The sequence below is a fragment of the Streptomyces sp. NPDC059443 genome, from assembly GCF_042750105.1.
GTDB lineage: Bacteria > Actinomycetota > Actinomycetes > Streptomycetales > Streptomycetaceae > Streptomyces.
Genome location: NZ_JBHYVM010000003.1, coordinates 158,553 through 272,698, shown reverse-complemented (window position 1 = coordinate 272,698; position 114,146 = coordinate 158,553). Strand labels below are relative to the sequence as shown.

The 114,146-nt window shown below is 70.4% G+C and carries 77 protein-coding genes and 2 pseudogenes (1 of these 79 only partly in view); 33 read left to right on the top strand and 46 right to left on the bottom strand.

The features are described 5' to 3' along the window. Positions 1-137 precede the first annotated feature (137 nt). From ACFXDJ_RS04335 to ACFXDJ_RS04305, 7 genes are all read right to left on the bottom strand, one after another. Positions 138-1,871, bottom strand: a complete 1,734-nt coding sequence (locus ACFXDJ_RS04335) for a discoidin domain-containing protein (RefSeq protein ID WP_384659684.1) — start codon at positions 1,869-1,871, stop codon at positions 138-140. Positions 1,872-1,960: 89 nt separating this feature from the next. After that, positions 1,961-3,034 carry a DUF1996 domain-containing protein gene (locus tag ACFXDJ_RS04330; protein ID WP_384659686.1) on the bottom strand — a complete coding sequence of 358 codons (1,074 nt, stop codon included), beginning with the start codon at positions 3,032-3,034 and terminating at the stop codon, positions 1,961-1,963. 117 nt (positions 3,035-3,151) lie between these two features. Then, entirely contained in the window at positions 3,152-5,341 is a 2,190-nt protein-coding gene (locus ACFXDJ_RS04325) for a discoidin domain-containing protein (protein ID WP_384659689.1), read from the bottom strand. Between the two features lie 334 nt (positions 5,342-5,675). After that, the gene (locus tag ACFXDJ_RS04320; RefSeq protein ID WP_384847717.1) at positions 5,676-8,630 is read right to left on the bottom strand and encodes a poly(A) polymerase; all 2,955 of its coding nucleotides are present in this window, start codon (positions 8,628-8,630) and stop codon (positions 5,676-5,678) included. Beyond that, a complete protein-coding gene (locus ACFXDJ_RS04315) occupies positions 8,630-10,588 on the bottom strand; it encodes an RNA ligase family protein (protein ID WP_384659695.1) in 1,959 nt (652 codons plus the stop codon). The genes ACFXDJ_RS04320 and ACFXDJ_RS04315 overlap by 1 nt, the downstream gene beginning before the upstream one ends. 116 nt (positions 10,589-10,704) lie before the next feature. Continuing rightward, the gene (locus ACFXDJ_RS04310; RefSeq protein ID WP_384659698.1) at positions 10,705-11,364 is read right to left on the bottom strand and encodes an NAD(P)-dependent oxidoreductase; all 660 of its coding nucleotides are present in this window, start codon (positions 11,362-11,364) and stop codon (positions 10,705-10,707) included. Between the two features lie 779 nt (positions 11,365-12,143). Continuing rightward, positions 12,144-13,934, bottom strand: coding sequence for a VanW family protein (locus ACFXDJ_RS04305; RefSeq protein ID WP_384847714.1), 1,791 nt, complete (start codon positions 13,932-13,934; stop codon positions 12,144-12,146). A gap of 248 nt (positions 13,935-14,182) precedes the next feature. Between ACFXDJ_RS04305 and ACFXDJ_RS04300 the strand changes: the two genes are divergently transcribed. The 5 genes from ACFXDJ_RS04300 (at position 14,183) to ACFXDJ_RS04280 (ending at position 18,082) form a co-directional block, all read left to right on the top strand. Further along, positions 14,183-15,238, top strand: coding sequence for an NUDIX domain-containing protein (locus ACFXDJ_RS04300; RefSeq protein ID WP_384663639.1), 1,056 nt, complete (start codon positions 14,183-14,185; stop codon positions 15,236-15,238). 96 nt (positions 15,239-15,334) lie between these two features. Beyond that, positions 15,335-15,871, top strand: coding sequence for an SRPBCC family protein (locus tag ACFXDJ_RS04295; RefSeq protein ID WP_384663641.1), 537 nt, complete (start codon positions 15,335-15,337; stop codon positions 15,869-15,871). A gap of 121 nt (positions 15,872-15,992) precedes the next feature. Continuing rightward, the gene (locus tag ACFXDJ_RS04290) at positions 15,993-16,652 is read left to right on the top strand and encodes a GNAT family N-acetyltransferase (RefSeq protein ID WP_384663643.1); all 660 of its coding nucleotides are present in this window, start codon (positions 15,993-15,995) and stop codon (positions 16,650-16,652) included. Positions 16,653-16,713: 61 nt separating this feature from the next. Then, a complete protein-coding gene (locus ACFXDJ_RS04285; protein ID WP_384663644.1) occupies positions 16,714-17,184 on the top strand; it encodes a hypothetical protein in 471 nt (156 codons plus the stop codon). A 52-nt stretch (positions 17,185-17,236) separates the two neighbouring features. After that, positions 17,237-18,082, top strand: coding sequence for an alpha/beta fold hydrolase (locus ACFXDJ_RS04280; RefSeq protein ID WP_384663646.1), 846 nt, complete (start codon positions 17,237-17,239; stop codon positions 18,080-18,082). 154 nt (positions 18,083-18,236) lie between these two features. On the opposite strand, the gene ACFXDJ_RS04275 is transcribed toward ACFXDJ_RS04280, so the two are convergent. Beyond that, positions 18,237-19,739 (bottom strand): DEAD/DEAH box helicase, encoded by a 1,503-nt coding sequence (locus tag ACFXDJ_RS04275; RefSeq protein ID WP_384659277.1) that lies wholly within the window; start codon positions 19,737-19,739, stop codon positions 18,237-18,239. 343 nt (positions 19,740-20,082) lie between these two features. Further along, positions 20,083-21,111: a 2-oxoglutarate and iron-dependent oxygenase domain-containing protein gene (locus tag ACFXDJ_RS04270; RefSeq protein WP_384659280.1), complete on the bottom strand. Its 1,029-nt coding sequence runs from the start codon at positions 21,109-21,111 to the stop codon at positions 20,083-20,085. A 197-nt stretch (positions 21,112-21,308) separates the two neighbouring features. Here ACFXDJ_RS04270 and ACFXDJ_RS04265 point away from each other — a divergent pair, with 197 nt between their 5' ends. Together ACFXDJ_RS04265 and ACFXDJ_RS04260 are read left to right on the top strand one after the other, a co-directional pair. Further along, a complete protein-coding gene (locus ACFXDJ_RS04265) occupies positions 21,309-21,512 on the top strand; it encodes a cold-shock protein (protein WP_384659283.1) in 204 nt (67 codons plus the stop codon). Between the two features lie 96 nt (positions 21,513-21,608). Continuing rightward, positions 21,609-22,142: an AAA family ATPase gene (locus ACFXDJ_RS04260; RefSeq protein ID WP_384659318.1), complete on the top strand. Its 534-nt coding sequence runs from the start codon at positions 21,609-21,611 to the stop codon at positions 22,140-22,142. Positions 22,143-22,155: 13 nt separating this feature from the next. On the opposite strand, the gene ACFXDJ_RS04255 is transcribed toward ACFXDJ_RS04260, so the two are convergent. Then, positions 22,156-22,740, bottom strand: a complete 585-nt coding sequence (locus ACFXDJ_RS04255; protein ID WP_384659286.1) for a TetR/AcrR family transcriptional regulator — start codon at positions 22,738-22,740, stop codon at positions 22,156-22,158. Further along, the gene (locus ACFXDJ_RS04250; RefSeq protein ID WP_384659289.1) at positions 22,737-23,090 is read right to left on the bottom strand and encodes a DUF1304 domain-containing protein; all 354 of its coding nucleotides are present in this window, start codon (positions 23,088-23,090) and stop codon (positions 22,737-22,739) included. Before ACFXDJ_RS04250 ends, ACFXDJ_RS04255 begins: the two co-directional genes overlap by 4 nt. A 112-nt stretch (positions 23,091-23,202) precedes the next feature. Between ACFXDJ_RS04250 and ACFXDJ_RS04245 the strand changes: the two genes are divergently transcribed. Continuing rightward, a complete protein-coding gene (locus tag ACFXDJ_RS04245; RefSeq protein ID WP_384659292.1) occupies positions 23,203-24,219 on the top strand; it encodes a BtrH N-terminal domain-containing protein in 1,017 nt (338 codons plus the stop codon). Between the two features lie 16 nt (positions 24,220-24,235). On the opposite strand, the gene ACFXDJ_RS04240 is transcribed toward ACFXDJ_RS04245, so the two are convergent. From ACFXDJ_RS04240 to ACFXDJ_RS04230, 3 genes are all read right to left on the bottom strand, one after another. Further along, on the bottom strand, positions 24,236-24,442 hold the full coding sequence (locus ACFXDJ_RS04240) for a ferredoxin (protein WP_384659295.1): 207 nt from the start codon (positions 24,440-24,442) through the stop codon (positions 24,236-24,238). A gap of 8 nt (positions 24,443-24,450) precedes the next feature. After that, positions 24,451-25,641, bottom strand: a complete 1,191-nt coding sequence (locus ACFXDJ_RS04235; protein WP_384659298.1) for a cytochrome P450 — start codon at positions 25,639-25,641, stop codon at positions 24,451-24,453. A 122-nt stretch (positions 25,642-25,763) separates the two neighbouring features. Next, positions 25,764-26,102 carry a thioredoxin family protein gene (locus ACFXDJ_RS04230; protein WP_330294871.1) on the bottom strand — a complete coding sequence of 113 codons (339 nt, stop codon included), beginning with the start codon at positions 26,100-26,102 and terminating at the stop codon, positions 25,764-25,766. Positions 26,103-26,208: 106 nt separating this feature from the next. Between ACFXDJ_RS04230 and ACFXDJ_RS04225 the strand changes: the two genes are divergently transcribed. Continuing rightward, complete coding sequence (locus tag ACFXDJ_RS04225; protein ID WP_384847710.1) at positions 26,209-26,478, top strand: hypothetical protein; 270 nt, start codon at positions 26,209-26,211, stop codon at positions 26,476-26,478. A 42-nt stretch (positions 26,479-26,520) separates the two neighbouring features. On the opposite strand, the gene ACFXDJ_RS04220 is transcribed toward ACFXDJ_RS04225, so the two are convergent. Further along, the gene (locus tag ACFXDJ_RS04220) at positions 26,521-26,892 is read right to left on the bottom strand and encodes a hypothetical protein (RefSeq protein ID WP_384847707.1); all 372 of its coding nucleotides are present in this window, start codon (positions 26,890-26,892) and stop codon (positions 26,521-26,523) included. 204 nt (positions 26,893-27,096) lie between these two features. On the opposite strand from ACFXDJ_RS04220, the gene ACFXDJ_RS04215 reads away from it, so the two are divergent. Both ACFXDJ_RS04215 and ACFXDJ_RS04210 read left to right on the top strand, forming a co-directional pair. Then, positions 27,097-27,474: a YciI family protein gene (locus tag ACFXDJ_RS04215; protein ID WP_384659304.1), complete on the top strand. Its 378-nt coding sequence runs from the start codon at positions 27,097-27,099 to the stop codon at positions 27,472-27,474. 79 nt (positions 27,475-27,553) lie between these two features. Next, positions 27,554-28,804, top strand: coding sequence for an RNA polymerase sigma factor (locus ACFXDJ_RS04210; RefSeq protein ID WP_384659307.1), 1,251 nt, complete (start codon positions 27,554-27,556; stop codon positions 28,802-28,804). Positions 28,805-28,819: 15 nt separating this feature from the next. Here ACFXDJ_RS04210 and ACFXDJ_RS04205 read toward each other — a convergent pair whose 3' ends face one another. The 4 genes from ACFXDJ_RS04205 to ACFXDJ_RS04190 all read right to left on the bottom strand — a co-directional run bounded on the left by ACFXDJ_RS04205 (position 28,820) and on the right by ACFXDJ_RS04190 (position 37,574). Next, positions 28,820-30,304 (bottom strand): condensation domain-containing protein, encoded by a 1,485-nt coding sequence (locus ACFXDJ_RS04205; protein ID WP_384847704.1) that lies wholly within the window; start codon positions 30,302-30,304, stop codon positions 28,820-28,822. A 174-nt stretch (positions 30,305-30,478) separates the two neighbouring features. Next, entirely contained in the window at positions 30,479-31,453 is a 975-nt protein-coding gene (locus tag ACFXDJ_RS04200; RefSeq protein WP_384659312.1) for an ABC transporter ATP-binding protein, read from the bottom strand. Further along, on the bottom strand, positions 31,450-34,230 hold the full coding sequence (locus ACFXDJ_RS04195; protein ID WP_384847701.1) for a hypothetical protein: 2,781 nt from the start codon (positions 34,228-34,230) through the stop codon (positions 31,450-31,452). The genes ACFXDJ_RS04200 and ACFXDJ_RS04195 overlap by 4 nt, the downstream gene beginning before the upstream one ends. After that, positions 34,227-37,574 (bottom strand): FtsX-like permease family protein, encoded by a 3,348-nt coding sequence (locus ACFXDJ_RS04190; protein ID WP_384655072.1) that lies wholly within the window; start codon positions 37,572-37,574, stop codon positions 34,227-34,229. Before ACFXDJ_RS04190 ends, ACFXDJ_RS04195 begins: the two co-directional genes overlap by 4 nt. A gap of 263 nt (positions 37,575-37,837) precedes the next feature. On the opposite strand from ACFXDJ_RS04190, the gene ACFXDJ_RS04185 reads away from it, so the two are divergent. Then, positions 37,838-38,536, top strand: coding sequence for an ABC transporter ATP-binding protein (locus ACFXDJ_RS04185; protein ID WP_384655115.1), 699 nt, complete (start codon positions 37,838-37,840; stop codon positions 38,534-38,536). Here ACFXDJ_RS04185 and ACFXDJ_RS04180 read toward each other — a convergent pair. From ACFXDJ_RS04180 to ACFXDJ_RS04170, 3 genes are all read right to left on the bottom strand, one after another. After that, entirely contained in the window at positions 38,533-40,455 is a 1,923-nt protein-coding gene (locus tag ACFXDJ_RS04180; RefSeq protein ID WP_384655113.1) for a helix-turn-helix domain-containing protein, read from the bottom strand. The genes ACFXDJ_RS04185 and ACFXDJ_RS04180 overlap by 4 nt on opposite strands. A 125-nt stretch (positions 40,456-40,580) precedes the next feature. After that, positions 40,581-41,972 carry an MFS transporter gene (locus ACFXDJ_RS04175; protein ID WP_384649026.1) on the bottom strand — a complete coding sequence of 464 codons (1,392 nt, stop codon included), beginning with the start codon at positions 41,970-41,972 and terminating at the stop codon, positions 40,581-40,583. Positions 41,973-42,612: 640 nt separating this feature from the next. Beyond that, on the bottom strand, positions 42,613-43,608 hold the full coding sequence (locus ACFXDJ_RS04170) for a competence protein CoiA family protein (RefSeq protein WP_384648873.1): 996 nt from the start codon (positions 43,606-43,608) through the stop codon (positions 42,613-42,615). Positions 43,609-43,908: 300 nt separating this feature from the next. Between ACFXDJ_RS04170 and ACFXDJ_RS04165 the strand changes: the two genes are divergently transcribed. After that, entirely contained in the window at positions 43,909-44,442 is a 534-nt protein-coding gene (locus tag ACFXDJ_RS04165; RefSeq protein WP_384648875.1) for an NUDIX hydrolase, read from the top strand. Here ACFXDJ_RS04165 and ACFXDJ_RS04160 read toward each other — a convergent pair. Beyond that, positions 44,412-45,770, bottom strand: coding sequence for a helix-turn-helix domain-containing protein (locus ACFXDJ_RS04160; protein WP_384648877.1), 1,359 nt, complete (start codon positions 45,768-45,770; stop codon positions 44,412-44,414). The two genes, ACFXDJ_RS04165 and ACFXDJ_RS04160, sit on opposite strands and share 31 nt — an antisense overlap. A gap of 748 nt (positions 45,771-46,518) precedes the next feature. On the opposite strand from ACFXDJ_RS04160, the gene ACFXDJ_RS04155 reads away from it, so the two are divergent. The 3 genes from ACFXDJ_RS04155 (at position 46,519) to ACFXDJ_RS04145 (ending at position 48,756) form a co-directional block, all read left to right on the top strand. Then, on the top strand, positions 46,519-46,674 hold the full coding sequence (locus tag ACFXDJ_RS04155) for a hypothetical protein (RefSeq protein ID WP_361765286.1): 156 nt from the start codon (positions 46,519-46,521) through the stop codon (positions 46,672-46,674). A gap of 91 nt (positions 46,675-46,765) precedes the next feature. Beyond that, positions 46,766-47,977 carry a JmjC domain-containing protein gene (locus tag ACFXDJ_RS04150; protein WP_384648879.1) on the top strand — a complete coding sequence of 404 codons (1,212 nt, stop codon included), beginning with the start codon at positions 46,766-46,768 and terminating at the stop codon, positions 47,975-47,977. Then, positions 47,911-48,756 (top strand): aldo/keto reductase, encoded by an 846-nt coding sequence (locus ACFXDJ_RS04145; protein ID WP_384648881.1) that lies wholly within the window; start codon positions 47,911-47,913, stop codon positions 48,754-48,756. Before ACFXDJ_RS04150 ends, ACFXDJ_RS04145 begins: the two co-directional genes overlap by 67 nt. Here the strand turns inward: ACFXDJ_RS04145 and ACFXDJ_RS04140 are convergent. Continuing rightward, positions 48,747-49,604 (bottom strand): hypothetical protein, encoded by an 858-nt coding sequence (locus ACFXDJ_RS04140; RefSeq protein WP_384648883.1) that lies wholly within the window; start codon positions 49,602-49,604, stop codon positions 48,747-48,749. The two genes, ACFXDJ_RS04145 and ACFXDJ_RS04140, sit on opposite strands and share 10 nt — an antisense overlap. Before the next feature lie 507 nt (positions 49,605-50,111). Between ACFXDJ_RS04140 and ACFXDJ_RS04135 the strand changes: the two genes are divergently transcribed. Next, positions 50,112-50,783, top strand: a complete 672-nt coding sequence (locus tag ACFXDJ_RS04135; RefSeq protein ID WP_384648885.1) for a DUF3223 domain-containing protein — start codon at positions 50,112-50,114, stop codon at positions 50,781-50,783. A 299-nt stretch (positions 50,784-51,082) separates the two neighbouring features. On the opposite strand, the gene ACFXDJ_RS04130 is transcribed toward ACFXDJ_RS04135, so the two are convergent. The 9 genes from ACFXDJ_RS04130 to ACFXDJ_RS04090 form a co-directional block, all read right to left on the bottom strand. Next, the gene (locus tag ACFXDJ_RS04130; RefSeq protein WP_384648887.1) at positions 51,083-53,017 is read right to left on the bottom strand and encodes an AAA family ATPase; all 1,935 of its coding nucleotides are present in this window, start codon (positions 53,015-53,017) and stop codon (positions 51,083-51,085) included. A 335-nt stretch (positions 53,018-53,352) separates the two neighbouring features. Continuing rightward, on the bottom strand, positions 53,353-54,096 hold the full coding sequence (locus ACFXDJ_RS04125; RefSeq protein ID WP_384648889.1) for a hypothetical protein: 744 nt from the start codon (positions 54,094-54,096) through the stop codon (positions 53,353-53,355). A 146-nt stretch (positions 54,097-54,242) separates the two neighbouring features. Then, the gene (locus ACFXDJ_RS04120) at positions 54,243-55,154 is read right to left on the bottom strand and encodes a hypothetical protein (protein ID WP_384648891.1); all 912 of its coding nucleotides are present in this window, start codon (positions 55,152-55,154) and stop codon (positions 54,243-54,245) included. Between the two features lie 496 nt (positions 55,155-55,650). After that, entirely contained in the window at positions 55,651-61,083 is a 5,433-nt protein-coding gene (locus ACFXDJ_RS04115; RefSeq protein WP_384648893.1) for a sacsin N-terminal ATP-binding-like domain-containing protein, read from the bottom strand. Positions 61,084-61,480: 397 nt separating this feature from the next. Beyond that, a complete protein-coding gene (locus tag ACFXDJ_RS04110) occupies positions 61,481-62,689 on the bottom strand; it encodes a hypothetical protein (RefSeq protein WP_384648895.1) in 1,209 nt (402 codons plus the stop codon). After that, positions 62,611-64,659 (bottom strand): hypothetical protein, encoded by a 2,049-nt coding sequence (locus ACFXDJ_RS04105; RefSeq protein WP_384648897.1) that lies wholly within the window; start codon positions 64,657-64,659, stop codon positions 62,611-62,613. The genes ACFXDJ_RS04110 and ACFXDJ_RS04105 overlap by 79 nt, the downstream gene beginning before the upstream one ends. 658 nt (positions 64,660-65,317) lie before the next feature. Then, positions 65,318-68,974 carry a CHAT domain-containing protein gene (locus ACFXDJ_RS04100; protein ID WP_384648899.1) on the bottom strand — a complete coding sequence of 1,219 codons (3,657 nt, stop codon included), beginning with the start codon at positions 68,972-68,974 and terminating at the stop codon, positions 65,318-65,320. Positions 68,975-68,980: 6 nt separating this feature from the next. After that, a complete protein-coding gene (locus ACFXDJ_RS04095) occupies positions 68,981-69,928 on the bottom strand; it encodes a hypothetical protein (protein ID WP_384648901.1) in 948 nt (315 codons plus the stop codon). 656 nt (positions 69,929-70,584) lie between these two features. After that, on the bottom strand, positions 70,585-70,818 hold the full coding sequence (locus tag ACFXDJ_RS04090) for a hypothetical protein (protein ID WP_384649036.1): 234 nt from the start codon (positions 70,816-70,818) through the stop codon (positions 70,585-70,587). A gap of 774 nt (positions 70,819-71,592) precedes the next feature. Here ACFXDJ_RS04090 and ACFXDJ_RS04085 point away from each other — a divergent pair. From ACFXDJ_RS04085 to ACFXDJ_RS04060, 6 genes and pseudogenes are all read left to right on the top strand, one after another. Beyond that, on the top strand, positions 71,593-71,808 hold the full coding sequence (locus tag ACFXDJ_RS04085; protein ID WP_384648903.1) for a 1-deoxy-D-xylulose-5-phosphate synthase N-terminal domain-containing protein: 216 nt from the start codon (positions 71,593-71,595) through the stop codon (positions 71,806-71,808). Positions 71,809-71,812: 4 nt separating this feature from the next. Then, entirely contained in the window at positions 71,813-72,154 is a 342-nt protein-coding gene (locus tag ACFXDJ_RS04080) for a 1-deoxy-D-xylulose-5-phosphate synthase N-terminal domain-containing protein (protein ID WP_384648905.1), read from the top strand. Further along, positions 72,061-72,255: pseudogene (locus tag ACFXDJ_RS04075) on the top strand (1-deoxy-D-xylulose-5-phosphate synthase); the annotation flags it as partial. The gene ACFXDJ_RS04080 and the pseudogene ACFXDJ_RS04075, both read left to right, overlap by 94 nt. 88 nt (positions 72,256-72,343) lie before the next feature. Next, positions 72,344-72,730: a hypothetical protein gene (locus ACFXDJ_RS04070; protein ID WP_384649028.1), complete on the top strand. Its 387-nt coding sequence runs from the start codon at positions 72,344-72,346 to the stop codon at positions 72,728-72,730. Beyond that, positions 72,727-73,035: a transketolase C-terminal domain-containing protein gene (locus tag ACFXDJ_RS04065; RefSeq protein WP_384648907.1), complete on the top strand. Its 309-nt coding sequence runs from the start codon at positions 72,727-72,729 to the stop codon at positions 73,033-73,035. The genes ACFXDJ_RS04070 and ACFXDJ_RS04065 overlap by 4 nt, the downstream gene beginning before the upstream one ends. Before the next feature lie 56 nt (positions 73,036-73,091). Continuing rightward, positions 73,092-73,631: an EF-hand domain-containing protein gene (locus tag ACFXDJ_RS04060; protein ID WP_384648909.1), complete on the top strand. Its 540-nt coding sequence runs from the start codon at positions 73,092-73,094 to the stop codon at positions 73,629-73,631. 36 nt (positions 73,632-73,667) lie between these two features. On the opposite strand, the gene ACFXDJ_RS04055 is transcribed toward ACFXDJ_RS04060, so the two are convergent. Next, entirely contained in the window at positions 73,668-74,720 is a 1,053-nt protein-coding gene (locus ACFXDJ_RS04055; RefSeq protein WP_384648911.1) for an oxygenase MpaB family protein, read from the bottom strand. 673 nt (positions 74,721-75,393) lie between these two features. Then, positions 75,394-76,020, bottom strand: coding sequence for a hypothetical protein (locus tag ACFXDJ_RS04050; protein ID WP_384648913.1), 627 nt, complete (start codon positions 76,018-76,020; stop codon positions 75,394-75,396). A gap of 203 nt (positions 76,021-76,223) precedes the next feature. Between ACFXDJ_RS04050 and ACFXDJ_RS04045 the strand changes: the two genes are divergently transcribed. The 5 genes from ACFXDJ_RS04045 to ACFXDJ_RS04025 all read left to right on the top strand — a co-directional run bounded on the left by ACFXDJ_RS04045 (position 76,224) and on the right by ACFXDJ_RS04025 (position 95,091). After that, positions 76,224-78,407 (top strand): MMPL family transporter, encoded by a 2,184-nt coding sequence (locus ACFXDJ_RS04045; RefSeq protein ID WP_384648915.1) that lies wholly within the window; start codon positions 76,224-76,226, stop codon positions 78,405-78,407. 206 nt (positions 78,408-78,613) lie between these two features. Then, positions 78,614-79,726, top strand: coding sequence for an SDR family oxidoreductase (locus tag ACFXDJ_RS04040; protein ID WP_384648917.1), 1,113 nt, complete (start codon positions 78,614-78,616; stop codon positions 79,724-79,726). An 89-nt stretch (positions 79,727-79,815) separates the two neighbouring features. Then, positions 79,816-81,399, top strand: coding sequence for a PfaD family polyunsaturated fatty acid/polyketide biosynthesis protein (locus ACFXDJ_RS04035; protein WP_384648919.1), 1,584 nt, complete (start codon positions 79,816-79,818; stop codon positions 81,397-81,399). A gap of 35 nt (positions 81,400-81,434) precedes the next feature. Beyond that, positions 81,435-87,389, top strand: coding sequence for an SDR family NAD(P)-dependent oxidoreductase (locus tag ACFXDJ_RS04030; RefSeq protein WP_384847766.1), 5,955 nt, complete (start codon positions 81,435-81,437; stop codon positions 87,387-87,389). A gap of 52 nt (positions 87,390-87,441) precedes the next feature. Further along, positions 87,442-95,091 carry a beta-ketoacyl synthase N-terminal-like domain-containing protein gene (locus ACFXDJ_RS04025; protein ID WP_384648921.1) on the top strand — a complete coding sequence of 2,550 codons (7,650 nt, stop codon included), beginning with the start codon at positions 87,442-87,444 and terminating at the stop codon, positions 95,089-95,091. Between the two features lie 232 nt (positions 95,092-95,323). Here the strand turns inward: ACFXDJ_RS04025 and paaK are convergent, their stop codons facing one another. Then, the gene (gene paaK, locus ACFXDJ_RS04020) at positions 95,324-96,622 is read right to left on the bottom strand and encodes a phenylacetate--CoA ligase PaaK (protein WP_384648923.1); all 1,299 of its coding nucleotides are present in this window, start codon (positions 96,620-96,622) and stop codon (positions 95,324-95,326) included. 20 nt (positions 96,623-96,642) lie between these two features. Continuing rightward, complete coding sequence (locus ACFXDJ_RS04015; protein ID WP_384648925.1) at positions 96,643-97,347, bottom strand: hypothetical protein; 705 nt, start codon at positions 97,345-97,347, stop codon at positions 96,643-96,645. Positions 97,348-97,820: 473 nt separating this feature from the next. Here ACFXDJ_RS04015 and ACFXDJ_RS04010 point away from each other — a divergent pair, with 473 nt between their 5' ends. After that, on the top strand, positions 97,821-99,065 hold the full coding sequence (locus ACFXDJ_RS04010) for a wax ester/triacylglycerol synthase domain-containing protein (RefSeq protein ID WP_384648927.1): 1,245 nt from the start codon (positions 97,821-97,823) through the stop codon (positions 99,063-99,065). Between the two features lie 473 nt (positions 99,066-99,538). On the opposite strand, the gene ACFXDJ_RS04005 is transcribed toward ACFXDJ_RS04010, so the two are convergent. Both ACFXDJ_RS04005 and ACFXDJ_RS04000 read right to left on the bottom strand, forming a co-directional pair. Beyond that, complete coding sequence (locus tag ACFXDJ_RS04005; protein ID WP_384649037.1) at positions 99,539-99,730, bottom strand: hypothetical protein; 192 nt, start codon at positions 99,728-99,730, stop codon at positions 99,539-99,541. 497 nt (positions 99,731-100,227) lie between these two features. After that, positions 100,228-100,560, bottom strand: coding sequence for a hypothetical protein (locus ACFXDJ_RS04000; RefSeq protein ID WP_384648929.1), 333 nt, complete (start codon positions 100,558-100,560; stop codon positions 100,228-100,230). A 32-nt stretch (positions 100,561-100,592) separates the two neighbouring features. Here ACFXDJ_RS04000 and ACFXDJ_RS03995 point away from each other — a divergent pair, with 32 nt between their 5' ends. Together ACFXDJ_RS03995 and ACFXDJ_RS03990 are read left to right on the top strand one after the other, a co-directional pair. After that, positions 100,593-100,769, top strand: coding sequence for a hypothetical protein (locus tag ACFXDJ_RS03995; protein WP_384648931.1), 177 nt, complete (start codon positions 100,593-100,595; stop codon positions 100,767-100,769). Positions 100,770-101,113: 344 nt separating this feature from the next. Further along, on the top strand, positions 101,114-102,259 hold the full coding sequence (locus ACFXDJ_RS03990; RefSeq protein WP_384847698.1) for a hypothetical protein: 1,146 nt from the start codon (positions 101,114-101,116) through the stop codon (positions 102,257-102,259). Positions 102,260-102,482: 223 nt separating this feature from the next. On the opposite strand, the gene ACFXDJ_RS03985 is transcribed toward ACFXDJ_RS03990, so the two are convergent. From ACFXDJ_RS03985 to ACFXDJ_RS03975, 3 genes are read right to left on the bottom strand one after another with little or no spacing between them, the layout of a single operon-like run. After that, a complete protein-coding gene (locus ACFXDJ_RS03985; protein ID WP_384648935.1) occupies positions 102,483-103,016 on the bottom strand; it encodes a hypothetical protein in 534 nt (177 codons plus the stop codon). A gap of 10 nt (positions 103,017-103,026) precedes the next feature. Further along, positions 103,027-103,239, bottom strand: a complete 213-nt coding sequence (locus ACFXDJ_RS03980; RefSeq protein WP_384649032.1) for an endonuclease domain-containing protein — start codon at positions 103,237-103,239, stop codon at positions 103,027-103,029. Further along, positions 103,232-103,384, bottom strand: coding sequence for a hypothetical protein (locus ACFXDJ_RS03975; protein WP_384648937.1), 153 nt, complete (start codon positions 103,382-103,384; stop codon positions 103,232-103,234). Before ACFXDJ_RS03975 ends, ACFXDJ_RS03980 begins: the two co-directional genes overlap by 8 nt. A 180-nt stretch (positions 103,385-103,564) precedes the next feature. Here ACFXDJ_RS03975 and ACFXDJ_RS03970 point away from each other — a divergent pair, with 180 nt between their 5' ends. Beyond that, the gene (locus ACFXDJ_RS03970) at positions 103,565-105,004 is read left to right on the top strand and encodes an HD domain-containing protein (protein ID WP_384648939.1); all 1,440 of its coding nucleotides are present in this window, start codon (positions 103,565-103,567) and stop codon (positions 105,002-105,004) included. A gap of 59 nt (positions 105,005-105,063) precedes the next feature. On the opposite strand, the gene ACFXDJ_RS03965 is transcribed toward ACFXDJ_RS03970, so the two are convergent. Further along, positions 105,064-106,137: a ferritin-like protein gene (locus ACFXDJ_RS03965; RefSeq protein ID WP_384648941.1), complete on the bottom strand. Its 1,074-nt coding sequence runs from the start codon at positions 106,135-106,137 to the stop codon at positions 105,064-105,066. Positions 106,138-106,698: 561 nt separating this feature from the next. On the opposite strand from ACFXDJ_RS03965, the pseudogene ACFXDJ_RS03960 reads away from it, so the two are divergent. Beyond that, positions 106,699-107,190 (top strand): annotated as a pseudogene (locus ACFXDJ_RS03960) (transposase); the annotation flags it as partial. A gap of 92 nt (positions 107,191-107,282) precedes the next feature. Here ACFXDJ_RS03960 and ACFXDJ_RS03955 read toward each other — a convergent pair. The 3 genes from ACFXDJ_RS03955 to ACFXDJ_RS03945 form a co-directional block, all read right to left on the bottom strand. Next, complete coding sequence (locus ACFXDJ_RS03955; protein ID WP_384847695.1) at positions 107,283-111,323, bottom strand: hypothetical protein; 4,041 nt, start codon at positions 111,321-111,323, stop codon at positions 107,283-107,285. Between the two features lie 377 nt (positions 111,324-111,700). Further along, positions 111,701-113,218, bottom strand: coding sequence for an esterase/lipase family protein (locus ACFXDJ_RS03950; protein ID WP_384648945.1), 1,518 nt, complete (start codon positions 113,216-113,218; stop codon positions 111,701-111,703). Positions 113,219-113,397: 179 nt separating this feature from the next. Further along, a protein-coding gene (locus ACFXDJ_RS03945; RefSeq protein ID WP_384648947.1) for a transcriptional regulator crosses the window boundary here: on the bottom strand, positions 113,398-114,146 show its 3' portion. 259 nt of this gene lie beyond the right edge of the window; the window shows 749 of its 1,008 coding nt (coding positions 260-1,008); its start codon lies off the right edge, out of view; the stop codon is at positions 113,398-113,400.

Below are 114,146 nucleotides of genomic sequence, written 5' to 3'. Positions count from 1 at the left end.
CGGGGGCGGGCGGGGGGGCGGCGCCGGGGGGGGGGGGGGGGCGGGGGGGGGGGGGGGGGGGGGGGGGCGGGGGGGGGGGGGCGGGGGGGGGGGGGGGGGGGGGCGGCGCGGGGCATGCGGTGACGTCGGGCCGAGGATCAGGCGTAGACGCCGAAGTGGAACAGGGAGTAGCCGTAACCCGTGCCCCGCTGGGTCATGTCGAGGCGTACGTACCGGCCCGACGCGGAGAGGTCGAAGTCGTCGATGCCGCCGTCACCGGTCGAAGTGGCGTACGCCGTCCGCCAGTTCTGGCCGTCGTCCGACACCTGGATCGTGTAGGCCTTCCCGTACGCGGTCTCCCACACCAACTGCGCGTGCCTCAGCTGCTTCACCGACCCCAGATCGACCTGGAGCCACTGCGGATCAGCCCAACTGCTCGCCCAGCGCGTGGTGTTGTTCCCGTCCGTGGCCAGCTGCGGGGTGCACGGGCAGCCGCCCCAGCCGTCGTTCTGGAAGGTGGAGGCGGTCGTCGGCCGGTTCAGCGCCACGTTCGTGCCCGCCACGGGCGGCGGGACCACCCTCACCGAGCGCTGCTCGACGCCCACGTTGCCCCGGCCGTCCTTGACCTTGACGTAGAGCTTCCACACGCCGGTCCTGGCCGGGGCCGTGGCCTTGAGGGTGCCGTTGCCCAGGTTGGTGAAGGGCGCGGAGCTCAGCCCGTTGCCGCCGTCCACGTACTTGCCGCCCCAGAGCACCTCGTACGAGAGCTGGTCGCCCTCGGGGTCGGTCGCCGGAGCCTGGATCGTCACCTCCTTGCCCGCCGGGACGGCGCCCGGGTCGGGAACGGACGGCACGGAGACGGTCGGCGGCAGGTTGTCGCCGGCCGTGTTCCCGCCGAACGCCCGCTTGACCGCGTAGTACGCCTTGCGGCGCTCCCCTGCCGGGGTCAGGTTGAACCAGTGGCCGCCGAAGTCGTACTCGGTGCCGTAGTGGAAGACCGTCGCGCCCAGTGCCACCCCCCGGTGGCCGGTGACGCAGTTCCACGCGTTGGTGTAGCCGTCGGCCTTGGCCTGGTCGCCGGGCTCCAGCGGGACGCCGTTCGCGTCGTTCGGGACCTCCCACTCACCCGCCGGGCCGGTCTCCGTGATGATGTACGGCTTGTTGTAACCACCCTGCTCCCAGGCCTGCTTGACGCCGCAGACCTCCTTGTAGGAGTTGACCGCGTAGAGGTCCAGGTCGGGGGAGTTGCGCTTGTAGTACGTCCAGGCGCCCACCCACGCGTCGGTGGAGGTGACCGGGTGGTTGGCGTCGATGCGGTGGATGGCCTTCGCCACGTCGTTCACGAAGGTCGTGTACGCGGCCCGCTGGTTCTCCAGCTCCGTGCCGCTGTAGCAGTTCTGCAGGCCGAGCACCGATTCGTTGCCGACGTTCCACATCAGCACCGCCGGGTGGTCGCGGTACGCCTCCACCCACTTGGTGAACTCGCTCATCATGTTGTTCTTGTACGTCGTGTCCGTGACGTAGTTCGTGCAGCCGCCGCTGCCCGGACCGCCGCCCGGCTGGAGCCAGAAACCGGCCACGACCTTGATGCCGTTCGCGGAGGCGGCGTCGAACAGCTGGCGGCTGCTCCCGTCGGTGCCCCAGGTGCGGATGGTGTTGGCGCCCAGCGACTTCACGTCGGGGAGCAGGCGCGCGGCGTCGGCCGGGGAGGGTCCCCAGGTGACGCCCTTGACGAGGTACGGGGAACCGTCCACGGTCAGCTGCCAGTTGCCCTGGGAGCCGGTCACCTTCACGACGCTGCCGGCGGCCTGCGCCGGGCCCGCGGGGGCGAAGGTGACGACGCCCGCGAGCAGGGCGGCCGTGGCGACGGTGCTGCGCATGCGGGAGAGCATGCAGGAACCTCCTTGGGAGGGGGCGGGGTGCGGGTGGGGGGAGCGGACGGTGCGGAATCCGCCGTCTCGTACTGGTACTGCGAAGTCCCTTACGGGAGGCGGTAGTCCGGGCCGAGTACGGCGCCGGCCGCCGGGTGGGTCTCGTCGTAGCCGCGGGCGTTGCACTGGAGGCCGCCCTTGATGCAGTGCTCGACCATGGCGTTCAGGGTGCGGTCGTCCCACGCGTTGAAGAAGTCGTAGTGGAACGTGTGACCGGCGCCGCTGGACAGCCTGACCTGGGACATGTCGCCGCTGACCGGGAAGGCCATCTTGAACTCGACCATCGGCACCGCGACCGGGTGGTCGGCGGGGCAGACGTTGTCGTTGTTGCCGGGCTTCACGACCGGATAGGCCATGTGCGCCTTGTGGTCCGGGGTGTCGAGGTTCTTCCCGTCCCAGCAACTGGGAGACTGCATGCGGATGTTGAGCTGGGTGCCGGCCGGGCAGTTGGCCGGGAACTCGACGTTCTTGAAACTGTCACCGCACTCCCAGCCCTCGACCCAGCCCTTGTTGGCGCGGAACTCGGCCGCGGTCTGGGTCGGGCTGCCGACCACGAAGCGCAGACCCTTGGGGAAGGGGCGCACACTCGTGTAGTCGGTGACTCCGGTCTTGTAGTAGATGACCTGGGGGCCGGTGGGCAGGATCTTCTGGCTGCCGTTGAAGAGGCTCGGCATCCAGTAGCCGGACAGGTCGCCGACGGCGTTGCAGGCGGTGCCGCCGGCGCTCAGGGAGGCGGTGGTGCTGTTGCCGTCCGTGCCGGTGTTGCCCATGAAGGTGTGGTCGTGCGAGGTGCCCGGCCGTCCGGCGAAGACGATCGGGTCGTCCGGGGCGGTCTTGGTGACGGCGCAGTTGGCCTGGAACTCGTGGAAGTAGCGGTCCGGCGGGTTGTTCCACGAGGGGGTCACGCCGGTCACCTGCGGCACGGCCGGGATGTAGCCGTCGCCGTCGGGGTCGTCCCCCGTCGCGAGCGGGGCCACGGCGGAGTGGTCCGTGCCCAGGTGGACGGAAGCCGAGTCGGGGGTGGCCTGCGCGGTGAGCGCGGTGGCGCCGAGACCGGCGGCCGCGGTCACGGCGACGGCCGCCGAAACCAGTAGGGCGGACAGGGTCCGCGGTCGGAGCTTCATCGTCTGGACTCCTTCGGACGGAGGGGAGAGCGCTGATGGGAGAGCGCTCTCTCGGATGGCCCGGACAACGCGGGACGGCCGGCGGCCGCCCCGCGTCATCCGGGAGTCAGTGGTCGGTCAGGGGAAAGAGAGGACGGTGGACGGGGTGGTCGAGGTGCCCGAGGTCGCCGCGCCCGTGTCGTTGATGACGTGCGCGTACTGGCCCTTGCCGCCCAGCGAGACGACGAGGAGGTCGTGGAACTTCACGCCGGACTTCACCGGGACCTCGAAGCCGTGGTCCTGGATGATCGTCGGGTCGACGTTGTAGTAGCAGTAGCTGCCGAGTCCCCAGCCCTCGTGGGTGTTCACCGAGTCGGCCACCTTGTAGGCCGCGAAGCCCCTGACCGAACCGTTCTGGACGGCGGCCTGGTTGGGGGCGTCGTACGACTTCTCGTTCTGGAAGAAGATCGTGCGGCCGCGCTCGCCGTTCCACTCCACGTCGTACTTGTTGAAGTGCTCCACGAACAGTCCGGTGGCCAGTACGTCGTCACCGTTGACGCGGAACCCGTAGTCGGAGCGGTTGGTCTCCCAGCCCACCCCGTCGCCGTGGTCGGCGCGCCAGATCCAGGTGTGGTCGACGATCGTGCCGCGGTTGTTGATCACCATGCCGGCCGTGGTCTTGCCCGCTCCGGCGCCGCCGACCCGGATGAACACGTCCTGGACGGTGGTCGGGTTGTTCCCGTGGTCCGTGGTGGCGCCGGCCGGGCCGACCTCCAGCAGGGAGGGGGAGTTGACCGTGCCAGCGTCGATCAGGAAGCCGGCGAGCTTGACGCCGTCCACGTCGGCGACCTTCATCGCGGTCACCCCGTTGTCCGGGACGATGGTGGCGAGGCCGAGACCGAGGACGACCGTGTCGGCGCGGTTGACCTGGATGGTCTGGTCGACGTGGTAGACGCCCGGGGTGAAGAGCAGGTGCAGGCCCTGCGCCAGCGCCTGGTTCATCGTCGCGGCGCTCGTGCCCGGCTTGACCACGTAGAACTGGCTGAGCGGGATCGAGCTGCCCTGCGGGGCGCCGTTGCCCCAGGAAGTGCCGCGCGCGTTCACGCGCTTGGCCGGGACGAACACCTTGTACTCGGCGCCGTCCAGGTAGAGGAACGGCTTCTCCCGGGAGACCGGGGTGGTGTCGAGGGTGGTGTAGCGCGGCTCCGGGAAGCTCTGCGCGGGCGCGCCCTGGGTGCCGGAGAACACCTGGTTCCAGACCCCGTTGGACCAGCCGCCGATGGAGCTGTCACGCGTGTACCACTGCTGCTGCGAGTAGTTGCCGATCTGACCGTCGATCTTCGAGTCGGCGATGTAGCCGCCCGAGGCCCAGCCGTAGCCGGAGGGGGCCAGGTTGAGGCCGCCCTTGACGTGCATGCGACGGAAGGGCGCGGCCTGCGACACGGCCCAGCGGTCGGTGCCGTTGACCGGGTTGAGGGCGAGGTTCTCGGCCGAACGCCAGAAGTTCTGGGTGGCGTTGCCGTTGAACCAGCCGGCGTCGACGGTCACGTCGCCGTTGATGGTGGTGTCGTCGGGGTTGAGGCCGAGACCGGAGATCGAGGTGTAGAAGCCGATCTGGGCGTTGAGGCCGTTGTACGTACCCGGCTTGAAGAGGAACTGGTAGCGGCCGGAGCCGAACTGCGCCGATTCCTGCTGGGCGAAGACCTGGTCCAGCTTGGCCTGGATGTTCGGCGTGGACGGATCGAACACGATCACGTTGGGGCCGAGGTCGCCGCCGCCCGGGAGGGTCGGTCCGGTGCCGGTGGTCCCGTAGACCTGGAACTCCCAGAGCGAGTAGCCGTATCCGGTGGTGCGCTGGGTGCCGTACACGCGGACGTAGCGGGCGGTGCCGGTGATGTCGTGGGTCTGGACGCCGCCGGTGCCGCTGGTCGTCGAGTAGGCGGTGGTCCAGTTGGCGCCGTCCGTGGACAGCTCGACGCGGTACGCCTTCGCGGCGGCGGTTTCCCAGCGCAGGACGACCTGGCTCAGCTGGGCGTTGGCGCCGAGGTCCACCTGTATCCACTGCGGATCGGCGAACTGGCTCGACCAGCGGGTGCCGTTGTCGCCGTCCACGGCGGCGGAGGCGGGGGTGCCCGCGCCTTCGACGGAGGAGGCGGTGGCGGTCTTGCCTTGGGAGAGGAGCGCGGGCGCCGCGGTGGCGGCGGTGCTCGGGAGGAGCACGAGGAAGGCGGCGACCAGTGCGGCCGCGAGGGCGGCCACGGTCACTCGCGAGGGGCGGCGCCGGGGTGGGAGGGGGAGACGGGGAGGGTGATCGGAGAGGAGGGGCATGCGGGGCTACTCCTGACGTTGTGGATCCGGGGGGATCGAAGCGTGAGTGAACTGCCCCGGGGATTGGGCGTCAAGGGTTTGAGCGTTCATGAACTGAAGATCAAATGACGTGTCAATCACGCATCAGGCCTGTGAACTTGGGGTTTCTTCAATCCTTGTGAAAAGTGTTGACGAAAAAACTCGTCAGGGCTGTACTGAGGCTCTGACCGCTCCGTCTCGCCGTGCCCGCTACGGCGGGGCGGAGCTTGGGTCGGAGTCTTCGGTGTGTTCGGAGATTGGGGACTGGCGTGTGGTCAAGAGCGGTTGTGTGTTCGTTACTTGGCGGGACCTGTTGTCAGCGGAGGTCGGGGACGGTTCCGCCGTCGGCCCAGGTCACTTCCGTGCCGGAGAGCCGCGCCGACCAGGGCGCCGTGACGGAGGCCAGGGCGGTCGCGTCCGGCGGTGCGGAACCGAGGCCGATCGCGTAGCGGGCCAAGGTATCCGACCGCTCGAAGGGGCGGGGCCATGCGTGGACTTCCTCGCAGCCGGCCTCGGACAAGGCGTCGAGCAGGGCCAGGACCCGGCCGCGCGTGCGGCCCAGGTTCTCCTCGAAGTCACCGGGGCGGCCCCCCGTCACCGTGACCACGGCCCAGGCGGCATGGCGACGGTGCAGGGGAGGCGGGGTGGGGACGAAGCCGTCGAGGGCGCCGCCTTCAGCGGCGGACCCTTCGAGCGCCTCCCAGGCCGCGTACAGCTCCCGCGCCAGCAGGTCGCGCGTCCCGGGTCCGACCTGGGCGGTGCAACTGCGGACGGGCGCGGACGGGGTGAGGATGGTGACCTCGGCATCAGGCTCGCCGGATGCCGGCTCGGGAGTCCACGGCAGGGCCACCGGCGTGTGCCAGTCCCATGCGGCCCAGGTGGCGAAGAACTCGTGGAGCAGGGGGCCCGGTGAGAGGCCGGGGGCGGTGCGTACCGTGTGCGCTGCCAGGACCGCCCAGGCCAGGCCGGGGAGCCCGCCGAAGGGCGCCGAGTCCAGGCCGCGAGCGCGGGCCCAGGCCTTCACCTCGCGCGCCAGCCGGGCGAACGCTTCGTGCTCCGGGCCCACGAAGCCCCGTACCGCGTCCGCGTCGCTCACCGCGCTCAGGGCCAACGCCGCCGCCGGGCCGAGCTCGGCGCGCCTGGCCACCGCTTCTTCAGGGGGCACCGGCCCGGTGGCCACGAGCACCAGGTCCACGTCCAGCGTGGCCGGGCTCGGCCCCGCCGACCGCCCCGACGGCTGCCGCTCGGGCGCGTCCGGCCCGGCGGATCCCCGCTCCGTCACGCGCAGACGCAGCCCCGGCACCCGGGCGCCCTTCACCTCCCGGAGGCGATCCGCCTCCGGGAGGGCCGCGGCCGTCCGTGCCCGTACCTCCGCGATGTCGGCGGTTCCCGGCAGGGCCGCCACCAGGTCCAGGTCCGCGCCCGGGAGGGCGCAGCCCATCCGGCGCGAGCCGGCCACGTGCACGGCCGCCTCCGGCAGCGCCGCCGCGATCCGGGCCGCGATCCCGGCCGCGATCCGGGCCGCGATCCCGGCCGCGATCCGGGCCGCGAATCCGGCCGCCTCCGGGTCGGCGCCGGTACTCCCCGGCTCCGTCGTCCAGCGGACCTCGCCCGTCCCGAGCTCCACCGTCGCGCGGACCTCCATCGGCCCGTCCCCGCGTCGCGACAGCACGGCTAGCGTGCCCACGCGCGCCGAGCGGCCGCCGCCGAGGCGTGCCGCGAAATCCGCCTCCGCACGCCTCGCGTCCTGGCTGCGGCCAAGAGTCAGGTGCGGGGTGTAGCCCTCGCTCCGGCCCCGGCATCCCGGGAACCGTTCCTCCAGCGCCCGCCGCAGCTCCTGCCACGGTGCGTCGCCGCCGGCCGCCGCCGGGTCCAGCCACAGGGTCGGGCCGAAGCTGTGCACGCCCTCCAGGCGGGTCGTGAACTCCGGTGTCTGCGCCGCCACTTCCGACAGCAGCGGCAGCGCCGCCTCGAAGGAGGACTCCGGTACGAACCCGAACAGCAGGTTCACGTGCGCGGGCCAACGCCCCGCCTGCGGGTCGTGTTCCCGTCGCACCGCCTCCACCCCCGCGTCATGCGGAGGCAGCCACGCCACCGCCGTCCGTGCGGTCGGCCGTACGTCCAGCAGTGCGCGCCCCGCTCCGTCCGGCGGCCCGAATTCCAGCGCGGCCTCGATCCCGTAGTGGTCGGAGATGAACAGCCCGTCGGGAGCGGGGGAGTTGCCGCGCAGGGCGGCACCGGTTACCCGAACTCCGGCCGAGCGCAGCAGGATTCGGTCCAGCCGCGAGGCGCGCCCCGTCAGCGAGCCGACGGCGGCGAGGGGGTTGGCGACCGGATCGAAGGTGGGTGTCTCGTCCGCCGCCCCGTGTACGTCGTTCCACGCGTCCCGCAGCCCCAGCGCGGCCGCCGGCCCCTCGGCCCCCGAACGCCCGTCGTTGAAGTCTCCGAGCAGTGCGACCGAGTCCGCTTCGATGCCCGCCAACCCCTCTGATATCCGGGTCAGTTCGGCCGAGCGTCGTGCGGCTCCGTTCTCGGTGTGATCGCTCGTCAGGTGGGTGGCCGCCACCACCAGCGGCCCGCCCGCCGTGTCCACGGTGACGGCGACGACCGCCTTGTGCGGTCCGAGCGCGTGCGCGCCCGCCTCCCGCACCGGCAGCCGGCTGAGCACCAGGAGCCCGCTCTCGGCCACGTCCCGTCCGCGGGGATCGGCGGCGACCGTGTACCCGGCCCGTACCCAAGGCTCGGCGAGCAGCATGGCGAGCAGCTCCCGTTCCACCTCCTGGAGCGCGATCACATCGGCGTCGGCCGCCGCCAGGTCGGCCAGCAGGAGCGGCCTGCGCCGCGCGGTGGAGATGCGCGGGGCGTCGTACCGGTCCCAGAGCGTGTTCCACGTCAGCAGCCGCACCCTGGCGGGACCCGCCCCACGGGGCCCGTCCTCGGGCGCCGGTCGCCACGCGCCGTCGCCCGACGGGTCCCACGCGTAGGGCGTCCGCGCCGTGAAGAACGGCGCCCGCAGCAGCCGCGGATCGCGGACCTGCCCGGCCGGGGTGGTGCCGATGACGTCGATCCCCGTCGCCCGGTCCCACACCAGCTCGCCGTCCGCCTCGACGAACAGCACCCGGTGCCACGGGACGTCGCCGCCGGGCACGAACGAAGGCAGCGGGACCCGCTTCGGCGCCGCGCCGCGCTGGAGCAGTCCGAGTGTGAACCGCGCCGGGTCGAAACGGGGGTCCCAGCGGACCTGGTGGTAAAGCTCTTCGCTGGTACGCATCAGCTGTCCCCGCCCGTCGTCGCTGCTGCTGCGGCGGCCATGGCCGTCGCCGTCGCCGTAGCCGTCGCAGCGACGGGAGCCGTCGCCGTCGTGATCGTGCCCGCCGTGTCCTCGACGGTTCCGCTCGCCCCGATGTACCAGGTCCGGTGCGCCTCGCCGGGGTACGGGGGAGCGAACCGGTGCAGCTGCGAGGTCAGCACGTGCGCGGGTACGGGGTGTGCGCGCCTGGAGTTGCGGCGCAGCAGCTCGGCCTCCTCGACCAGGACGACTGCGTGCGTGACCAGCGCGTTCCGCCGCCGGGCGACCGCGCCGGCCAGCCCGCGCTGCTGCCCGGTGAGCGAGGTGGCGTCCCAGACCACCGTTCCGCCGCTCCGCGCGGCGGCGGCCAGCGCCGAGTCCAGCCGGTCCAGGCCCTCGCGGAGCACGTCCGCGTTGTCCCGCTGGCTCGCACGGGAACCCCGGGCCGTGCGCAGATCGTCAAGACTGATGTACGCCTCCACCCCCGGCAGGGCGCGGGCGTACGTGCTCTTCCCGCTGCCCGAAGGGCCGGACAGCTGCACCAGCCGGGGGAAGGACGCGCCGTCCCGCCACCGCCAGGTCGCCGCCACCGCCTCCTCCGGGCCCGACAGCTTGCCCTGCCCGTACGCCTCGCGGGCCTCGGCCCAGCAGCGGTCCGCCGCGTCGGCGTCACCGAGGCCGGCAGCGGCCAGGGCCTCCCGCAGCCCGGCCCGCAGCGGCTCCAGCGGTGCGGGCCTGAGTAGCCCCGCTTCCTCGGCGCACAGGGCGGACCACTCGACGGCTTCGACGGCCTCGGCTGCTTCTACGGATTCGGCTGCCCCGACGCCCTCGGCTGCCCCGAGGCCCTCCCCGTCCGCGCCGGGCTTCGCCGGAACCGCCCTCGCCAGCGCGTGCAGCACGCCCAGGTCGGCCGCCTCCACCATCCGTACCAGCCCGGCATGACGCTCGGGGTCCGGGTAGGGGAACGGCCTGCGCAGCGCCGGATACAGGCCGACCAGGTCCGCGACCCGCCGTGCCGTCGCCATTCCGAGGGGCCCCGCCGCCAGCCGCGCCGCGAGCCTGGCCCGAGGTACGCCGTGCAGCGCGGCCGCCAGTATCCCGGCCAGCCGCTCCTCTCCGGACCGCCGCACGCCCAAGCCGTCGATCCGCTCGGCCACTTCGGCGACGAGTTCCGCGGCCCCGGCCCCGACGCCGCCCCCGATCCCGGCTGCCGGAGGAACGGATCCGGCCCCCACGCCCTCCGCCATCCCCACCGCGCGCAGCAGACCGGCCACATCCGGTTCCCCGCCCGACCGTACGTCCCACAGCGCGGCCGCCGGACCGAGCCCGTTCGGCACCACCTGGGCGTACATCCAGTGCGTGTCCGTCTGCACATGGCCGCCGCGCACCCACTTGGCCACGCGGCGCCCGAAGTCCGCCCGCTCGAAGCCCGCGACCGTCCGGACGACGTACCCTTCCTGCCGCGTCGTGTCGAGCCGCAGCTTGCGCAGCGCGCGCTCGTCGAAGACGCCGCGCCAGAGCACACGCGGTCCGGGCACGCCGAGGCCGCGCAGGAAATCCACGGTCCGGTCCCAGTCCAGGCAGCTGTCGCCGTCCCACACCGAGAACGCGTAGAACCACGCGTCGAGTTCCTCGTACGCCAAGGAATGCCGCGCGTACATGTTCTCCCCGCACACCCGCCAACCGGCCGGAATGCCCGCGCCGATACGGCTCTGCAGGCCCTTCACCCAGGCCCGCGACGGATGGTGGCCCGAGTCGAGCGAGCGCGCGTGCAGGCCGTCGGCGTAGAGGGTGGTGTTCTCCCCGTCGAGCTTCTCGGTGACCACGACCTCCCGCCCGGCCAGCCCGGCCAGACCGTCGGCCCCGGTGGCCCGCAGGTCGTCGGAGGTCACACCCGGTGACCACGGCAGATGCGGGGTCCTGGGGTAATGGGTGCGCATGGTCCGCTCCTGCTCGACGACGGTGGTACCCGGTCACTCTAGGTAGCCGGGCCCGGCCGGGCCAGCGAATATCGGCGGCCGTCCCACCTCCGTCCTAACTAGTGCCTGACGCGGCACTAGTAGCCGACGGTGAACCGCCTGCCCGGGTGCGCGTCGCGCTCGATCTCGTCGACCAGTGCGACGGCGTAGTCCTCCGTGGAGATCAGGCTGTGGCCCTCGTCGTCCACGACCAGATCGTCGTCGCCCAGGCGGTACGTTCCCGTCCGCTCGCCCGGCTCGATCCGCGCGGCCGGGCTGAGGTTGGTCCAGCGGACCTCGTCCACCGGCACGGTCCGCAGGAAGTCGAGCGCGTCCCCGTGGGCGTGCATGACGGCGAGGATCGGTTCGGGGATTCCGGCCTGGTCCCAGACCAGCGGCCCGCCGGGGGTACGGAGCGAACCCGCCCCGCCCACGGTGATCACACGCGGCCGGGATCCGTCCGCGCCGAGCGCCTGTACACCGCCGATCAGCGATTTGACGGCGCTGAGGAGGGTTCCGGGATCCCCCGGGCCCGGCCCGAACGCGCTGACCACCACGTCCTGCCCGGCCGCCGTCTGGGTCACGGACGAGGGGTCGAGGATGTTGCCGGGTACGACGGCGGCCGTGCCCGGGTCCGCCCCGGCGAGGCGTGCGGGATCGCGTACGACGGCCGTGACCTGGTGCCCGCGTCCGAGTGCTTCGTGCAGCACCCGGGATCCGATGGTGCCGGTCGCGCCGAAGAGTGCGATCTTCGCCATGGCGACTCCTGGGGGGTGGAGGCTGTGGGGACCCCGGCCGGGGCCCGCCGGCCCATCCAAGCGAATCCCGCCGCCCGAGCCCGGCAGCGCCACGCGGTGAGCGACAGACGGCCAGCGACAGACGGCCAGCGACAGACGGCCAGCGACAGACGGTCAGTGGCAGACGGCCGGCGACGGGGACGGTCAAGGGCAGACGGTCAGTGGCACAGCGCCACGATGGACGGGTCCACCGTCCCCCGGGCCGCCGCGCACAGCGGTGCCATGTCGTACGTGCGGTTCGGCGCGGGCCTCGCCTTACGGGGCTTCGCGGCCGGACCCGCACCCGGCGCCGGGGCGGGCCGACCGTGCTCGGCCCGCCGGGGCCGGTCCGGACGCTCCGGCCGGTCCGGACGATCGTGGCGGTGCTGCGCAGCCCCGGGCTCCGCGGCACCCGGCACGGAGACGGGCACCCCAGCCTCCGGAGCAACGGACGGCTCCGCCGCAAGAGTCGACGCGGAAGCCGACGCGGTCCCCGGTAGCGTGCCCAACGGCCGCGCCTCCAAGGTCGGTTCCGACGGCAGGGCCGTCCGTACACCCGTCGGCACCAGTCGCGTCCCGGGCCCTGACCCCGGCGCGTCCGGCCGTACGGTCACACACCCGGCCGTCAGGGCCAGCGCGACAACGATCAGGGGCACCCACGGTCCCCGGCACGACTCCATCCGCCCACCCTGCCGCACGAAACCCCGGCCTCCCGCACGCGCTCACCCGCACGGGTGGTGGGAGGAACCGGAAGAGACGGCCTACGCCCCGCACGTCACGCTGTCGCGCGGGGTGTAAGTGGTCTTCATCGTCTCCCGCTTGACCTTTTGTCCGCCCTTCACGAACACCCGGTCCACGGCCACGTCGAAGCCCTCCAGCGGGGACTGCGGCTCGCACTTCGGGCCGGTGTCCGTGCGCGTGGCCGGCGGTGTGACGTTCGTACGGGGACCCTTGGTCGCGCGTATCTCGTCGTACCGCTTGGTCCCCAGGAAGGTGATGGTGATCGAGGTGTCGGTCGCCTCGGCCTGGATGTAGAGGGCCTTGCCCGAGTCGTTGGCGAAGCGCAGGTCCAGGCTGCCCCATGCCACGGTGGCCTCGCGGCCCTCCGGGTAGCGCTCGATGTAGAAGGAATGGGCCCCGTACTCGACGGGCTTGACGCCCGAGAAGAACATCGCGTTGAAGACGGTGGTGGCGACCGCCGAGACCCCGCCGCCCGAGGCCTTCTCGTACTGGCCGTTGTTGATGATCAGACCGTCGACGAAGCCGTTCTCCTTCGTCCGCTCGCCGACCCGGCGGTTGAAGCTCCACGTCTCGTCGGGCATCACGAGCGAGCCGTTGATCAGCTCGGCGGCCCGGCCGATGTTCGTCGTGCGGTACGGGGCCTTCTCGAACTCGACCGTGAAGGTCGACATCCGCTCCTTGATGCCCAGCTGCTCGACCGTGTCCTTGGACAGCTTCGGCCGCACGGCCTCCGTGGGGACCTCGCCCGTACGCTCCGCGGCGCCCGTCCCGGTCAGCAGCGGCAGCACGGCGGCGCCGAGGCCCTGCTCGCTGATCCGGCGCCCGGCGGTGCCCTCCTCGGCGACGGCCACCCGCCCGGCGGAATCCGTGCGCAGCTCGGCCTCGACGGGGCCGGGCGTGGCCCGGCGGAGCGGCCCGGCGAGCTCGGGGTCGGCGAGCAGCGCCTTGGCGTCGAGAGCAGGGGCGAGGCGGCCCTGGCCGTCGTCCTTGAGGGAGAGGTGCCTGGCGAGGACGGCAGGGCCGACGGGTATGCGCTCGCCGTCCACGGTGAGGGTGATCGGCGCGGACATCGCGGGCTCCGCGAACTCCCTCAGCGCCCGCTCCGTCTCCTGCTGCCCGATACGGGGCTCCGTGCGCCGGACGGGCAGATCGACGGGCTCCCCGGCTCCGGCGGCGCCCCGGGGGTAGGCGGAGCGCAGCACGTCGAGGGAGCCGTCGACGTCGAGGGCGGTGCCGGTGACCGGGGCCACCGCCTTGGCCCTGCCCTTCCCGGAGGCGGCCCCGGAGGCGGCCTCGGACGCGGCCTCGAAGGCGATCGAGCCCTCCCGGGCCTCCTGCTCGGCCTTCGCCCCGATCCCGTCCAGCGTGGCGCGGGCCGTCTTCTCGTCGAGCCGGACCACCGGCTCGACGTCGGGATCACCGGAGGCGAACAGCCGCCCGATCACGCTGACGGGGCCGGAACCGGAGCGCGCGGCCCGGTCGGCGGTGGCGCCGGTGTCCAGGGACAGGCCGAGCGTGCCCGGGTGCGCCTGCTCGGAGCGCTCCCCGATCCGCAGCCCCAGCGGGGCCGCGGCGGAGGGGCCGAGCTCCCGGTCCAGGGTCTGCCGGGCCTCGGTGCGGCTCATCCCGCCTATGTCGACCCCGCGCACCTTCGTCCCGGCGGCGACCTCCTCGCCCGCCAGCAGCAGACCGGTGGCGTACAACCCGCCGAAGCCGAGGACCGCGGCGCCGCCGGCCACGCCCGCGACGCCCGGCACGGTCCACCGCTTGCCGGTGGCCGCCCGGGTGCCCGTACGGGGTGCGCGTCGCATGTCTGGGTCGCTCCTTGCTCCGGTGACGTGGTCGGACCGGCGGTTTTCATGCCGCCAGTCCGCCCCCGCAACGTAGCAAGATCCATGTAACCAGGTAATAAGGAGGTATAGAACTGGCAAAGGCTTCGGGGTGATCTCCGTAACCCGGGGGCCGTCCGCGCTGTTGCACAGGCGGCGGGTCCAACCACGGTGAACGCCCCCAAGGTGAATGCCTCCATGGTGAACGCCCCTACGGTGATGGGAGTCCGATGCCGCAGCTGACCGACGAGACCACGACGAACGACGCGGTCGACACCCCGGCCCCGTCCCCGGTCCCGGCCCCGAGCACCTGGATGACGCCGGAGGAGTACGGGGCCTCTCGGGCCGCGCTCTGGACCGGCGCCGTCGTCCTCGTCACCGACTCGGAGGGCCGCGTGCTCCTCCAGAGCGTCGACTACCGCACCGACCGGCTGCTGCCCGGCGGCGCGGTGGACGCGGCCGAGGCGCCGTCCGCGGCGGCCGCCCGGGAGATGTACGAAGAGCTCGGAGTCGACGGCCGCTACCCGCGCGGCCTCGCCGTCGACTGGATCCCCGCCGACGCGCCCGGGTTCCCGCCCGCGATGCGCTTCCCCGGCGAGATCCTGCACGTCTTCGACGGAGGCACCTGGAGCCGGGAGCGGATCGAGTCCGTCCGGCTCCCCGCGCAGGAGATCACCGGCATCCACTTCGCCGAGCCGGCCGAACTGCCCGGCCTCATGGACGCGGGCGACGCCCGCCGCGCGCTCTCCGCCCTGCGGGCGCGGATCAACGGCGGCGGCACCGCCCTGCTGGAGGACGGCCGCCCCACCACACCCACCGCCCTGGACCTGCTCGGCGTCCTGCGCACCCGCCGCCCGCGGCAGCACGGAACCTGGCACCCCGCGCCGGCCCCCGTCCCCGCGCACGCGCCGCTGCGGGACCCGGCCGGCTGGCTGTTCGCCCCCGACGGCCGGGTCCTGCTGCTCATCGCCCGCGCCACCGGCACGGCGCACCTCCCGTCCCCGCAGGCGGGACCGACCGCGGGCGAGTTCCCGCTGGGCCACCGCTACGCCGACCGGTGCGCGCACCCCCGTACCGCCGCCCGGCTCACGGCCGTGCCACCGGGCCCCGACCCGGCGTACGCGCGCCTCCTCGCCACCCCCGAACAGGTCCGCGAACTCAGCGACTGGGGCGCGGCGGGCCAGGAGGAGCTCGCTGCCGTCCACGCCGCCCGCACCCGCCTCTCCCTCCCGACCCCGCCCCGCACCCCGCCGACGGAACTGCCTCAGGAGGGCTGCCACTGGTGACCCGGACCCGGCACCGGGGCACCCGGTCCCGCACGCGGAGCGGAGCTCCGCCCCTCAATCCCCGGTCCTCGGCCCGTGGTCCCGCAGCATGGGGGGATGAGCGAGACTGCGATCACCTACACCGTGTACGTCCAGGCCGACCCCGCCCGGGTGTGGCAGGCCCTGACCGAGCCCGCGTTCACCCGCCGCTACTGGGGGCTCGACTTCGAGACCGACTGGCGGGTGGGATCGACCATGGACTGGGTGGAGCGCGGGGCGCGGACCAGCGATCCGGAGCAGGTGGTCCTGGAGTGCGTACCGCATCGGCGGCTCGCCTACACCTGGCACACCTTCACTCCGCAGTGGGCGGCCTCCGTGGGCATCGGCGAGGAACTGCGCGCCGAGCTGGCGCGCGAGCGGCGCACGAAGGTGACGTACGAGATCGAGCCGGTCGGTGACACGCTCGCGCGGCTGACCATCCTCCACGAGGGCTTCGAACCGGGCGGCACCCTCATCGGCATGTGCGGCCGCGCCTGGCCGATGCTCGCGTCCAGCCTCAAGACCCTCCTGGAAACCGGCGCCCCGCTGCCGGAGCAGGGCCACGCGAACACCCAGGGCGCGGGCGGCTACGAGAGCCACGGAACGGGGAGCTAGGGGGTCTCTCGGGGACGGTCTCCGGAGCCTGTGATCATGGTGGGAGACCATCGACCGGGAGCCCTGATCCACTGACATGTCACTCGCACTCGCACACCCTCCGTTTCGAGCAGGTGACCCCGTGACGCTCGCCGAGATACTCGACGCGGCCGCCGCCGGCCGCTTTCCCGCGCCCGACGGAACCACCACCGTCGTGCCGCAGCCGAACCCCCGCGACGCCGGGGTGCTCGCCTTCACCGCGCACTCCGTGGTCTTCACCGACGAGGACCCCGACTGGGTACGGTCCACCCTCGCCGCCATCGACTGCGACGCGCTCGCGGCCACCATGAACCCGCGGTTCCTCGTCGCACTCCTGGACCGCACCGGCCGGAGCCACGACACCACCGACCTGCTCACGGTCGCCGACGCGCTCCCCGGCGAACCCGCCCTGGAACTCCGGGAGATCGACGACCAGGATCACCCCCGGGTCCGCCGGGCCCGCAAGCGCCGTGACGGCGTACGGGTCTGGGCGACCCCCGCCGGCGGGGGAGTGGTCGTACTCGGCCGCGGCGTGGCGGGCCGCTGGGAGACGGCCGTCGAGGTGGACGAGGGGGTCCGGCACCGGGGGCTGGGCCGGGAACTGGCCCGCGCCGCCCGCCACCTGGTCCCGGACGGGGCTCCGGTCTGGTCCCAGCAGTCCACCGGCAACACGCGCAGCATCCGCGCGTTCCAGGCCGCCGGGTACCGGCCGGTCGGCGCGGAAGCCCTGATGCTGGCTCCGGCCCGGCAAGACACCCCCTAGGGAACGGCTCCGATGCCACCCTGACCACCGGCCGTTCACCGGAGTCGTGTGGAATGGAGGCATGGGGAGAAGCGAGTACCAGATACGTCCGGCCGAGCACTGGCGCTACGCCCGGCACCTGGAGTCCCTGGCCGCCGTGTCCGGTGAGCCCGCGGAAGCCGAGACCGTGGCCGCCGTCCTGCGCGATCCGGACCCGGTGATGGCCGAGAGCGCGGTCGTCACGCACCTGGACCGGCGGGCGGCCCGGCTCCTGGCCGACGAGGCCTTCCCCGCCTGGGCGCGGGCCGTGGGCGACGCCCTCGGCGGCCGGACCTTCGCCGCCCGCAGGCTGCGGGAGTGGACCCTCCTGAAGGACATCACCCGGGGCGAGCCCTGGTCAGGGGCGGAGCTGCTCGCCGCCTCCGACTGGTGCCAGCGCACGGCGGCCCAGTCGCTGCACGCGGACGAGGCCCTGCGGCTGCTCGCCGCCGGGGCCCGTACCCGCCGGGTCCGCAACGCGGCGGCCCAGCGGCTGCTCCGTCGGGCTGCCTGACCTGCGAGGATAATCGTTTGTCCAGCCCGCCTGCGGCGGCGATGATGCCGCAATGACTTCCTTCACGGCCCCGGACGGGACCACGCTCGCCTTTCACGTCATCGGAGAGGGCGAGCCGCTGATCTGCCTGCCCGGAGGCCCCATGTGCGCCGGTGCGTACCTCGGAGACCTCGGCGGGCTGTCGGAGCACCGTCAGTTGATCGTCCTCGACCTGCGCGGCACGGGCGACTCCGCGCTCCCGGCCGACCCGGCCACGTACCGCTGCGACCGGCAGGTCGAGGACGTCGAGGCCCTGCGCCTCCACCTCGGCCTGGAGACGATCGACCTGCTCGCGCACTCGGCCTCCGGCGACCTCGCCCTGCTCTACGCGGCCCGCCATCCGGAGCGGATCCGCTCCCTCGTGCTGGTCACGGCCCGCGCACGGGCGCTGGGAGTCGACTTCCCGGTGGAGGGCCGCAAGGAGGCCATCGCGCTGCGCGCCGGGGAGTCCTGGTTCGAGGGCACCCGCCAGGCCCGGGACGCGGTCTGGGGCGGCACCGCGACCGAGGCCGACTGGGACGCCATGATCCCGTTCAGCTACGGCCGCTGGGACGAGGCGGCCAGGCAGCACGAGGCGTTCACCGCCGCGTCGTGCAACGAGGAGGCCTCGCAGCTCTTCGTGGCTGGGGAGGCCTTCGACCCGGAGTCCGCGCGCGCCGTCCTCGGGAAGCTGGACGCGCCGGTGCTGGTCCTGGCGGGCGACGTGGACACCGGTCCCCGGCCCGAGGCCGCCCGCGAGACGGCCGCGTGGTTCCCCCGGGCCGAGGTGGTCGTCCAGGCGGGCACCGCCCACTACCCCTGGCTCGACGACGCCGAGGCCTTCAAGCGGACCGTACGGACCTTCCTCGACGGGGTGTGACGAAGCGGGGGGGGGGGGGGGCGCGGGGGGCGGCGGGGGGGGGGGCGGGGCGGGCGCCCGGGGGGGGGGGGCGGGGCCCGCGCGCGCCCCCCCCCCCCCCGCCCCCCCCCGCGGGGGGCCCCCGGCCGCTCAGCTCGTCACCTGCGGTGTCCCGCTACTTCGTGCCCCGTCGCACCCGGGCCGCCGCGCGGGCCTCCGCGGCCTGCCGGGCCTCGATGGTCCTACGGGACTCCTTGCCCTTCCCGGGCCGCCCGGGCCGGGTCCCGATCCCGCGGAAGCCGAGGTCCGTGCCCGAGGGCCGGCCCTTGGCGTCGGTGGCCGCGGCGCCGGCCAGCGGCACGCCGGAGGGGGCCTTCGCACCGGTGATCCGGCTCAGCGCCGCCTCGCCGGAGCGGACCTGGGTGATGGTCGGGCGGATCTTGGCGTCGGCCATCAGCCGGACCATGTCGCGCCGCTGGTTCGGGGTGACCAGGGTGACGACCTTGCCGGACTCGCCGGCCCTGGCCGTGCGGCCGCCGCGGTGCAGGTAGTCCTTGCTGTCGGCCGGCGGGTCCACGTTGACCACGAGGTCCAGGTCCTCGATGTGGATGCCGCGTGCGGCGACGTTGGTCGCGACCAGGACGTTGAGCAGGCCGTCCTTGAACTGCCCCAGGGTCCGTGTGCGCTGCGGCTGCGACTTCCCGCTGTGCAGCCCCTCCGCCCGTACGCCCATGGCCCGCAGGTGCTTCACGAACTGGTCGACGCCGTGCTTGGTGTCCAGGAACATCAGCACCCGGCCCTCGCGCGCCGCGATCTCGGTCGCGGCCGAGATCTTGTCGGCGGCGTGGATGTGCAGCACGTGGTGGTCCATGGTCGACACCGAGGCGGACTGCGGGTCCACGGAGTGGCCGACCGGGTCCTTCAGGTACCGCTGGACCAGCTGGTCGACGTTGCGGTCCAAGGTGGCCGAGAACAGCATCCGCTGACCGGCGTGGTGCACCTGGTCGAGGATCTCGGTGACCTGCGGCATGAAGCCCATGTCGCACATCTGGTCGGCCTCGTCGAGGACGACGATCTTCACGCGCTCCAGGTGGACGTCGCGCCGCCCGATCAGGTCGCTCAGCCGCCCGGGGGTGGCCACCACGATCTCGGCGCCGGTGCGCAGCGCGCCCGTCTGCTTGCCGATCGACAGGCCGCCGACGACCGTGGCGAGCCGCAGCTTCAGGGCCTGCGCGTACGGGGCCAGGGCCTCGGTCACCTGCTGCGCCAGTTCGCGCGTCGGTACGAGGACCAGCGCGAGCGGCCGCTTCGGGTCCGCCTGCTGTCCCGCCGTACGGGCCAGCATGGCCAGGCCGAAGGCGAGGGTCTTGCCCGAGCCGGTCCGGCCGCGGCCGAGGATGTCACGGCCCGCGAGGGAGTTGGGGAGCGTCGCCGCCTGGATGGGGAACGGCTCGGCCACCCCCTGGTCGGCCATCGTCGTCACCAGCTCAGGGGGCAGGCCGAGCTCCGCGAAGGACTCCACCGGCGGCAGCGCCGGCGAGGTCGTCCGGGGCATGGAGTACTCGCCCTGGGGGCCGAGGGTGCGGGGGGTCTTGCCGCCGCCCTTCGAACCGCCCTTCGGGCTTGCCTTGGCTCCGGCCTTGATGCCGAAGCGCCCATGAGCCGACGGGTTCTTCATGCAGAACCTTCCGTGAGACGAACAAGATGTTCGAGAGTGCGACGAGAACGTCGCGAAAAGTCGAATTTTACCATTGGGACTAAGGGGCCACCGGCCCGAGCTCCGCGGCCCGCACCCGATCCAGATGCGGGCTGTACGGCGGCGGGCGCGGCCCTGTGCGCGTCCTGGACCTCCGGCATCTGGATCGGCCTCGCGGTCGTGGCCGTGGCGGGGATCGTCACCTGGCTGCTGCACCTCGCCGGCTGGGGCAAGCCGAGCGGCCCCCGTCCCCAGGACCAGTGGGACTGGCGGGTCCGCGACACCGCCGCCCACACCGGTCACGCAGACTGCCTGGGCTGCCGGATCAGCGGGCCGCGGCGAGGGAGCGCAGTAGCCCTTCGGCCTCGATCCGCCGTGTCGTCGCCCGCTGCGGATAGCAGCGCATGAACATCCGGGTGAAGTGCTCCCCGTAGTGGATCACCGCGCCCTCCGCGGCCCGGCCCTGGTCGAGCGGGCGGATCCGGGCGCCGAAGCGCGGCTCGTGGAAGTAGGCGAGGGCGTGCCGCTCCCGGTCGGCGAGCCGCACCTTGTGCGGGGTGGACAGCAGGGCGCCGCCGGTCATGAACTGGAGGATGTCCCCGGGGAAGACGGTCAGCACCCCCGGTACCGGCCGCACGAAGGTCCAGCCGGGCCGGTCCTCGGCGAAGCCCGCCGTGCTCTCGCCCGGCAGCCAGTTGCGCGGGCGGGGCTCGCCCGCCACCGGAGGCCGTACCCAGAGCCCGCCCACCTCGTCCTGCGCGGCGATCACGAGGAGTCCGTAGTCGGTGTGGGCGCCGATCCCGCGCTCGGCTGTCCGTGCGGCGGCGGGGAAGCGCAGCACCCGCATGTGGTGCCAGCCGCCGCGGGTCAGCCCCGCCAGCCGGTCGATGCCGGCCGGTCCGAGACCCAGCCCCAGGGCCACCAGCCGCAGCAGCCGTTCGCCCAGTCCGCCGACACCCGCCAGGTACGCCTCCATGGCCGCCCGGTACTCCGGATCGGGCCAGGGGACCGGTCCGTGGCAGGGCAGTCCGGCGGCCGCGCCGGGATCGATGTCCGGGGTGATGGTGAAGATCTCCGAGGCGTCCGGCCGCCCCGCCGTCACCTCCTCGCCCGAGGCGATGTACCCGCTGTACGAGGTGTCGTTGACGTACGCCGCCTTCTCGGCCGGGGGCCGGGCGAAGAACCGGCCGCTCACCGCCAGCGCGGCCCGCGTACGGGCCTCCTGCGCGGAGTCGACGGCCACCTGGAAGATCCCGTCGCGCTGCCAGGCGCGGAGCATCGCCCCGCCCAGCACGGCGTCCGCCGCCGTTCCGGCGATCCGCCGCGGTACCTCGAAGGTAGCGAGCCCGCCCATGCCGGTCCCCTCTCGAATCGCCCTCCACGGCCCGTGTGAAGGCCTGCTCCCTCGTTTCACGGACGGGGCGGAGAAAAGTTCGAATAGCGGGAAGCACCCCGGTTGGCCGCGCTTGGCGTGTGCTCGGGCCGATCAATGGGCAGGATCGGGACCGGCCGCGTGTGCGGCCGGTGGAACGTTGTGAAGGATCAGTACAGATGGCAACAGGCATCGTGAAGTGGTTCAACTCGGAGAAGGGCTTCGGCTTCATCCAGCAGGACGACGGCGGTCCCGACGTGTTCGTGCACTTCTCCGCCATCCAGACCAGCGGCTTCAAGTCGCTGGAAGAGGGTCAGAAGGTCGAGTACGACGTCACCCAGGGGCCGAAGGGCCCCCAGGCGGAGCAGGTGATGGCCCTCTAACGCCGCTTCACGGGCCCGGCCCGTGACGTGAGCCCCGTCCGGTCCTCGGGCGGGGCTCACGCACGTGAGGCGCGGACGGGTAGCGTGAGCCGGATGATGACGGGCACGCCGGACACCCGGCTGATCGTGCTGCGCGGCAACTCCGCGTCCGGCAAGTCCTCGGTGGCCGAGGAGATCCGCGACCGCCACGGCAGCGGCATCGCGCTCGTGGGCCAGGACACCCTGCGGCGGGTGGTCCTGCGCGAACGCGACACCCCCGGCGCGGCGAACATCGGGCTGATCGGCAGCGTGGCGCGGTACGCGCTGGACCACGGATTCCACGTCATCGTCGAGGGGATCCTCTACGCGGACCGCTACGGCCCCATGCTCGACGCCCTGCGCCGCGCCCACCGGGGGCGGACCCACTTCTACTACCTCGACGTGCCGTTCGAGGAGACCGTGCGGCGCCACGCGGGCAAGCCCCGGGCCGCCGCCGAGTACGGAGAGGTCGAGATGCGCGAGTGGTACCGGCCGCTCGACCTGCTGTCCGGGGACTGGGAGAGCATCGTCGGGGCCGCGGACTCCCTGGAGGACACCGTCGCCCGGGTGATGGAGGAGACCGGCCTGTCGGCCTCCGGCGCGGCCGGGTGAGGGCCTGCGCCGTCTAACCGGCCCGGTGCAGGGCCAGTAGGAGTGGCCAGATCCGGTCGGCCAGCTCGGCCGGGTCCGCCAGGTCCGCCGGGAACTCGCCGTGCAGCCAGTCCGCGAGGACGCCGGTGAAGGCGGCCGCCACCGCCGAGGCGACCAGATCGGGCCGGGGTGCGCCGACCGCCGCCCGCTCGGCCCGGCTGCGGGCGCGCAGCTCCCGGTACAGGCGTTCGCCGAGCGGGCCGCCGCCTCCCGGCAGGAGCAGGGTGCGGTAGAGCGGGGCCCGGTCGGCGGCGCCGGCGAGGAACCCGGCCAGTGCGGCGGGCGGGCGGGCCGGGGCGGGTGCCGAGGGTTCCGTCTGCCAGGCGTGCAGGGCGTCGACCGCCGCGTGCACGACTTCGGCGCACGCGTCCACCGCGAGCGCGGTGAGGTCCTCGTAGTGCAGGTAGAACGTGGCGCGGCCGACGCCGGCCCGGCGGACCACCGCCGAGACGCTGACCTCGGCGAGCGGCCGGTCCGCGCATTCCGCGAGGAGGCTCTCGCGCAGCCGCGCCATGGTGCGCAGGGTGCGGGGATCCGTGCGGGGGAGGCCGGAGGTCACGCGGCGAGCAGCGCCGCGCCCAGGGCGAGGGCGCCGGGCAGGGCCTGGGCGATCAGGATCCGGCGGTTGGCGGTCGCGGCCCCGTACACCCCGGCGACGATCACGCAGACCAGGAAGAAGATCTGCGCGGCCAGCGAGCCGGTGACGAGCGACCAGACCAGGCCGGCGGCGAGGAACCCGTTGTAGAGGCCCTGGTTGGCGGCGAGCGGAGCGGTCAGGCGGGCGGTGTCGGCGTCGAAGCCGTGCAGGGCTCGGCCGGGCGGCCGCTGCCACAGGAACATCTCCAGCACCAGGATGTACGCGTGCAGTGCGGCGACGAGGCCGATGAGGATCGTTGCGACCGTGTGCACGGCCACCTCCCTGGGGGCGGGGTGAGCGAAGACCGGTCCCTCCGACTTCCTGGACAACTGTACAGGAAGTGGTGTCGCGGTCCGAGGCCCGCGGCGCGGATACCCTGGCCGCATGACTGCGCTCGTATATGAAGACTTCGGCACCGGACGACACCGCGAGGCCTCGCTGATCCGGCACGCGCTCGGCAGCGTGCACGACGAGGCGCTGGTCGCGGGCCTGGCGGGCGGGATCGGCTTCATGTACTTCGTCTTCGAGTACGCCGGCCGCCCGCCGATGCCGACGATCGTCGCCCAGGCCCACCCCGACCCCTGGGTCCAGGTGGCCCTCGGCCGCCTGAACATCCCGTACGAGGCCACGCGCAGCGCCAAGCCCCGCTGGAACCGGGTCGAGGCCGCGCTCGACGCCGGCGCTCCGGTGTTCTGCACCGTCAACCGGTCCGGGCTGCCCTGGCACGGCCCCGCCGCCGTGGCCGAGCTGGCCGCCGCGGACCCGTACGTGGTGGTCGTCGTCGGCTACGAGGGCGACACCTACTACGTCGAGGACGGGGCCCCGACCCCCTACGCGATCGGCCGCGAAGAGTTCGGCGCCGCCTGGTCCGGACACAAGAAGGGCCGCCACCAGATGGTGGTGACCACCGGGAAGCCCGCCGGGGAGCCGGACCTGGACGCCGCGATCGCCCACACCGTCGGCCGTCTCACCGGTCCGGTGCTCGGCAACCACTTCGACGTCAACTTCGGCTTCTCCGGCATGGAGAAGTTCGCCGCGCAGCTGCGCGACACCACTACGAAGACGGGCTGGGAGCGTCGGTTCGCCACCCCCGAGGCCTTCGCGCTGGGCACCGCCCGGCTGCACGCCTGCCTGGAGGAGGAGTGGACTTCCCAGGGCGCCACCCGGCCGCTGTACGCGGACTTCCTCGATCTCGCCGGGCACGCGGAGGCGGCCGGTCTCTTCCGGAGCTCCGGCGAGCAGTGGTCGAAGCTCGCGGAGCTGGCCCGTACGGCCGACCCGGAGTCCGACGCCGCCGCGCGCCGGGAGCTCTTCGACGCCTGCGCGGAGCTGGTGGACGCATCCCTGGCGCTGGAGCGGGAGGCGGCCGGCCTGCTGTCGCCGGCCGCACCCGCCGTGTAGGCCGCAGGGCCTGTCGTCAGCGGTCCTCCTTGACCGTGATCGCCGACACCGGGCACGCGCGGGCGGCCTCCCGCAGCAGCGGGCTGCCGCCGCCGTCCTCGCGTCCCGGCAGCAGCGCGCCGAAGCCGTCGTCGTCCTGGGTGAAGACCCCGGGTGCCGTCAGGGCGCACTGGCCGGCCCCGATGCAGACGGCCGTGTCGATGGAGATGTGTGCGGGGGACATCGGGCTCCTCACCACGCCACGGGGAGTTCGATCATGCCCTGGATGGTGTCCCCGGGCTTGAACGGGATCCGGTCCGGCTCGGCGGCCAGCCGCAGTCCCGGCAGCCGGTCGAAGAGGGTGCCGAGCGCGATCTCCATTTCGGCGCGGGCCAGGTTCTGGCCCAGGCACTGGTGGATGCCGAAGCCGAAGGCCAGGTGGTGCCGGGCGGGCCGGTGCCAGTCCAGGTCGTCGGGCTGCGCGAAGACGGCCTCGTCGCGGTTGATGACGGAGGTGGAGAAGATCACCCCGTCGTCGGCGCGCACGGTCACCCCGCCGATCTCGATGTCCTCCTTCGCCACCCGCAGCATGCCGTCCGCGATCGACAGGAACCGCATCAGCTCCTCCACCGCCGCCGACATCAGGGCCGGGTCGGCGCGCAGCTCGGCCAGCTGCTCGGGGTGGCTGAGCAGGGTGAACGTACCGAGCGAGATCATGTTGGCCGTGGTCTCGTGTCCCGCGATCAGCAGGATCGCGGCCAGCGAGACCAGCTCCTCGACATCGGTCTCCCCGGTCTCCAGCCGCTGGGCGACGAGTTCGTCCAGCAGCCCGTCGCCGGGGTGCTCGCGCTTGTGCCCGATGAGCTCGCGCAGATAGCCGTTGAGCTGATCGCGGGCATCCTCCACGTCGGCGACTTCCGGTCCGCGCAGCAGCCGCCGCGACTGGCTCTCGAAGAACTCGTGGTCCTCGTACGGGACTCCGAGCAGCGCGCAGATCACCATCGACGGCACCGGAAGGGCGAAGGCGCCGACCAGTTCCGCGCGCGGGCCGGCCGCGACCATCTCGTCGATCAGCCGGTCCACGGTCTCCTGGATACGGGGCCGCAGGGCGGCGGTCCGCTTCAGCGAGAAGCTCGGGATCAACATCCTGCGCTGGGCGTTGTGTTCGGGGTCGTCGACGCCGAGCAGGGCGCTGCGCCGGTTCTGCAGGCCCTTGAACCGCGCGGTGGGGGCGGGGAACTCGGGGTTCAGGCGGTCGGACGACAGCCGGCCGTCGGAGAGCAGGGCCCGCGCTTCGGCGTGCCCGGAGACCACCCACACGGAGCGGCCGTCGAAGAGCGTGACCCGGGAGAGCGGCCGGCCGGTCCGCAGTGGTTCGTAAGCGGCCGGCGGGTGATAGGGACAGGTCCGGTCCTGGGGGAAGGCAACGGTCTTCTCGGACATAGAGCACCTCGCACGCGGTGGTTCCGTTTCGCCGGAACCCATTACATGCCTCAGGCACCTATCCGATCCATGTGACTTTCAGCCAGATTGATTTCCTTCGCCCGGACGGCCTACGACAGGCCCTAGAGGTGGGGGTCCAGGAACGCCCGGAACTCCTCGCGCGTCATCGGCCCGGCCTGGGTCGCGACCGCCTCGCCGCCCTTGAGGAGGACGGCGGTCGGAGCGCCGGTGACCTCGTACCGCTTGGTCTGCGCGGGGCAGCGGGTGATGTCCGTACGGACGGCCGTCAGCCGCGTCCCGTACTCCTGGGCCAGCTCGGCGACGACCGAGTCCATCGCGCGGCAGGCCTCGACGGCCTTCGGCCAGCTCCCGCAGAAGTAGGCGAGCACGGGCCCGTCCGTCATGCCGAGGATGAACTCGAACTCCTGGTCCTCCAGTGGCTGGTGTACCAGACGTGCCATGGGTGGTGCTCCGCTCCGTGTGTGCCCTGCGATCCGAGAGGTGGTTCCCATCATCGCCGGTCGGCCGCGGTGGGTGTTGTCAGTGCCGTCTGTGAAGCTGGACGGTATGGACGACAGGATGCTCCGGCGCCGGGTCTACGGCGCCGATCACGATGACCCCGACCCGGGGCCGCTCCAGGGGCACGCCTACGGCGAGCTCGTCGGAGGTCCCCTCGACGGGCTGCTGCTCGACATCACGGGCTGGAGCGGGCCGCAGCTCGACGAAGAGGTCAGGCTCCCGACGGAGATAGGGCGCTACGGTCCGGGCGGCCGGGCGCACTACCGGCGCCGCGCGCAGGATCCCGGGCGCTGGGACTGGTCGGGCGACAGCCGCTGAGCTCAGCGGGCCGCCGCGGCCCGGCTCACGATGCGGCCCGGCTCACGCCGCTGCCCGGCTCACGCCGCGGGCCCACATCACCAGCGGGACCTGGAGCGGCAGCCGGCCGACCGCGACGGCCCGCAGGGCGGGGGAGCGGTGGCGGGCGTCGGCGGCCATCTTGACGTTCGCGGGGAAGACGCCGACGAAGAACGCGGCCGTCGCCATCGCCGCGACGCGGCGGGTCCGCGGGTGGGCGACCCCGGCGGCCAGCGCGAGCTCCGCGACGCCGCTCGCGTACGTCCACGCGCGCGGGCTGCCGGGCAGCGACCGCGGCACGATCGCGTCGAACTGCTTCGGGATGACCGCGTGCGCCACCCCCGCGGTGGCCAGCAGACCGGCGAGCAGCAGGGGTGAGGAAGGTATGCGCGGCATCGGGAGGATCCTCTCGCAGGGGCCTGGGCCCGGCGATCCTACTCGCCGGTAGCGCGTGGTGGGCGGGCCTTCGGTGCTTGCGGTTGGCAGTCACCAAAGATTCTTTGAAGAATTCCCGGGGGAGCTGTCGATCCGGGCGCCTCCCGTTCGACGCAAGGGTGAGAGGCGGGGAAAGCCCCCGTCCTCCCCGACCGAGGAGTCACCATGCCGCGCTTCCTTTCCATGGTCCGCATCGACGAGCAGAGCCTCACCCCCGACACCCCGTTCCCGGCGGACTTCGAGCAGCGCATGGGCGCGCTGCTGGAGGAGATCACCAAGGCCGGGGTCATGCTGGACACCGCCGGTCTGCTCCCCACCTCCGAGGGCACCAGGGTCACCTGGTCCGGCGGCAAGCTCAGCTACACCGACGGCCCCTTCACCGAGACCAAGGAGGTCGTCGGCGGGTACGCCCTCATGCAGTGCAAGGACAAGGACGAGGCGCTGGAGTGGACCAAGCGCTTCCTGGAGGTCCACCCCGAGAACTGGACGGTCGGCATCGAGCTCCGCCAGATCGACGAGGGCCCCGGCGGTCCGCAGGCCTGATCGCCTTCGGCTCCGCCTCCGCCTACGCGTGTTCCTTCGCCTTCGCGTTTGCCCTGCCTCGTCACGGCTGCTCTGATGGGTGGCCGTGACGGCAGTGGATACGACCCGAGCGGTCGAAGCGGTGTTCAGGATCGAGTCGGCCCGGATCATCGCGGGCGTGGCCCGCATCGTGCGCGACGTCGGCATCGCCGAGGAACTCGCGCAGGACGCGCTGGTCGCCGCGCTGGAGCAGTGGCCGCGGTCGGGTGTCCCGGACAAGCCGGGCGCCTGGCTGATGGCCACCGCCAAGCATCGTGCCATCGACCTCGTCCGCCGCAAGGAGACCTACGCGCGCAAGCTCGCCGAGGTCGGTCGCACCCTGGAGGACGAGCCGCCGGCCTCGGAGTCGGCCGAGCTCGCCGATCCCGAGGACATCGACGACGACCTGCTGCGGCTGATCTTCACCGCCTGTCACCCCGTGCTCGCCACGGACGCCCGGATCGCGCTCACCCTGCGCCTCATGGGAGGGCTGACGACCCAGGAGATCGCCCGCGCCTTCCTCTCCTCCGAGCCGACGGTCGCCCAGCGCATCGTCCGGGCGAAGCGGGCCCTGGCCAAGGCGGCGGTGCCCTTCGAAGTCCCGTACGGGGCCGACCGCGAGGAGCGGCTCGCCTCCGTGCTGGAGGTCATCTACCTCGTCTTCAACGAGGGCTACTCGGCGACCGCGGGCGACGACCTCGTCCGGCCCGCCCTCTGCGAGGACGCCCTGCGCCTCGCCCGCGTCCTGGCCGGCCTGATGCCCAAGGAGCCCGAGGTCCACGGGCTGGCGGCGCTGCTGGAGTTCCAGGCCTCCCGCATCGCCACCCGCACCGGCCCGGCCGGCGAGCCGGTGCTCCTCGCCGACCAGAACAGGGCCAAGTGGAACCGCATGCTGATCCGGCGCGGTGTCGAAGCCCTGCGCCTCGCCGGCACCGGCCCCTACTCGATCCAGGCCGCCATCGCCGGCGCCCACGCCGCCGCGGTCCGGTACGAGGACACCGACTGGCCGACGATCGCCGCCCTCTACGGGCGGCTCGTCCGGCTCGTCCCGTCACCGGTGATCGAGCTCAACCGGGCCGTCGCCGTCTCCATGGCCGAGGGGCCCCGGGCGGCGCTCCCGCTGGTGGACGCCCTGGCCGCGGAACCGGCCCTGCGCTCCTACCACTTGCTGCCCAGCGTACGGGGCGACCTGCTGGAACGGCTCGGCCGCCCGGCGGAAGCCCGCGCGGAGTTCGAGCGCGCCGCCTCGCTCACCCACAACGCCCGGGAACAGGCCCTGCTGCGCGAGCGCGCGGCCCGGCTGGCCGGCTGAGCCCCGGCCCTTCCCTCAGGGGCGCCGGGCGAACGCCGCCACGTCGAGCGGGGTACGGGCCACCGGCCGGCGCGGCGCCGTCAGCGCGATCGGCCGGCGGAAGGAGCCGTGGCGGGCGATCTCCCGGACCGTTTCGCGCAGCGCCTCCTGGAACCCGTCCATGGTGCGGCGGGCGGCCGGGGTGTCGGAGTAGATCGAGTTCATGTGCAGCCCGTCCGCGTCCCGCTGGAACCAGGAGCAGGCGCCGTTGGCCTGCGCCGACCATACGTGGGAGGTGGGCCGCCAGTCCTCGTGGCGCTCGGCACCCGGGCACTTGCGCATGTCGATGTACGAGAAGAAGTTCACCGGGTACGGCCAGGAGCGGGCGGCGAACTCGCGGGGCGCCAGCAGCTCCCAGGCCCGCACGAACGGTACGTCGACATGGCCGATCATCTCGCCGAAACCGGCCCGCACCGAAGCCATGACCTGCGTGAAGTCCCGTCCGGGCGAGGCGTCGAACTCGATGGGCATGGTGTTGACGAACCAGCCCACCGAGTTCGTCCACGCGGCCCGGCCGCGCTCGCTCACCGGCATGAACCCCCGGTAGACGCCAGGCCCGCCGGCCTCGCGCAGACAGACGGCGACGGCGGCCAGCACCCCCATGAACGGCTTGCCGTCGACCGCCAGACAGGCCTTCTCGAAGACCTCGGCCTCGGCGGCGTCCAGCAGCGGCGAGGCCTCGTTGACGATCGAGTACATCCGGCCCGGTTCCACGCCGAGTTCGAGCGGGAAGCGCGGGAAGAACTCACCGCTGCGCGCCATGAACCGCTTCCAGTACCCGAGCCGTTCGTCGTCGGCGTCGATGGAGAGGTAGCGGCGGCGCTGCTCCTCGGCGAAGTCCAGGTAGCTCGCCGCGGGCGCCGGGTCGATCGCCTCGCCGCGGCGCAGGGCCTCGTAGCCGCTCTGCACTTCCTGGACCACGATCGGCATCGACATGCCGTCGCAGACGATGTGGTCGAAGGCGAGGTAGACGGTCGCGGAGTCCTCGCGGAGCACCGCGCCCATCGTGAACAGCGGCCAGGACAGGGTGTCGATGCTCCGCTTGAACCGTTCGACGAGGAAGCCGGTCAGCTCCTCGGTACGGTCGAAGGAGGCCACCCGCACTGCGTCCAGGGCGAGTTCGTCGGCGGGGATCGGCGCGCAGGCCAACTCCCCGGCCAGCCGCCGGAACTCGCAGCGCAGCACCTCGTGGCGGCGTACGAACGCCAGCAGCGACCGGGTCAGTGCGTCCTCGTCGAGCACGCCCGCGACCTCGAAGGTGACCGCGATCCACGAGGCGACGGGGTCGTCGGCCGCACGGCTCTCCTCGGCGACGGTGAAGTGCTTGTCCTGGTTGAAGGAAGCCCTCCTGCCCGCCGCGCCGCCCAGCCCGTCGGCTTCCGCCGCTGCCGTGGACCGCAACCGCCACTCGACGACCCGGCCGGGTGCCATGTGGTGCATCTCCAGAGGAAACTGCCGCATTCCGTCATCCCTTCGCCCCCCGAGTCAACCCCGAGCCCCTAACGACACCCGGGCCACGGAAGTGACGCGCACCGGTCCACCGCGTCGATCTCCGCGAAGACGGCGGTCGGGGCGGGGTTCAGCGGCGGGAGCGCAGCAGACGGCGCAGGAGGGGAAGGCCCGGTTGCGGCAGACCTACTCCCGAGCGCCGCCCCCGTCGGGGCGCAGTTCGATGTGGTCCGCCGCGAGGTCCACCGCCACCCGGTGCTCCATCCCCAGGGCCTCCAGGAACTTCTGCGGGAGCTGCACCCGGCCCGTGCGGTCCAGCATCACGTACTCCCGCTCGCTCACCGACTCGGCGCCGTGCTCGTCGGTGACCGTGCGGCGCAGCACCTCGCTGCTCGTGCGGCCGTCGCGCATCGCCACGGTGCGCCGGACCTCGCCCGCGACGAGCGGGTCGTGGGTCACGATGACCACGGTGGCGCCCAGTTCCCGGTTGACCGTGCGGAACGCCTCGAAGATGGCCCCGCCCGTCTCGGAGTCCAGCTCGCCCGTCGGCTCGTCGGCGAGCAGCACCGCCGGGTCGTTCGCCATCGCCACCGCGATGGCCACGCGCTGCTGCTGGCCGCCGGAGAGCTCGGCGGGACGGCGACCCGCCAGGTCGCCGATCTCCAGGGCTTCGAGGAGTTCCGCGGTGCGGACCGCTTGGCGTTTGGCGGCGCCGCGCCGGGTCCCCTTCAGCTGCATCGGCAGGGAGATGTTCTGGGCTGCCGTCAGGAACGGGAGGAGGTTGCGGGCCGTCTGCTGCCAGACGAAGCCGACCGCCTCGCGCCGGTAGCGCAGCCGGTCGCGCGCGGACATCTCCAGCAGGTCGTAGCCGCCCACGCTGGCGGTGCCGGCCGTGGGGACGTCCAGGCCCGCCAGGATGTTCAGCAGCGTGGACTTGCCGCTGCCGGAGGCGCCGACCAGGGCCATCAAGTCGCCCTTCTGGACCGTCAGTTCCAGTCCCTGGAGGGCCTGCACCTCCACGCCGTCCGTGCTGAAGATCCGCACCAGGCGGTCGCAGGCGATGGCCGTGTCCGCGCCGTGGCGCAGCGGCTCGGCGGCGGCCAGGGCCTGCTGCCGCAGCTCCTCGAAGGTGGGCTGTTCGCTGTGGGCCGCTCGGTTCACCGCTGGTCTCCCGCTCTCAACTCGGTAGTGATCTGTCGCCTGCCGGATACCGCCGCCTCCGCGAGCACGGCCACCGCGACGAGAACCGCCAGGCCCAGCGCCTGGATCAGCACGGGTCGCGCGAGGAACCCCAGGCCGGTCGTGACCTTGGCGCCCACCAGCGTCGACAGGTCCACGGCCGGCCCCAGCAGGGCGACCGCGCCCGCCGCCGCCAGAGCCCCGCCGAGAGCGGCGGCCAGCGCCAGGGGCACCGACTCCGTGAGGATCAGCAGCACCCCCTGCCGGGGACGCAGCCCCATCGTCCGCAACCTCGCGAGCAGCGCCGCCCGGTCGGGGGCGGCGCGGACCAGGGTCAGCAGGACCGCGAGCAGCGCGAACCCGGCTGCTCCGGCCAGGGTCGCCCAGAACAGCCGCTCGGCCGAGCGCTGAAGCGGGTCGGAGCCCAGCTCGGCCGCCGCGGCGGCACTGGTACGGACGCGGTACTGCTCCTCGGACGCCGCCGGGTCGGCGGCGCGCACCAGCTCCCGCAGCCGGTCCTGATCGATCGGGCCGAGCGCCAACCAGCGGTTGGGAAGGCCCAGTTTGGGCATGGCGGCCGTGGCCGGACCGGCCGGGAGCACCACCGTGGTGGACCTGGCGCCCGGCCGGGCGGGGGTTCCGTCGATCATGCCGGCGACGGACAGCTGGATCTCCCCGCCGGCATCGGGCCGCAGCCGGTAGGAGCCGCCGTCCTCCGCTGCGAGGTCCCCGCTGATCAGCGCCGGGACCGGGGCGCCCGGGGCGCCGCCCGCGAGGAGCGCCGGATCGAACCGGCCGCGTCCGAGGGCGGCGGAGAGCTTCGCGTACGCCACCGGGTCGGCGATGATCACGGTCACCTGGGTGGTGCCCGGGTTGCTGCTGACCAGGAAGGCGTTGTCGTCGACCCACACGTGCAACGCCGTCCGTACGCCGGGCAGCTCGTCCGCGGCCTTCATGAGCGGCTCCGGGAGCCTGGCGCCGATCGCCGCGATCTGCGCGTCGCCTCCCACGGCCTCGCGCGCCACCTGCAGCCGGGAGTCCGCCACCGCGGTCAGCACCGTGGCGCCGAAGCCCCCGGTGGTGACGGCCAGCAGCAGCGCGATCAGCGGTAGTACGGACGGGCGCGCCCGCCCGCCGGTGCCCCGCGCGGCCCGCGCCAGCCCGAGGAACCCGACCAGCCCCGGGCCCCGTCCGGCGGCCCGGGCCACCGCCCCCACCAGGACGGGCTGGAGCCGGGCCAGCAGCAGGCCGCCACAGAGCGCGAGCAGCAGCGGGGCGGCGACCAGCAGCGGATCCACCCCGGCGCCGGCCGGGGCGACCCCGCGCGAGCGGACCTCGAACACGGCCGCCACGGTGGCGGCGAGGACGAGCAGCTCGGCGACCAGCCGCCGCCAGGGGCGCGCCCCGCGCTTCGGCGACAGCAGCACGGCCGCCCGTACGGGGACGGCCAGCAGCGCCAGGAGCGTGGCGGCCGAGGCGGCCAGCACGGTGCCCGCCGAGCGGGGGGTCGGCAGCAGGACCACGGCGAGCGCCGCGGCGAGCGCGGCGGCGGGCAGGACCGTGACGGCGCTCTCCGCGAGCAGCCGGCGCACGATGCCGGGGCGGGAGCCGCCGCGGGCCAGCAGCAGGCGCAGCTCCGCCTCACGCCGGTCTCCGGTGAGCCCGGCGGCCAGGCAGAACACCACGAACGCCACCCCGGCCACCCCGGCCGGGCCGATCGCGGCGAGCGGTGCGGCCGCCTGCTGACGGGCCCGGGCCTGCTTGAACAGCTCCGGAAGGGTGGAGCTGAAGCGCAGATCGCCGCGGTGCGTCTCCTCCTTCAGGCGCGCCGAGGTGGGTCCGGCCACGTAGGACGCGACCTCCTTGGCCGTCGCGGGCAGCTGATCGGACCGCAGGACACCGGTGTCGGCCGGGATCCGCCAGAAGTCCTGGGCGCCCGGCGCCCATTCGCCGAGCCGGTCGAGCGACTCCTCGCCCACGAGGCCCGTGGCCCGCCAGTACGGCTCCGGCGGTATGGTCGCGGTCTGCGTGAGGCAGGCGTGGGTGACGCAGCCGAGGTCGGTCCAGTAGGCATCGGCCTCGTCGTTCGCGGCGTAGAGCCCGACGACCTCCGCCCGGAGCGTTCCGGCTCCGCGCCCCAGACCTTCCAGCACCATCCCGAGCCGCGCGTTGATGCTCCGGGCGGCGCTCTGCGACAGGGCGATCGGGATCGGCCCGCCGGCCGCGGGGGCGCCCGGCCAGCGGCCCTCCACCAGCCGGACGTGGTCGGTGGCCTCGCGCAGGTGGTAGAGGGCGAGGGTGGGGGCGACGCGCGTGGGGCGGGTCAGTTCGGGGTTGCCGAGACTGCGCACGTCCGTGGTGGTGCCGTGGACCGGGCCGTCGGCGGCGACGCGGATGCGGGGGCCGGTCCGGGCGACCAGGGTGGCCAGCACCTCGTCGAGGTCCTTGCCCGTCTGGTTCCCGAAGCGGGGCTGCGAGGTGACGAGCAGGCTGGTCGAGCTCGGGCCGCGGGACTCCAGGAAGGAACGCAGCGCCTGGTCGGAGCCCCGGTCCTCGGCGCGCGGCAGGGCAGCGGCCAGCAGGACGGCCACGAAGGCCAGGGCCGCGCCGAGCAGGGTCGCGAGCGGGGTCGCGCGCAGCCGGGTCCGCACCCAGGGCGCGGGCGGGGACACGGGGGGAGCGGTGCGCGCGGCGGCCCCGGGCGGGGTCCTGCCCTCCGGTCCGCGCCGGTCGGTGTTCTTCGCGGCCGGCCCGGTCATATCTCCTCCACGTGCCGCAGCCGGTCGGCTGTCTTCAGGCTGTTCTTCTTGCGCCGTCCGCCGAACACCGCGGACAGCAGCGGTACGGCGGCGATGGCGGCGCCCAGCAGCAGGGTCTGCCCGGCGGGCAGGTCCACCAGCACCTCGGGCACCGGCCGGCCCCCTGCCGGAGTCAGCACCATCAGCGGCACCACCAGGTGGACGATGACCACACCGAGCCCCAGTCCGACCGTGGCGCCGAGGCCGACCAGTACGCAGCTCTCGGCCGTGGCCGTCCGGGCCAGGTCCCGGCGGCGGGCCCCCAGCGCCAGCAGCACCGAGAACTCCCGCGCCCGCTCACGGGCGGCCGCCGCCGCGGAAGCCGCGAAGCCGATCGCCGCCAGGACGGCGCAGGCCACCGCCAGTGCGGTGAGGGCCCCCTGCGGTCCCGCGCTGAGCGGGTCGTCCAGCAGGACCCGGGCGACCTCCTCGCGCAGCCGTACCTGCTGGGTGCCCGCGCCGGAGCGCAGTTCGGCGGCGGCGCGGGCCGGAGCCGGGTCGTCGGGGGAAGCGGCCGGCAGCCACCAGTCGGTGGGCATCGGCAGTTCCCGACCGCCGTTCGCCGCCAGCACCCGGCCCACGGTGCGCAGGTCGACGGCGATCGAGGTGTCCCCGGCGACGGGCAGCGAACCGATCGCGGAGGTGATCCGTACCGGCAGGGAGACCCCGTCCAGCGGGACGGGCACCAGATCGCCCACGCCCGCGCCGATCGCCGCCAGGTACGCGCGGGTGGCGATCCCGGGGACCTCGGCGGCCGGAGCGGGCCCCGGCGTCAGGCTGACCTGTACGCCGCCCAGCGCGCCCGAGCCGTCGCGGTAGCGCAGCCGGGCCAGCGCCGGAGCGCCGGACGCCGCCCCGGGGTCCGGGAGCAGTTCGGCGGCCGGGGTGCCGTCGTTGAGCGGGGGAGCCCCGAGCTTCCAGTCGGGGGCGGCGACGGCCACCGGAGCGGCCGCGCCGGTCATGGTTTCGGAGACCGCGAGGCCGCGTACCGTCAGTTCGTCGTAGATCTTGACGGTTTCGCCCGGCTTGCCGGAGCCCGGACCGGAATCGGGGTCGGCATTCGGATCGGCGCCCGGAAGCGGGCCCTCCCGGTCGTACGAGAACACGAACCCGGCCAGGCTCAGCGGGGCGGCGGCCGACCCGATCGGGGCGCCGACGAGCGAGCCGACGTCCATGGACGCGGTGGAGTCGCCGCTCTCGGTGAGCTGGACCATCGGACTCCGGTAGGTGAGGCCGAACCGGTCGCGCAGCAGCAGGCCGAGGCCGGGCCGGCCGCCCGCGCCGCTGGGGCGGACGGTGACGGCGAGGTCGATGCGCTGGGGGTGGCCCGGGAGCGGGATGCCGGCTGCGGCCGCCGCTCCCTGCTCCGGCGCGGGCGCCAGCGGAGCGAACAGCTCCCGCAGGTCGCGCCCGTCCCGCAAGTCGGTCCGCAGGGAAATCCGGTCGGCGGCGGCCGCCGTGTCCAGCGCCATCAGCTGCCCGGGGCGCCCGCCCGGCAGCTCCTGCTTCGTGCGGAGCACCGGGAGCACCCGCTCCCCGCCGGGCAGCGCCGCGTACCGGCCGCCCCGGCCCATCGGGGGCAGGTCGCTGCCGGATATCAGCAGGCCCCCGGCGGTGGTGAAGTCGGCCTGGTCGCGCTGGGACTGGGACCAGGCGGTGTGCTGACCGAGGGCGAGCACCCCGCTGGAGACGGCCAGGACCAGCAGCAGCACCGGCCCGGTGGCCCGGCCCGGCCGCCGGGCGAGCTGCCAGCCGACGAGGGCCGGCCCCAACCCCCGGCCCCGGGCGGCGATCCGGGCGCCCAGCCGCGCCGCGAACGGCAGCAGCCGCAGGACCAGCAGGGTGCCCGCGCAGAGCGCCAGCGTCGGGGCGGCCACCAGCACGGGATCCACGCCGAACAGTCCGTCGGCCTCCGCCACCGGCCCGGAGTGGCCGGCGCCGTACCGAGAGAGCTGCTCGTAGGCGAGCACGGCCAGCGCCACCAGCGCCAGGTCCGCGCCGGAGCGGACAGCCCCCGCGACGAGGGCCTGGCGGCGGCCCGCCCGGTGCAACGCCGCGGCCGCGGCCCCGCGCAGGGCCACGGGCAGGGTGATCAGGACGGCGCACCCGAGGGCGCAGCCGGCCGCGACGGGCCAGAGCAGCCAGCTCCCGGTGATGGTGAAGGGGACGTGCGCCAGCGACCCGTAGCCGCCGAGCAGACGCAGCAACGGCGGGGCCAGCAGCGGCGCGAGGACGGCCGCGGGCAGCGCCGCCAGCAGCGACTGGGCCGCCGTGAGGGCGGTGAGCCGGCGGCGCGAGGCACCGCGCGCGGTGAGCAGGACGCGCTCGCTCTCCTGCCGCTCCGTCAGCAGGTGCGATACGAGCAGCAGCGCGGCCCCGGCCAGGACGGCGAGTTGGAGCGCGCCGACGAGCAGGGTGGAACGGGCCACGGTCAGACCGGAGTGCAACTCCCCGAGCAGGACCGGGAGCTGGGTCTCCGGGTGCAGGCCGGAGGTGCGCTCGATCCCCTCGACGGCCTTGGCCGCCCGGGCCCGGACCGCCTCCGCCCCGGCGGTGTCGACGCCGGCGAAGTCGGGGGTGAGGAGCACGGCGCGGTTGTTCTGCGTCAGCCCCCCGGCGGTGAACGCGGAATCGTCCACCAGTAGCGGCCCGTACGTGGTGAAACTGCCGACCTGCAGACCACGGCCGCCGAGCGGATCGAGCCGCCAGTACGGCGCGTCGGGTTCGGCCGGCTGGTAGACGCCGGTCACCAGCACCGTCAGCGGGGAGCCGCCGTACCGGTCGTCGAGGCGCACCTCGGCCGGCAACGCGCCCTCGATCAGCCCGAGTCGGGCCAGCGTCGCCTTCGGCGCGGCCACGGGAACACGGCCGGCCGGTCCGGAGACCGGTCCGGTCACCGGCTGCGGCCAGGCGCCCGCGAGGAGCCGTACGCGCTCCTTGGCGAAGGACGCCATCAGGGTCAGGTCGGCGTCCTTGCCCGGGGTGCGCGCGCCGGGCAGCCCGTACGAGCGGCTGCGCGCCACGCTCTCGGAGCCGGCGGGCAGCGGGCCGAACAGCTCGCGCGCGAAGTCCCGTACCGCCGCGTCGTCCTTGGGGCGGTCGGCCGTCGGATGCGTACCGGTGACCAGTACGGTGCTGCGCGCGTGGCCCGGGCCCCGGAGGGACTGGCGCAGTCCGGCCTCGCCCACACCGCGGGTGAACGCGAAGAGCGCGGTGAGCACCGTGGTGGTGATCAGAACGGTGAGCAGTACAGCGGCTGCGAGCGGCAATCGCCCGCGCAGCCGGCGCACGACGAAGCCGAGCATGAGCCTGTTCCTCCCCCGCACCGGACGTGGCATCCCGGATAGCGGACGATGTTGCCAGATTCGAACAGATAGCGGAAGGGACTTGCGTGAATGGTGCATCAGGTGAACAAATCGACGGGGACGGGCATGACGGGCACGCAAGGGCGCGTCTTCGGACACGGGGGAGCCGCAACATGACGCAGCATCAGCAACGGGAGTCACGGCAGGAGTCACAGCAGGAGTCGAAGCCACAGCGGGAGGGCGACGCCGCCACGGAAGCGCCGATGGTGGTCGTGGACGGCGTGCGACGCAGCTTCGGCAGCGGACCGCAGGCCGTCCACGCCCTGCGCGGAGTGTCGTTCGAGGTCCGCCGCGGCGAACTCACCGCGCTCAAAGGGCGGTCGGGATCCGGCAAGACCACCCTGCTGAACCTGGTCGGCGGCCTCGACACCCCGACCGACGGCAGCGTCCGCCTCGACGGCACCGACCTGGCCGGCCTGGACGAGGAAGGCCGCCTCGCGCTGCGCCGCGACCGGATCGGCTTCGTGTTCCAGTCCTTCGGCCTGATCCCCGCCCTGACCGCCGCCGAGAACGTCGGGGTCCCGATGCGGCTGCGCAAGATTCCGGCCAAGCAGCGCGAGGAGCGGGCCCGTACCCTGCTGGCCCTCGTCGGCCTCGCGGAGCAGACCGAGCAGCGCCCCGGCGAACTCTCCGGCGGGCAGCAGCAGCGGGTGGCCGTCGCCCGCGCCCTCGCGAACGAGCCCGACCTGATCATCGCGGACGAACCGACCGGCCAGCTCGACTCCGACACCGGCCGCCAGATCATGCGGCTGCTGCGCGCGGTGGTGCGCAGCGAAGGGGTCACGGCGCTCGTCGCCACCCACGACCCGGTCCTGATGGAGCTGGCGGACCGGGTGGTGGAACTGCGCGACGGCCGGATCGTGGACGTGGTGGCGGAGGCCGGGGCGCCGGGCACCCCTTAGGGGCGGGGCGGGCCGGATTTCGTCAGGAGGTTCAGGCGCAGGGCGAGTTGGAGCTCCAGCGCCCGGGCGGGGGAGTTCCAGTCCTCGCCCAGGAGCTGGCGGATCCGGTCGAGGCGCTGCACCACCGTGTTGACGTGGATGTGCAGGGCGTCCTTGGCCTTCGAGAGGCTGGCGCCGTGCGTGTAGTACGCCTGGAGGGTGTGCACCAGCTCGGTGCCGCGCTGGGCGTCGTAGTCGATGACCGGGCCGAGCACCTGCTGGACGTACCCGCCGACGTCGCCGCGGTCGCCGAGCAGGAGCCCGACGAAGCCCAGATCGGCGAGGGCGGCGCCGTAGCCGGTGTGGCCCAGCGCGTGCAGGGCCTCCAGACAGCGCAGGGCCTGCGCGTACACGGCCGGCAGGCCGCCCGGATGGCCGGCCGGGCCGGCGGATCCCACGGTGACGGGCGCGCCCAGGGCCCGGCCCAGCTCCGCGGCCAGGGACTGCGCGAGGTCCCCGGGCCGGTCGGCCGGGGCGAGGAGCACGATGTGCCCCTCGTGTAGCCCGGCCAGGCCGTCGAGGGCGCGCGCGTGCCGGGCCGTCTCCGCGGAGAGCCGGGGCCGCAGGGCCGTGTCGCAGTGCAGCACCAGGATGGCGTGCGGGCGTGCGAGGTCGACGCCCAGTTTGCGGGCCCGGATCGTCTGGCTGCCGCTGTCGCGGGTGCGCCCGGGGCTCTGCGGGGTCAGCAGGTCGCTGAGGAGTTCGCCGCGGACCCGGTCCTCGGCGTGCGCCACCGACCGGCGCAGCAGCAGCAGGAGCGCGGTGACCAGGCCGGTGCGCTCGAACAGCCGCCGGTCGGTGTCCGAGAGGTCCGCCCGCCCCGTCAGGGCGATGCTGCCGAGGAGCTCGGGCCCGGCCAGGACGGCGCACACCCATACTCCGTCCACCGGAACGGCCCGGCCGCCGGACCGCGAAGCGGCGACCCCCTGGGCGGGCGGGCCGATCGGTTCGGTGGCGACCCGGGCCAGTTCGGCCCCGTCGGCATCGTGCACCACCAGCCCGCCCCGCAGCAGCGCGGCCACCTCCCGGGCCACGTCGGTGACGTCCCCGCCGCGCAGGACCAGGTCGGTGAGCCGGTCGTGGGTCTCGGTGGCCAGCCGCATGGCCTCGCTGTGCGCACGCGCCGTCTCGGTGGCGGAGTTGAGCTCCACGAGGGCCGTCCGCGTCTCCTCCAGCAGCCGGGCGCCGTCGATGGCCACGGCCGCGTGGTCGGCGAGCGAGGACAGCAGCGCGACCGCGTCGGGGGCGAAGTCGCGCACCGAGCGGTCGGCGGCGTAGAGCACCCCGATCACGCGCGTGCCCACCCGCAGCGGGACGCCGAGGATGCCCCGCAGCCCCTCCTCGCTCACTCCGGAGTCGATGGTGCTGGTGTGCCGGAAGCGGTCGTCCACGCGGTAGTCGGCGCTGGCGTACGGGCGGGCGGTCTGCGCGACGAGGCCGCCGAGCCCCTCGCCCATGCCGAGCCGCAGCTGCTGGAAGGCGGCGGACACGGAGCCGTCGGTCACGCGCATGAACGTATCGCCCACGACCGGGTCGTTGAGCGTGAGGTACGCGACGTCCGTGCCCAGCAGGGTCCTGGCCCGCCGCACGATGGCCCGTAGCACCGCGTCGAGATCGCGCAGCGCCGCGAGGTCCCCGGCCGTGTCGAAGAGGGCGGTGAGCTCCGCCTCGCGCCGACGGTGCTGCTCCAGGGTGCGGCGGATGTCCAGGGCGACCCCGGTCGCCTCCTCGACGAGGGCCTGCGCTTCGGCCGGTGCCCCGGCGGTACGGGCCTGCGCGCCCGGCCGGGCGAACTCCTCGACGGGGGCGCCCTGGGCGAGCAGGTCGAGGAGCCGGCGCAGCGCGGCCACGGGCTCGGTGGAATCGATCACGGGGGCCATGCTGGCAGCCCTTCGGTGCGGGTGCGGGGACGGGGTCCGCCCGCCGCCCCGGGAGCACCGGGCACGGCGGGCGGACCTGGGCGTGGCAGGCCGGTCTGAGGCTCTCGGGCCTCAGTTCTCAGGCTTCAGGCGGAATCGGAGACCGCGGAGGTGGACCGCCCGGCGTATCCATTGCCGGCGACAGCCCGGCCCTGGGTCTCCGCCTTCGGCCGGGACAGGTCCCGGCCCCGGGTCTCGCGGGCGAGGGCGACGGTGATCGTGGTGACGACGGCGGCCGCGGACAGGTAGACGGAGACCGGCACCGAGGAGCCGTAGTCCTTCAGGAGCTCGACGGCGATGATCGGGGCCAGCGCGCCCGCGACGATCGAGGCGAGCTGGGAGCCCATCGAGGCGCCCGAGTAGCGGACCTTGGTGTCGAACATCTCGGAGACGAAGGCGGCCTGCGGCCCGTACATGGCACCGTGCAGCAGCAGCCCCGCGGTGACGGCCGCCGTGATGACGGCGAAGGACTTGGAGTCGACCAGGGCGAAGAACCCGAACGCCCACAGCGCCATCCCCACCGAACCGATCAGCGTCACCGGCCGGCGCCCGATCCGGTCCGAGAGCGCGCCCCAGGCGGGAATGGTGACGAAGTGGACGGCCGAGCCGATCAGGAGGGCGTTGAGCGCGGTGGTCTTGGGGAGCCCGAGGTGGGTGGTGACGTAGACGAGGAGGAAGGAGGTGAGGACGTAGTACGAGATGTTCTCGCCGAACCGGGTGCCGATGGCGGTCAGCACCTGCCGCCAGTCCTTGCGGAACACCTGAACGACGGGCGCCTTCTCCTCGACCGCGCCGCGCTCGGCCTCGGCCTGCGCGGCGAGGAAGACGGGCGACTCGGAGACGGAGAGCCGGATCCACAGCCCGACCACCACGAGGACGCCGGAGAGCAGGAAGGGGACGCGCCAGCCCCAGGCGAGGAACGTGGCGTCCGACTGCACGGCGGCGAGCAACGCCAGCACCCCGGTGGCCAGCAGGTTCCCCCCGGGCGCCCCGGACTGCGGCCACGAAGCCCAGAACCCCCGGTGCTCGGCCCCGCCGTGCTCGGAGACGATCAGCACGGCCCCGCCCCACTCACCGCCCAGCGCGAACCCCTGCACCAGCCGCAGCACGGTCAGCAGGATCGGAGCGCCCACCCCGATGCTCGCGTGGGTGGGCAGCAGCCCCATCGCGAAGGTGGCGCCGCCCATCATGACCAGGCTGAGCACGAGCAGCTTCTTGCGCCCGACCTTGTCACCGAAGTGCCCGAACACCACCCCGCCCAGCGGCCGGGCCAGGAACCCGATGGCGTAGGTGAGGAAGGCGATCAGGGTCCCGGTGAGCGGATCGGCGGTGGGGAAGAACAGCTTGTTGAAGACCAGCGCCGCGGCGGTCCCGTAGAGGAAGAAGTCGTACCACTCGATGGTGGTCCCGATGAGGCTGGCGGCGACGATCCGCCGGATTCCGGATGGAGCCTTCGGGTCGGTACCGGTGGAGGCCATGTGCACCACTTCCAGGGTGTCTGCGGGGACGTCGGGTGTGGCCATAACGTAGGAGTCCGCAGGTCAGCGGTATATGTGGCGCACCATCACAATCAACCCCACCTGAGTGTGACGCACCACCACATGGCCCGAGCCAATCCCCTCGGAGCGCTCCGGAAGTGGGTGGGAAGCCCCTGCCGGAATTGCAGAGTTGCGCCCATTTTGGGGGTGCGGTGCTGGTTCCCGTGCTGGTTTGGTGCTGGTTCGGTGTCACCTGAAATCCCACGTCAGCACCCCTCGCAACCCACCCCGTGCTGGTTTGGTGCTGGTTACGCTGCGTTGAGCAAGGCGCGTTTGTGGACGAGGGAGCGCAAAGCGGAAGCGGCGGAGAAGCAAGGTTTGATCTCGCCTCTCAGGCCTGCTTTGTGCCCGGCGTTGGCTGGTACGCCTCGGTATCCAAACTCGAGTGCGCGCGTCCTGGACGAGGTCGGGCGAAGCCCACATCGACGGTGTCCCGGTCCTCCAACTCGATGCTCTACCTCGGCTGCGGCTGCGCGGACCGGCCTCTGGCTACCGCCGACTGGAGCGCCTACCTCGCAGCCCGTTGACAGTCGGCACTCGCCTTGTCGGATGTGGCCCGGGTGGGCGGCTGCCAGGAATTTCAGCACAGGAGATGGCGCCCGGCCTTCGCCAGTTCTGGAGCCAAGGGTCGCTTGCAGACTATGCAGCGCAGGGCGCCCGGCGGCAGTCGAGGTGCCGGCAGTGGCTTCGGGTGCCGGTCGGCCTCCTCGCGTCGCTGCTGTGCCTCGCGCAGCTGGCGGGCGTACCGCGCTGCGCTCTCCCGCCGCTCCGCCGCCTCCTCGCGGGCTTCGTGCTGGGAGTCGCTCAGCTTCTGTTGCAGGCTCGGAGGCAGCACGGCGCCATGCTGGTCCAGATTCAGGTCGCCGAGTGGTACGGCCTGCCGTTCCAGGTCGTCGAGCGCGCATGGTGGATGGTGCAGACCGAACACCGCCGGGTCGCTCACCTCCCACCACCGGTGCGTCTTCTGGTGCGCCCGGCCGAAGGCCGTCCATACTGTGCCCTTGGATGGGACGTAGAACCACACAGGTAGACCCTCGGACAGGACGACGTGGGGGAAGTGCACGCCGGGCCGCCAGAACCAGACGTCGACGATGCCCTGCCGTCGATAGTCACCGTGTCTGGCGCGCCACGCGTCATCGGTCATGAGCATCCGCTGCGCCTCCAGCGCGAGGCGAGTGCCGCCCTCCAGCCGCACGGCAACGTCTGCGCGGCGGTCCTGGTCCGGGGTCCACTGCTCCAGGCGTACCGCGGCTACGCCCGGGCGGCTGTGCGCCCACCGGGCCAGTGTGTGCTTGGTGGTGATGTGCCAGACCGTCTCAGGATGGTGACCGCCCTCGGGAGCCTGCCCGGGCGGGTGCGCGAAGTGCGTACGCACTTTTCCGCCCAGGCGCCCACGGGTCAGCAACGGCACACGGGTGCCTACGGGTGCCTCGAACCCGTGAAAACAGTAGAAGCACACCAGTTGCCCCGTGCCCCCGTAGCCACGCCGCCTCCAGTACTCCGGCGGCTGCTCGGCCACGTGTACTTCGTGCCCTGTTTCCAGGTCGAAGCCGACCACCAGTAAGTCGTCCTGCACGCTCCACCCCTCCCGTATCGCGGCCATGATCCAACTACCGGGCATCTAGGACCAGGGGGCATCAGGACCGGGTGGTGTACGGGTTGGACTCGGGACGGGCCCGAAGGTCGAAAAGCGTGACGTCGGGGCAGCGGCCGGCGATGGGTTCTCGCCGACTCTGTCAACTCGTCGGATCCCAGGTTCCTCCACGGCCCGCACGACCCCCTTCATATTCGTCACTGTGACGTGAATTTGCCTGAACCAGGCTGCTTTTCAACCTGGCTCTGCGATGCTGGAGGTCGATCGAGAGGGGCCGCAGCGATGCAGTGGAAGATCCACGGTGAACGTCCGATCTACGAAAACAAGTGGGTGAACCTGTGGCTCACCGACATCGAAACGCCGGACGGTCACCGCTGGGAACACCACGTCGTCAAGCTCCGTCATCTGGCCGTGGCTGCTGTCATCAACGACCGCCAAGAGGTCCTGATGATGTGGCGCCACCGCTTCATCACGGACGCGTGGGCCTGGGAGCTGCCCATGGGCCTGGTGGAGTCGGACGAGACGCCCGGCGAGGCTGCCGCTCGAGAAGTCCTCGAAGAGACTGGCTGGCGTCCAGGCCCGATGAAGCCGCTGATCTACGCCGAACCGGCGAACGGCATCACCGACTCCCAGCACCACCTGTTCCGTGCCGACGGCGCTACGTATGACGGTCCGCCGACTGAGAAGAACGAGTCGGACCGGATCGAGTGGATCCCGCTTGCGAATATCCGGGGCATGATCGACCGCCGCGAGATTGTCAGCAGCGGATCCCTCGTCGGCCTCCTCTACGTCCTGATGGACGAAGGGGTTCGCTGACCCGGCGGGGGAAGCATCGCCCGTAGGCGTGCCTCGAAGGCGACCGCGGCCGGCACCTCGCGATAGGGCGCAAGCTGCTCGTAGAACTCGCGAAGGTGCCCGGTCACCCGCTCGGACGACACTGCTGCGGCGGGCACCAGTGCCTCGATCGCCGTGTGGCACGCCTGGTCGAGCTTGCCGCGCTGGAGCTGCGTACGGGCCAACCAGAAGGCGTGGAACGCCCTACCTCGCTGGTTCGCGGGGTCCTCCCGCTCCAGCGCGTCCGCGATCAACGGTTCGGCAATCGCCGCCTCGCCGAGACGGCCGTGCGCGATGCCCGTGTCTACGATGAGCTTCGGCTCGTCGAAGTACGTCACCCATGCCGGGTCCGGGTCGTCCGCCCTGATCCGGTCGTACTGACTGTGTGCCTCGGAGATCGCGGTGTGGGTCGCTGTCCGGTCACCCAAGGTCGCGTGGGCGAACGCCTCACGCATGGCCAGCATGGCCCGGACTCTCGGCGTCGTGCCCATGGCCGCTCGGGCCTGGTCTTGGGCAGCGGACACCAGCGCGAGCGCGTCCGCCGGCTTTTCCTGGTAGGTCGCTTGCAGGCTCATGCAGGCCAGGACGTTGGCCATGAAGGGATGGTCGTCAATCTCCCTGGCCAGTTGCAGAGCCTCCGAGAAGTACGCGCGGGCCTGGTGGTACTGCCGAGCATCGAAGTACGTCCACCCGGTCAGCCGCGCCAGCTCCGCCGCGATGCCGTACAGGCCGTGCTGGATCGGCGTGGGCCGCTGGTCCTTCAGCAGCCCTTCGACGTATCGCAGCTGGCCAACGACAGCGGGCCGGAGCGTCTCGCCCCCGTGTTCGTCGTCGCGACGCCAGTAGTCCTCGATCGAAGAACGCAGGGCGTGCAGTGTGGATGGGCTCGGGTTGGTCCCGGCGGCCAGGGCCAGGATGCTGTCCACCTCCACGCCCGGTAAGGCGCTGAGGGGCTTCGGCTCAACGGCCACGTGACCGAACTCCGGCCTCTCCCGCTCGGCCACGGCCAAGACAGCCGGCGTCTCCCACGTGCGGCGGGCAAGCCCGAGCATGTGCCCCGGGATGCGCAACCCATCGGCGATCCGCTCGATCACTTCCATGTGGAGGAGCTGCCGCCGGCCCGCGATCACCTCACCCACTCGGCTCGGCGTCAGCTCGCACTGCCGCGCGATCATCGACGGGTAGATGCCCGCCCGCGTCTTCACCAGCCGGAAGACCCTCGCGAAGTCACGCACGCGGCAAGCGTCGATCATCTCGGGCTCGGTGAGCAGACTCGCCGGGAGTTCCTTCGTGCGACGTGACTCGGGCATCGGGGCACGCTCCGGAGGAAGACTACGGATCGCTTCAAGGTCTCAACCAAACGTGATGTTACCCAAGTTGGGTAATCCGCTGGACCTTTCTGGTCACTCCTACCGCTGGCGATCCTTCTGCACATGGCGAAGCGACAGAGGACGACCGCCTTGGAGACACACGGTGGCACTCCTGACTCAGAGCGAACGGCCCTCGGGGCGACCCCGGCCCTGGACGCCGAACCCCGCATCTTGATGGACCTCCGGGTGTCCCGGGATTCGGGCCGGACATGGACGCGAAGCACACGGGTTTTGGAGGGGGAGCCGTTCGACATCCTCTCCAATCCCGGTCGCTACCCCCCGTGCGAATGCCCCCGCTGCGGCGGTACGTCGGCGCCGGCCCGCGCCCTTCGGCCGGCATCCATCACGCCGGGAGCGGCGTAGTGACAGCCTCCTGGCGGTGAAGACCCCCATGGAGCGGGATCCCCGGATTCATGGCGAGCGCCGTGGGGGTGGCGCCAACAGCTCACCGTGATCCTCTACGCCGCTGCCGTCACCGTCCTGGTGGTCACCCTGGCCATCGCTGGTGATCCCGGCCGCTGACCGGCGACCGGCTTCCGGCACGAATCCCGCCTTCGCTCGATCCGTGGCTTCGCGTCACCCCCCATCTCCTCACCGGCCCGGGAACAACAGGGCGCTGGTGAGGCACGCCCCATCGGGGCTGGGTCGGCACCTGTCGGCCCTGGACTTCCAGGAAATGGAGACACACATGGCGGCACAGAGGGAAGACCTGCTGATCGGCGTCGAGAGCCTGATCAAGGTCCAGGACCGCTTCACCGCTGCGGCGGCGGAGTCCGACTCCACCGGCACCTCCGCGGGCGACGACGGCGAGAACCGCGACGGCCTGAACCTCCCGCAGGAGTAGCCCCGCCAGTACGCCTCAGCACCACCCGGGGGCCCGTCATCCACGGCGGGCCCCCGGCCTTCACCCGCCATGACGCCGACCGGAGGAACACGTGGACCACCACTTCGTCACCGCACTGGAGAAAGCCCTCGGCTGGGACGGCCCCAGGGAACTCGGAGCCGCTTTCGCCCGGGGAACGATCGAGGACCTTGGCCTGCTCGATCGCCTGCTCAACCCCAGGAAGTTGCTGGACCTGGTGATGCGCCGCAGCGTCACCACGCCCCAGTTCCGCATCTTCCAGGACGGGGCCGAACTGCACCCCGGGCGCTACATCCACCCCGCCGTCACCCGGCGGGGACAGGCCATCCCCATGGCCGACATGCGCCGCTTCGGCGCGCTCATGCGCGAGGGCTGCACCATGGTCTTGGACGAGGTCGACTTCTTCGACCCGGCCATGGAGGCCACCTGCCGTGCGCTCCAGTGGTGGGCCCGCGAGCTGGTGCAGGTGAACGCCTACCTGACCACCCAGGACGCCAGCGGCTTCAAGCTCCACTGGGACGACCACGACACCCTGATCGTCCAACTCGCCGGCCGCAAGAGCTGGGAAGTCCGCGGCACCTCGCGCAAGGTTCCGATGTACCGCGACTCCGCCCCCAACGCCGAACCCAGCGAGGAAATCGTGTGGCAGGGCGTCATGAAGCCCGGCGACGTGATGCACATCCCGCGCGGCTTCTGGCACCAGGCCACCCGGGACGACCAGGGCGACGGCTACAGCCTCCACGCCACCTTCGGCATCGTGAAGCGCGTCGGCGTGAACTGGCTGGCCTGGCTCGCCGACCAAGCCCGCACACAGGATCTGTTCCGGTACGACCTGGACCGCTGGAACTCCCCGGGCCAGTGGGAGGGGCAGCAGCGGCTCTTGGCCGACGCCGTCGCCGAGATGGCCACGAAGCTGACTCCGCAGGACTTCTTCGATGCCCGCGAGCGGGAGCGGCTGGCCGCCCGGCACGTCCCGGCCACCGGCCTGTTCGGCAAGACCGCTGGCGTCGTGTGCGTCACCGACTTCGAGCCCGTGATCGAGCAGCACCACGACACCGTGGACGTCCTCGCCGCAGGCAAGAAGCTCACGTTCGCCGGCAAGGCGTACCCCGCCCTCGCCCTGCTGCTGAGCGGCCACCCCGTCGACATCGCCGACGCCACCGAGAAGACCGGCCTGGACGTGGAACAGCTCGCCGAGATCCTGCTGAAGGAGGAACTGTGCACGGAGCTGACCCCCGCCTTGTCCTCGGCCTACACCGGTCTCGTCACCACCGAGACATCCTGACGGCCGCCCTCGACCTCGGCGTCACCGCCCTGGACACCGCAGCTCCCTACCTCGGCTTCCGCTCGCACGCAGTGCTCGCCGAGACGGCCGCCGATCTGCTGCCGAAGTTCACTCTCTCCACGAAGGTGGGCTTCTTCCCGAGCGCCGGAGGCGCTGAGCACTCCCTTGATCCGGTCCGGCTGCGGCTGGCCATCGAGCGAGCGGCCCAGGAGCTCGGCCGGGAACCCAACACCGTGCTCCTCCACAACCCCGAACGGAGCCTCGCGGGCCTGTCCCCGGCCGATGGCCACGCCCTCCTCGGCATCGCCTGCAATGCCCTGGCCGACGCCGCCCGCGACGGCCTCTGCGGCGCCTGGGGTGTGGCCTCCTGGGATACCCGATCGCTCGGGACGGTCCAGGTGGACGACCTGCCGTCCCCGGACGTCCTGATGGTCCGGGCCGGGTTCCTCGTGGGCATCGACCTACTCGACGCCACAAGCGTCCTGCGCACCGCCTGGCAGGCGGGCGAGACCTGGGGCATGAGCCCCTTCGGTGGCGGCCACAGGAAAGTGTGGGAGGAATTCGACCCCCGGCCGTTCCTGCGACCGCCTCACGGGGATCTGTCGCGCAGACAGGCGACGTTCCGGACCGCGTTCCACCTGCCCACCGCCTCCGCGATGGCGGTCGGCACCGACGACCCCGGACATCTGGCCCAGTTGGTGCGGGCCCTGGGCGCCGAGGTGGACACCGCCGCCGTCAGTCAGTATCTCCGCGCCCTCCATTCACACCGTCAGAGCTGAAGCTCGGCCACCAGACGCTCGGCCTCCTTCCGGGCCGGCGCCAGCAGCGGGTCCTCCTGATACGCGTAGGGTCCGACGATCTTCGACAGGAAGAACAGCGACATCAACTTGCCGTCCCGGCTCTCCAAGTCCGAACGCCGCTCCTGGCGGACGCGGTCCGCGAGACCCGGGACGGCAAGCGCGTTGCCCCACAGCGTTGCGGCGTCCAGGCCCCGGGGCGCCATGCCCCAGTCCTCCCAGTCGATGAGGGAGAACTCCGGCCCCATCACGTTGGCCCACGTCAGATCCGCATGAGCCGGCGCCCACCGCTCGATCCGCGTATTGGCCACCCCGGGAAAGGCCGCCCCGAGGGTCTGGGTCACTTGCTCCTGCGTGATCGTCACCGTGTCCGGCGTCGCGATCCGCGGCGTCTGCTGTGAGGCAAGCGCGTCCAGCGAAGCGTTCAGCGCCTCCCACCACGCATCCGGCAGGCCCGGGTCTTCGAGCACCAGGGCACCCTTGCCGACAGACGGCGATGGAATCAGCTCCAGCTCGTCCGCGCGCCACATCACCGGCTCACCCAGCTCGCGCCAAGCCACGCCCTGGTACCACTCGGGCATCGCGACCCCTTGCAGCACCGCGGCGGCCTCGGTCCCGTTCCAGCCTTGCGGGCCGATCCGCTCGAATCCTCGCCGCTCGATACGCACCCATGTACCCCGCTCCGTACGGCCGCCCAAGGAACGGCGCTTGCGTACCAGCTCCTGCCGATCCAATTGCACATGCAGGGCCGATTCCACCCGCTCCAGTACGTCTTCCACCGGCTGACGGCGCAGATCCACCTGGGCAGCAACGGGCAGGGATCCAGTCATCACGACCTCCTCGGCGAACGGGTGACCGTAGCAGAGGGAGGCGCACTGGCACGATCTATGCGTCAACACAGAGCGCATCAATCTCCGCCCCGTTGCTGGTCGTTGCCAGGGCGGAAATGTGCTGGACGAGGGCTTCCGCGTTCATTGGACATGGCTCGACGATCAGGGGCCACCACTGGCTCTCTCGTGTGGCGTAGCGGTTGCCTGCCTTGGAGACGAGGGACCGTGCGTGAGTGATGACGTTCCGTGGCGCGCTCTGGAGACCGGTAGGGCGCGCAGGTCTGATCAGGGCCTGAAAGGCTTCGGGAGGAAGAGGCTGTGGATTCCACCCTGATGCTGCAGTACCAACCCGTTGCAGCCCGAGCAGTCAGCCTGAAGGTGCGGGAACAGTGGCGGGATTCTTGCGCCCCCTGTCCAGTTCAGTCGTGCGGGCCGCGCACACCGGGGCCGGCGAGCAGACTGCCCCGGTAGGGCCGCTACGGCTATCAGCGACGAGGGGTGGGGCACGTGGCACGGTTGGAGTATCTGATCAGCGGCGAGCGCTTCCGGACACAGAAGGCGCTAAGGGAACGGGTACGGGGGATCATGAATTCCTACCGCTACGACGAGGTGGTCGGCGAGGCCGACGAGGAGTTCCTGCGGGACCTGATCACTCGCCACCCGGACTACGAGGCGAAGGCGGGCGTGGGGGTCGGTGGATTCGTGGTGGTACGGACCGAGTGGAACAACCGCGGGCTGATGCTGGTCCGGATCGACGGCTCGGAGATAGACATCTCGTGGGAAGAGTGCCTCAAGGCAACGCCTCACGCGCAACAGGTGCGCGGGTGCCTGCGTCGGGCGGTCAAGGAACAAGTCATCGCAGTAGTCACCGAGGCGTTCGTGCAGGGGCCGGTGTTGTGCGCGGTCACGGGGGACAGCATCGCCTCGCCCCGCGAAGCGGACGTGGATCACTACCAGCCCGTGTTCGAGGAACTCGCTGAGAGCTTCATCCAGGAACACGGCGGCCTGGAGGCCTTCGCCATCGCCCCCGACAATGTGGCTGGCTTCTCAGTTGCTGAGCTGGGAAACGCGGCGCTCGTCACAGACTGGCAGGAGTACCACCGCAAGCACGCCAACCTGCGCGTCGTCACCAAGCATGCCAACCGGTCAATCCTCCGCAGGAAGACCCAAGACGGGTGAGGGCTGTCTGAGGCTGAAGGTTGGCTCTGGGGCGGGCCCTTTGAAGTTGTCGGCTCGGGTGTGAGGCATCGTCCTTGCGTCGTGAGGGACAGGGGGTGGCGGTGTCCTTCCACGATGCGGCGAACCCGTGATTTCCGAATTCACGGGACGCCTATTGGATGGCGTTCGGTGGCACACGGACTGGTTGGCTTCGCGCCAATGGTGGCCACTCACCCCTCCGAGGGGCTGCGTGCGCCGGGGAGAGGCGCGGCGGCTGGCCGAGTGCACTGGACTCGGAAGGCCTCGAGCCGTTCACCCGGTCAAGGCAGGAGGGTGTTGAGCCGGGTGAACAGCCTGCCCGCGCGGAGGGCAGTTGCCGCGTCAATCCGGTCGAACAGGTCCGCCTGTTCCCGCAGCAGGGTGGCCGCAGGACGGTAGTGGTTGAAGCGGCCCTTGGAGGGATTGCGCTTCTTGAAAACGGCTTCGACCTGCCGGACGATGCGAGGGTCGTTCGGGTTGAGGTCATCGGCCATGATCGGCTGGGTGAGGTCATTGCGGTAGGCGCGGTTGACCAGTTCCAGGTAGAAGGGTCGGTCGAAGAGATCCTCGATGTCCGCGTCCGCGGTGCCGGTGAACTCGCTGACCTGGACGAGGCCGCCTGAAGCCAGCTGGCCGTTGTCGCGGAGCCGCTGAACAGCGCAGGTGTCCTTGGTGCTGGAGTCGGTCAGCACAGCGACGTGCAGCTTGTTCGCGCCGAGGAGGGTGACGAAGGTGGACAGCTTGCCTGCCCCGCCGATGGGGGTCTTGACCCAGCGCGGGTCGAGCCCCTCCAGGCCCTGTGCCTCGGCAGCCTCGCTCAGCACGTCGAGGTAGATCAGGTCGCTCGGGCCTTCGAGCAGCAGGGTGTGCTCGCCGACGAAGAGGGTCTGGGTCATCTCGATGCCCATGGCGGTCAGCAGCGGGAACGCGGTGTCCTCGTCGGCGCGGAAGATGTCCTCCGACACCTTCGTGCCGGCCCGGTCCTGGTCAATGACGGTGCGGACCTGGTGCAGGCGGCCGGGCGAGATCATGAACGGCGAGTGCGTGGTGTAGAGCACCTGGTGCTTGGGGGCCAGCCGCTCGTCGATGAGCCGCAGGAAGTCCTTCTGGGCGCAGGCGTGCAGCGACAGGCCCGGCTCATCCAGGAGGATCACCAGGTCGCTGCTGGTGCCCTCCTCGAGCTCATTGAAGTAGGCCAGGAAGGAGAAGAACCAGACGAAGCCGCGTGAGCGCTCGTCGAAGGGGACGGAAGCGCGGTGTCGCCGGTTGTGGACGCGGATCTGCAGGATCGGCCCCTGATCCAGTGGCGGTGTGGCACCGCTCTCCGGCGGGAGGATCTCCAGCTTCACTTCCAGTTCATCGCTCTGCGACCAGTAGTCGAACACCTCATCGGAGATGACGTTGCCGGCGTTCTCGAGTTCCCGGATCAGCCGCTCGTGCTGTTCGGTCTCCTGGAAGTCTTCCGGCTGGATCCCGGCCATGCTCAGCAGGCTGAGCAGGGCCCGCTCGCCCCGCGTGATGCTGCTGTTGTCGCGGCGGGCAATCAGGTCGGGGATCGAGACCTTGCCGGGCATTGAGTCGTAGTCGTCGAAGTAGACGAACTTCGGCATTTTCGGTGAAAGATGCTGGTCGATCACGTAGAGCTCGACGTTCTGGCCCCGCCAGCCGCGCATGAGGGAGGCCAGTGCCGTGGCTGCCGCGGGAATCTCCTCGGTCCCGAGGGATTCGAGACCCTCTAGCAGGGCATGGATCGTGGACGCCTGCGCGACGGTGGGTGCGGCGGCGGACTGCTGGTCCAACCGGGTGCGCAGGTGGGTGGTGATGGCAGCCTCGTCGCAGTCGATGTCGAAGACCTCGTCCGCGACGCGGTAGCCCTTGGCGACCGTGAACTCCCGGCTTTTCAGGGCACCGGGTCCCAGGTCGGCTTCGACCGCAGCGAGCTCGGCGTCGTCGAGGCGGAAGGATGCCTCGACGACCGGGATGAGATCGTTGGCCGGGGCTTGCTTGCGCTGGCGGGTAAGCCGGGCGGGGTAGTCGATCACCTCGTCGAAGTCGGCCGAGGACTCCACCGGCCGCATCCGGTAAAGAACCCGCAGGAGGTTCGTCTTGCCGGACTCGTTCTTGCCGACGAGGGCGGTGACGTCGCGCTCGATGCGGAATTTCTCGGAATCCTCCACCGAACGATAGCTGGAGACACGGGCACCGGTCAGTTCCATATGTGGCGGTCCTTACTCGAAGTGCGAGGGGACCGGGGCGGTGCCGAGCAGACAGCCCACCGGTGCCGGGCGGCCCGCAAGCCGCCCGACTACTGGCCGGGTAGCGTCCAGATGTCAGTCAGGAGAGCCCCCGGGGCCGTCACCCGAGAAGGCCCCGGGGCCTTCTCACGTGCTGCTGCTGAGGGTAGCTCTCACCACTGACATTCCCGTGGCGGTTTTCCTGACCCCTGCCAGCCCGACGAAGGCCGCGGAGAACCGCGAAGGACACTAGCGATCCGGGTAGCGAACCCGTCCGGAGCGTCAGCTCCACGAACGCGCTGATAGGCGACAGGCGATCAGCCCTGAGGGAAGCGCGGGAACGCGTCGTACTCGGCGTCCCCCGGCTGCCAGACTGCCTCGATCCGGTCTCCTGGGACATCGGCCTCGTAGTCGATCTGGAACCCGACCCCCTCGAACCCCAGGTAGCTGCCGACGAAGTGATAGATCAGCTCCCGGTACGACAGCACCGCGACGGTGGGATCTGAGGCATCCAGCAGAGCCACGACAAGCGCCGGCCGCCCCAGCTTCTTGACGCGGTCGCTCGACGAGTCGCTCCAGAGCCCGCTGCTGTACTGGGCCTCTCCGCCCCAGAAGCTGAACTGGTCACCGATCCGCCGGTCATGGAGAGGCCGCTGGTTGCCGACGACGCAGACCTTGCCAACGCGGTACTTCACGTACGGGTCCGTCTTGAAGACGCTCGACTCACGCAAAGCCTGATGCTCCTCGGCCGTGATCACGCTGGACGCGAGTGCCCTGTCCTGGCGGGCTTGTACGAGTTCCTGGGTCAGACGCCGCAGCCCGCTCCGCTCGACGTCGGCTACCTCGTAGTCGAGCAGGCGCGTCGCGTGGAACGTGCGCAGCAGCCGGCCGACGAGCAGCTCGCGCAGACCGGTGTCGAGGTCGCCGAGCTCGCCGCCGTCGTCTAGCAGCTCCGCGTAGGTCGTGGCACCGCCCGCGATGTCGACCGCGGCCTCCACATAGTCGGTCAGCTCGTCCGGCCAGTCGCCGGGGCGGTCTATCTCGATGATCTCGGCAGCCATGGGCGAACCCAACCACACGGCGGGGCTGTAGCAGAGGGGCGCCTGATTGCAACCTGCCCGGAGCCCGGGCGGCCGGTTGGGGGCACGGCTGGGTGCTCTGGGTAGGCTGCGGCAGCACCTCCGTAGGGGCGCTGGGGACTCGCCAGTCAGCGGCGCCGAAGGCTCTCACGGACTCGGTCGAAGATGGGCTCGGCTAGACCGACCGCGTGGCCAAGGGTCGTGGTGAAGGCAGCGACATGTTCGCGGACCTGAGCTTCTCTCCCCGGCGGGAGGGCGAACATTGCGGCGCTGGCCCCCGCTCGCGCCTCTAGCTGTGTCCGATCGTTCTGATAGTTCGTCCACTTGCGGCGGAACTCAGTGCGGGTCGCGAGGAGCACTCCCGGCGAGATGCTCTCTGTCTGGAGGTACCGCGTGACTTCGAGTTTGAGCATCCACAGGGCTACCGCATGGTCGAAGGTCATCGGCATCTCAGGGAGTCCGATGACCCGCTCGTCCAGGCGCGGAAGCCCATCGTCACGCCAGGGCGAGGCGAGGTCCCGCATGGCCGACCCGAGTAGGTTCCAGCGTGGCTGTTTCGTCCGCTCTCCATCGATGAGCAGCGCCTGAACATGCCGGCGTTGGCGCTCCGGGGCCTCGGGGTGGGCGAACTGATCGACGATCGCACGGGCGGCGGCCTCGCGCCGTGACGCGCTGCTGACGCCGGCGCTTCGTGCGTATGTCCGGAACCCTCGGCGGGCTTGCTCGTCTGTGATCACGGTGTCGTAAGTGGGCCAGATGTGGAGGTTGACGGGCACGACTGTGTGGTGCGGAACGCGGGCGAGCGGGGACCGTTTCTTCGCTTCGATGATTCCGTGGAAGAGGCGACGCTGCTCTGGCAGGAACACCCTGGTGGCGCTGCCGTGCTGGGTGAACTTGCGGAACGCAGGTGGAGCGAGCAGTCCGTGCTCCACCCAGTCTTTGATCATGCGCGTGCTGGCCTGGGTGACTCCGAGGTCTCGGGCGTCGGAGACCAGGTCCTCGGCGGTCGCCGCGGCCACGTCCACCTGATGGTTGGTCACGCTCTGGAACGTACACCGAGATCCTGCATCTTCTGCGCGACTTGAGCGGGGCCGAGCGGCGATGGTGAAGGCGTGCTAAGGGCACGCCCCCGCGCCGAGGCGTTCTTGGCGGGATCTTCGGCGCGGGGACCGACCGACCAACATCCCCGAAGGGCTGTCATGTCTCAACGTAAGTGTCGATCCGTAGGCCGGCCAGCATGCACTCGCCGGAAACCTGACGCCCAACTGCGATCGCTCCTTCCCAGCGTCATCCAAGCTGGCGTATGTAGGCTCACTGCATCTGCCGTCACCGGCATGGCGGATCTCGTCTTGCGGCTGCTTCGGCTTCGGTGAGGCAGACGCTCTGGCAGGTAAGGACGTGGCTCTTTGGTTTCTGATCCCGAAGGCCAGGGAGAGTGCTGAGCTCTCGGGAGCTGCTCGGGGATGCTCCCCGACCGAGTCAAGCTGACTTGACGTCTAACCCCGACCCATCTCGCGCCGGGGTTAAGCGTCAAGATCACAGCAGGTACGAGAAACGCAGTGCCCCGCCCTCCTCTCGGTAGCGGCCTCGGCCGCGCTTTCCGTAGGGATTGGGGAGCATCTGGATGGCCACCTTGTGAGGGGTGAGGGCGTGGGTGACCACCAGGAGGCGCCAGCGGTCGTTGCCCGCGTGCTGGCGAGCCGCGCGGACCTCGCTCTCTCCCAGCTCGAAGCGGCCGCCGTCGCCCCCGGTCGCCTTCACCTCGTACATGTAGGGCCGGCTGCCGGAGCCGACCCGGAAGTCGAAGCCGAGGCCGTCGTCGCCGGACGGGCCGGGGAAGGCTTTGCGGCGGTTGCCCGACACCCAGCCGGTCTCGTCCATGCGGTCCGGGTAGCGCGCACACAGGAACTGGTACGCGTACCACTCGCCCACAAACCCGATGGCCTCCCGCTGGGCTGTGGTCAGCCCGCTGTCCGTGCCGCCCCCGTACCGCCACCCGCGCGTGCGACCGGTGGCCTGGGTGCGCCCGGTCTGGGGACGGGGGTCCGTGAAGCGGAGCGCCCCGGAGGCGGTGATGCCCGGCGCCGAGCCGCTCTGCAGGACCCGGTCGAGTTCGCGGGTGAGGGCGGTGAAGTCGCCGGAGTACACGTCGAAGTCGCGGCCGCCGACGGAGATCGACCGCTGTTTGCGCTCCCGCTCGCGGCGTTCGTGTTCCGCCGCGTTACGCACCCGGTCCAGGTCGGCCTCGGACAGCCCGTGCCGTTCGGGATCGATCGCCACGGCCATCCCGTCGGGCCACTGGCCGAGGGCCGCCAGCCAGCCGACGATGTCGGTGGGGGACAGGGGGCGGAAGTCCAGTGCGCCCGCGGCCTCCAGCCGCGCGGTGACCTCCTCGGCGGGCTCGGCTCCGGTCAGGGCCGCGGGCAACGGGTGTCCGGCCGCCCTGACCAGGACCGCGAGGTCGGCGGCCAGGCCGGTGATCGTACGGAGGTTCGCGCCGCGTACCTGGTCGGGGGCGGGCAGGCGTTCGCCCGACCGGGGCAACGGCACCGTGCGGCCCAGGCGCAGCGCCAGCTCTCGCTCCACGTGTGCTTCCAGGATTACCGTGTCGGCCGTGTCCACGGTGTACTTCCATGCCTCCGGCGCGGTGATCCAGTCCAGGGCCCTGACCGAGGGCCAGTCGGGCATCGGACGGCGCGCGTCGAAGTCCTCCAGTACCGCCCAGCGCAGCCGGTTGACGAGCTCCTTCTTGCGTAGGTCCAGGTAGGTGCGGAGCGCCTCCTCGTGCTCGTCGGCGTGGCTGACCGGTTCCAGGGGCGGGCTCATCGCACGCAGAGTGTCGTTCAGCTCGGCGAATCCGATGCCCAGGTCGCGCCGCAGTTCGTCCGTACCGCGGGCCGCGCGGGCCCTGGCGATGAACTCGGATACGGGGACTGGTAGCTGGGCAGCATGTTCCTCGAGGTGTGCCTGGAACTCCCGGGTGTCGCCCGGCGGCGGCAGGAACAGCGAGTTCGCCGCCTCCGTGCCGAGCAGGTGGACGAGGAAGGGCCGGCTGCGCTCCAGGACCACGCCGATGGCCCCGTCGATCCGGCGGCTCGTCTCCTCGACCTGGTGGATAGTGACTTCCAGGGCGTCGGCGAGCTCCTCCTGGCCCGGGTCGCGCAGGTCGGCGTGGCGGGAGGCGAGTTGGTGGGCGGCGATGCGCAGCCGGTCGCCGAACTCCCTCCGTCCCAGCAGCTCGGCGACCGCCATCACGATGCGGGGGACCTCGGGCCAGCCCGGCTCGCCTGCCGGAGCGAGGACGAGCGGATGCTTCGGATCGGGCAGCGGCAGCACGCCGCCGTGGCGGCCTGGCAACGTCACGGGCCGGCCGTCGAGCTCGATGTCCCAGGAGCGGTAGCGGTGCAGACGTACGCTCCGGACCAGGGACGTCAGCTCGCTCAGCTCGGCCTCGCTCGCACGGGGGCCGCGCGCCAGGTGGTCGGAGAGGACGCCCACGGTCAGCGTGAGCCAGGGCAGCTGCTGGACCAGTGGTTCTCCCATAGCCGCGGGGTCCACCCGTGCGCCGTCCACGGTCACGGTGAACATTAGGTCGTCGGTGTGCCGGACGGTGGCGGGGTGTTCGGCCGCCAGCAGCTCGGCGGCCTCTGCCGAGACACCGGGAAGGGTGAGCAGGGGGCGCCCCATCTCCCGTACCAGCAGGGCTGTTAGGCCGTCGCGTTCACCGCTGACGTAGAGCACGGTCCCGCCATCGCCATCGCTCTCCCCGCTGTCCAGGGCGGACAGCGGTACGCCGATCAGCCGGTCCTCGGACTCGGCGAGCAGAATGGCGCCCTCGGGCAGTGCGGGACTGGGCCGCCGTACGAGGTACCTCCAGGCGCGTTCGTTGGCGCGCTGCGCGGCGGGCCGGTCCTCGGCCCCCAGTGCGCCCTCCGCTGCGAGCCGTCCCAGCGCGGCGATGAGGCGGCCGCTGTCCCGGGGGTCGTCCCAGGTCGGCAGCCGCATCTCCCGCAGGCGGTCGCCCGCCTTCCCGCGTTCCAGGAGGTGGCGCAGCCGATGGTCGACGGTCGGCGCGTACGAGGGCGCCTCCTCCAGCCCGGGTGGGCAGTGCCAGGCGTCGGCCGGGCGGACGAACCGGACGGCCCGGTCGCGGCCCCGCACCGGAAGCCACGGTTGCTCCCGGACGAAGGCGCCTAGCGGGGTCGTCACCCGTTCCGTGTCCGGGCGACTCTGGGTGCCGGCACTGGTCCAGACGCTGGCGAACCTCGTGTCGTTCCAGCTGGCCAGGCCGTGGAGGATGAGCCGTGCGTATGCCAGCCGGGCCTCCTGGCCCAGGCGTCCGACGACGTCCTGGCCGGGGAGCTGCCAGGCGGGGGTCCCCCGGTACTGTGTCCGGGGGTAGTAGACACCGGGCCAGCTGACGTACTGCTCCCACTGGTCCTGCACCTCGGCTGACACCTTCGCCATGCGGACCAGTCGCTGATCGTTGAGCTCCTGGCCTTGGTACACCCAGCTCGAGGCGTCAGGGGACGTGACCGGGACCAGCCCGTCGGCCACCCCTGCCTCCAGAAGGAACGCCCGCCACTCCTCGGAGGCGGTCTCGGCCCGCTTGGCGAACTCCTCGGGCTCGGCGAGGAGGCGTCCGGCGATCACCTTGAGGCTCTTGGACACGTCCTGCCCGGCGGCGATCACCGCCGACAGGTCTTCACCGACGGATGCGCGGCCCCAACCCCGGCCGAAGATGGCACCGCTCGCCCTGATCATCCGGCCGTCAGCCGACGGTACGTACAGTCCGAGCGAGGAGATCTGCGTCCCGCCCAGAGAACGCTGCGGCTGCCACAGCCGGAAGACGAACCGCAGGGTCTGGAGGCGTAGTCGGTGATCGGTGCTCGCGCTGAGTGCCTGCCGTACGTGGTCCAGGAGGCCCCTCGTGTCGTACGGCCGGACGAGCCCCTCCTGCTCGAGGAAGGTGCGGGCGGCCCGCCCGCGCGTACGCTCGCTGCGGTCCTTCCAGACCAACCCCGGGTGCAGGGTGAACAACCGCTTGCCGAGCAGGGTGGGGACGGACGGGGCCTCGGCCTGGTTCGCCTCCGTACGCACCGGCTGGAAGAACGCCTCGCGGCGGGCACCCTGACCGCTCGCCTTGCCCTGTGTAGGTGTACTCGTTCCCGTACCAGCCCTGTCGAGGGGACGGTTGGTGTGCCGCAGTGTGTAGTCCTCCGCGAGCAGCAACTGCCTGCCGTGAAGGACGTGCCCGTCGTCCTCGAAGAGGGCGGCCAGGTCCTCGTACAGCGCGCTCCATTGCTCGGGGGACTCACCGGACCGAGGGAGGGGAAGGCCCCCGACGATCCGTTCCACGTGCTCGGCGAGGATCTCAGGGCCCGGCTCCAATGGGCACGCGAGGGCCTTGCACAGGGTGGCCAGCCGTCTCAGCCGGTCGCCGCCGATTTCGGGGTCCGCCACCACGATTTCGGCCTCGTGCGCGCGGTGTGCGGTGAGGACGGTCAGGTCGAGGTCCGGCCACAGGACCGCGCCACGGGGCGGGGCCCAGCCCGCCTCCGGCGGGGCGTCGTCCGCGGCAAGGACGGGCACGAGCGGTACGTCGGCCAGTTCGCTCCCATGCACGCGCAGTGCCGCCGCGCGGAACCGCCCCACTGAGTCCTTCTTGTTCTCCCAGCTCACCAGGTCCACGGCCAGCTGCCGCATGGACGGTTCGGGCGAGGCACGCAACACCGCGGCAGCCGCCAGACAGGTCTCGGCGACCGCGTCGAGCAGCAGCACGTTGAGGGGGTTGTTGGAGGGGATCCCGGTGCGGTCGAACTTGGTGAAGAACGGGGCGTTCGCGTGCCCAGGGAAGGGCGCGGCCTGGTCCTCACCCATCGGCAGGAAGGTGTAGATCTGCCCATGCAGCGGTCGGCGCGGGGCTGGCAGCGGGAGCGCGACCTCGACGACGGCGGACCGCTTCCACTCCTGCCACGTGTCGTCGAGGAGCCCGGAACCCACGGCCTCGGCGAGCGTGCTGTTCAGCCGTTCCTTCTCGACGGTGATCCGTGCCACGAGGAAGGTGCCGGACGGCCCCAGGTCCACGATCGCGCAAGAGACGGGGAGCCCGTGCCCGGCGCCGTCCTCCGCCACCGCGAAGCGCTCCTCGGAGCGCGTTAGCTCGTGCCGCTCGTGCGCCTCTCGGAGGTCGTCAGACTCCTCCGCTTCGCCTGTCTCGCCACCGGCGGCCCGCCGTTCCAGCGTCAGGCCTGCGAGCCGGTCGAGGAACAGCATCAGGGGTACCTTCGCCCCCGCGAGCTCGCGCATCCGCAACCGGACCTCGTCGCGGGCGGCCTCGCTCAGCAACGGCAGCCGGACGACGGTGACGTATCCCTGGGCGGCGAGCTGCAGGCAGGTCGCGGGCACGTCGTCCAGCGGCAGGGGTGCCTGCAGCGGCGGATACGTGGCGGCCACCTCGTGGGCGTTGTCCTCACCGGCGAGGAACTCCTCGACGTCGGCCCTCTGCGCGAAGCGGAAGCAGTACCCGTCCAGTTCCGGGCCGGGCGGGCTGTCGGGGTCCGCGCTGTAGATCTCGGGCGCGTCGCTGATCAGCAGGATGCTGCGGAACCCGACGCCCTTGTTCCCGATGCCCTCGCCGACCTCCTTCGAGCTCTGCGCGAGCTCGCAGATCTGCTTGACGTTGTGCCAGGTGAAGGGCGTGCCGCCGTTGGCGACGTACAACGTCCCCCACTCGCCCTCCGCCTCGTCGAGCAGGACGTGGACCCGTCCGTCGCGGCGGTCCCTCGGATGCGCGTCGTAGCCGTTCTGCAGCAACTCGAAGAGCGAGCGGCCGGCGTACTCGCGCGCGCTCGTGTACGACACGGCGTTCACCTGCCGTGCCATGCGCAGGACTTGCTCCGACCGGGCCCCCTCCAGCACGGACCGGCCGTACTCCCGTAGTTGCTCGGCCCGGGCGTTCCTCGCCATGGTTCTCCCCTCACCTCAGCGTGATGAGGACGGTATCCCGCCGCACTGACATCGGGGGCGCGAGGAACCGCTGTGTGGAGCGCGGCTCGGAGCTGAGCTTGACGTTTTGGTGCGCCGTCGAACAGGGCTCGAACTTGCTGAGCACGGCGGATCGAGGGAGGGGGAGGTACTGTGTCGCCGCTTGCTGTGTTCTTCCTGGGCGGCCCTGATGCTGTCCGCTGGGGGATCCTTCACAAGCTCGCGATCGAAACACCAGGTCCGGTGCCGGGTGCTGGCCAGCCAGGATCGTGGAAGGCTTTGAGGCATAGTCGGAACCCGGAGCCACCCCGACCAAGCCCCCATCCCACAGACTTCACCCTCTCTCGTACGGACCACCGGAACCGAGGGGGTCGCCCAACTATCGGTGACGCCACCGCTGACGAAGTCGCAGGACCTCGGTGGCCCAGTGGGCCTCCAGCTCCGCGTCGGGGATCCGCTCGCGGCCCAGGCTGAAACGGACGTGCCGGTAGAGCCAGTGGAGAGAGGCGTCCGTGCTGGCGATCAAGGTGGACAGAAGTGGATCTCCGGCGGGGGTCTCGTGGTCCACGGCCACCAGCAGTTCCCCCTGGTCGTCCGGGTGCAGGTGCGGGAGTGCACCGCCCATCCTGATACGGAGGTCCCCCCAGGTGAGAACCTTGCCGCCGCTGCGGGCCGTGTCGATGAGGACCTTCCGGGCGGCGACGGCCAGCTTGTCGACGGACTCGGCCGGGAGCCGATCAGTCTGCCGGGGAATGGCCGGGCCCTCCGCCTTTCCGAGGGGTGTGCGCGGCTCCGATCCGGGCTTCTGCCTGGAACGCTCACGGCGGGAGACCTCCCGCTGCTTGAGTCGGCTGTGCCAGCGGTTCACCGCCGTCGCTTCCGACGAGGACAGCCCCTCGGCCAGGCTGCCACGGAGCCGGGCGATCTCGTCGAGAGTGAGACGGACTTCGTCGACGGATCCGTCCTTTCGGTGCCCCGCCAGTCCCGTGAGCAGCTCCCGAATCCTTCGGAGCGCCGGATCCACCTGTTTCTGCGGGACCCGCTCGCCGCACCAGGCCTTCACCTCACGCATGAAGGGCGTGTATTGCTCGCGATCTACTTCCGACAGCTTCCGGGCGTACAAGGGTCCGGCCAGCTGTCGGGCAGCCTGTACGGCGGGCAGGTCATCGGCGGACTGAGCGACGCGGATCTCGTCGCGGAGCCACTCGAACTCCTCCAGTGCCTCGGTCTGGGCGGGGTTCCGCTCCTGATGCGCGGGGGCCTCGTCGGAGTCCTGGGATGCGGCGGTACTGCTCAACTTCTCCTGCAGAGCATCGAACAGGGCCTGGATGTCCTCGGGCAGGCTTCCGCGGCAACGGCGCCTGAGGATCTTGGCGTGCGCCAGGCCGCTGCGAAGTTCGAGGGGGTCGTTGGAGGATTCCGGACCAGTAAGGCCCTGCAGCACCGCGCGCAGCGCGATCTGAGCCGCCTCGGAGGCCCGGGGGCGGATCCATTTCGTCATCGCCGTACTCAGTCGCCGGATGCGCTGCTTGTCCTCTGCCGGGAGCTGCTGGTCGCCGATGCGCCCCGCGTGCTGCTGGAGCACCATCGCCTCGGCGAGGTCCCCGGCTCGTCTCGCCTCCTCGAAGCGCGAGGCGATGGCGTTGATCTCCTCCGTGCTGCGGGGCTTCGGGGCTTCGGGGCGTCAGGGCGGGGCGGTTTAGCCGGCCCGTGTGCCGGCTTGGACTCGCGCGCCTTCGGCGGAGCCTCGGCGATGACGCTGGTTCTCCCTGCGGAGGTGGGCTGCGGAGAGGCGACGGGGTGGCCGATGAGGCGGGTGAGTTCATCCAGGATCGGGTGGCCCGCCCTGAGCCACGGGCGGAGAACACGATCGTGGAGGCGAGCGGCTTCGTAGCCCGCGAGGTGAGCCCGGGCCTGCTTGACGGCCTTCGCCAGCCGTTCCGCGCGGCGCGGACTCGCCTTGGGCGCGATGGCGGCCGCCTCTGCCAGCTTCTGCCGTAGTTCACCGATCTGCTGGGATGCGGCTCGCAGGTCCGGGAGGTCTGCGGCGTCGGTGGTTGCAGGCTTCTCCTGGCGCGCGGGTGGAGTCCGCAAGGCGGGTGTCGAAGCCGGCGAGGGAGCCGGCGGGCGGCCGTACGCGTCGTGCGCCCGCTTGATCTCGACCGCGCTCCAGCGTTGCAGGGCTGTGTCCGAGGCCGGAGCGGACGCTCCCAGCAGCCGCAGCACGGTGCCCAGGTAGGGCAGGCAGCGTCCGGACGGCGCGAGGACCAGGACGGACAGGAGAGGTCGGCCGGGTTCGAGAGGCCTGTCGACCTCCACCAGGAGGTCGCGGCGCTTGGGGTCCGGCAGATGTGCGAGGTCGAGGTCGATCCGGCTCGCCAGCTTCGACCATGTGGTGGTGGTGCGCTCGGCCGCCACTCGCTCCAGCTCCCGCCGGAGCGTGGCAGCAACCCTGCCTCGTTCGGGTGGGGAAGGGCGGCTCTCGGGCTCGACGTGGCGTACCTGCGGTGCTGGAGCGGTTTCCTCCTTCAGGGCGACGCTCGGGCGCCACAGGCCGGTGCGTTCGGCGTCAAGGCCCTGGAGCTGCGTGAGGCTGTCCGCACGTACGGCCCACGAGGGAGCGTCGGCCGCGACGGGATCAGTGATCAACAGCTTCACCAGGCCGGAGAGCTGATAGACGTACTGCTCGGTGGGTGAGGGGACTTCGTCGGGCAGGGAGAGGCAGGCGCGGATGATGCGGCTTCCGGCCGGCTTGACGAATCCGGGGACCAGGTACCGTCCCTCGACCGCGAGCTCGGCATCCTCCGGGCGCTTCGCGGTGGGGTCCACGGCGAAGACGATCCGAGCGCCGTGCAGAGGAAGAACCGCCGGCAGCGGATGGTTGCGCATGCTGCCTCGACGTACGTGACCGCCGGCCCGCAGCCCTTCGAGGGCCGGAGTCACCAGGCCGTCGCGGGTCATCCGGCATTGTTCGAGGGGCTCCCAGGATACCTGGCCGTCCTCGGTCGCGGTGCCTATGAGGACGCGGCGGTCGGCTCCGGCCGTCTCACAGCGCACGCGCAGCGAGTAGCCCTGGCGGGCGGCCATCTCCCGTGCGACGGCGCCCTCGGGCCTGAAGACCCAGTCGACGTGCCCCTCTCTCGCGCCCAGGCTGTCGGCCGCCCTGCGCCAGCTGTGGTAGTCCTGCGAGCGGAGGACGAACCGCAGGTGCTGCCCCGTGGCACGCAGCCAGAAGTCCACTGCGTCGCCCGGCCCGTGTCCGAGGCTGCGCAGGTCGGACTGCGCGGCGTGACCCTGGCCGGCCAGCCACTCCTTCACGTGCAAGCGGATGAAAAGGTGGTCGGCGCTGTCCTCACCGTTGTCCGAGCGATGGCACACCGCGCGGATCCCGTCACGGTCCGGATAGTGGGAGAAGTGGCAGACCTTGGTCTCGTACCGCTTGGTCATGAGCTTCTCGCCGCAGCCGCCGAGGAGCGTGCCGCACCAGAAGCGGTCGGTGCCGAACTCACGTCGGAACTCGTCCAGGTTGTGCGGTTCTTCCGGGAGGATGACGGGCACTTCCGAATCCTGGCCACCGATGACGGCGGTCTGGACAAGGCGTGTGTCTGTCTGTGGCACTCGTGTTCCTCCGGTTCGACGCGCCCCCGGGCGCCGGTGGATCACCTTCGTCTTGGGATCACCGTTCGGCTAAGTGTTCCATTTCGTAGTCTCGTTGAGCAGGCCGATCAGTCAGAAAAGCTGTGGCCAGGCGTACTTGGACGTGGGCCTTTCAGGTCGGCGGTGGCGCGTGGCCCGCCGTGGTGGTCGTGGACGATGCCGAAGGACTGCCAACGCGTGGATGAGGCTTAGGTACTCGGTGACGTTCGGCATGCCCAGTGCCTCGCCAAGCGCGCGTGCGGTCGTGCCGCGAAGGTAGTCGTCGAGGAGGAGGAGCGGTGGTTGACGCTGTGAGCCCACATGCTCGGGTCAACCGACAGAATGTTCTGACCAGCAGGATGACGGGCTCCTCCAGTAACTACTTCCCTCGGCGAACATGAGCAGCTCCCTTTGCGCAGGTCAGGCATGCGGGGGGTGACGGAACATCGACTGGGCCAGGCGCCGCTGCTGGCGGCTGACCGCCTGCGGGCAGGTGATCAGCCCGTCTCCGATCGCGTCGCGGAATACGGTCGGAAGCTGGGCCGCCCATGCCCGGTAGGGCAGCGGCCAAGGCCGCGGCTCAGGCGCCGAGGTGGATGAACGGGGCCCAGTGGCGGGGATCTGCGTAGCAGGGAGCTTGCTGCGGAAAGCCGTCGAGGACAGTGACCGCCCGGCGCAGGCGGGCCCGGGCCGGTTCGTCGTGGACTGCAGCGAGGAGAGTGCTGCACCAGAGAGACAGCTGCGGGGGCGTCGAGTCCCGCAGCCAAAGCTGGGCCGCTCGTAATGCTTGGATGGGCCCGGCGGGCAGTTCGTGGTAGAAGCGGGTGGCCAGGAGCATGGCCGGCAGGTCCTGTACGTTCCACAGCGTGGCGATCACTTCTGCCGCACCGGCCTGGAGCAGCCCGGACGCGAGTCCGATGGCCTCGTCGGGCAGGAACCCGTCGGTCGAAGCCGTGCCGCACGCCGAGGCGAAGACCAGGCGGACATCGCGGAATGCCCGGCCCTTCGTGATCGTGCGGAGTGTCATCCGGGTGCCGCCGGCCATGATGAAGGCTGACTCCAGCGGACCGGCGGGGTCGAAGAGCCCGTGGCATGCGAGGTGGACATGGGTTGCCCCCGGCAGGTCTTCCTCCATGAAGACCGACGCAGTGGCTGCCGTCCCCTGGCGCAGTATGTAGCGGTCCCAACCGCTCAGCGTCGTGACGGCGGTGGCCTCGGCGGAGGCGAAGCCCAGATCGCCGGTCGGGTCGCCGACGGCAACGAGACTCCGCGGACCAGGTTCGGGACTGGGCCGGTGGGCTAGGGCGGCTGCCGATGGGGCGAAGGACACGGCAAAATCGTCGATGAGGCAACGGCCTTCATACGGCACAGCGTGCAGTGGGACTCCGCTCAGCCGACCACAGGCAACCAAGGTCACCTCCTCGACTTCGAGTTCGCGCAGCCACTGAGCCAGGGTGCCGACGGCCAGGGCATGGAGTACGGCGTCCGTGCCTTCCCCGGACGCCAGGTCGCTCCCGTCCGCCGAGCGGGCTTCGATGGAATGCCCGCCCCGCCCGTCCCACCGGAGCAGCAGGAGGTACGCGATGTGCTGGAACGTGTAGACGTAGACCAAAGGACGATGCGAGGGCGCCGCAAAGGCCAGTTCCCTGATGTCCACCTGGTCCAACGGATCGACTGCTGCGAGGAGCGGTGCGAGCGCGCTGTCCCGCTCCGAACGCGCCTTCGCGATGGCCCGCACGAGCGCCGACTGCTGCACCTCCAGGTCGGCCATGCCGAAACGGGCCCCGACGAGACTGCTCTCGACCGCTACGAGGCGCACGAGACGTTCATCGGCCTCCCGGTAGGCCGCGTAGGCATCGGGGTCGGCATCCCGGGCCATGCGCGTACTGTCCCGGTCCTGACGCATGACCTCGCCCAGTTCGCGCGCCCGCGTCCGCTCGAGCAGGAGCACGCCGTCCATCACGCGCCCCGCCGCGCACAGGGTGGTGACGATTTCCGGAACCAGCTGCGCGGCCCCACGCTGCTCCATGTGCCGGGTGCTCCGCAGCAGAGCCTCCTGGTAAAGGGTTTCGTGTAGCTCAGCGGCCCGTTGGGCCGCGTCGGCCGCCGCCGGCCAGTCGCTCTCGAATCTGAAGAAGCGCAGTTGGGCGATGGAGGCCGTGAACGTTTCGGAGCGAAGTCCGTTGTCGATGAGGAGCCTGATCGTGTTCTCGTACGCGGCACGGTCCTGGGCGGGCTCCAGCTGCCACAGAGCCAGCTGGACAGTTGCCCACTGCCGAGGCTGGTTCTCGAAGCTCAGTACGCGCAGGGCGGACCGGAAGTGCCGTGCTGCCGCCGCCAACTGAGCGGGGCCTCCGATCTGTTCGCGTACAAGACCCAAACACCTTTGTACCCTCGCCCAGTCCGTCGGATAGGCATCCTCGGTGAATACCTCGAGACTGGAGGTCAGATGGGTAATGGCACGGTTCAGGTCCGGTCGCGCTCGTACTTCCGGGTCACCCAGCGCCATCCCCAGGCTGGCCTCGGCTTGGGCCCACTCCCGCGGTTGCCCTTGGATGGTGAGGATGGAGACAGCGTCCATGTACGCCTTGACCGCCAGCTGTTGAGTGGCTTCCGTATCGCGACCCCGCATTAGGCTGTAGGCATTGCCCAGGCCGATCTGGGAGAGGGCCCAGTCCACAGGCATCGTGTCCTTGGGCTGTGCCTCCAAGGAGGCACGGTAGTGCTCAATGGCGCGCCACAGGTTCGCCTCACGGCCCTCGGTGAGGCGGTCCTGGTAGAGGTTTCCGAGTGTGTGGTGGGCGTCTCCCCAAGGCACAATATCCGCGACGGGGTCGAGTAGACCGACGGCCTGTCGGGCGGCGGCGATCGCTTCCTCGATGTTCTGCTCGGCGTCGCCCGTCGCCCGTACACGGAGGAGCTGCGCAAGCAGGTTCAACACCCTTGCCCTCAACCTCGCTTCGCCGTCATCTCTGGTCGTGTCAAGTGCTGTGTGGCACAGGGTGATAGCACGTTCGATGTGGTCTTGGCGCTCCGCGGCGTTTCGGGTCTGCTCTGAGGCGTCCCGGAGTAGACCCGCAAGCGTCAGGGCGAAAGTGGCACGGAGCGGATCGTTCTGGGCCAGCTCCGACAGGGCGGGCTCCAGGGTGTTCAGGGCCTGGGTGGTGTTGGATCCAGGGTCACCGGCCTGTCTCCGAGAGTAGGCGATCGCGAGATTGTGCCTGACCACCGGAACGTGACCGTGCCGTCTGGTCTCCGGCAGATCTAGGACGCTCCGCAGCACGGTGATGGCCTCGTCGGTATCGATCTTGGCATTCGTCCGCAAGGAGAGTATTGCTTCGGCCAGGACCAGCGACAGGAGAACCCATGCGTCCGCGTTGGTCTCGTACGGGTTTGCCGCGCGTGCCGCCCGCAACCTGGATATGCGCGTGCCGCGATCGGGGATCTTGGCAACCTTCTCGAAGAACCCGAACAGGTCCTCCTTCTCCCGTGGCGTTCGCCCGGGCTCAGGAGGCGGGTTCTCCTCCATGAAGGCCGCCAGACCCCGCAGCTTCACTACTTGCTCGGCCGCCGCTCGGCGGACGGGGCCATCGGGCAGTAGCTGTTCACTCTCCGTCGCCAGCTGCAAAGCCCGTGCCACTGTGCTCCTCATGGTCGAGGGGCTGATGTCGAAGAGGAGAGCGGTGAGGGATCCGGCTAGGGCCAGCCGGTTCCGGGCGTCGTCCGGATCGTTCGGATCCTCCACCATGCGTTCCAGGACGGCGTTCGTCAGCCACAGCATGGGGCGCGTCGGTGGGCCGGCATGTCCTTCGATCAGCCTGCCCACCCAGATGCATATCGCTCGGGAGGACGTGCCCGGCGGGGGATCGTCCACGAGCGCCCACATGGTCCTCGCGGCCGAGAGCAGGTCGTCGGTGTCGTTGGTCAGGCGATAGCGGCGCTCCTGTGCCTTGGCCAGGTTGAACGACACCGCGGTCCGGTTGGTCGAGGGGATGTCCGGCAGCGTCAGTGCGGCTTCCATACAGGTCAGCGCCCCGGCCAGGTCCTCTAGGCGGCCGTCCCGGTCGTACCTCAGCATCCGGCTCAAGCCCAGGGCCACCAGTGTCGACCAGCGCACAGACGTTGGCTCTCCGCCGAAGTCGGGATGCGTCAGCACCGCTTCCCAGGCCTCGACCTCGACGTCTACGTCGACGTCCTCCGGGAGCCCGAAAGCCCGGTCCACCAGCTCGTTCAGCACAATCCGTCACCCTTCAGGCGGGGAAAACACTGGTTCCGGTCTACGGGACCCAGTCGCAAGGTAGGCAGTCAGGTGGCGGCCCGCTTCGTATTCGGTGAGCGGGTCCCGTGGCAGGGGCCAGCGCAATGACGTGTACAACTGCTGGCGGTAGAGGTCGAAGCAGGATTCGACGAGCTCCGCGTGGGCCGCGGCGGCAGCCAGCAGGAACCCGTAATAGGTGACGGTTGCGGCAAGCAAGGAGATCGGAATCGCCCAGAGGCTCCATACCGACCACACCGTGCAGGCAACCCATACCGCCCCCACGTGTATGACGACGAGCAGGGATCTGTGGGCCGCGAGGACTTCTTCCTTGACCGTGTCCGGAAGCAGGAGCCACAACCTGGGCCAGCAGATCACGGGATCCAGCCCGTAGTGGGCCCGTACCCGGTCCTCCGACGCTCGCAGCACATTGCCGAGCCGGGTAGGCATCCTGCGCCGTGGATCGAGCGGGACCGCGCGTACACGCCGGATCAACCGGGCCCGTTGCGCGAGGACTTCGGCGTCGAGGGAATCGACCGCACGGGCCGCGAGCGGACGCAGCTGCGCGATGTCACGCTCGGCACGCCGGCCCAGACGCTCGCGCAGCCAGCGGCGCGGCGCCGGGAATGCCCAGTACCCCTCCAGGCATCTGACGATCGGACGCGAGAGGAACCTCAGCAACAATCCGGACAGGGTGAGTAGCAGCAGGACCCCTACGGCGGCCATCGCCTGCGCCAGAGCGGGTAGGGCTGCAAGCTCCGTCGTCCACATCTTCGCCGCAGCCCGCCAGCCGTGTGCGCGGACCGTGCCCCCGCCTTCACTCCGCACCCAGCAGGCCAGCCCTGCGAGCCAGAACAGACAGGCCGGTGAGAACAACGCGGTGAGCCAGCGTTCGGACAGCTTGCCGCTCATGCCCTTCCAGAGGTCATTCAGCACCCGGACGCCATCCAGCCGGCCGGTACGTCAGCGTGGAACCGTCGTGTGGGCACCGCTCGGGCCGCGGCGCGGGGTCCCCGACGTCGAGTACGGGCCATGCGTAGTCGCACCGCGAACACAAGAGCCGGTCGAAGTCGACGAAGGCGTCCCCGGCCAGTGCCTGCCCGGGCCTGTCGCCGGACCGCTCGGCTCCGTCGGGCCCGGTTTCCGCTTCGCGGTCCTTCGCCGTCCAGTGCGCGCCGGATCCTGCGCGCTCGTGATCTGCCCCCACAGCACCGTCCCCCGTAATGCTCCCCGGTGTCGCCCCCCAACTGCACTCTCCCCGCCGGAGCCGGATTCATGCGCACGCCAGCAGGGTGTTTGAACGCCCTCAGTAGTGAGCTGCCTGGCGTCACAGCGGCTTCGCATCCCCCGACCACGACAGGGAACCCGTCCCACCCTCTGCCGCCCTGACCGGCAAAAGCGAACCTGGCCCCCTTCGAACCGCAGGGATCAGATCACGTTCGGGGGCAGGCGGCCTTAAGGGCTCGCCGGTTTGTTCTCTACAGAGCGTGATGGAGATGCGTTGCTGATGTTCTTGGGGGAGGTGGGGCTGCGATGTCGGGGCGAGCGGGGTGAGGGACCCACTTCGGATCCCGTGCTGGTTCGGTGCTGGTTCAGGCGTGCTGTGCGGCGAAAAGCCGCAGGTGGTAGCTCTGGTCGGATGAGTTGTCGTACCACTCGATGGTGGTCCCGATGAGGCTGGCGGCGACGATCCGTCTGATGCCGGAGGAGCTCTTCGGGGCGGTTCCGGTGGAGACCATGTGCACCACTTCCAGGGTGTCTGCGGGGACGTCGGGTGTGGCCACAACGTAGAAGTCCGCAGGTCGCAGGCATATGTTGCTCGTCATCACAATCGGACCCGGCCGGGTGTGCCCGACCACTACACCGCCCGAGGAAAGGCCTTTCGGACCTGCCTCAAGCAGGTGGGTGTGCAGTGTCCGAATTACAGCGTTATGCCCGTATCGATGATGTTTGCTAGTTCCCGTGCTGGTTTGGTGCTGACCTGAAACCACACGTGAGCACCCCTCGTTACCCGGCCCGTGCTGGTTGAGTGCTGACTACGCAGCGTTGAGCAGGACGTGTTTAGGGCCGAATCGGACACCTGGGAGCTCCTGCTGCGCGAGCTGCGGGCCGCGGCATGCCGACGTGACGGACACGCGGGGTAACCGCCGACGGATGCCGCACTCCCTGTCGGGGGCTGGCCGGTGGGTCCTCCGCTGGGCGGCGTACCCCCACTACCCGGCGCGCCAGATCGAGCAGACGACGGGCCGCAGCTTCAAGAACTCCCGCGACCTCGTCGAACTGTGGGTAGCAGTGACGGCTCACGGCCCGTTCACCCAGGAGCCCACGGACGGGGGCGGTTCGGGGAGGACAGAGGACGGTCCCGTCCCGGATCCGCGGCTCCGGCGTGCGCCTGTGGTCACCCGGTGAGCCAGCCTGGCCCGTTTCCGCCGAGCGTGCATCTGTGGACATGGCCGCATCAAGCGCCGGTCGGGTGCGCCTTCGCGTACGCGTGGGTGGGGGCGACGATGTCTTCGGCACGCAGAGGCTGGCTGAGCTGGTTTGTTGCGGCTTTGGGCGGTGGCACGGTCACCTCCCCGGTGTGATCCGGAGGTACGGCAGTGACATCGATCGCCTTGACTCCCTCCTCATCCTCGGGCCAGCTGTTGGCGGCCCTGACCGATCTCAAGGCTCTACGGTCACTGCCAGCCGGGCATCTGCCCGCCCTGGCCTCGAATATCCGGAACTTCCTCGTGGGCGAGGTGGCCGCGGCCGGAGGGCATCTGGGGCCGAACCTGGGGGTGGTGGAGCTCACCTTGGCCCTGCACGCTGGCTGAGCATTTGCACACGCTCAAGGCGGGCAAGAGATCGCAGGGGTGCCGGAATCTGTTCACTGAGCTCGGATTCGCCTATTTCGGCCCGGTGAACGGCCACGACACCCTTGAGCTCGAAGCGGTGTTGCGCCGCTCCCGTGCCCTGAGGCGGCCGATGGTGGTCCATGTGGTGACCGTCAAGGGCAAGGCGTGCGGGGCGGCCGAGGCGGATGAGGCGGACCGCTTTCATGCGGTGGCCCCCGCCGAGGACGGCGGGTGCCGGCGGAAGGCGGTGAGCGCCCCAGCTGGACCAGCGTCTTCGCCTCAGCCCTGGTGGCGTTGGGTGAGCGGCATCCGAAGCTGGCGGTAGTGACCGCGGCGATGCCGGGGCCGACCGGGCTGAACGTGTTCGCGGAGGTGTTCCCCGGCCGGTGTTTCGACGGGGGGATCGCCGAGCAGCATGCCGTGACCTCGGCGGCCGGGCTGGCGATGGGTGGCATGCGCCCGGTGGTCGCCCTCTACGCCACCTTCCCTGAACCGGGCTTTCGACCAGGTGCTGATGGATGTGGCGTTGCACCGGTTGCCGGTCACCTTCGTCCTGGACCGGGCTGGGATCACCGGACCGGACGGGCCGTCGCATCACGGTATGTGGGACCTGTCCGTGCTGGGTGGCGTGCCGGGGATGAAGGTGGCGATGCCGCGCGACGCCGCTCGGCTGCGGGAGCTGCTCGGCGAGGCCGTCACCCACCAGGCAGGACCGACGGCCTTGCGGTTCCCGAAAGCCGTGGCAGGTGAGGAGATTGAGGCCGTGCGGCGCGAGGGCAAGGTGGACGCCCTGTACGCGTCGGGCGGGCGTGAGGTGCTGCTGGTGGCCGCCGGCCCGCTGGCCGCCGAGGCGGTGGAGTCGGCCCGGCCCAGTACCTGTCCGATCAGGGCATCGGGGTGACGGTCGCCGACCCACGCTGGGTCCTTCCCGGTCCAGACGGGCTGGTTCAACTTGCGACCTCCCATCGCCTGGTGGTCACGGTCGAGGACAACATCCGCACGGGGTGCGCCGGGTGCGCCCTCGCCCAGGCTGTGGTCGACACCGGGTCCGTGGTGCCGGTCCGTGTCCTTGGTCTTCCCGCCGCCTTCATCGCGCACGGTACTCGTCACGACCTCCTCGCCTCCGCGGGCCTGGACCGGGACGGCATCGTTCACGCGGTCCTCCAGGCCCGCGCCATCCGCCCGGTGGAGATCCCCACGTTCTGAACACCCCGCGGTCCGCACGTCGGTGGCGGTTGGGTTCCGCACGAGGGAGGCCGGTCATGGCCAGCGCATTTCAGGAGCGCAAACTCAGCGGGATGTCCGCCGCGTTCGACGCGGACGGCGACCGCTATCTGCGCGGGGAGGACTTCACGGCCCTCGTCGACCGCTGGAGCCGGCTCCCGGGAGTGGGTCCCGGGACGGAGCTGCGCGTACGCGTCGAGACGCTGTTGATGGGCTGGTGGGCGGCGCTGCTCGAAGCGGGGGACGCGAACGGGGACGGCGCGGTCGACATGGACGAGCTGCTCTCCCTCGTCAACAGGCTGCCCGCGATGGTTACGGAGGTCACCGCGACCGCCGACACCGTCTTCGCCGCCGTGGACTCCAACGGTGACGGCCGCATCCCGCCGGAGGAACACCACAAGCTCGTCGAAACCTGGAACGGGCAGCCCGTGGACATGACGGGCATCTTCGAACTGCTCGACCTGAACGGCGACGGGCATCTCAGCCGTGAGGAATTCGCCCTGCTGTGGCGGCAGTTCTGGATGAGCGACGACCCGACGGAACCGGGTAACTGGCTCTGCGGCCGGTTCCCCTTCTAGGTCCCCGGCCCCGGTCCGCGCCGCGTAGGCCGCACGTCAGGCCAGCGGGCCGAGCACCTCCTGGGCTTCGATCAGTCCCTGCTCGCTCGGGGGCTTTCCGGCGCCGAAGACGCGCTCCGCCTGGCGCGCCCGGAACTCGGCGTGGGCCTCGGCGGGCCGTACGTAGCCGTGGCGGGTGCGGGCCTGCTCGGGGGTGAGGACCTCCTTGTTCCGGGGAGGGACGCCGAGCTTGACGGGTGCGACCACCTGGACCGTGGAGGGGGAGAGCATCCCCAGAAGGAAGAGTTCGACCCGGGGGTTGAGGTGCGCGAGCGCGAAGGCCGTCCGCATGACCGGCACCACGAGGAGGTCCAGGAGGCGTGACTGCCGGATCTGCGCCATCTCCCGCATCCAGCGCGGCATGGTGGCGATCCGGTGTGTCCGCGCCACGACCGTCCGCGCGGGCTTCATCCACCAGGGGGTCGGCGGGAGGAGGAGGTCGGTGTTCAGGAGGTGCTTCATGGTCTGCCGGGCGATCGGGCTGGCCTCCAACCGCGGGCGCATGTGCGCGAAGTACGCCCGGATTCCCGCGCGGTCGCGCGGGACGTCGTCGGGAGAGCAGGTCTGGAGCTCCGCGGCGAGGGCGCAAGCCTCCCAGTACTCCGCCTCCTCCGCCGCGGTGAGCTTGCCGGGCCCGTACTTCTCGTACGCGTAGAGGATGGAGTGCCAGCCGGTGAGCTGGATCCACAGCTGCGAGGCGGGGTCGTTGGCATCGTAGGTGCCTTCGCCGTAAGGGAGTTGCCCGACGACCTTCGAGTGGAGCTTGACCAGGGCATCGGCGGCCCTGCACACCTGCTTGGTGCCCGCGAAGGCCACCATCGCGAAGTAGCGCACGGTGCGGTCGTAGCGGGTGTGGGTGCGCTCGTAGAAGCCCTGGGTGTCGTGGACCGCGGCCGCCAACGGTGGATCGAGTTCCTGCATCACCGCGGAGCGCTGGAAGCCCACTGTGGGCGCCGTCGGATAGCCCCAGACCTTCCAGACCACCGATCCGGGGCCGAAGAACCCGTAGTCCTCGTACGGTTCGACCTCCTTGCCGTTCAGTCGGGCCATCGGGCCACTCCCTCGTGTTCCGGCGGCGCGTGCGCACCGCTTCCCCAATCCGACAGCCCTGTTCTTACAGGACAAGCCACACAAACCCCGCCCCGACGCCCCGCGCGTCCCGATCGCCGAGCGGCGGGAGCAACTGCTAGACGGGGCCCTCGCCGTGATCGTGAGCGACGGCTACGGCCGGGTCTCCATCGAGGCGATCGTCAAGCGGGCCCGGGTCGTGCTCCGAGGAGGATGTCGACGGCCTGCTCGATCTTCTTCGGGCTGAGGTCTGTGGAGATTGCGGTCATGGGGCTCCTCGGTGGTCGTGGTGTGGGCTGGGCGGGTCAGCGGCGGGACGCGATTGCGCCGGCTGTCGTGTAGGGGCTGGCGGGGGCGGGTGGCGCTCCAGGAGTTGCGGGCCCAGGTGGCGGCGCGGGCGGCGGTCATCCGGGCCTGCTGCCAGCCCCCGAGTTCGGAGGGCGTACGGAGACCGAGGCTCTGGCTGTGGGGGTGCGGCTAGCCGCATCGGAGCGATGGTCCTGCCGCACCGGCGCTGCGGGTGTGAGGCATGCGGAGCGCAGTCGGCGCCGGAGCCAGGCTCGTGTTGTCGGGCCGGGCAACCCTGCCGGGTACCGCCGGCAAGACGCCCTGGGAGACTCGCTGTTGCGGTGCCCGGCGTCAGCCAGACGTAGGGTCAACTGATGGTCAGACTGCCGCGGCTGTAGGTGCTGCTCAGGCCGCGCGTGCCACAGCTGCGCACGTCACTCGTGGGCTGCAGACGGCCGTTGACCTGTCGGCCGGCCATCATGCCGCTGGTGATGGAGGCGGAGACCAGCGCGTTCAGTGGCGCTCCTGGATTGGCCCGCGGAGTAAGCGTGGAGGTGCCCAGCTCGCGGCCCCGGCCGTCGTACCAGGTCACGGTCGCCGAGCCGTGTACGTCGCGGACGTTGGTACAGGTAGCGGTGCCCGTCCCACGGAAGGTCAGCCGCCCCGACTGCAACGCCGGCTGGCTGCCGTTGGGCGAGGAGCAGCGTTCCAGCGTCACCGTGCCCTCGGCCCGGACCGAGCGGGCCCGTGCGGTGACGGCGGGGCTGAAGCGAACTGGACTGCCCTGCGCCGTCCGTGCGGCGCACGTCAACTGTGCGGGCGCCGCCACCCGGATGGGAGTCACCGCTTGGGCGGCGGTCGCGCTGTGGCCGCCCAGTACAGCCAGCAGGGCGCAACCTCCGGCTGCGGCTGTCAGTGCGGTTCGGCGGAGTGTCAGGGCCGGCCGGTCCTGGCTTTGTCCCCGCATGGTGGTGGCGTAAGTCTTCAGGCCCATAGCGTCGCTCCATGGAGTCGATCAACTGCGTACAGTGACGGATTCTAGGAGGAGGACAGTCCATGAAGCCCGCCACCCCGCACCCGCCACCCCCCACCGTTGACACCCGCACCCGGGCTGGCAGACCGGTCACGCGCCTGACGTCCGCCGTGCTGCGCCATCCGCGCCGAGCCGCTGCCGCGGGCTTGCTGGCGGCTCTGGTTATGGGGGCGGTCTTCCTGCTGATGCCGCCGGGCCTGTCGCCCGGCGGTTACGTGGCCCAGGACACCGAGGCCACCCGGGCTGACGCCCTTCTGGCGCAGCGCTTCGGGGCAGGGCTGCCCGACTTGGTGCTGCGCGTCCGCAGTACCGCGGACGCTGATGACCCGGCCGTCGCCGATGCCGGACTGCGCCTCGCCGAGGACCTGGCCGCCCGTCCGGGCGTGGAGCACGTCTTCTCCTACTGGAGCGAGCAGGACCAACGGCTGCTGTCTCGTGACCGCCGCACTGCATTGGTCACCGCCGACCTGGCAGGCAGCGAAGCGCAGGCCGTGGACACCGCCCGGACCTTGGTGCCCCAACTGACCGGTGAACACGGACCGCTGAGTGTTTCGGCCACCGGCGCCTCCTGGGTCAGCGTCCAGGTCTCCGAGATCAGCAAGTCGGACATGCTCAGAGCCGAACTCCTCGGCGCCCCCCTGGTGGTGCTTGTACTTCTGGTGGCCTTCGGCTCCGTGGCGGCCGCATTTCTCCCTGCCCTGGTCGGAGGCCTTGCGGTCGCCGGAACCCTTGCCGTCCTGCGGCTGGTCGCCCCCCACTACCCCGTCTCGGTGTTCGCTCCCAACCTGGCCGCGGCTCTGGGCTTCGGTCTGGCCGTCGACTACGCCCTCCTCGTCGTCGTCCGTCACCGCGAGGAGCTGGCCACCGGAGCATCCGTGCGCGACGCGGCGACCACCGCCGTAAGGGCCACCAGCCGCGCCGTCTTCTACTCAGCCGCGACCATCTTCACGTGCCTGGCCGCGCTGCTGCTGTTCCCCCTGACGTTCCTGCGGTCCATCGCCCTCGCGGGCATGGTGGTCGTTCTCTTCTCCGCGGCCGTAACCCTCCTCTTCCTGCCGCCCGCCCTCCTGCTCCTGGGTGAGCGCCTGCGGCGTCCCGAACGGCCGGCGGGTAGCCGCCCATGGCCCGCCGCACCGTGGGCGCACCTGGCATGCGCTGCCACCCGGCGCCCCGTTCTGTCCGCAGCCTGTGCCGCCGGGTTGCTCCTGTGCCTTCTCCTGCCGTTCGGGCACATCCGGTTCGGGCCGGCGGACGTCAGTGTCCTGCCCGCGGAAGCGGAATCACGCAAAGTGGGCCGGCAGATCAGCAGTGAGTTCGACGTGCCCTGGAACCGCACCCTTCAGGTGCTGCTGCCCCGCACGGACGCCTTCGACCAGGAGCCGCAGGTGGACGGCTATGCCCGCCGCCTGTCGAGGATGCCGCACGTCACCCTGGTGGACTGCGCCACCGGCAGCTACCGCCACGGCCGACAGATCGCCGCTCCCGGTTCCTCCGCCGCCCTGTACACCGTTCCCGGCGCCACCTGGCTCGCCGTAGTGGCGACGGAGTCGCACGCCCAGCACGCCGCACTCATCGAACGGCTCCGCGCCACGCCATCACCGGGCACTCACCTGGTAACCGGGGAGCCCGCGCGTCAAGCCGACACGGAAACCGCCCTCATCGAACGGCTGCCCCTCGCCGCCGCCTGCATCGTTGCCTGCATGGGACTGCTGCTCTTCATGCTCACCGGCTCACTGGTCCTGCCGCTCAAGACCGTCATCGTCGGATTGCTCAGCCTCGGCGCCACGTTCGGCGCCCTCGTCACCGTCTTCCAAGACGGGCACCTGCTCACCCTCATCGGCGGCGGCACCCCAACCGGCGAGCTCATCCTCCCCGTCCCCATCCTGATGTTCTGCTGCGCCTTCGGCCTCAGCATCGACTACGAGGTGTTCCTCCTGACCCGTGTGCTCGAAGAACACTCCCGGGGCCGTCCACTGAAGGACGCCATCGTCACCGGCGTTGCGGCCACCTCACGCGTCATCACCGTCGCCGCCCTCCTGGTCGCCCTCGCCCTGCTCCCCCTGATCGCCTCCCAACTCACCATCCTGAAGATGCTCGGCCTCGGACTCGCACTCGCGGTCCTCGTCGACGCCACCCTTGTACGCGGAATCCTGGTCCCCGCAGTGATGTGCCTGCTGGGTCGGGCCAACTGGTGGGCGCCGGCCCCCATGGCCCGCTGGCACCAGCGCCGCATCCTTGCCGTGGACCGAACTCAGTCGGCTGCGCCGGCACCCTTCCCCACCGCCCGCGATGATGCCGACGGCCACCCAGAGGCGGCACGTGAAATGGCCGCCAAGCCTGGTGAATGATCACGAAATAGTGCGTCTGGTTTGAACTAGGGGCAAATCATTTCACAAAACGCTTTTCAAGATCCATTCGAGTGGAGTTCGCTGCTCCAGGCAGCCGTGCCGTTTCCGTGCCCACCGCCGGCCGGTTGTTCACGGCAGTAGGCAAGTCCACGGTCCGTCGCAAGGCAGTCGAATCCCGGTTCCTCTGAGCTCTGGAGCTACTGAACGTGCAGGTCGCTCTTACCGGCGCCACTGGGTTCCTCGGACTGCGCCTTGTCCGTGAACTGCTTGGGCATCACGACTCGCTGACGGTTCTCGCACACGCCCGGTCGGGGGGTGCGCTCGGGCGGATCACGAGGTTCATGGAGCTGGCGGGCGCACCCAGCGGGCTGATCGAGGAGCTTCCCGGCAGGCTGCGCATCGTGGAGGTCGATCTGGGGCAGCCGCAGATGGGGCTGCCCGCCGTCGCCTTTCGGCAACTGGCGGATGAACTGGACGTGATCTGGCACAGCGCGGGCAACATTAAGCTCGACGACGACCTCGTGAGGCTTCGTCAGGCCAACGTCGAGGGCACCCGTAACGTCCTGGAACTTGCCGCCGCTGGTGTCCGGAAGCCGTTGATCCATCACATCAGCACCGCCTTCGTCGGCGGAGCGCGACGTGACGGTGTGCTCTACGAGGACGAACTGGATGGCACGCACGGCTTTGAGAACGGCTACGAGCAGTCCAAGTACGAGGCTGAAGTCCTGGTGCACGAATGGTCACGGTCCCACGGACGCCCGGTCGTGGTCATGAGGCCCAGCATCCTGGTCAGCCAACTGCCTCCGCACCCGGAACTGCCCAGCCATCCGCTGCAGTTCCTCTATGAGGTCATGCAAACCTGGCTCCCCGACTCCGGTGGCACCCTGACGGAGGAGAATCGACCGGTGGTACGGATGCAGGGCCACCCCCATGGTCACCTGAACCTGATGCCAGTGGAGCACGCCGCTGCGGTCATGGTCCAGTTGGCCGGCATGCCGCCTTCGGGGCAGGTCGACACCTACCACGTGGTCCACGATCACGATGTGCCGGTCAAGGTCCTCACCACGCTGGCCGAGCAGCTCGTTCGCGTGCAGGTGAAGCTTGTCGACATGAAGCCGGAAGACCCGATCCCGCTGGAAGCGGCTGTGGCGCTGTACCCCGGATGCATGCAGTACCTCGGCCACCGTCGCCGTTTCGACGACACGCGCGTGCGGACACTGCTCGGTCCGGTTTCGTCCGGGACCCGTGTTGATCTGGAGTACCTGACCGCCGGCGCCACGGCGATGGGGACGGCCGTGTCCAGTGCCGGAGTGCGCTGAGTGGCTTCGGTGGTCCCGGTTCCACAACGCCGATTCCCCGCCTCGCGTTCCGACTTTCAGACGCCCCCGACTTGATGGGAAGCCCACCCTTGTCCGTACTGGCATGTCCCGACGGAACCGTCGCTGTGACGCCGTTGTTCGCCGCCGAGCAGATCGAGTCCTGTGTCGGGCGGATTCGGGAACACGTGCACATCGTCGCCGACCCAACGGGCCGTGAGCTCGGCCTGGTGATGGGCGCCAGGCCCACGGGCGCGGTCGTCGGCACGCTGCCGCCGCTGTACCCGGAGTGGCTGGGAGGGCGAGCCTTCTGCGAGGCGCATGGCGTCCGCTTCCCCTACGTGGCAGGGGAGATGGCGAACGGCATCGCATCGACGCGGATGGTGGTGGCGATGGCCAGGGCCGAGATGCTCGGGTTCTTCGGCGCCGGTGGCCTCGGCTTTCCCGAAGTTGAACGCGGCGTGCGCCAGTTGGTCGCGGAGCTGGCCGGTGCGCCGAACTGGGGTGTGAACCTGATCCACTCGCCGGGCGAACCCGAGCTCGAGTACCGCGTCGCCAAGCTGCTTCTGCAGAACGCCGTTCCCTGTATCTCGGTGTCGGCGTTCATGGCGCTCACCCCGGCCGTGGTGCTGTGTTCGGCGGCGGGTTTGAGCCGGGGGGCGGACGGGCGGATCGTGCGTCGCACACGGCTCTTCGCCAAGGTGTCCCGACCTGAGGTCGCCGAGCGGTTCCTCTCGCCGGCGCCGCCCGAACTGCTGCGCCCGCTGGTGGAACGGGGAGAGCTCAGCGCGGAGGAGGCTTCGCTGGCCGCGCTGGTGCCGGTGGCCGAGGACATCACCGTGGAGTCCGACAGCGGTGGCCATACCGACAACCGGCCGCTGTGTTCCCTGCTGCCGCGGATCCTGATGCTGCGGGACGAGCTCACCCGGCACTTCGGCTACGCGAGGACGGTCAGGGTTGGTGCCGCCGGGGGGTTGGGAACACCAGACGGGATCGCGGCGGCCTTCGCACTCGGCGCGGCCTACGTGGTGACGGGGTCGGTGAACCAGGTGGCCGTCGAAGCCGAGATCTCCGACGACGCGAAGGCCATGCTCGCTGAAGCCGACATCGCCGACGTGATCATGGCCCCGGCCGCCGACATGTTCGAGCTCGGCGTCAAGCTCCAAGTCCTGCGTCGTGGAACTCTGTTCGCCCAGAGGGCCGGTCGCCTCTACGAGGCGTACCAGGCCTATCCGTCCCTGGAAGAGCTGCCGCCGCAGCTGCGCGTAAAGATCGAACGGGACGTGCTGAGGAGCTCGATCGACGAGGTCTGGGTGCAGACCAGGCAGTTCTGGCAGCAGCGCGACCCTGCGGAGATCACTCGCGCGGAGAACGACCCCAAGCATCGTATGGCCCTGGTGTTCCGTTGGTACCTGGGGAACTCCAGCCGCTGGGCGATCACCGGGGACACGGCCCGACGCAGCGACTACCAGATCTGGTGCGGCCCGGCGATGGGCGCTTTCAACCGATGGACCGCCGGCAGCTTCCTCGCGGAACAGGCCAACCGCTCCGTGGTGCAGATCGCCCTGAACCTGCTCGAAGGTGCCGCGGTGACCACCCGTGCGCACCAGCTCCGCACGTACGGCGTACCGGTGTCGGCCTCGGCCTTCGCCTTCAAGCCGCGCCGCCTCGCCTGACCGCGCCCCTCACACCGAACGCAGCAATTGCGTTGATGAACAGGGAAGTTGAGATCATGTCAGATATTCGCCACACACAGGTCCCGATCGCCGTTGTCGGCATCGGCGCGCTGATGCCCGGCTCACCGGGCGTCGACGGCTTCTGGCGCACGATCGTGGCGGGCCGGGATCTGATCACCGATATCCCCGCCAGTCGCTGGCTCGTCGAGGACTACTACGACCCCGATCCCACCGCAACGGACAAGACTTATGCTCGTCGGGGCGCCTTCCTTCCGGACGTCGGGTTCGATCCGCTGGCCTTCGGTATCCCGCCGAACACCCTCGCCACGACGGACACCGCGCAGCTGCTGGCGCTCATGGTGGCCGAGCAGGTCCTCATCGATGCCGGCGGACTCGCCGGAATGGACCGTGACCGCGTCGGCGTCATCCTCGGTGCCGGCCCGACGGAACTGCAGACCCACATGACCGCGCGAGGCCAACGCCCGGTGTGGCTCAAGGCCCTTCGGGAGAACGGGATTCCCGAGGAGGAGGCGCAGGCGGTCTGCGACAGCATCACCGACCACTACACACCCTGGCAGGAGTCGACCTTTCCGGGGATGCTCGGCAACGTCATCGCGGGCCGGATCGCCAACAGGTTCGATCTGCACGGCACCAATCACACCACTGACGCCGCGTGCGCGAGTTCCTTCGCGGCACTGTCGACGGCGGTGAGCGAGCTCTCCCTAGGCCGGTCCGACCTCGTGATCAGCGGTGGTGTCGACGCCTCGAACGATGCCGGTATGTTCATCTGCTTCTCCAAGACGCCCGCCTTGTCGCCGAGCGGTGACTGCCGTCCGTTCGCAGACGCGGCCGACGGCACGATGCTCGGAGAGGGCATCGCCATGTATGCACTGAAGCGGCTGGCTGACGCGGAGCGTGCAGGGGACCGGATCTACGCCGTCATCCGAGGGATCGGTACCTCGTCGGATGGCAAGAGCACCGCGATCTACGCGCCTTTGCCGAAGGGGCAGGCCCGGGCGCTACGGCGCACCTACGAGGAGGCCGGCTACGACCCGGCAACCGTGGAGCTGGTGGAGGCGCATGGCACGGGGACCAGTGCGGGGGACGCCGCGGAGTTCGCCGCGCTGCGCAAGGTCTATGAGGAGTCCGGTCGGGCGGACGGGCAGTGGTGTGCGATCGGCTCGGTCAAGTCGCAGGTCGGTCACACCAAGGCCGCGGCCGGTGCCGTAGGGCTCCTCAAGAGCATCCTGGCCCTGAACCACAAGATTCTCCCGCCGATGATCAAGGTTGATCGTCCCAATCCCGCGATGGGAATCGACGACAGCCCGTTCTACGTGAACACCCAGGCGCGCCCGTGGGTGCGCTCAACTGAACACCCACGCCGGGCGGCCGTGTCGAGTTTCGGTTTCGGCGGCAGCAACTTTCACGTCACGCTCGAGGAGTACACGCCTTCCGTCGAGGCCGGTGGCCGTTCGGCCTGGCGCGCCCGCACTGCTCCCACGGAGCTGGTGCTGTTCAGCGGCCCGTCGGCAGCCGCCCTGCTGGAACGGAAGGTCGACAGCGGCCGTGTGCTGGCCGACATCGCCCGCGAGAGTCAGCGGGACTTTCGGGCGAGTGATCCCGTACGACTCGCGATCGTTGCGTCCCACCCGAACGACCTGTCGGAAAAGCTGGAACAGGCCATGGCGCTGATCCGCCAACAGCCGGACACGGACTTTTCCACACCGACCGGTGTGTACTACGCCAACGGCAGCCCCTCCGTCGGCAGGATCGGGTTCCTCTTTCCCGGACAGGGCGCCCAGTACGTCGGCATGGGCATGGACGTGGCCATGCTGACCCCGGCCGCCCAGGCGGTCTGGGACCGTCTGGGAGCCGTGGAACTGGGCGATCGCGCGCTACACCGCGTGGTGTTCCCGCCGCCGGCCTTCAGTGACGAGGAGCGGGCCGGTCAGCAGGCGCTGCTGACCGCCACGGAGTGGGCGCAGCCCGCGCTGGCGGTGCACAGTCTCGCGCTGCTGGAAGTACTGCGCGGTCTCGGCCTGCGGCCGGACTGCGTGGCAGGTCACAGCTTCGGCGAACTGGTGGCCCTGCATGCCGCAGGGGCGCTGGAGGCCGACTCGCTCGTGGGCCTTGCCCGCAGGCGCGGCGAGCTGATGCGGGAGGCGGCGGCCACACCGGGCGCGATGCTGGCCGCAGCGGCGGGACGAGCCCAAGTCGAGGACGTCATCGCCGCCATCGGTGCCGAGGACGTCTGGCTGGCCAACCACAACGCCCCGGCCCAGGTCGTCGTGTCCGGCACGACGGAGGCGGTCGAGGCCGTCGAGGGGAAACTCGTCTCCGAGGGCGTCATTACCCGACGGCTGGACGCCGCGACGGCCTTCCACAGTCCGATCGTCGCCCCCGCGAGCGAGCCGCTCTTCGCGTACTTGCGTGAGGTCGCGGTAAGCGAGCCCCGGCTCGAGGTCTACGGGAATGCCGACGCCGCGGCGTACCCGTCAGCGCCCGAGGAGATCCGGCGCAGGATCGCGGACCACCTCGCTTCGCCCGTGCTGTTCCGCGACGAGATCGAGGCGATGTACGCCGCCGGGGTACGGACGTTCGTCGAGGTCGGCGCTGGCGACACGCTGACGGGGCTCGTCGGACAGATCCTCGGCGAACGCGAGCACCTGGCGGTCAGCCTCGACCGCAAGGGACGCAACGGAGTCACCTCTCTGCAGGAAGCGCTCGGGCGACTCGCCGTTGGGGGCGTCCAGCTCGACCACGAGGACCTGTGGGCGGCCTACGCGCCACCCGCAGCAGCAGCCAAGGAGAACAAGCCCAGGATGACGGTGCAGATCAGCGGCAAGAACTACGGGCGGCTCTACCCCCCTGCCGGCGGAGCCGATGCACTGCCCCCGCCGAACCCGCCCCGCGCGCCGGAGGCATCCGTACCCTCACCACCTGCTGCACGGATTCCGGCGCCGACGGTGCCGGTCACCACCGCTGCCACCGCGCCCGCACCTGTTGGGCCAGCCTCGCCGGCAGCTCCTGTCGTGGCCGTGGTTCCCAGCCTGGACGCCAACTGGATGGCCGTCATCGACAACGCGCAACGGCAGACAGCGGAGGCCCATACGGCCTGCCAGCGCATGCTGATCGACAGCCACCTGGCCTTCCTGCAGATGACGGAGACGACCTTCGCCGCGATGCTGGGAGCGCGGGGCGGTGAAGGTGCGAGCACGTCGGCGCTGCTCGCGATGCCCAGCCCGGCGCCCGTGCCGACGGTGATGCCCAGGCCCTTCGGGGCCGCAGGCCCCCTTGAGGCAGTCATGCCTCCGCCGGTACTGACACCCGCTGCCGCACCCGTCGTACTTCCGAAACCTCCACCGGTACCGGCTTCACCTGCTCAGACCGTGCCCCAGGACCTGTCCGCGACAGAGTTCGAAGAGCTGCTGCTGTCGGTGGTGGCAGAGCGGACGGGGTATCCGGTCGCGATGTTGAACGTGGACATGGAACTGGAATCGGACCTGGGGGTGGACTCCATCAAGCGGGTGGAGATCTTCTCCGCCGTAGGGGAGCGAGTCGGCCGTCTTCCTGAGGGCAATGAACACGTCGGAGAGCTCCTGAAGCTCCGTACCCTGCGTCAGATCGTCGAAGCGTTCACTGCCACCGGCGCTGCCACCGCCCCGGCTGCCAGTACCCCCAGGCCTGTCGAGAAGCCGGCAGCGAGTCAGCAGGTGCCCGCCCCGCGGCACGAGCATTCCGAGCAGACAGGACTCAGTAGGCTCGCCATCCGCACGCTCGACACGCCCGCGCCCGGCCTGACGATGGCGGGCCTCGGTGACGAGCCGATCGTGGTGACCGAGGACGGCTGCGGAACCGCCGAACTGGTGGTGGCCAAACTGATCGACCACGGCATCCGGGCCGCCGTTGTGACCAGCGTTCCCGCGGATGCCCGTGCGATCGTGCATCTCGGTGGCCTCGCGCCGGTCGGCTCACCCGAGGAGGCGCTGGAGCTCCAGCGGGACGTCTTCCGCGCGGCGCGGTCGGTCGCGTCTCAATTCACCGCCCAGGGTGGGGTGTTCGTAGCCGTGCAGGACACCGGCGGGGACTTCGGGCTCGACGGCAGGCAGCCCGACCGGGCCTGGTTGGGAGGCATCGCCGCGCTCGCCAGGACCGCGGCCAAGGAGTGGCCCACCGCTTCGGTCAAGGTGATGGACTGCGAGCGCGGTGGGCGCGATGCCGATGCACTGGCCGAAGCGATCGTCGGGGAGCTGCTCTCAGGCGGACCGGCGGTGGAGGTCGGCCTGCGCGCGGACGGCACCCGCACCACTCTGCGTGCGGTCCCGGCAGCCGCGGAGCCCGGCCCGGCCATGAACATCGGACCGGACTCGGTGATCGTGGCGTCCGGAGGTGCCCGCGGGGTGACCGCGGCCGCTCTGCTGGACCTCGCGAAGGCTCACCGGCCGCGCATCGTGTTGCTCGGCCGTACGGAGCCCACTGAGGAGCCGTCAGGCCTGGCGGCGGCCACCGACGAGGCTGCCCTGACCCGGGCTCTCGCCGAGCGGTCCGGCGCGCGGGCTCCCTCCGAGATCGGCGCCGAGGCGCGCCGCATCCTGGCGGCCCGTGAGGTCCGGGCCACGATGGCGGCCCTGGAGAGCGCCGGATCACAGGTCCGGTACCTGGTTGTCGACGTCCGGGACAGCGGAGCGCTCTACGGTGCGCTGGAGGAGGTACGCCGGGACTGGGGGCCGGTCACCGGCATCGTGCACGGTGCCGGAGTGCTGGCCGACAAGCTGATCGCCGACAAGACCGACGAACAGTTCGAGGGGGTCCTGGCCACCAAGGTCGGTGCCCTGCGCGCGCTGCTCGCGGCGACCGAAGGCGATCCGCTCGACACCATCGTCCTGTTCTCCTCGGTGGCCGCTGTCTTCGGCAACGCAGGACAGAGCGACTACGCCATGGCCAACGAGGTGCTGAACCACGTGGCCTGCGCCGAGCGCGCCCGGCGGCCCGACTGCCTGGTGCGGTCCATCGCCTGGGGCCCCTGGGGCGGAGGAATGGTCACCCCCGCGCTGGCCGCGCACTTCGGCCGGTCCGGCGTTCCCCTCATCCCGACCGCGCAGGGGGCTGCGGCCTTCACCGCTGAGCTGGGCGGTCAGGGTACCGACACCAGGGTGGCCGTCGTTGCCGGTGACGCGCTCGGGTCGATGGCAGGCGCCACCGAGCCGGCCGGGGCGCAGTTGCGGATCCGTGCGCACACGCAGGCCCACCTCGCCGACCACACCATCGCCGGAGTCCCGGTGCTGCCGGTGGCGATGGCCCTGGACTGGTTCGCCGGTGCCGCCGCGGCATGGCGTCCCGACGCCGATCACCTGGTGCTGCGTGACCTCCGTGTCTTCAACAAGGTCGTGCTGCCGCACCTCGACGGTGCGGGCCATCGGCTCACCCTGCGCGGTCGCCGCGCCATGACCGGATTGCCTTCGACCCTGGAGGCCGAACTGCTCGGGGAGGAAGGCGTGCCGCACTTCCGGACCCACCTGGAGTTCGAGGCCGGCACCCCGAGCTCGGCGAACTGGGACACCCCGCGCGGCCTCCTCCCGGCGCAGCGCACCGAGATCTACGACGGCAGGGTGCTTTTCCACGGGCGGCGGTTCCACGCCATCCGCTCCGTCCACGGGATCGGGGCGGACGGCGCCGAGGCGACGGTGGCCGGTCTGACCGAGCTGGGCTGGGGCGGCGATCGCTGGCAGCTCGACCCGGCCGCCCTGGACGGCTGCCTGCAGCTCGCGCTGCTATGGGCCGAGGGCGCGCTCGGCGACGCCACCTTGCCGATGGCGGTCGCGGAGTGCCGGGTACACCGGCGCGGCACGATCCAGGGCACCGTGCGATGTGTGGTGAAGGCCAGGAAGGTGCACGACACGGGCGCACGCTGCGATGCAGCGCTCGTCGACCCGGACGGATCCCCCCGGGTCGAGCTGCTCGGCGTGGAACTCGTGCGTCGCCCCTCCTGAGCCCGAGTGCCCCGGCTCCGTCCGTGGTCGTGAAATGAGACTGGTTACTCGTATGGGATTCGAACCGATCGCCATCGTCGGCCGGGGGAGCGTGTTCCCCGACGCGCTCGACCCGGACACGTTCTGGGACAACATCGCTGCACGCCGGTGCAGTCTGTCGCCGGTCCCGGACGGCCGGTGGAGATTGCCGCACCAGTGGGCCATGGGTACCGTCGAGGACCACCTCGACCGCACCTGGACCGACGTCGGCGGCTACGTCCGCGACTTCGAGTCGGTGTTCGACCCGAACGGGTTCCTCGTCGCCCCCGAAGAGATCCTCGGTTTGGACCCGCTGTTCCACTGGGTGCTGTACGGCGCCCGGCAGGCGCTGCGAGAGGCCGGACACGACGGGCCGTCCGCCCGCGCGGGACTGGTCCTGGGAAACCTGTCCATTCCGACGAGCGCGGGCTCGGCCTTCGCCGAGCACGTGTGGCTGACCGAGGGGGCACCCTCCTTGCTCTCCGGCGCGAGGCGGGCCAGGCCCGACGCGCGCAACCGCTTCTCCTCGGGGCTTCCCGCCCACTTCGCGGCCAAAGCGCTCGGGCTCGGTGCGGGGGCCTTCGCGCTCGACGCCGCCTGTGCCTCTTCGCTGTACGCGATCAAGCTGGCCTGCGACCGCCTCCACGACGGCACCTCGGACGTCATGGTGGCCGGCGCGGTCAACCGGGTCGACAACCTGTTCCTGCATGTGGGGTTCTGCGGCTTGTCCGCGGTGAGCCGAACCAGCCGCAGCCGTCCCTTCCACCAGGACGCAGACGGCCTGCTGCACGGTGAGGGCGCCGGATTCGTCGCGCTGATGCGGCTGCGCGACGCGCTCGCGCAGGGCACGCCGGTGCTCGGCGTCATCCGGGGGATCGGGCTGTCCAACGACGGCCGCGGCCGGGGACTGCTCAGCCCGGCCCAGGAGGGCCAGGAGCGGGCGATGCACTTGGCCTACGCCATGGCCGGCGTCGCACCGCACACCGTCTCCCTCGTCGAATGCCACGCGACGGGAACCCCGGTCGGGGACGCGGTGGAAGTCCGCAGCATGGCACGGGTCTTCGCGGACAGCTGCGACGTGCCGATCGGCTCGGTGAAGTCCAATGTCGGGCACCTGCTGGCGTCGGCCGGTGTCGGTGGGCTGCTCAAGGTGCTCGGCGCGATGAAGGCGGGCATCCGTCCCGCCACGCTCGCCGCCGAGGAGCCGCTGGCCGAACTGCACGGTACTCGGCTGCGCGTGCTGAGCGAATCCGAGCCATGGCCCGGGCTTCGTCGGGCGGCGGTGAGTGCGTTCGGTTTCGGCGGAACCAACGCGCATCTGATCGTCGACGCCTGGGACGGCGCCGACGGCGGGGGAGTCGCGCTGCCCCTACCGCCGCGTTCCCCGGGCCCGCCGGTGGCGATCGTGGCCGTAGCCGCCCGAGTCGGGGAGGGCGCGGACACCCAGGACTTTCGTCGTTCGCTGCTCGACGGCCGACGACACGGTCCGGCGACGAGGATCGGCGTGGCCCTGCCCCGTCTGTGCTTTCCCCCGCTGGCGGTCGAACAGACGCTTCCTCAGCAGATCTTGATGCTCGAGGCCGCACGAGAAGCGGTGCGGGACGTCACGCTGCCGCGCGAGCGGACGATGGTCCTCGTCGGGGCAGGCGCGGACGTGGAGATCTGCCGTGCCGCCGCACGCTGGAGGGCGCCGCACTGGCTGGACGAGGCAGGGACAACCGCCACTCCGGGTCTGGTCGCGCGCGTGCGGGACGCCTTCATCCCGCCCATGGCGGCGGAGCGGGTCGTCGGTATGCTGCCCAACCTCGTAGCCAACCGGATCAACACCCAACTCGACCTTACCGGCCCCGGGTACGTGGTTTCGGCGGAGGAAGCCTCCGGCCTGGTCGCGCTTGACCTCGCGGCCCGCGCGCTCAGAGCCGGCGAGGCCGACGCCGCGCTCGTCGGTGCCGTCGACCTCTCCTGCGAACCCGTTCACCAGGCGGCCCTGCGTGAACTCGGACGGGAGGCCTCTACGGGGGACAGCGCTGTCGTGCTGGTACTCAAGCGTCTCACCGACGCCCGCAGGGACGGCGATACCGTGCTCGCCGTTCTCAAGGACGAATCCGCCGGGGCGTGTGACGACGAAGGCGCAAGCGATCCGGACGTGCTCCTCGGTGACGGCGCGAACGCCGGATTCGACCCGGCCGAACTGTTCGGCCGGGCCCATGCGGCCCACGGGCTGCTGTCGGTCGCGGTCGCGGTGACTGCTCTGCAGCACCGCGCACTACCGCGGGAGGGAGGTCCTGCCGAAGTCCGTCCCGGGCTGTGCACCGCAGACGTCGTTGTGTCCCCGCTGGAAGCGCCATCGGTACGGGTGCGGCTGTGCGCCGCCGATGCCGAACCCTGGGCGCCCGGACCGACGCCACAACTGCACGTGTACTCCGGCCGGAACCGGCAAGAGGTGCTGGCCGCACTGAGGGCGGGCACGGAGTCCAACGAGGGCCCGGCGCGGCTGGTGCTCGTGTCGAACGCTGACCCGCGGGGGCACTGGGAGGCCGTGGACCGCTGGCTCGCCGTGGGCGGCGTCAGGCCACCGGGCGCGGTGTACCGCGATGCTCCGGTGGTGGGTGAGGTCGCCTTCGTGTTCACCAACGGGGCCGCCTCCTACCCGGGTATGGGCCGCGAGCTGCTGCTGGCCCTCCCGGCACTCGGTGACGCGGTCGCGGCCAGGTACGGGCCGGCGGTCTTGCGGCCCAAGTCCGGATCCGGGTCCACGGTGCTCGACCAGATCTGGGGTGCCGCTCAACTGGCCGCCGTTCACACTGAGTTGACGCAAGATCTGCTCGGGCTGCGAGCGGACGCGGCCATCGGCTATTCCTCGGGCGAGTCGGCCGCCTTGGTCGCCCTCGGAGCGTGGAAGGACGCCGCAGCACTGCACCAGGACACCTGGGAGAGCGGCCTGTTCACCAACGAACTCACCGGCGAGCTCCGAGGCGTTCGGCGCGCCTGGGAACGACTCGGCGTCCAGGGCGATCGTTGGTCGAGCTACGTGGTCACCGCACCCCTTGACCGGGTCCGTAGGGAACTCGCGGACGAACGGGCCGTCCATCTGATGGCGGTCAACGCCCCCGACGTATGTGTCGTCGGCGGCGAGTCACGGGCGTGTGCCGCCGTCATGGCCCGCCTCGGTGCCGCTCATGCCATTCCGGTCGACTACGACCTGGCCGCCCACGCCCCGGAACTGGCCGAGGTCCGCGACCGGTGGTGGGACCTCCACCATCGTCCCACCAGCGTGGTGCCAGGGGTGCGCTTCTACAGCGGGGCCACCACGCGCTCCTACACCCCGACCGCCGAGCGTGCCGCCGACGCCGTCACGGCGCAGGGCGTCGGCACGATCGACTTCGCGGGCACGATCGAGCGGGCGTGGGCTGACGGAGTCCGCGTCTTCGTCGAACACGGGCCACGCGGCCAGTGCACGGGGTGGATCAAGCGCGTTCTCGGTGACCGCGACCACGTGGCCGTCGCGCTCGACTCTCAGGGCGGGGGACTGCGGCCGGTGTACCTCGCCGTGGCCGAACTCGTCGCCGCAGGCGTGCCCATCCTTACCCAAGCCCTCTTCGAGCGGTTGCGGGCAGCCGCACCAGCGATGACCGAGGTCGTTCCCGCCATGACAGTGCCCGCCCACCCGGAGATCACATTGCCGTCCTTCGAACAACCTGCGGTGGTCATGCCCAGGGCACCGCGGCTGGCACCGGCTTCGGCACACCAGGCCGTCGAGCCCGTCGTCGTCGACGCGGAGGCCCTCCCCGCCGTTGTCACCGCGCCACCGGCAACGGATCTGCACACGCTCGTCGCCCGACAGGTGCAGCGTGTGGCCGCGCTGCACCAGGAGGTCCTGGCCGGACACGCGCAGGCGCACCAGAGATTCCTGCAGACCAGGGCCCAGCTCACCACCGCACTCGTACACGCGGTGAGCGGAGCCGCAGCGCCGTCCCTGCCGTCGCTCCCGGAGGCGCCCGCGCCTCCGGCCGTCCCGCCTGAGCCTGCTCCTGTCGGCGCCGGGCGGCCGGACCACGGCCCCGGGCCTGTGTTCGACAGGGGCCAGCTCGAGTACCTTGCCTCGCGACCGGTCTCCACCCTCTTCGGACCGAAGTTCGCCGCGCAGGACGCGTACGAGGTGCAGACCAGGATGCCCGAGCCGCCGATGCTGCTCGCCGACAGGGTCACCGGCATCGACGCCGTACCCGCGGCCCTGGCCGTACTCGGCCCGGAGCACGCCACCGGCACGATCCGGACCGAGACCGACATCCGCTCCGACAGCTGGTACCTCGACTGCACCGGACGCATCCCGGCGAGCCTGATGATCGAAGCGGGGCAAGCCGACCTGCTGCTGATCAGTTGGCTCGGGATCGATCTGCTCAACCGCGGCGAACGGGCCTACCGGCTCCTCGGCTGCGAGATGACCTACCACGGCACCCGGCCCGAGGCCGGAGAGACGTTGCGCTATGAGATCCACATCGACCGGCACGCCCAGCACGACGGTATCCGCCTGTTCTTCTTCCACTACGACTGTTACGTCGGGGACGAGCTCCGGCTGAGCGTCCGGAACGGGCAGGCGGGCTTCTTCACGAAGGCCGAACTCGACAACACCGACGGAGTGCGCTGGGATCCCGCCACCTGCACACCGGCCGGTTCCCTCCCGCTCGATGCCCCCGCAGCACGCTGCACACGGTCGTCCTTCACCGCTGAGCAGGTGCGGGCCTTCGCCGATGGCCGGCCGGGGGACTGCTTCGGCCCCGGCTGGGACTTCACCAGGGCACACGTACGATCACCTCGGATCGACGACGGCCGTCTGTTGCTCCTGCACGAGGTCACCGAGTTCGATCCCGTCGGCGGACCACAGGGGCGCGGCTACCTCCGTGCCGAGACCCGCGTCTCACCGGACGACTGGTTCTTCGAGGGGCACTTCAAGAACGACCCGTGCATGCCGGGAACCCTGATGTTCCAAGGCGGCCTGCAGGCGATGGCCTTCTACCTCGCGGCCATGGGCTTCACCATCCCCAGGGACGGGTGGCGCTTCGAGGCGGCGGCTGACCGGCCCTACGCCGTCCGCTGCCGTGGGCAGGCAACCCCGGCTAGTAAGACAGTGGTGTACGAGGTGTTCGTGCACGGAGTCTCGGCCGGCCCGGAGCCGACGCTGTACGCCGACGCGCTGGTCACCGTCGACGGGGTCAAGGCGTTCCACGGCCAGAACATCGTGCTCCAGCTGGTGCCGGACTGGCCGCTGTCGCACTGGCGGCACCTCGGAGGGCACACAGAGCAGACCAGCGGAGTTCCCGTGCCGCTCGCCTCGCTTGGCGGACTGGTCGGCCATCGCGAGCCCAAGGCAGTCGCGGTGTCCGATGACGGGCTCGCGTTCGGCTATCCGTCGTTGCTGGCGTGTGCGTGGGGAAAGCCGAGCGAGGCCTCCGGTGCCCTGGCTGAGGTCTTCGACGGAACACGGAGGGTAGCGCGGCTGCCCGGGCCGCCCTACCTGTTCATGAGCCGCATCGTCTCGGTGGACGGTCTGCAGGGCGGCATGCGGCAGGGCAGCAGGGTGGTGGCCGAGTACGACGTGCCCGACCAGGCCTGGTACTTCGAGCAGAACGGCGACGAGGTCATGCCGTTCGCCGTGCTGATGGAGATCGCGTTGCAGCCGTGCGGGTGGCTGTCTGGCTACATCGGCGGTGCGCTGACCAGCGAGAACGATCTGCTCTTCCGCAACCTCGACGGGACGGGAACGGTCACCGGCGACATCACGCCGACGACCCAGACCGTGCGTACCGAGGCAGAGCTGACCAACATTTCGCGGAGCGGCGAGATGATCATCGTGTCGTACACGGTGCAGTGCTACGCCGACGACCATGAGGTTTTCACCCTGTCGACGGTGTTCGGATTCTTCCCGACCGGGGCCTTCGACCATCAGACCGGGCTGCCGGTGTCGAAGGCCGATCGGGACGCGCTGGAGGCACACTGTGAGCGCACGGTCGATCTCACGACGCGTCCCGCCCGCTACTTCGCCGGTGCGGCCCGTCTGCCCGACCCGATGCTGCTGATGCTCGACCGGATCACCGGCTACTGGCCGGAAGGCGGCAGCGCCGGTCTGGGGCGGCTACGGTCGGAGAAGGACGTCGACGCGGGCGAGTGGTTCTTCAAGGCGCACTTCTTCCAGGACCCGGTCCAGCCGGGCTCCCTCGGCATCGAGGCCATGTGCCAACTGCTGCAGTTCTACCTGATCGAGCGGGGCCTCACCGACGGCGTGCCGCATCCCCGGTTCGAGCCCGTCATGCTCGACCACGAGGTGATCTGGAAGTACCGAGGGCAGATCACCCCGGTCAGTCGCCAGATCAGGGTGGACATGGAGATCCTCGAGGCCGGCGAAGACGAGCGAGGGCGCTACGCGATCGCCGAGGCCCGGCTCTGGGGGGACGACCTCTGCATCTACCACGCCCGTGGACTCGGCGTCCGCGTCGTGCCTGGAGAGGGTCCACCGGCCGTGTCGGAGAGGACGCTCGATCCTGCCGTCGACACCTGGGTGAACGACCACTGCCCGACCTGGACGGTTCCCGTGCTGCCGATGATGTCCGTCGTGGACCAGATCGCGCAGGCCGCGGCGGACCACAGCGGCCAGAACGTGCTTGCCGTGCGCGACGTTCGGCTGCGGCGCTGGATTCCGCTCACCGAAGCCGTCCGGCTGCGGACCGAGGTGGCACCGGTGCAGGCGGGCCTGGAGGTGACGCTGCTGATGTGGCGCGAGGCGGCGACTCCGGAGCTGTCCCGGTTCGAGGAAGTCGCACGGGGCACCGTGCTCGTAGGTACGTGGCCGGAGAATCGCCCCGAACGCTTCGACCCGCTGCCGGACGGTGCGCTCCAGCCCGACCCGTACGCGTCGGCCGAGCTCTTCCACGGACCGGCGTTCCAGTACCTGACCTCGCTGGCCATTGGAAAGACCGGGTCCTCCGGAGTGTTCGACGCCGCACGCGGCACAGTCCCGGTGGGTTGTGTGAACCAGGGAGTACTGGACGCGCTCCTCCACGTGACCCCGTGGGGCAGCTTGTGGAGATGGCAACTGGAAGCCGGACACGGCAGGGTCGGCTACCCCCTCCGGGTCGATTCGCTAGAGTTGTTCGAAGCCCTCCCGCAGTCCGGTGAGTTCGAGGTCGAGGCCCGCTGGACGGGGCTCGATTCCGGAGACGCGAGCCTTGGGCCCATGCTGACAATCGAATTCCAGCTCTCCGTAGAGGGACGAGTCGCTGCCGCGCTGCGGCTGGTCAGCGTTCTGCTGTCCGTGGGGCCGTTCTCCCGGGCGTCGCTCGCCGAGCGCCGGGAGTTCCTCGCCGACCGCCGAGTCGTGGATGGTCTGGGCCTGTCCACGACCGTCGACGGGACGACGGAACTCCTCGCCGAGGACGTCGAGGCCTTGGACTGGCTCAGGGGTACGATCGCGCACGCCGTGGGCCTGCCGCCCGGCTCCCGGGCTCGGGACCACTTGGAGGTCATCGCCATCAAGGGACATGTCGGCCGAGTGGCCAGGGTGCACCCGTTTACCGTGGACGTGAGCGAGGACCTTCGGTCCGCCCGCACTGCATCCGGGCAGCACCACCCCGTCCAAGTCGTCCGCGCAGGAGACAAGGTCACCGTTCGCTCCATGGGTGGATCGTGACCGGAGCGTTCTGTGGTGAGATCGAGCGCAAGGAAGGACACCGGACCAGGGCTGCCCGCCTGTCCCGGGAGGCCGGGTGCGGATCGCTATACGGAGTCGCTCCGCGAGCAGACGTTCGTACGGGATGGAGGTGAATCCCGTGCGAAGTCCCCTCAGGACAGGGCCGTTCAGTGACATCCCAGGCAAGGCTGTCAAAGTCACACGCTCCGGGCATCTTTGGGCCGGCGTGGATTCAGCCGGATCTGAGGTCCGCCAGTCGCTTGATCTTGCCCACCGAACGCTCCAGCGTTTCCGGATCCAGCACCTCGACCCCGACGGACACGCCGATGCCCTCCTTGACGGCGCGGGCAACGGCGGCGGCTGCGGCCTTCCGCTGAGCGGTGTCGCTCTCCCGGCGCGCTTCCACCAGTACGGTCAGGGCGTCCAGCCGGCCTTCCCGGGTCAGGCGGAGCTGGAAGTGGGGGGCCAGGCCGGGAGTTCGCAGGAGCACTTCCTCGATCTGGGTGGGGTAGAGGTTCACCCCGCGCAGGATGATCATGTCGTCGCTGCGACCCGTCACCTTCTCCATCCGGCGGAAGGCCGGGCGGGCGGTGCCGGGTAGCAGTCGGGTCAGGTCCCGGGTGCGGTAGCGGATGACGGGCATGGCCTCCTTGGTGAGCGAGGTGAACACCAGCTCCCCGCTCTCGCCCTCCGGCAGCACGGCGCCCGTCAGCGGGTCGACCACCTCCGGGTAGAAGTGGTCCTCCCAGATGTGGGGCCCGTCCTTGGTCGAGGCGAACTCCTGGGCCACGCCTGGGCCGATGACCTCGGAGAGGCCGTACATGTCCACCGCGTCGATGCCGAGCCGCTCCTCGATCTCCCGGCGCATCTCCTCGGTCCACGGCTCGGCGCCGAAGATCCCGGTGCGCAGTGAGGTGGACCGGGGGTCGATGCCCTGGCGCTCCATCTCGTCCAGGAGGGTCAGCATGTACGAGGGGGTTGCCATGATGACCTCCGGCCGGAAGTCCTGGATCAGCCGGACCTGGCGGTCCGTCATGCCGCCCGAGGCGGGCACGACCGTACAGCCCAGGCGCTCCGCGCCGTAGTGCGAGCCGAGACCGCCGGTGAACAGGCCGTACCCGTTGGCGATGTGGACGATCTGACCCGGTCTGCCGCCCGCCGCGCGGATGGAGCGGGCGACGACATCGGCCCACGTGGACAGGTCCCCGTCGGTGTACCCGACGACGGTGGGCCGACCGGTGGTTCCGCTGGAGGCGTGGATGCGACGGACCTCGGAGCGGGGAACGGTGAACATCCCGAAGGGGTACTGGTCGCGCAGATCGGACTTGGTGGTGAAGGGGAAGAGGGCGAGATCGGCGAGGGAGCGGCAGTCTTCGGGATGCAGGCCCGCCCTGTCGAAGCTCCGTCGGTAGAAGGGTACATACTGGTACACGCGATGCAGGGTCTCGCGCAGCCGCATCAGCTGGAGGGCTGTCAGCTCGTCGCGGCTCAGTCGCTCGCCCTCGTCGTGGACGTCCTCGAGCCTGCTCATCGTCGATACCTCACGGTGGGTCACGACACAACCGGCCGATCGTGCAACAGATCTCCGAACCGTGGCGGGTGGATCAACGCCTCGAGAGGCTGAGCTCCCCGGCCGGCCGGGTGGGGCGCTGCCTCGGGGACGACCCAGTCGGAGGGCATCGCGGTGAAGTCCACGAGAGGCTGCTGATCGCCCCGTTCGATCGCATCCTCGATCTGCTCGTAGAAGCCCCTGCCCGTCTCCTGCGAAAAGGTGACGGTCACCTCGTCGGTCGTTAGCCCCTGAGGCCGTTCGACGTACTCGGCGAAGGCTGCCTCGCCGGCGCAGTCGCTGTCGTACCCCTTGGCGAACATCTGCTTCAGCACGCCGAACCCGTCGTCGCGTACGAGCGTTTCCCCACGAGGGTGGCAGCCCATGCTCTCGATGTGGGCGCGGAAAAGGTCGAGATCGTGGCAGGCGTAGGCCACGTGTTGGCAGGCATGGTCGCCGTGGCGCTCGGTGAAACGGGTCACCTGCGATTTCTTGCGCCGGTCGATGCCCTCCACCAGGGCGATACCGAAATCGCCGTGGTCGATGCACCAGATCTTCATACTGCTGTCGGGGTCTTCAGGACGCACATCGTCGATGCGATTGATCAGGACGCCGCCCTCCACCGCGATGTGGAACCATGCCCAGCGCTCGATGCCGCCCTGCGCGCAGGCGTATGTGACGTGGTCGACCTTCTTGAGACGGGACATGGCGAACTCCAAGCTCCTTTTCTGTCAACACTTTCTCCGCCCGCACCCGAGCTCACAGAGCGACGGGACGCCGCGACCACCGTGCTTCGGGGCAAGTTCGCCACTGGCGAGAAGAAGCGCACGGCGAGGGCCCGCTGCAACTGCGCTGAGCCGACCAACACAGCGACGGACGGAATCACTTCAGCAGTGATCACGCCCCATCAACGAGTGCCACGCTGTGGCGTCACACCTGCGCATTTCGAGAGACGTGAACCTGCTGAGTCGCCTGCGCTCGGCATCCGCTGGAACTGCTCCCGTCCCGATTGGTCGGGCACCGGTACGCCGGTGGAGTGGAGTCCGGTGGGCCGTACGGTCCCGGCCGTGTCCGCCGGACTGCTTCGCCGTTGGGTCGAGGCGACCCGGTGCCCGCCGGGTTCGTGACACCGGCCGGGATCCCGGGAACCCGCTGCCGACGAACGACGAGGACGGTGCCGATGGCGGCCTGGCTCATGTCGACAGGTTGCCCGCCCCAGCAGCTGCGGCTGGGGGCGGTGGACCGCGGGTTTCTCGCCGGACCGGTTGGCCGGCCGATCCCTGCCGCAGCATTGCTGGACTTCACGGGGAGACCGCCCAGCGTGCAAGACCTTCGCGAGCGCGTGGCCGAGCGAGCCGAACGTCTGCCCGCCCTTCACTACTCCCTGTCCGGCGACGGGAAGAGCGCTCGGTGGAGCGGGCGGCTCGACCCCGCCCAGCACGTCAGGGTGCTGGCCGCGGGTGAGGGCGAGAGCGAGAGCGACAGAGGCGCTGAACTCCTCCTCGCACAGGGCCCGCCCGCTCGCGACAGCCGCCCACCATGGGAGGTCGTGCTGATCTCCCGCCCCGGCGGATACAGCCTGGGCTTCCACGGTGACCACGCGCTCTTCGACGGCGTCCTCATCCGTACACTCCTGCGGACCCTGATCGACGACGACCCCGCCGCCGGCGCAGCCCTACCGCGCCCGGAGCGGCCCCGGCCGGCCGGGATCGCCGACACGCTCGCGCAGCAGGCAGCCCTGTGGCGCACGACAGAGCCGGCTCCCGCGTTCGCGACGCCCAGCGGCGGACCCCGGCAGGTTCGGCACGCCGATGTCGCGCTGTCGCACATCCGCGGCCTGGCCCGTGCGTATGGCGTGACCGTCAACGATATCTATCTCGCAGCCCTGGCACACGCCGTGTGCTTGTGGCAGCGCGACGGCACCCACCCCCCGGTCGAGGCCGCAATGCCGGTCTCCTTCCGGCGTCCGGGCGAGGAAGGCGAACTCGGCAACCGTATGGCGCTGGCTCGCATCGTGCTGCCCTGCGACGACTCCTCGCCCATGGAGGCGCTGCGGCGGGTCGCGGCGCAGACCGCCCGCCAGAAGCGCTTGCGCCAGCGCGATGCCCTGCGCGTACTTTCCGCGCTAACCCCGGGCGCCGCCGCCGTGTGGTTCGCTCCGCGTCTCGCCCACACCCTGATCGCCAGCAACGTCGCCTTCGGCAGTACCCTGACCCACCGCGGTGACGTAGCCCATGCCGCCTACGGCGTGATCGACGTCCACGGACTTCACCAGTGCTTTGCGGGCCTCGTCGGATACCAGGACACCGCCCGCTTCACCGTCATTCACCACCCTGACGCACCGATCGGCGCGGTTCTGCCGAGCCTCTGGCTGGACGCGCTCAGGGCACTGGAAGAACACGCCACCGTTTCAGGCCCGAGGTGATGCTGATGAATTCCCGAAGTGCGTTCACGCTGTGCCCAGCAGCCTTGCCAGGCCCATGTATGGCCCGGATCTTCCCCTCCGCGGGCGGAACCGTAGGCAAGCCAGCGCTCCCCCCACGTGTGCGGGCCGGCCGGATCAGTTCATCGACCGGGACCGGGCGGCAGACGTCGGCCCGCAGACACAAGTGCGCATCATGCGCCGCGGGATTCGCGCACCTAATGGTGCCATGTTGGCTCCGTCGGTCGTGCGATATCAGGATCAGGCGGCGAGATGTGTGTGGAGGACACGTGTCCGGGATGCGGCCGTCCAGGACCCACCACCCCGGGGTGGCGCTTCCCCCGGAGCTCGTGGGCTGGTGGTCCACAGAGCGTGACGGAGGCTGCCTTGGCGATGCCATGGGTGAAGACGTCGTTGTGGAGTGGAGATGGAGGAGGAACGGCCCTCTTCGGATCCCGTGCTGGTTTGGTGCTGACTCAGACGTGCAGTGCGCGGCAAAGACGCAGGTGGTAGCTCTGGTCGGATGAGTTGTCGTACCACTCGATGGTGGTCCCGATGAGGCTGGCGGCGACGATCCGTCTGATGCCGGACGGGGCCTGCGGTTCGGTTCCGGGGGAGACCATGTGCACCACTTCCAGGGTGTCTGCGGGGACGTCGGGTGTGGGCACAACGTAGGAGTCCGCAGGTCACCGGTATATGTGGCCAGTCCTCACAATCAACCCCGGCCGGGTGTGTCAGACCACCACACGGCCCGAACCTATCCCCTCAACCCCCCTTGTGGCGAGGGTGGGCAAGCCCTGCCGGAATTGCAGAGTTGCGCCTCTTCTGGGGAGGCGATGCTGGTTCCCGTGCTGGTTCGGTGCTGGTTACGCAGCGTTGAGCGCGTCCCGTTTGGGGTGGAGTCGGCGCAAAACGGATGTGAGTAGAAGACCGGGGACTGGGGTTCGCTTCGCAGGTCTGCCTCGCGCCTTGTCGTCCGTGCCCGCACGTCTCGGTGTCTGGTCCCGAGTCCGCGTCGGCGGGGAGGACGCAGCCAGGTGTACGAAACCCAGCCGCACGGACTTCGCGACCTCGCCAGCCCCGGACCCGACTGCCGTGACGAGGGCTACGACCCGCCCCGCAGCTGGGCGACCGAAACCCGGCGCCTTGACCGAGACGAGATCCGTCATATGGAGAAGCGCGCCCGCGAAGCCAGCGACCAGCGCGACGAGGACATCAAAGCCGGTCGACGGAAGCGGTTCTGATAGCCGCGGTCACAGACGCTCCGGCTGTCGCCCCCACCCGGGCGGCGGCCCCTGCCCTCACCTTCGACGAGCGGCTCACACTGTCCTTGCTGACCATGGACGAACACCTCGGGGGCGCTGGCCTCGAGTTCGACGCCAACACCGCCGCCATTGAGCTGACGGAGATCCTCGTCGACGCGCAGCCGCCCGCCCGCCAGATACCCCTCACGGCCGCCGAAGTCCTTCGCGAGGCTGGCTGGTTGATCCGCAAGCACGGCTGGATCGCTGGCTTACCGACGGAGTCGCTATGTGCGCCAAGGGCGCCATCCAGAAGGCGGCCGGTAGGGAAGGCCGACCGGCCGACGAAGCCGAGGACCTCCTGCTCGACCGAATCCGCACCGAAGCCCCACACACGCTGTCAATCGGCGCCTGGAACGACGCCCAGTCCGGGCCGGCGCCCGTGATCCGCATGCTCGGCATGTGACCAGGCGTTCGTTCCGACCCGCCCTCGTGACCCACTACCCTCGTGGCCCTGGCCCTCACTGGCTGGGGCCGCTGGCATGTTCTGCGCAGAGTGTTGATACCGGGCCGAGCTTCGAATACGCCGGATCCGGGCCGGTCCGCGGAAGACAAGCATCACCGTGGCCGAGCCACTGTCGGGGCCACTGTCGGGGCCACTCGTGCGGAGTGTTGCACCGAGGCCAGCTCCATTCCTCCCGCTCCTTGGTCGGCAGCCGATCGGGCGACTTAACCGAGATCCTCGCTTCTAGGTCCAAGGGAGGGGCATAAATTCAGGATCGAAAGAGTCCAGATCATTTCACTACCGAGGTGAATTCCATGGACGGTGCGGATGAATCCAAACTGACTGTCTCGCCGGACCAAAAACCCGAAGAAACCTCCAAGAATCCCATCGCACGTCTGATGCTACGGTCACAATCTACGCTCACTTGGCTGGCATCTCTCGCTGGAATCGCCTTCATCACGCTAAACTCCGGTTATGTTGACTTCTATGAAAAGATGGGGACGCGCCCGGAAGATGTCGGGCTTGATCGCATCGCGATCCTCGCCAGGACTGCATCATTTATCTATATGGCAATTGCAGGGGCCGTAGCTGGGATGCTACTGCTGTGGGTCTACCGGTACACCCGCAAGCAAATTCATTCCATTTTGGCCTTTGTGTCATCCTGGGTTCTCGTTGTTTCTGGCATGACATTCATTGCATATTCGAGATTCACGAAGCATCCGTCAGACGTCGGGGCCATCTTCATGGTCCTTCCAGCCTCCCTGGCCATCTGGGAACTCGCGAGAGCAGTGTCACTGCAAGTACTAGTGGTCTCGGGGCGATCGTCGCCGGGATCACCGGAACAGCGCACCGATGCGAACGCGGGGATCGCCGAGAGTGGTGGCCGGCCAGAGGCGAAAAGAGGAGATAAATTTTTGGCCCGCATCCAAGACCCCAAGATTATCTTCGTAGTCATCGCCGCGCTCTTGGGTTTCGGGCTGTGGGTCGAAAACCTGGTTATCTCCGCCAAGGTCAACTCCGCAGTGACCAGGGGGAAAGAGGTGCACCCCATCTCATTCTTCTCTTACCCGATTCTCGATATCTCGGCAAGTCGCGCCCATGTGACATGGCTTGACAAGGATGTTCTTCCGCCCAGGGAGCTGAACGATCCAAAGCTGCTCTACGTGGGAAGGAATCCAAGCTTCGTTTCCTTCCTTGCGTGCGGGCATCCAGTAATGGTTCCGGCACTCAAGGTTTCCGTTGAGCTCCGCAGCAACACCTCGCCGTCGGAGGGCATCGCCTCATGTGAATGCATCAGTTCGGGTAAGCAGTGGTGCGTCTCGGGTTCAGGCCGACGGTCTACATCGGCCGCCTCCCCCTTGCGGAAGCAGCCCTCATCGGTCCCCGCGACCGGCCCAATTCTCCCGAGGGCGGGAGAGTCGCCGGAGCGCTACTTCTCTGCTCGGCGATGATCGCCAGCCGTCTGTGTCGGCACGGCGCGCGCGACCCACCGGTGACCGCCGGCCTGCGTTGGCGGAAGCGTCACCGTGACATCGACGCCAAACTGCCGCAGCAAAGCCAGCAAGGCCAGAGCCTGCGCACACTCCTGCGCCGAGTCAGCCGCGACACCGAAAGAGACCCCCATACCGGCATCATGCCGCGTACAGGGGTCTCGAGGTGCAAGGTCGCGGCGAGTTACACCGGATCGGGCGCCCACTCCGTCCGATAGTCCTCATGCGCCGTGTACTCGAAGGCCATCAAGCGCATCTGCAGATCCGCGAGCCGGCCAGCGCGCCCGTCGACCCACAGATACGGGTAGACGGTCTCCTCGAACAGCCGGATCCGGGCCTGCGCCGCAGTAACCGACTCCTGAGCGAACGCTACGGCCATCTTGGGATCGACGTTGAGCGTCCCAGCATTCCGCGTCAGAGCTGACGCCATCGACTGGGCATTCTCCAGCTTCTCGCTGAGACGAGCGCGCAGGAACCCCACCACGGCGTCGGTCACGGCGCCCACTCCTGTCGGTAGTTGGGATGTGAGGCGTTGGGAAGCCCGAGCAGGCACAGCACATGTTCCGTCGCAGTAGTCCGCCACGATGTACGTCTCGTAGCGGTCCTGGGGCGGGCGGGCGGTCCAGGTGTCCGACTGCTCGTCCCACATGGCCGCGCGGGCAGCCTGCTCGTCCTCGTCGAGGCAGGCATGGAGGAACCGCAGTAGGGCGGCGATCATGAGGTAGTCCCTAGGTGCACGTGCCAGGGATTGGATAGGTACGCCAGCCAATTCGCCAGTCGTGATCGACGACGAGATAGCCGTGCCCTGTTTCGGGGACCGATCGGCGGCAGATCTGGCACCTGCCTTCGGTGTGCTCTACGAGGGCGTCGTACTCCTCGCAGCTCAGCTCGTATCGACGGTGACTGCAGAGTCGCCCCTTGGGTTTTGCGTGGCTAGGGATTCCTACTCCGCCCGGCCTCTTCTTCGCGCTTCTCGCGAGCCTTGAGGATGACGTCGCGGTCTGGCTTCTCCGGCAGCTTGGCTCCGGGCTCGCCGATGTACCAGTCGATCAGTTCGCGGATGACTGCGGCGCGCTCCGTGTACATGGACGGAACACCCCCGCGTCGGCGGGGAGGACTGGGTCTTCGCCTCGGCGGGGATGACGCTTCGCCACCTGGGTCTTTCTAGCTGGTTTGCAAGCGCTTTACCAAATGTGGATCACTAAGGATGACCGTCATGGCAGAACCCTAGGCTCTGGCTGAGAGGAGCGTTGTCAGTGTCCTGTGATGGAGTCTCTGAGAGTCAGGCAGACGATCCGGTTGAGGAGTCTAGTCGTGATGAGGAATCCAGGGCGTGAGCCGGACCAGACCCTGTGGGGCAAGGCGCGCGGGTTGGATGAGGCGCTGCCGCCGTACCCGGTGGTGAGGCATCTCCTCGACGCCGCTGCTATTGGCCCATTTCTCTGGGACTGGTACCTCTCCGAGAATCAATGCTCCAGCATCGCTGCTGGGTTCGGGCTTGGAGGCGAGTCGGAGCGGGCCCGGGCGCTGGTCGGTCTGTGTGCTGGTTTACATGACATCGGCAAGATTTCCGGGTTCCAGTTCTGTGACCGTCGGGCTGCCGGATACATGAGCGGGGAGCTGGTTGGCGACCTGGGGGCGATCGGGGCCGAGCGCATTGGGCACGATGTAGCTGGGATGCGGTCGGCGCCGGCTGTCCTTGCCGCGCTGGGGTTCGGCGAGGGCCCTGGCGAAGACAGTGCTGTCGAAGCCATCGAGCGGATCGCCGAGGTGATCGGCGGCCACCATGGACGCTTCCACCGCTTCGAGGATCTGTACGCGGGTGCGGTGTACCAGGACTTGCTGGGCGGGGCCGCGTGGGCCGAGCAGCGTGCCGTGCACGCTGCTGCCGTTTTCGGTTCTGTGGGCGCGCCGCTGCCGCCAGCGGACTTTAGGCCTGACGCAGCGGTACTGGTGACGGGTGTGGTGATCCTTGCCGACTGGTTGGTCAGCCAGGAGGGCTACGTCAAACTGCGCCAGCGCTCACTCGGACCGAGTCTGGACCGTCACTTTGCGCAGTCGTGTGCCGACTCGGAGAGGTTGGTGCGGGAGGCCGGACTGCTGCCCGTCAAGTTGGCGCGTGGGGGATTCTCAAAGGCCTATGGGATCGATGGGGAGCCGAATGCCCTGCAGCGGTCCCTCACGTCTGGCCTGGCCACCGCGCTCGCAAAGTCCCGCCGGGAGAGTGGGTGCCCGGATGGCCGGGCGGGGATCTTGGTGGTTACTGCAGCTCCTGGCGACGGGAAGACCGAGGCCGCTCTGGAAGCCGAGCGTGTGCTCTCGGAGGCTCTTGGTACGAGTGGGTTCGCCTTCCTCCTGCCGACGATGGCCACCAGTGACCAGATGCATGGCCGCGTCGCCGGTGTCCTTGCCCGCCAGAGCGGCGTCGGGGCCGGCTTGACCCTCACCCACAGCATGGCCTGGCTCAGCCCGGCGTACGGAGAGGACGAGCCCGTGGAGGGCGAGCGGGTGCTGGTCTGCGACGGCGACGGCGACGAGGAGGGTGACAGGACGGGTCCCGCGCGCCACCAGGCTGACATGCGGCCCACGCGCTGGCTGCGGGGGGAAGGCCACTACGTTCGCTACGATCTCTCCGCCATCAACAACAGCCGCCGCGCGTTCGAGACTGCGTCCGCCGGGTGCCCACGCTGGCTGCGCACAAGCTGAGCCACCTGTACGAATGACCATCGGCACCTGAAAGTTCGGCCGATGCGGCTGACCGTAGGCTACGCCGCCACGTACTGGAACTCTGGGCCATAGGTCATACCGCTGCCATCGGGCAACTGGATCTTCATCAGGTCCTGTGCAGGCTGCTGCAATGAGAACATCTCTCCCACGGCGTTGCCCAACAGCTCGGCTGCCTTGCTCGGCTGGTCTGCCTGCCATGCCTGCTCCAGGAAGCGCAACAGCGAGCTGTAGTGTTGGTTGAAGGTGTCAAGAAGCTCCCTCGTCGGACCAGCAGGCGCACCCAGTGGGCCCTGAGCCCAGCCGCCCTTCGGAACTGTCCCCATGGGCAGGGTTTTGGGCATGTGGATCTCGGCGCCCTTGAAGTCGAACTTCTTCGGCCGCTCCGAGATTTTGATCAGCTTGCGGCCATGGAAGATCTCCAGAAAAGTGTAGAAGTGGGCAAGCTCCCCAGGCTCTCCGGGGAACGGGTTCTCTGGAGACGCTGAGGTACCCTCGCCCTGTTCCTTGATGATCCTGATTGCCTGCTCCACCTCATCAAATGAGCCCAGCGCGACGACACTGTTCCCCTTCCCGTGGGGCGACATGTCCATGGTCACCTGCCGGTTGCCCTTGATCAGGCTCTTGTGGCTCTTGAACGCCTCCAGGATCGCTGTGTAGAAGTCTCCGATTGACGTGGCGGTATTGGTAGTGGATTCGACGACCGAATCATCGGGCTTCTCGATCTGAGAATACATGTCGAGTGAACGCTTGCTCAGTCCGCTCAGGGAAACGGACAGCCCGGGCCGCACGCCACCGGGCAGGGGTCCAGGGTATTTCGGCACCAACCTCTCGTCGGCGAGGCGTGGAGTTCCGCCAATGGTCGTGAGCATGTTGCACACCAAACCCAAGTGCGACATCTCGTCGAAGACAATTTCTTGAATCATCGTGAAAACGATCTCGTCCTGCGGGCTCTCGATCGACCAGAGACCGCACAAGTAAGGCGGAAGCGTGGCGAGTTCTAGCATGATGGCTTGCTGTAGCGAGTCATTCAACCACTGCTCATCGTGTTCCTCCGCTGGCTTCTTCATCAACTCGACGATCGAGTTGCTTTCATAGTTGAGAACTGTGGACACGGGACATCCCTTCAGGCCGGCACGCGAATTTCAAGTCCAGTCTGGGGGAGTCCCCGTTCATGCGCTCGGCGTGAGAGTGCGTGATCCCGGAGTTCACGCGTTCAGGTGATGCATTGGGGCCAGGAGGCCGAGCTGTCGGCAGGCTGCGCGATCATCGTGCGGCGGGGCGCCCGGGGCCGTGGGGCCCGGCTCAGGGCTGTCCCGTAACTGCCCCTGCGTAAGCGGTCTATGGGAAGCCCGGCTCTCTCAATCGGCGAGTTGAGAAAGCAGAGATCGACCTGGCGGCCAGGAGCGAACCCCTGCGGGGCGCTACGTATCGTTATGCGGCCCGCCTCGCTGAGGTGGCCCGGGGCGAGTTGGCCGATGCGTCGGCACTGCGCGGGCCGCAGGTGCAGTTCATGGACGCCGCCTATGACGACCTGTGGCCTGGCCGGCGACGCGCGGCCCGAGGTTCCCTCACGCCTCAGTGAGACGGGACAGTCGGTGAGACGATCCTGCCGTGGCTGGTGTGATCACGGCGTCTGAGCCGTCCTGGATAGCCCCGTTCACCGGGCTGAGCCCGCGCTGCAGCCCAGGTGGCGATTGGCAAAGGACACCGTGCTCATCGTGGACGGCACGCTGGTAGCCACCCGCGACCACACGGTCGCCGAACAGTCTAAGAATTATCGGTACTCCACCAACTATCAGGTTGTCATCGATGCCGACACCCAGCGCGTCGTGGTGGTCGGCGAGCCCCTGCCGGGCAACCGCAATGACTGCAAGGCATGGGGTGAATCCGGCGCCGAGGCGGCCGTCGGCAGGACGATGCCGATCGCCGACGGTGGCTATCCAGGTACGGGGCTCGTCATGCTCCACCGTCGCCGCAAAGGCGAAGAGCTGTCCGAGTGGAAACAGGCCCACAACAAGTCCCACAAGTAGGTCCGGGCTCGCGTCGAGCGCGTCTTCGCCTGCATGAAGATTTGGAAGATCCTCTGCGACTGCTGCCTCAAAGGCGACGGCGTCCACCACGCGATGCTCGGCATCGCCCGCCTGCACAACCTCAGCCTCGCCTGATAGACGAGCGGGTCACACAGCGAACGGCCGCGTCCACGTCGGCTCCTAGATCATTTACGGGACAGTCCTTAGGCACCTTTCTGGCGATCAAGTTAAGTGGCGGGTATGGACGAGAAGTCGATAACGAAGTGTCCTGACGAGGTGCCGGCGACGAGCAGACCGTGGTCTGCTACCAAGGAAGTGCTCCGGACTGCTAAGGGGAGGGCGTATACCGTGTGAGCTTGAGGGTCCCAGATCCGCACCGTGTGGTCGAAGTCGGGGGCGGCGAGGCGGGGGGTGCCGTCGGGCGCGGTGAATACCGCCACTTCATCCACCCAGATTTTGTGGTTGACGAGGGGTGCACCGACCTCCCCCCCTGCAATGGGATCCCAGATCCGTACCGTGCGGTCGTTGCCGAAAGTGGCCAGGCGAACGGTGCCGTCGGTGGCGGTGAACACCGCCACCGCAGTCACCAAGGCCGTGTGGCCGGTGAGGGGTGCACCGACCCGCACCCTGTTGATGGGGTCCCAGATCCGTACCGTGTGGTTTTTATAGGGAATGGCGAGGCGGGGGCTGCCGTCGTTGGCGGTGAACACCGTCAAAGCACTCACCCAGGAGCTGCGGGCGGTACGGATTGCGCTGACCTGCACCCTGGTGGTGGGGTCCCAGATCCGCACCATGTGGTCGTAGCCGGCGGTGACGAGGCGAGGGGCGGCGTCGGGGGCAGTGAACACCGTCAACGCACTGACCGAGCCGGGGTGGCCGGTGAGGAATGAGCCGATCTGTGTTCCGGTCGTGGGATCCCAGATCCGCACCGTGTCGTCGTGGTTGCCGGCGGTGGCGAGACGAGGGGTGCCGTCGGGCGCGGTGAACACCACAATCCTCCGCACCAAGTCGGTCTGGCCGGTGTGGAATTCGTCGACTTGTGTTCCGGTGGTGAGGCCCCAGATTCGCACGACGTGGTCGGCGCAGGGGATGGCGATGCGGGGGGTGCCGTCGGGCGCGGTGAACACCGCCAACGCGGTCCCCTTGGTGGTGTAGTCGGTGAGGGGTTCACCAACCTGCACCTTGGTGGTGGGGTCCCAGATCCGCACCATGAGGGCGTCTCCCGCGGTAGCGATGTGGGGGGTGCCGAGGGGCGCGTAGAGCACCGCCAACGCTCTCACCGCGGAGGTGTAGCCGGTGAGGGGTTCACCGACCTGCACTCCGGTGGCGGGGTCCCAGATCCGTACCTTGTGGTCGTCGCCGACAGTGGTGAGGTGAAGGGTGCCGTCGGGCGCGGTGAATACCGCCATCGCGTACACCCGGGAGGTATGGGCGGTGCGGATTTCACCGACCTGCACTCCGGTGGCAGGGTCCCAGATCCGTACCGTCCTGTCGTCGCCGGGGATGGCGAGGCGGGGAGTGCCGTCGGGTGCGGTGAACACCGCCAACGCGTACACCATGGGCGTGTGGCCGGTGAGGGGTTCACCGACCTGCACTCCGGTGACGGGGTCCCAAATCCACACCGTCCCGCTGTCGCCGGGGATGGCGAGGCGAGGGGTGCCGTCGGGCGCGGTGAACGCCGCCAACGCAGTCGCCCAGCCGACGCGACCGGAGTGATCGGTGTGACCAGTGTGGATTTCGCCGACCTGCACCCCGGCGGCGGGGTCCCAGATCCGCACCGTACGGTCGAACCCGGCGATGGCGAGGCGAGGGGTCCCGTCAGGCGCGGTGAACACTGCCAACGCGGCCATCCAGGTGTGGGCGGTGCGGATCTTGTCGCCTTGCACCCCGGTGGCGGGGTCGTAGATCCACATCGTGCTGTCGTGCCCGACGATGGCGACGCGGGGAGCGCCGTCGGGTGCGGTGAACACCGCCAACGCGGCGCCCAGGGATGGTTGGACGGTGAGGGGTTCGCCGACCTGCTCCCCGGTGATGGGGTCCCAGATCCGCAGCGTGCCCCGCAGCGTGTTGTCAGACCCGAGGGTGGCGAGGCGGGGGGTGCCGTCTGGTGCGGTGAACACCGCCAGTGCATGTACCCGGCCGCCGTGCCCGGCGAGTTGGAGGTGGGGTTGGCGGGGACTCACGGTGCCACCAATCAGGGTGGGCAGTGATGGGTCGGTGCCGTGGAGAGGTGGCTCGGCTGGGGGTGGGGTTCCTTGGATGTAGGTGGTGCCGAGCCGTCTCCACCACTTGCGCCACGCGGTGGCGTCGGCCGGCTGGGCGGCGGAGGTTTCGTGGGCGTGGTGTTGTAGGAGGACGCTGCCGGCGATGGCGAGTGGGAGGTCTCGCGGCGCCAGACCATGGTGGAGGACGGCGGTGGTGATGCTGGTGAGGTCGAGTGCGTCCAGGACATGAGGGTGGTCGGCGAGGGCTTTCAGGGCTCCGGCTGTGTGACCGAGGCGGGCGTGGGCGGCGAGGTGGTGTCGGGTGTAGGGGCTGATGGCCGTCACCGGCACCGGCACCTGGACTTCGGCCACGGTCGGCTCAATGCGCGGTTGCAGGCTTCGGGTGGTGTGGTGGATGAGGGCGGTGGCTATGGCGGCATGGGCCCGGGCGGCGGTGGGCTGGGTGGTGAAGTGTTCGGTGAAGGTGCGATGGGCTAGGCGGTAGACACTTTGCCCGTGCTCTTGGTCGAGGGCGAGATAGGGGGCAGCATCGCGCAGTAGGGCGGGGATGACATCCCGGGTATCGGTGAGGCCCGTGTGGAGTGCGTCGGCCGCCGTGGCCCAGATCCGGTCCTGGTCGGGCAGGCCTCGGCCTTGGGCAAGGCCGAGGGCCTGGAGCAGGAGCGTGTAGCGGCGGTCGATGCGGCGCAGGCGTTCCAGGGCGTGGGTGAAGAGTTGGCGGTGGGTTTGGCCGATCAGTGGGGTGGGGTCGGTGATCAGGTTCGGGTCGTTGAGGAGTTCGTGGGCGGCGAGGCGCGCGTAGAGGAATTGCTGCTGCTCGTTGTCGCGTGGGTGCTCGGCGACCAGTCGGTGGACGGCCGTAGCGATGCCCGCGTCGTCGGTCTCCAGCGTGCCGCGGTGCTGTGCGGCAGTCAGCTTGGAGCGCAGGTACCCGGCGAGGGCCTCCGGGTCATGGTCGACCTCGACCACGTCCAGGCCCGGTCGGGGCACGCCTGCGATCGGGCGAGGTCGGAGCGCGTGGAGGAGGTTGGTATCGGTGGGGGCGGGGTGGTCGGGGCCTTCGTGGGTGGATCGGCGGGTCCCCACCACGATCCGGACGCCGGGGAGCGCGGCGAGCGGGCGAAGGAGGCGGTCGGCGAGGAGGAGGGGTTGCTCGGCTTCGTCGAGCGCGTCGAAGAGAACCGTCAGCCGGGCTTGGCGGGTGTCGAGTTCGGTGATCAGTCGACTGGTGAGGTCGGCGGCGCGTCCGGTGGCGGCCTGTTCAGCGAGGCGGGTCAGGCCGGCGGCGGTGGCGATGAGCCCGATGATGTGGCCGAGGGTGAGGCCAGAAAGGTGGACGACGAGGTCGAAGGGATCATCGGGGCAGGCATTGCCGGCCGGCAACGGGGTCAAGTGGCCTTGGCGGATCAGGATGTCACGCAGGCGCGGGTTCGTGTGCAGCAGGATATGCCCGAGTAGTGCCGACTTCCCCGCACCCGCGGGGCCGGTGACGACCAGGGTCCCGGTGGTGCCGGCGGCCAGCCAGCGCAGGATGTGGTCACGTTGCACGGTGCGACCGTGGAAATGCCAGGCGAGTTCGCCCAACTCGGCGCCGGATGCCTTGGGCAGGAAGTGGCGTCGCTCGTCAATGGGCAGCTCATTGATGACCGCGACGAGTTCGGCGCGCTGGTCGAGCGACGAACTGAACGCTGAGAGGGTCTCACGGTTGACGAGTCGGGTGTGGCGGTCGTCGGCAGTGTCGGCACGATAGCCGTCGAGGTCGCGGGCGAGCTCCGACCCGAGCTCGACCAGACCGATAGCGTCACGGTCCAGGAAGGCGCTGCTCAGAGCCCGGTCCAGGGCGTGGGTGAAGGCGCCGAGCTCGGCGTAGCCCTCGGCGGCGGTGGACAGCAGCAGGTACTGCTTGGCGTCGGGGTGGTGAGTCAGAAGGTGGATGTGGACGGCTCTGGCGAAGTCGCGGGAGAAGCAGGCGTCCAGGATGACGATTGCCCAGTTGCCCGTGTTCTCAGGGTGAAGTTGGCGGGCGCCGATCGCGTCGGCCACCTCGCCGGGGCTGACGCCTGTACTGATCGGTGCCGGGGTGCGGTGGTGGGCCAGATGGGAGGCGCTGCCGTGGCCGACCCAGTAGAGCACCGAGTTCCCGCGGCCGGTCGGTGAACTCGCATCTGTCCAAGCATCGAGCCGATCCTCGACCGCCTGCCGGTCCCGCCCCTCACCCACGACGGGCCAGGTCTCAACACGCAGGCCGAAGGGGGCGAGCAGGCGGGTGATCGCCTCGATGTGGTGCTCGGTATCGAGGTCGTGGTGGTGGCGGTAGGTGGTGAAGTTCACCGGGAACAAGCCGACCGGGTCGCCCCCGTCGCCCATGGCCCGGTCGGGCTGCGGATCGGGCGCGAAATGGTCGGAGAACGCGTGGGCGCTCACTCAGCTGCCTGGCGGGTAGTGGTGTCAGGGGGACTGATCAGGACGAGCTGGGTGATCGGCGGGTGGGCGCCGGTGGCCAGCGTGATCCGGTACAGATCCGGGGCGTCCGGGCTGAAGCGGGCCGCGAGCCCGCCGTCCGTGCTGTGGGGGTCGGGGCGCAGGGTGAGGGGGTGAGCGGTGCGGCCGGTGGTGGCGGAACGGGCGCTCAGGCTCACCCCGGCGGGGGTGGTCAGGCCGGTTACGCGGAGGGTGAGCGGCTGTCCGAGGGTACCGCCGAGGTGTGGAACGCTCAGGCCGGGCTGCAGTCCGTCACCGGCCAGGCGCCCGCCAGGACGGCGTTCGAGGGCGATGTTGCGGACTTGACGCAGGACTTCGTCGTGGCAGGTCAGGGTGCCGTGCTGGCCAAATACGTAGGTGACGGCGTCGGTTGCGGCCTGGGCGGAGGGGGTGGGGACGGTACCGTCGCCGAAGGTGTCGCGGCGGGCGGGGATCGCGGTGGCGGGATCGCGGAGCAGGTGCCCGTCCTCGTCGACGTCGAAGGAGTGGTGCCGGCCCTCCACCACGGCCAGGTCGGCGCGCTGGTGCTCTTGTAGGGTCTGAATGGTGGGCTGGGCTTCGCCGACGACCGCCCGGTGACCGGGCATACGGAACGGGTGCTCCCAGCGGCGGTCGTGCTCGGCCAGGGCACGCGCCGCGAGGTGTTCGTCGCCGCCGAACCGTGCCACGTCCGACGGGGTCAGCCGGTCCACGTCTAGGCCGCGGTCCAGGCACCGGTAGCCAGGCAGCAGGTCGTGGACCCCGGGCAGGGTCGCTGCCATCGCTTGAACATGGCGCTGAAGCCATCCCGGCCGCTCCCGAGACTGCCGGAGGTTCAGAGTGAGGACCGCGCTGGCAGAGCCCAAGAACGGAGTTCCGACGGTGACGACCGCCCGGGTGTCGGCGGCGAGGTCAGGGTCCTGCTCCAGTGCGGCACGCACCACCAGGCCGCCCATCGAGTGTGCGACGAACAGCAACCGCGGCGCCCGCTCGCCCGCCGCCCGCCATCCCTCCTCGGCGGCGACCCGCTCACGCCAGCGGGTGAGGTGCGCACGGGCCACTCTGGCCAGCACCGCCCCGTTGTAGGCGACGGCCAGCCGCCAGTCGTAGGGGAAAGGCAGTACTGCCTCCGGCCCCAGGCTCGCCTTCCGTAAGGTCTTGGTCAGGTCGGTGTAGGGCTCCAGGCCCTCCAGAACCGGCAGCCACCACGGCGTTGCCACCAGGCCGACGGCCCGGATCCGGGTCAGCGGCTCCCGCCGGAAGGCGTCCGGGTCGGCGGCCTGTTCCCGCTCGTCGGCGTGCAGCGCGCGCAGGAACCCTTTGCCCAGCAGCGGGTTGGTCAGCATCGAGGCGTTCACGCCCCACAGTGGGCGGCCCGTCTCGGCGTCCTCCAGGACGCTTCCCATGATCCCCGGCACCACCACGCACGCGTCCCGGGTCCGGTCCTCGAACACCGGCGGTACCCCCGCGAACGGCATTGCCCGCCCTACCCCGTCAGCCCCCGTGATCCCCATGCCACCTGACCCTAGAACAGCCCATCTGCTCGGTGCTAGACCATCGGCCTGCAGCCCCGCAACGGGCGGAATCGTGGCGATGTCCGACAACCGGACCGATCCGCAAGGGGTCGACAGGAGTCAGCTGTGCGGACAGTGCCTAGCTAGAAGTCGTTGAACGGCTGGCCGGCGGTGAGTCGGGTGATTCTCGTGTTCAGCCGCCGGCTGGCCACCGTCCGCGAAGTCTCTTCGGCCTGCCTAGCCTTGTGCTCGTAGGCGCGGGTGTCCCCGCTTAGCCGAGCCAGTTCCGCGCCCGTGATCAGCAGCTCCACCCGGTCGCGCAGGCGCGTGCACGGCATGCCCTCCGCCGCCTTCAGCGCCAGTATGCCCGCGTCGGCCAGACCGGCACGGGCTAGTACCCAGGCGGCCTGGGCCTCCAGTTCGAACCGGTCGAACCACCCCAGCCAGCGCACGGCCGGCGCCGCCGCTCCCCGCTCGAAGTGGTCCCGGGCCCGCGCGACCGCGGCGAGCACCGGAGCCGGGTTCTCGTTGAACGCCCAGGCTCGGGCCTCGGTGACGGCGCAGTAGGCGCGCACCAGAGTAGGGGCACTCTCGCTGGCCACGACGGCGCTGCGGGCGTGGGTGAGGACTTCATGCCGGTCGTCCTGGGCGGCGGCCAGCCGCGTCTGGTGGATGTGCACGCGTGCGATGCGGGACCGGTCGCCGATGGCCTGAGCCAGATGCATGGCCCGCAGGTCGTAGCGCTGGGCGAAGCCCGGAAGGTGGTTCTCGTAGACCATGGACGTCACGGCCAGCACCGCGTCGGCAACACCGCCGTAGAGCCGTTTCCCCGTCGTCACGTAGAACGCCCCGTTCAGCAGCGGCACCGTGTGCATCGCCAGGAACGAGGCGA

What these genes read in the sequence shown, in the direction of transcription:
- ACFXDJ_RS04050 (WP_384648913.1), bottom strand. Translation starts at nt 76,020, where the DNA reads ATGGGCCTGAAGACTTACGCCACCACCATGCGGGGACAAAGCCAGGAC.
- ACFXDJ_RS04305 (WP_384847714.1), bottom strand. Translation starts at nt 13,934, where the DNA reads ATGCGACGCGCACCCCGTACGGGCACCCGGGCGGCCACCGGCAAGCGG.
- ACFXDJ_RS04310 (WP_384659698.1), bottom strand. Translation starts at nt 11,364, where the DNA reads ATGGCGAAGATCGCACTCTTCGGCGCGACCGGCACCATCGGATCCCGG.
- ACFXDJ_RS04175 (WP_384649026.1), bottom strand. Translation starts at nt 41,972, where the DNA reads ATGGCCTCCACCGGTACCGACCCGAAGGCTCCATCCGGAATCCGGCGG.
- ACFXDJ_RS04115 (WP_384648893.1), bottom strand. Translation starts at nt 61,083, where the DNA reads ATGGCGAGGAACGCCCGGGCCGAGCAACTACGGGAGTACGGCCGGTCC.
- ACFXDJ_RS04225 (WP_384847710.1), top strand. Translation starts at nt 26,209, where the DNA reads ATGGACGACAGGATGCTCCGGCGCCGGGTCTACGGCGCCGATCACGAT.
- ACFXDJ_RS04260 (WP_384659318.1), top strand. Translation starts at nt 21,609, where the DNA reads ATGACGGGCACGCCGGACACCCGGCTGATCGTGCTGCGCGGCAACTCC.
- ACFXDJ_RS04045 (WP_384648915.1), top strand. Translation starts at nt 76,224, where the DNA reads ATGGGGGCGGTCTTCCTGCTGATGCCGCCGGGCCTGTCGCCCGGCGGT.
- ACFXDJ_RS04320 (WP_384847717.1), bottom strand. Translation starts at nt 8,630, where the DNA reads ATGCGTACCAGCGAAGAGCTTTACCACCAGGTCCGCTGGGACCCCCGT.
- ACFXDJ_RS04315 (WP_384659695.1), bottom strand. Translation starts at nt 10,588, where the DNA reads ATGCGCACCCATTACCCCAGGACCCCGCATCTGCCGTGGTCACCGGGT.
- ACFXDJ_RS04125 (WP_384648889.1), bottom strand. Translation starts at nt 54,096, where the DNA reads ATGGCTGCCGAGATCATCGAGATAGACCGCCCCGGCGACTGGCCGGAC.
- ACFXDJ_RS04055 (WP_384648911.1), bottom strand. Translation starts at nt 74,720, where the DNA reads ATGGCCCGACTGAACGGCAAGGAGGTCGAACCGTACGAGGACTACGGG.
- ACFXDJ_RS04300 (WP_384663639.1), top strand. Translation starts at nt 14,183, where the DNA reads ATGCCGCAGCTGACCGACGAGACCACGACGAACGACGCGGTCGACACC.
- ACFXDJ_RS04190 (WP_384655072.1), bottom strand. Translation starts at nt 37,574, where the DNA reads ATGCTCGGCTTCGTCGTGCGCCGGCTGCGCGGGCGATTGCCGCTCGCA.
- ACFXDJ_RS04140 (WP_384648883.1), bottom strand. Translation starts at nt 49,604, where the DNA reads ATGACTGGATCCCTGCCCGTTGCTGCCCAGGTGGATCTGCGCCGTCAG.
- ACFXDJ_RS03995 (WP_384648931.1), top strand. Translation starts at nt 100,593, where the DNA reads ATGTGCGCCAAGGGCGCCATCCAGAAGGCGGCCGGTAGGGAAGGCCGA.
- ACFXDJ_RS04245 (WP_384659292.1), top strand. Translation starts at nt 23,203, where the DNA reads ATGACTGCGCTCGTATATGAAGACTTCGGCACCGGACGACACCGCGAG.
- ACFXDJ_RS04335 (WP_384659684.1), bottom strand. Translation starts at nt 1,871, where the DNA reads ATGCTCTCCCGCATGCGCAGCACCGTCGCCACGGCCGCCCTGCTCGCG.
- ACFXDJ_RS04295 (WP_384663641.1), top strand. Translation starts at nt 15,335, where the DNA reads ATGAGCGAGACTGCGATCACCTACACCGTGTACGTCCAGGCCGACCCC.
- ACFXDJ_RS04205 (WP_384847704.1), bottom strand. Translation starts at nt 30,304, where the DNA reads ATGCGGCAGTTTCCTCTGGAGATGCACCACATGGCACCCGGCCGGGTC.
- ACFXDJ_RS04130 (WP_384648887.1), bottom strand. Translation starts at nt 53,017, where the DNA reads ATGGAACTGACCGGTGCCCGTGTCTCCAGCTATCGTTCGGTGGAGGAT.
- ACFXDJ_RS03985 (WP_384648935.1), bottom strand. Translation starts at nt 103,016, where the DNA reads ATGATCGCCGCCCTACTGCGGTTCCTCCATGCCTGCCTCGACGAGGAC.
- ACFXDJ_RS04220 (WP_384847707.1), bottom strand. Translation starts at nt 26,892, where the DNA reads ATGCCGCGCATACCTTCCTCACCCCTGCTGCTCGCCGGTCTGCTGGCC.
- ACFXDJ_RS04215 (WP_384659304.1), top strand. Translation starts at nt 27,097, where the DNA reads ATGCCGCGCTTCCTTTCCATGGTCCGCATCGACGAGCAGAGCCTCACC.
- paaK (WP_384648923.1), bottom strand. Translation starts at nt 96,622, where the DNA reads ATGAGCAGGCTCGAGGACGTCCACGACGAGGGCGAGCGACTGAGCCGC.
- ACFXDJ_RS04015 (WP_384648925.1), bottom strand. Translation starts at nt 97,347, where the DNA reads ATGTCCCGTCTCAAGAAGGTCGACCACGTCACATACGCCTGCGCGCAG.
- ACFXDJ_RS04090 (WP_384649036.1), bottom strand. Translation starts at nt 70,818, where the DNA reads ATGACGAGCAACATATGCCTGCGACCTGCGGACTTCTACGTTGTGGCC.
- ACFXDJ_RS04070 (WP_384649028.1), top strand. Translation starts at nt 72,344, where the DNA reads ATGGATGTGGCGTTGCACCGGTTGCCGGTCACCTTCGTCCTGGACCGG.
- ACFXDJ_RS03975 (WP_384648937.1), bottom strand. Translation starts at nt 103,384, where the DNA reads ATGTACACGGAGCGCGCCGCAGTCATCCGCGAACTGATCGACTGGTAC.
- ACFXDJ_RS04195 (WP_384847701.1), bottom strand. Translation starts at nt 34,230, where the DNA reads ATGACCGGGCCGGCCGCGAAGAACACCGACCGGCGCGGACCGGAGGGC.
- ACFXDJ_RS04030 (WP_384847766.1), top strand. Translation starts at nt 81,435, where the DNA reads ATGAACAGGGAAGTTGAGATCATGTCAGATATTCGCCACACACAGGTC.
- ACFXDJ_RS04235 (WP_384659298.1), bottom strand. Translation starts at nt 25,641, where the DNA reads ATGTCCGAGAAGACCGTTGCCTTCCCCCAGGACCGGACCTGTCCCTAT.
- ACFXDJ_RS03970 (WP_384648939.1), top strand. Translation starts at nt 103,565, where the DNA reads ATGGAGTCTCTGAGAGTCAGGCAGACGATCCGGTTGAGGAGTCTAGTC.
- ACFXDJ_RS04110 (WP_384648895.1), bottom strand. Translation starts at nt 62,689, where the DNA reads ATGGTGCTCCAGCAGCACGCGGGGCGCATCGGCGACCAGCAGCTCCCG.
- ACFXDJ_RS03950 (WP_384648945.1), bottom strand. Translation starts at nt 113,218, where the DNA reads ATGCCGTTCGCGGGGGTACCGCCGGTGTTCGAGGACCGGACCCGGGAC.
- ACFXDJ_RS04160 (WP_384648877.1), bottom strand. Translation starts at nt 45,770, where the DNA reads ATGCCCGAGTCACGTCGCACGAAGGAACTCCCGGCGAGTCTGCTCACC.
- ACFXDJ_RS04230 (WP_330294871.1), bottom strand. Translation starts at nt 26,102, where the DNA reads ATGGCACGTCTGGTACACCAGCCACTGGAGGACCAGGAGTTCGAGTTC.
- ACFXDJ_RS04155 (WP_361765286.1), top strand. Translation starts at nt 46,519, where the DNA reads ATGGCGGCACAGAGGGAAGACCTGCTGATCGGCGTCGAGAGCCTGATC.
- ACFXDJ_RS04185 (WP_384655115.1), top strand. Translation starts at nt 37,838, where the DNA reads ATGGTGGTCGTGGACGGCGTGCGACGCAGCTTCGGCAGCGGACCGCAG.
- ACFXDJ_RS04240 (WP_384659295.1), bottom strand. Translation starts at nt 24,442, where the DNA reads ATGTCCCCCGCACACATCTCCATCGACACGGCCGTCTGCATCGGGGCC.
- ACFXDJ_RS04165 (WP_384648875.1), top strand. Translation starts at nt 43,909, where the DNA reads ATGCAGTGGAAGATCCACGGTGAACGTCCGATCTACGAAAACAAGTGG.
- ACFXDJ_RS04180 (WP_384655113.1), bottom strand. Translation starts at nt 40,455, where the DNA reads ATGGCCCCCGTGATCGATTCCACCGAGCCCGTGGCCGCGCTGCGCCGG.
- ACFXDJ_RS04060 (WP_384648909.1), top strand. Translation starts at nt 73,092, where the DNA reads ATGGCCAGCGCATTTCAGGAGCGCAAACTCAGCGGGATGTCCGCCGCG.
- ACFXDJ_RS04280 (WP_384663646.1), top strand. Translation starts at nt 17,237, where the DNA reads ATGACTTCCTTCACGGCCCCGGACGGGACCACGCTCGCCTTTCACGTC.
- ACFXDJ_RS04330 (WP_384659686.1), bottom strand. Translation starts at nt 3,034, where the DNA reads ATGAAGCTCCGACCGCGGACCCTGTCCGCCCTACTGGTTTCGGCGGCC.
- ACFXDJ_RS04275 (WP_384659277.1), bottom strand. Translation starts at nt 19,739, where the DNA reads ATGAAGAACCCGTCGGCTCATGGGCGCTTCGGCATCAAGGCCGGAGCC.
- ACFXDJ_RS04270 (WP_384659280.1), bottom strand. Translation starts at nt 21,111, where the DNA reads ATGGGCGGGCTCGCTACCTTCGAGGTACCGCGGCGGATCGCCGGAACG.
- ACFXDJ_RS04010 (WP_384648927.1), top strand. Translation starts at nt 97,821, where the DNA reads ATGGCGGCCTGGCTCATGTCGACAGGTTGCCCGCCCCAGCAGCTGCGG.
- ACFXDJ_RS04025 (WP_384648921.1), top strand. Translation starts at nt 87,442, where the DNA reads ATGGGATTCGAACCGATCGCCATCGTCGGCCGGGGGAGCGTGTTCCCC.
- ACFXDJ_RS04325 (WP_384659689.1), bottom strand. Translation starts at nt 5,341, where the DNA reads ATGCCCCTCCTCTCCGATCACCCTCCCCGTCTCCCCCTCCCACCCCGG.
- ACFXDJ_RS04265 (WP_384659283.1), top strand. Translation starts at nt 21,309, where the DNA reads ATGGCAACAGGCATCGTGAAGTGGTTCAACTCGGAGAAGGGCTTCGGC.
- ACFXDJ_RS04285 (WP_384663644.1), top strand. Translation starts at nt 16,714, where the DNA reads ATGGGGAGAAGCGAGTACCAGATACGTCCGGCCGAGCACTGGCGCTAC.